The organism is Rhodococcus sp. GB-02 (assembly GCF_053470465.1).
In genome coordinates this window covers 454,630-569,972 of the sequence record NZ_JBPUKE010000001.1, presented here as the reverse complement: position 1 = coordinate 569,972, position 115,343 = coordinate 454,630, and the positions used below count along the sequence as shown (strand labels likewise).

General features: G+C 63.0%; 107 protein-coding genes (2 of these 107 only partly in view). 52 read left to right on the top strand and 55 right to left on the bottom strand.

The genetic code is table 11. The features are described from left to right. The 11 genes from ACSW29_RS02730 to ACSW29_RS02680 all read right to left on the bottom strand — a co-directional run. Window positions 1-1,809: the 5' portion of an alpha/beta hydrolase-fold protein gene (locus ACSW29_RS02730; protein WP_230817652.1), read on the bottom strand. Its footprint begins 75 nt before the window's first position; the window shows 1,809 of its 1,884 coding nt (coding positions 1-1,809); its start codon is at window positions 1,807-1,809; its stop codon lies beyond the left edge, outside the window. 252 nt (window positions 1,810-2,061) lie between these two features. After that, window positions 2,062-3,072, bottom strand: coding sequence for an alpha/beta hydrolase (locus ACSW29_RS02725; protein WP_230817654.1), 1,011 nt, complete (start codon window positions 3,070-3,072; stop codon window positions 2,062-2,064). A 329-nt stretch (window positions 3,073-3,401) separates the two neighbouring features. Further along, window positions 3,402-5,321 carry a flagellar motor control protein ZomB gene (gene zomB, locus ACSW29_RS02720; RefSeq protein ID WP_317826664.1) on the bottom strand — a complete coding sequence of 640 codons (1,920 nt, stop codon included), beginning with the start codon at window positions 5,319-5,321 and terminating at the stop codon, window positions 3,402-3,404. Continuing rightward, entirely contained in the window at window positions 5,299-6,204 is a 906-nt protein-coding gene (locus ACSW29_RS02715; protein WP_230817656.1) for a decaprenyl-phosphate phosphoribosyltransferase, read from the bottom strand. The genes zomB and ACSW29_RS02715 overlap by 23 nt, the downstream gene beginning before the upstream one ends. Then, entirely contained in the window at window positions 6,201-6,734 is a 534-nt protein-coding gene (locus tag ACSW29_RS02710; RefSeq protein WP_230817658.1) for a phosphatase PAP2 family protein, read from the bottom strand. The genes ACSW29_RS02715 and ACSW29_RS02710 overlap by 4 nt, the downstream gene beginning before the upstream one ends. Next, complete coding sequence (locus ACSW29_RS02705) at window positions 6,715-8,628, bottom strand: glycosyltransferase (RefSeq protein WP_448276372.1); 1,914 nt, start codon at window positions 8,626-8,628, stop codon at window positions 6,715-6,717. Before ACSW29_RS02705 ends, ACSW29_RS02710 begins: the two co-directional genes overlap by 20 nt. Further along, the gene (glf, locus tag ACSW29_RS02700) at window positions 8,625-9,839 is read right to left on the bottom strand and encodes a UDP-galactopyranose mutase (protein WP_317826666.1); all 1,215 of its coding nucleotides are present in this window, start codon (window positions 9,837-9,839) and stop codon (window positions 8,625-8,627) included. The genes ACSW29_RS02705 and glf overlap by 4 nt, the downstream gene beginning before the upstream one ends. Before the next feature lie 69 nt (window positions 9,840-9,908). Then, window positions 9,909-10,832 carry an MBL fold metallo-hydrolase gene (locus tag ACSW29_RS02695; RefSeq protein WP_448276371.1) on the bottom strand — a complete coding sequence of 308 codons (924 nt, stop codon included), beginning with the start codon at window positions 10,830-10,832 and terminating at the stop codon, window positions 9,909-9,911. 109 nt (window positions 10,833-10,941) lie between these two features. Beyond that, on the bottom strand, window positions 10,942-12,093 hold the full coding sequence (locus ACSW29_RS02690) for an acyl-CoA dehydrogenase family protein (RefSeq protein ID WP_317826668.1): 1,152 nt from the start codon (window positions 12,091-12,093) through the stop codon (window positions 10,942-10,944). A 2-nt stretch (window positions 12,094-12,095) separates the two neighbouring features. Further along, window positions 12,096-13,277, bottom strand: coding sequence for a thiolase family protein (locus tag ACSW29_RS02685; RefSeq protein ID WP_448276369.1), 1,182 nt, complete (start codon window positions 13,275-13,277; stop codon window positions 12,096-12,098). Window positions 13,278-13,367: 90 nt separating this feature from the next. After that, window positions 13,368-14,780, bottom strand: a complete 1,413-nt coding sequence (locus ACSW29_RS02680; protein WP_448276368.1) for an amino acid permease — start codon at window positions 14,778-14,780, stop codon at window positions 13,368-13,370. Window positions 14,781-14,950: 170 nt separating this feature from the next. Between ACSW29_RS02680 and ACSW29_RS02675 the strand changes: the two genes are divergently transcribed. Continuing rightward, window positions 14,951-16,444 (top strand): PucR family transcriptional regulator, encoded by a 1,494-nt coding sequence (locus tag ACSW29_RS02675; protein ID WP_448276366.1) that lies wholly within the window; start codon window positions 14,951-14,953, stop codon window positions 16,442-16,444. 102 nt (window positions 16,445-16,546) lie between these two features. Here ACSW29_RS02675 and ACSW29_RS02670 read toward each other — a convergent pair whose 3' ends face one another. Next, window positions 16,547-18,109 (bottom strand): SpoIID/LytB domain-containing protein, encoded by a 1,563-nt coding sequence (locus ACSW29_RS02670; RefSeq protein WP_448276365.1) that lies wholly within the window; start codon window positions 18,107-18,109, stop codon window positions 16,547-16,549. 331 nt (window positions 18,110-18,440) lie between these two features. On the opposite strand from ACSW29_RS02670, the gene ACSW29_RS02665 reads away from it, so the two are divergent. Continuing rightward, window positions 18,441-20,450 (top strand): N-acetylmuramoyl-L-alanine amidase, encoded by a 2,010-nt coding sequence (locus ACSW29_RS02665; RefSeq protein ID WP_448276364.1) that lies wholly within the window; start codon window positions 18,441-18,443, stop codon window positions 20,448-20,450. Between the two features lie 37 nt (window positions 20,451-20,487). Here the strand turns inward: ACSW29_RS02665 and ACSW29_RS02660 are convergent, their stop codons facing one another. Beyond that, window positions 20,488-21,309, bottom strand: a complete 822-nt coding sequence (locus ACSW29_RS02660) for an HAD family hydrolase (RefSeq protein ID WP_230817692.1) — start codon at window positions 21,307-21,309, stop codon at window positions 20,488-20,490. 191 nt (window positions 21,310-21,500) lie between these two features. Between ACSW29_RS02660 and ACSW29_RS02655 the strand changes: the two genes are divergently transcribed. Continuing rightward, window positions 21,501-22,208: an Ltp family lipoprotein gene (locus ACSW29_RS02655; RefSeq protein WP_317826674.1), complete on the top strand. Its 708-nt coding sequence runs from the start codon at window positions 21,501-21,503 to the stop codon at window positions 22,206-22,208. 25 nt (window positions 22,209-22,233) lie between these two features. On the opposite strand, the gene ACSW29_RS02650 is transcribed toward ACSW29_RS02655, so the two are convergent. Together ACSW29_RS02650 and ACSW29_RS02645 are read right to left on the bottom strand one after the other, a co-directional pair. Beyond that, entirely contained in the window at window positions 22,234-22,968 is a 735-nt protein-coding gene (locus tag ACSW29_RS02650; RefSeq protein WP_448276362.1) for a lysophospholipid acyltransferase family protein, read from the bottom strand. A gap of 3 nt (window positions 22,969-22,971) precedes the next feature. Next, window positions 22,972-23,727 (bottom strand): lysophospholipid acyltransferase family protein, encoded by a 756-nt coding sequence (locus tag ACSW29_RS02645; protein WP_230817678.1) that lies wholly within the window; start codon window positions 23,725-23,727, stop codon window positions 22,972-22,974. A gap of 93 nt (window positions 23,728-23,820) precedes the next feature. Between ACSW29_RS02645 and ACSW29_RS02640 the strand changes: the two genes are divergently transcribed. Continuing rightward, window positions 23,821-24,660, top strand: a complete 840-nt coding sequence (locus tag ACSW29_RS02640; protein WP_448276361.1) for a hypothetical protein — start codon at window positions 23,821-23,823, stop codon at window positions 24,658-24,660. 639 nt (window positions 24,661-25,299) lie between these two features. Here the strand turns inward: ACSW29_RS02640 and ACSW29_RS02635 are convergent. Next, window positions 25,300-25,524: an Ig-like domain-containing protein gene (locus tag ACSW29_RS02635; RefSeq protein ID WP_448277395.1), complete on the bottom strand. Its 225-nt coding sequence runs from the start codon at window positions 25,522-25,524 to the stop codon at window positions 25,300-25,302. A 236-nt stretch (window positions 25,525-25,760) separates the two neighbouring features. Here ACSW29_RS02635 and ACSW29_RS02630 point away from each other — a divergent pair, with 236 nt between their 5' ends. The 4 genes from ACSW29_RS02630 to ACSW29_RS02615 all read left to right on the top strand — a co-directional run bounded on the left by ACSW29_RS02630 (window position 25,761) and on the right by ACSW29_RS02615 (window position 29,760). Next, window positions 25,761-25,919: a hypothetical protein gene (locus ACSW29_RS02630; protein WP_448276360.1), complete on the top strand. Its 159-nt coding sequence runs from the start codon at window positions 25,761-25,763 to the stop codon at window positions 25,917-25,919. Window positions 25,920-26,067: 148 nt separating this feature from the next. Next, window positions 26,068-26,202: a hypothetical protein gene (locus ACSW29_RS02625; RefSeq protein ID WP_448276359.1), complete on the top strand. Its 135-nt coding sequence runs from the start codon at window positions 26,068-26,070 to the stop codon at window positions 26,200-26,202. 81 nt (window positions 26,203-26,283) lie between these two features. Next, window positions 26,284-26,415, top strand: coding sequence for a hypothetical protein (locus ACSW29_RS02620; RefSeq protein ID WP_448276358.1), 132 nt, complete (start codon window positions 26,284-26,286; stop codon window positions 26,413-26,415). Between the two features lie 3,216 nt (window positions 26,416-29,631). Beyond that, window positions 29,632-29,760 (top strand): hypothetical protein, encoded by a 129-nt coding sequence (locus ACSW29_RS02615; protein WP_448276357.1) that lies wholly within the window; start codon window positions 29,632-29,634, stop codon window positions 29,758-29,760. A gap of 613 nt (window positions 29,761-30,373) precedes the next feature. On the opposite strand, the gene ACSW29_RS02610 is transcribed toward ACSW29_RS02615, so the two are convergent. From ACSW29_RS02610 to ACSW29_RS02600, 3 genes are all read right to left on the bottom strand, one after another. Further along, window positions 30,374-31,453, bottom strand: coding sequence for an Ig-like domain-containing protein (locus ACSW29_RS02610; protein ID WP_448276355.1), 1,080 nt, complete (start codon window positions 31,451-31,453; stop codon window positions 30,374-30,376). Between the two features lie 364 nt (window positions 31,454-31,817). Then, on the bottom strand, window positions 31,818-33,071 hold the full coding sequence (serS, locus tag ACSW29_RS02605) for a serine--tRNA ligase (protein ID WP_007736032.1): 1,254 nt from the start codon (window positions 33,069-33,071) through the stop codon (window positions 31,818-31,820). Between the two features lie 65 nt (window positions 33,072-33,136). Next, window positions 33,137-33,532, bottom strand: coding sequence for an ankyrin repeat domain-containing protein (locus tag ACSW29_RS02600; protein ID WP_317826680.1), 396 nt, complete (start codon window positions 33,530-33,532; stop codon window positions 33,137-33,139). A 70-nt stretch (window positions 33,533-33,602) separates the two neighbouring features. On the opposite strand from ACSW29_RS02600, the gene ACSW29_RS02595 reads away from it, so the two are divergent. The 6 genes from ACSW29_RS02595 to ACSW29_RS02570 all read left to right on the top strand — a co-directional run bounded on the left by ACSW29_RS02595 (window position 33,603) and on the right by ACSW29_RS02570 (window position 39,749). Next, window positions 33,603-34,709 carry a septum formation family protein gene (locus ACSW29_RS02595; protein ID WP_081557200.1) on the top strand — a complete coding sequence of 369 codons (1,107 nt, stop codon included), beginning with the start codon at window positions 33,603-33,605 and terminating at the stop codon, window positions 34,707-34,709. Window positions 34,710-34,712: 3 nt separating this feature from the next. Further along, the gene (locus ACSW29_RS02590) at window positions 34,713-35,063 is read left to right on the top strand and encodes a metallopeptidase family protein (protein WP_007736028.1); all 351 of its coding nucleotides are present in this window, start codon (window positions 34,713-34,715) and stop codon (window positions 35,061-35,063) included. Window positions 35,064-35,197: 134 nt separating this feature from the next. After that, a complete protein-coding gene (locus ACSW29_RS02585; RefSeq protein WP_317826681.1) occupies window positions 35,198-35,497 on the top strand; it encodes a PE family protein in 300 nt (99 codons plus the stop codon). Between the two features lie 67 nt (window positions 35,498-35,564). Then, window positions 35,565-36,788, top strand: coding sequence for a PPE domain-containing protein (locus ACSW29_RS02580; RefSeq protein ID WP_317826682.1), 1,224 nt, complete (start codon window positions 35,565-35,567; stop codon window positions 36,786-36,788). Then, the gene (locus tag ACSW29_RS02575; RefSeq protein WP_317826683.1) at window positions 36,788-37,606 is read left to right on the top strand and encodes an ESX secretion-associated protein EspG; all 819 of its coding nucleotides are present in this window, start codon (window positions 36,788-36,790) and stop codon (window positions 37,604-37,606) included. Before ACSW29_RS02580 ends, ACSW29_RS02575 begins: the two co-directional genes overlap by 1 nt. A 40-nt stretch (window positions 37,607-37,646) precedes the next feature. After that, on the top strand, window positions 37,647-39,749 hold the full coding sequence (locus ACSW29_RS02570; protein ID WP_317826684.1) for an acyltransferase family protein: 2,103 nt from the start codon (window positions 37,647-37,649) through the stop codon (window positions 39,747-39,749). Between the two features lie 9 nt (window positions 39,750-39,758). On the opposite strand, the gene ACSW29_RS02565 is transcribed toward ACSW29_RS02570, so the two are convergent. Genes ACSW29_RS02565 through ACSW29_RS02555 form a run of 3 tightly spaced genes read right to left on the bottom strand, consistent with a single transcriptional unit; the run spans window position 39,759 to window position 42,008 of the window. After that, a complete protein-coding gene (locus ACSW29_RS02565; RefSeq protein WP_317826685.1) occupies window positions 39,759-40,427 on the bottom strand; it encodes a histidine phosphatase family protein in 669 nt (222 codons plus the stop codon). Further along, complete coding sequence (pheA, locus tag ACSW29_RS02560; protein WP_317826686.1) at window positions 40,424-41,338, bottom strand: prephenate dehydratase; 915 nt, start codon at window positions 41,336-41,338, stop codon at window positions 40,424-40,426. Before pheA ends, ACSW29_RS02565 begins: the two co-directional genes overlap by 4 nt. A 31-nt stretch (window positions 41,339-41,369) precedes the next feature. Then, window positions 41,370-42,008: a hypothetical protein gene (locus ACSW29_RS02555; RefSeq protein ID WP_317826687.1), complete on the bottom strand. Its 639-nt coding sequence runs from the start codon at window positions 42,006-42,008 to the stop codon at window positions 41,370-41,372. A gap of 139 nt (window positions 42,009-42,147) precedes the next feature. Between ACSW29_RS02555 and ACSW29_RS02550 the strand changes: the two genes are divergently transcribed. The 5 genes from ACSW29_RS02550 to ACSW29_RS02530 all read left to right on the top strand — a co-directional run bounded on the left by ACSW29_RS02550 (window position 42,148) and on the right by ACSW29_RS02530 (window position 46,308). Further along, window positions 42,148-42,927 carry a DUF2470 domain-containing protein gene (locus tag ACSW29_RS02550; protein WP_317826688.1) on the top strand — a complete coding sequence of 260 codons (780 nt, stop codon included), beginning with the start codon at window positions 42,148-42,150 and terminating at the stop codon, window positions 42,925-42,927. A gap of 10 nt (window positions 42,928-42,937) precedes the next feature. Next, a complete protein-coding gene (locus tag ACSW29_RS02545) occupies window positions 42,938-43,759 on the top strand; it encodes a CPBP family intramembrane glutamic endopeptidase (protein ID WP_230816049.1) in 822 nt (273 codons plus the stop codon). Window positions 43,760-43,919: 160 nt separating this feature from the next. After that, on the top strand, window positions 43,920-45,155 hold the full coding sequence (locus ACSW29_RS02540) for an LCP family protein (protein WP_347875715.1): 1,236 nt from the start codon (window positions 43,920-43,922) through the stop codon (window positions 45,153-45,155). A gap of 99 nt (window positions 45,156-45,254) precedes the next feature. Continuing rightward, complete coding sequence (locus ACSW29_RS02535) at window positions 45,255-45,725, top strand: hypothetical protein (RefSeq protein ID WP_448276354.1); 471 nt, start codon at window positions 45,255-45,257, stop codon at window positions 45,723-45,725. Window positions 45,726-45,762: 37 nt separating this feature from the next. Next, window positions 45,763-46,308 (top strand): ferritin, encoded by a 546-nt coding sequence (locus ACSW29_RS02530; RefSeq protein WP_317826691.1) that lies wholly within the window; start codon window positions 45,763-45,765, stop codon window positions 46,306-46,308. An 11-nt stretch (window positions 46,309-46,319) separates the two neighbouring features. Here the strand turns inward: ACSW29_RS02530 and ACSW29_RS02525 are convergent, their stop codons facing one another. Continuing rightward, window positions 46,320-47,261 carry a cytochrome c oxidase assembly protein gene (locus ACSW29_RS02525; RefSeq protein WP_448276353.1) on the bottom strand — a complete coding sequence of 314 codons (942 nt, stop codon included), beginning with the start codon at window positions 47,259-47,261 and terminating at the stop codon, window positions 46,320-46,322. A gap of 126 nt (window positions 47,262-47,387) precedes the next feature. Here ACSW29_RS02525 and ACSW29_RS02520 point away from each other — a divergent pair, with 126 nt between their 5' ends. Continuing rightward, complete coding sequence (locus tag ACSW29_RS02520; RefSeq protein WP_448276352.1) at window positions 47,388-48,032, top strand: DsbA family protein; 645 nt, start codon at window positions 47,388-47,390, stop codon at window positions 48,030-48,032. On the opposite strand, the gene ACSW29_RS02515 is transcribed toward ACSW29_RS02520, so the two are convergent. From ACSW29_RS02515 to ACSW29_RS02505, 3 genes are read right to left on the bottom strand one after another with little or no spacing between them, the layout of a single operon-like run. Beyond that, window positions 48,033-48,980, bottom strand: a complete 948-nt coding sequence (locus tag ACSW29_RS02515) for a M56 family metallopeptidase (protein ID WP_347875712.1) — start codon at window positions 48,978-48,980, stop codon at window positions 48,033-48,035. Beyond that, window positions 48,977-49,336 (bottom strand): BlaI/MecI/CopY family transcriptional regulator, encoded by a 360-nt coding sequence (locus ACSW29_RS02510; protein WP_230816056.1) that lies wholly within the window; start codon window positions 49,334-49,336, stop codon window positions 48,977-48,979. The genes ACSW29_RS02515 and ACSW29_RS02510 overlap by 4 nt, the downstream gene beginning before the upstream one ends. 28 nt (window positions 49,337-49,364) lie before the next feature. Continuing rightward, window positions 49,365-49,988: a M23 family metallopeptidase gene (locus ACSW29_RS02505; RefSeq protein ID WP_448277394.1), complete on the bottom strand. Its 624-nt coding sequence runs from the start codon at window positions 49,986-49,988 to the stop codon at window positions 49,365-49,367. A 179-nt stretch (window positions 49,989-50,167) separates the two neighbouring features. On the opposite strand from ACSW29_RS02505, the gene ACSW29_RS02500 reads away from it, so the two are divergent. Together ACSW29_RS02500 and ACSW29_RS02495 are read left to right on the top strand one after the other, a co-directional pair. Then, window positions 50,168-51,094, top strand: a complete 927-nt coding sequence (locus tag ACSW29_RS02500) for a cation diffusion facilitator family transporter (protein WP_347875711.1) — start codon at window positions 50,168-50,170, stop codon at window positions 51,092-51,094. A gap of 154 nt (window positions 51,095-51,248) precedes the next feature. Then, window positions 51,249-51,794, top strand: a complete 546-nt coding sequence (locus ACSW29_RS02495) for a ferritin (RefSeq protein ID WP_024487904.1) — start codon at window positions 51,249-51,251, stop codon at window positions 51,792-51,794. On the opposite strand, the gene ACSW29_RS02490 is transcribed toward ACSW29_RS02495, so the two are convergent. The 4 genes from ACSW29_RS02490 to ACSW29_RS02475 are packed head-to-tail and all read right to left on the bottom strand — an operon-like array spanning window position 51,791 to window position 55,354. Beyond that, window positions 51,791-52,609, bottom strand: coding sequence for an alpha/beta fold hydrolase (locus tag ACSW29_RS02490; protein ID WP_230816059.1), 819 nt, complete (start codon window positions 52,607-52,609; stop codon window positions 51,791-51,793). The genes ACSW29_RS02495 and ACSW29_RS02490 overlap by 4 nt on opposite strands. Window positions 52,610-52,662: 53 nt before the next feature. Further along, entirely contained in the window at window positions 52,663-53,577 is a 915-nt protein-coding gene (locus ACSW29_RS02485) for a DUF5926 family protein (protein WP_448276350.1), read from the bottom strand. A gap of 11 nt (window positions 53,578-53,588) precedes the next feature. Further along, window positions 53,589-54,353, bottom strand: coding sequence for a glycerophosphodiester phosphodiesterase (locus ACSW29_RS02480; RefSeq protein ID WP_448276349.1), 765 nt, complete (start codon window positions 54,351-54,353; stop codon window positions 53,589-53,591). Continuing rightward, a complete protein-coding gene (locus ACSW29_RS02475) occupies window positions 54,350-55,354 on the bottom strand; it encodes a DUF4328 domain-containing protein (RefSeq protein ID WP_448276348.1) in 1,005 nt (334 codons plus the stop codon). The genes ACSW29_RS02480 and ACSW29_RS02475 overlap by 4 nt, the downstream gene beginning before the upstream one ends. Window positions 55,355-55,769: 415 nt before the next feature. Between ACSW29_RS02475 and ACSW29_RS02470 the strand changes: the two genes are divergently transcribed. Then, window positions 55,770-57,551 carry a hypothetical protein gene (locus ACSW29_RS02470; protein ID WP_448276347.1) on the top strand — a complete coding sequence of 594 codons (1,782 nt, stop codon included), beginning with the start codon at window positions 55,770-55,772 and terminating at the stop codon, window positions 57,549-57,551. A gap of 16 nt (window positions 57,552-57,567) precedes the next feature. Further along, the gene (locus ACSW29_RS02465; RefSeq protein WP_448276346.1) at window positions 57,568-58,497 is read left to right on the top strand and encodes an LLM class F420-dependent oxidoreductase; all 930 of its coding nucleotides are present in this window, start codon (window positions 57,568-57,570) and stop codon (window positions 58,495-58,497) included. A 15-nt stretch (window positions 58,498-58,512) separates the two neighbouring features. Here ACSW29_RS02465 and ACSW29_RS02460 read toward each other — a convergent pair whose 3' ends face one another. The 3 genes from ACSW29_RS02460 to ACSW29_RS02450 form a co-directional block, all read right to left on the bottom strand. Continuing rightward, a complete protein-coding gene (locus ACSW29_RS02460) occupies window positions 58,513-59,109 on the bottom strand; it encodes an Rv1733c family protein (protein ID WP_448276345.1) in 597 nt (198 codons plus the stop codon). A gap of 111 nt (window positions 59,110-59,220) precedes the next feature. Further along, window positions 59,221-59,934 (bottom strand): peptide-methionine (S)-S-oxide reductase MsrA, encoded by a 714-nt coding sequence (gene msrA, locus ACSW29_RS02455; protein ID WP_448276343.1) that lies wholly within the window; start codon window positions 59,932-59,934, stop codon window positions 59,221-59,223. Continuing rightward, the gene (locus tag ACSW29_RS02450) at window positions 59,873-61,051 is read right to left on the bottom strand and encodes an acyltransferase family protein (protein WP_347875705.1); all 1,179 of its coding nucleotides are present in this window, start codon (window positions 61,049-61,051) and stop codon (window positions 59,873-59,875) included. The genes msrA and ACSW29_RS02450 overlap by 62 nt, the downstream gene beginning before the upstream one ends. Before the next feature lie 260 nt (window positions 61,052-61,311). On the opposite strand from ACSW29_RS02450, the gene ACSW29_RS02445 reads away from it, so the two are divergent. Then, a complete protein-coding gene (locus tag ACSW29_RS02445) occupies window positions 61,312-61,935 on the top strand; it encodes a superoxide dismutase (RefSeq protein ID WP_003944189.1) in 624 nt (207 codons plus the stop codon). On the opposite strand, the gene ACSW29_RS02440 is transcribed toward ACSW29_RS02445, so the two are convergent. The 4 genes from ACSW29_RS02440 to ACSW29_RS02425 form a co-directional block, all read right to left on the bottom strand. Continuing rightward, window positions 61,932-63,281, bottom strand: a complete 1,350-nt coding sequence (locus ACSW29_RS02440) for a hypothetical protein (protein WP_448276341.1) — start codon at window positions 63,279-63,281, stop codon at window positions 61,932-61,934. The genes ACSW29_RS02445 and ACSW29_RS02440 overlap by 4 nt on opposite strands. A gap of 44 nt (window positions 63,282-63,325) precedes the next feature. Further along, window positions 63,326-64,474, bottom strand: a complete 1,149-nt coding sequence (locus ACSW29_RS02435) for an AI-2E family transporter (RefSeq protein WP_448276340.1) — start codon at window positions 64,472-64,474, stop codon at window positions 63,326-63,328. Beyond that, a complete protein-coding gene (locus ACSW29_RS02430) occupies window positions 64,464-65,036 on the bottom strand; it encodes an HdeD family acid-resistance protein (protein WP_230816070.1) in 573 nt (190 codons plus the stop codon). Before ACSW29_RS02430 ends, ACSW29_RS02435 begins: the two co-directional genes overlap by 11 nt. 156 nt (window positions 65,037-65,192) lie before the next feature. Further along, window positions 65,193-66,542 (bottom strand): DUF1254 domain-containing protein, encoded by a 1,350-nt coding sequence (locus ACSW29_RS02425; RefSeq protein ID WP_448276338.1) that lies wholly within the window; start codon window positions 66,540-66,542, stop codon window positions 65,193-65,195. A 165-nt stretch (window positions 66,543-66,707) separates the two neighbouring features. On the opposite strand from ACSW29_RS02425, the gene ACSW29_RS02420 reads away from it, so the two are divergent. Together ACSW29_RS02420 and ACSW29_RS02415 are read left to right on the top strand one after the other, a co-directional pair. Then, window positions 66,708-67,235 (top strand): peptidase, encoded by a 528-nt coding sequence (locus tag ACSW29_RS02420; protein WP_230816072.1) that lies wholly within the window; start codon window positions 66,708-66,710, stop codon window positions 67,233-67,235. Window positions 67,236-67,529: 294 nt separating this feature from the next. Continuing rightward, window positions 67,530-68,243, top strand: a complete 714-nt coding sequence (locus ACSW29_RS02415; RefSeq protein ID WP_058227350.1) for a TMEM165/GDT1 family protein — start codon at window positions 67,530-67,532, stop codon at window positions 68,241-68,243. Between the two features lie 3 nt (window positions 68,244-68,246). Here the strand turns inward: ACSW29_RS02415 and ACSW29_RS02410 are convergent, their stop codons facing one another. Next, entirely contained in the window at window positions 68,247-69,266 is a 1,020-nt protein-coding gene (locus ACSW29_RS02410) for an Lrp/AsnC family transcriptional regulator (protein ID WP_448276337.1), read from the bottom strand. Window positions 69,267-69,365: 99 nt separating this feature from the next. Here ACSW29_RS02410 and ACSW29_RS02405 point away from each other — a divergent pair, with 99 nt between their 5' ends. The 3 genes from ACSW29_RS02405 to ACSW29_RS02395 are packed head-to-tail and all read left to right on the top strand — an operon-like array spanning window position 69,366 to window position 73,179. After that, a complete protein-coding gene (locus ACSW29_RS02405) occupies window positions 69,366-70,574 on the top strand; it encodes an MFS transporter (RefSeq protein ID WP_448276335.1) in 1,209 nt (402 codons plus the stop codon). 27 nt (window positions 70,575-70,601) lie between these two features. Then, a complete protein-coding gene (locus ACSW29_RS02400; protein ID WP_448276334.1) occupies window positions 70,602-71,864 on the top strand; it encodes an amidohydrolase in 1,263 nt (420 codons plus the stop codon). After that, entirely contained in the window at window positions 71,848-73,179 is a 1,332-nt protein-coding gene (locus ACSW29_RS02395; protein WP_448276333.1) for an amidase, read from the top strand. The genes ACSW29_RS02400 and ACSW29_RS02395 overlap by 17 nt, the downstream gene beginning before the upstream one ends. Window positions 73,180-73,191: 12 nt before the next feature. Here ACSW29_RS02395 and ACSW29_RS02390 read toward each other — a convergent pair whose 3' ends face one another. Together ACSW29_RS02390 and ACSW29_RS02385 are read right to left on the bottom strand one after the other, a co-directional pair. Further along, window positions 73,192-74,205 (bottom strand): ABC transporter substrate-binding protein, encoded by a 1,014-nt coding sequence (locus tag ACSW29_RS02390; RefSeq protein ID WP_448276331.1) that lies wholly within the window; start codon window positions 74,203-74,205, stop codon window positions 73,192-73,194. Next, on the bottom strand, window positions 74,202-75,134 hold the full coding sequence (locus ACSW29_RS02385; RefSeq protein ID WP_448276329.1) for an ABC transporter substrate-binding protein: 933 nt from the start codon (window positions 75,132-75,134) through the stop codon (window positions 74,202-74,204). The genes ACSW29_RS02390 and ACSW29_RS02385 overlap by 4 nt, the downstream gene beginning before the upstream one ends. A gap of 153 nt (window positions 75,135-75,287) precedes the next feature. On the opposite strand from ACSW29_RS02385, the gene ACSW29_RS02380 reads away from it, so the two are divergent. From ACSW29_RS02380 to ACSW29_RS02355, 6 genes are all read left to right on the top strand, one after another. Continuing rightward, window positions 75,288-76,178 carry a helix-turn-helix domain-containing protein gene (locus tag ACSW29_RS02380; protein ID WP_347875694.1) on the top strand — a complete coding sequence of 297 codons (891 nt, stop codon included), beginning with the start codon at window positions 75,288-75,290 and terminating at the stop codon, window positions 76,176-76,178. Window positions 76,179-76,231: 53 nt separating this feature from the next. Next, window positions 76,232-77,203, top strand: coding sequence for an ABC transporter substrate-binding protein (locus ACSW29_RS02375; protein ID WP_448276326.1), 972 nt, complete (start codon window positions 76,232-76,234; stop codon window positions 77,201-77,203). Between the two features lie 53 nt (window positions 77,204-77,256). After that, window positions 77,257-77,979: a FadR/GntR family transcriptional regulator gene (locus ACSW29_RS02370; RefSeq protein WP_448276325.1), complete on the top strand. Its 723-nt coding sequence runs from the start codon at window positions 77,257-77,259 to the stop codon at window positions 77,977-77,979. Next, entirely contained in the window at window positions 77,976-78,626 is a 651-nt protein-coding gene (locus ACSW29_RS02365; protein ID WP_448276323.1) for a sterol desaturase family protein, read from the top strand. The genes ACSW29_RS02370 and ACSW29_RS02365 overlap by 4 nt, the downstream gene beginning before the upstream one ends. Before the next feature lie 144 nt (window positions 78,627-78,770). Continuing rightward, complete coding sequence (locus ACSW29_RS02360) at window positions 78,771-78,929, top strand: hypothetical protein (protein ID WP_003944172.1); 159 nt, start codon at window positions 78,771-78,773, stop codon at window positions 78,927-78,929. Between the two features lie 90 nt (window positions 78,930-79,019). Next, window positions 79,020-80,432, top strand: a complete 1,413-nt coding sequence (locus ACSW29_RS02355; RefSeq protein WP_448276320.1) for an amidase — start codon at window positions 79,020-79,022, stop codon at window positions 80,430-80,432. A gap of 20 nt (window positions 80,433-80,452) precedes the next feature. Here ACSW29_RS02355 and ACSW29_RS02350 read toward each other — a convergent pair whose 3' ends face one another. The 5 genes from ACSW29_RS02350 to ACSW29_RS02330 are packed head-to-tail and all read right to left on the bottom strand — an operon-like array spanning window position 80,453 to window position 86,111. Then, entirely contained in the window at window positions 80,453-82,651 is a 2,199-nt protein-coding gene (locus tag ACSW29_RS02350) for an acyl-CoA dehydrogenase (RefSeq protein WP_448276318.1), read from the bottom strand. A 4-nt stretch (window positions 82,652-82,655) separates the two neighbouring features. After that, on the bottom strand, window positions 82,656-83,522 hold the full coding sequence (locus ACSW29_RS02345) for an SDR family oxidoreductase (RefSeq protein WP_347875688.1): 867 nt from the start codon (window positions 83,520-83,522) through the stop codon (window positions 82,656-82,658). A gap of 41 nt (window positions 83,523-83,563) precedes the next feature. Then, window positions 83,564-84,439 carry a MaoC/PaaZ C-terminal domain-containing protein gene (locus ACSW29_RS02340; RefSeq protein ID WP_448276315.1) on the bottom strand — a complete coding sequence of 292 codons (876 nt, stop codon included), beginning with the start codon at window positions 84,437-84,439 and terminating at the stop codon, window positions 83,564-83,566. A gap of 7 nt (window positions 84,440-84,446) precedes the next feature. Then, window positions 84,447-84,878 (bottom strand): type II toxin-antitoxin system Rv0910 family toxin, encoded by a 432-nt coding sequence (locus ACSW29_RS02335; protein WP_003944139.1) that lies wholly within the window; start codon window positions 84,876-84,878, stop codon window positions 84,447-84,449. 42 nt (window positions 84,879-84,920) lie between these two features. Further along, the gene (locus ACSW29_RS02330; RefSeq protein WP_230816081.1) at window positions 84,921-86,111 is read right to left on the bottom strand and encodes a lipid-transfer protein; all 1,191 of its coding nucleotides are present in this window, start codon (window positions 86,109-86,111) and stop codon (window positions 84,921-84,923) included. A 102-nt stretch (window positions 86,112-86,213) separates the two neighbouring features. Between ACSW29_RS02330 and ACSW29_RS02325 the strand changes: the two genes are divergently transcribed. Beyond that, window positions 86,214-86,897, top strand: a complete 684-nt coding sequence (locus ACSW29_RS02325) for a TetR/AcrR family transcriptional regulator (RefSeq protein ID WP_230816082.1) — start codon at window positions 86,214-86,216, stop codon at window positions 86,895-86,897. Between the two features lie 275 nt (window positions 86,898-87,172). On the opposite strand, the gene ACSW29_RS02320 is transcribed toward ACSW29_RS02325, so the two are convergent. Genes ACSW29_RS02320 through ACSW29_RS02305 form a run of 4 tightly spaced genes read right to left on the bottom strand, consistent with a single transcriptional unit; the run spans window position 87,173 to window position 91,021 of the window. After that, window positions 87,173-88,291 (bottom strand): FAD-dependent monooxygenase, encoded by a 1,119-nt coding sequence (locus ACSW29_RS02320; protein ID WP_448276312.1) that lies wholly within the window; start codon window positions 88,289-88,291, stop codon window positions 87,173-87,175. Between the two features lie 3 nt (window positions 88,292-88,294). Then, window positions 88,295-89,752 (bottom strand): DUF222 domain-containing protein, encoded by a 1,458-nt coding sequence (locus ACSW29_RS02315; protein ID WP_448276310.1) that lies wholly within the window; start codon window positions 89,750-89,752, stop codon window positions 88,295-88,297. A gap of 35 nt (window positions 89,753-89,787) precedes the next feature. Further along, on the bottom strand, window positions 89,788-90,438 hold the full coding sequence (locus ACSW29_RS02310; protein ID WP_347875683.1) for a DUF6308 family protein: 651 nt from the start codon (window positions 90,436-90,438) through the stop codon (window positions 89,788-89,790). Next, window positions 90,431-91,021, bottom strand: coding sequence for a hypothetical protein (locus ACSW29_RS02305; RefSeq protein WP_166810289.1), 591 nt, complete (start codon window positions 91,019-91,021; stop codon window positions 90,431-90,433). The genes ACSW29_RS02310 and ACSW29_RS02305 overlap by 8 nt, the downstream gene beginning before the upstream one ends. A 158-nt stretch (window positions 91,022-91,179) precedes the next feature. On the opposite strand from ACSW29_RS02305, the gene ACSW29_RS02300 reads away from it, so the two are divergent. Continuing rightward, entirely contained in the window at window positions 91,180-91,947 is a 768-nt protein-coding gene (locus tag ACSW29_RS02300; protein ID WP_003944195.1) for an SDR family NAD(P)-dependent oxidoreductase, read from the top strand. A gap of 263 nt (window positions 91,948-92,210) precedes the next feature. Here ACSW29_RS02300 and ACSW29_RS02295 read toward each other — a convergent pair whose 3' ends face one another. Then, on the bottom strand, window positions 92,211-93,767 hold the full coding sequence (locus ACSW29_RS02295; RefSeq protein ID WP_448277393.1) for a TM0106 family RecB-like putative nuclease: 1,557 nt from the start codon (window positions 93,765-93,767) through the stop codon (window positions 92,211-92,213). A gap of 124 nt (window positions 93,768-93,891) precedes the next feature. On the opposite strand from ACSW29_RS02295, the gene ACSW29_RS02290 reads away from it, so the two are divergent. The 8 genes from ACSW29_RS02290 (at window position 93,892) to cysC (ending at window position 100,971) form a co-directional block, all read left to right on the top strand. Next, entirely contained in the window at window positions 93,892-94,545 is a 654-nt protein-coding gene (locus ACSW29_RS02290) for a DUF6474 family protein (RefSeq protein ID WP_003944178.1), read from the top strand. A gap of 14 nt (window positions 94,546-94,559) precedes the next feature. Further along, entirely contained in the window at window positions 94,560-95,075 is a 516-nt protein-coding gene (locus ACSW29_RS02285) for a hypothetical protein (protein WP_448276306.1), read from the top strand. Between the two features lie 52 nt (window positions 95,076-95,127). Beyond that, window positions 95,128-95,787, top strand: a complete 660-nt coding sequence (locus tag ACSW29_RS02280; RefSeq protein WP_448276304.1) for a YcnI family copper-binding membrane protein — start codon at window positions 95,128-95,130, stop codon at window positions 95,785-95,787. Then, the gene (locus tag ACSW29_RS02275) at window positions 95,784-96,302 is read left to right on the top strand and encodes a copper resistance CopC family protein (protein WP_069146703.1); all 519 of its coding nucleotides are present in this window, start codon (window positions 95,784-95,786) and stop codon (window positions 96,300-96,302) included. Before ACSW29_RS02280 ends, ACSW29_RS02275 begins: the two co-directional genes overlap by 4 nt. A 4-nt stretch (window positions 96,303-96,306) precedes the next feature. Continuing rightward, window positions 96,307-97,248, top strand: coding sequence for a copper resistance D family protein (locus tag ACSW29_RS02270; RefSeq protein WP_448276301.1), 942 nt, complete (start codon window positions 96,307-96,309; stop codon window positions 97,246-97,248). 122 nt (window positions 97,249-97,370) lie between these two features. After that, window positions 97,371-98,180 (top strand): trehalose 2-sulfotransferase, encoded by an 810-nt coding sequence (stf0, locus tag ACSW29_RS02265; protein WP_007735934.1) that lies wholly within the window; start codon window positions 97,371-97,373, stop codon window positions 98,178-98,180. After that, window positions 98,177-99,091 (top strand): sulfate adenylyltransferase subunit CysD, encoded by a 915-nt coding sequence (gene cysD, locus ACSW29_RS02260; RefSeq protein ID WP_448276300.1) that lies wholly within the window; start codon window positions 98,177-98,179, stop codon window positions 99,089-99,091. The genes stf0 and cysD overlap by 4 nt, the downstream gene beginning before the upstream one ends. Continuing rightward, window positions 99,091-100,971 carry an adenylyl-sulfate kinase gene (cysC, locus tag ACSW29_RS02255; protein ID WP_448276299.1) on the top strand — a complete coding sequence of 627 codons (1,881 nt, stop codon included), beginning with the start codon at window positions 99,091-99,093 and terminating at the stop codon, window positions 100,969-100,971. Before cysD ends, cysC begins: the two co-directional genes overlap by 1 nt. On the opposite strand, the gene ACSW29_RS02250 is transcribed toward cysC, so the two are convergent. From ACSW29_RS02250 to ACSW29_RS02235, 4 genes are read right to left on the bottom strand one after another with little or no spacing between them, the layout of a single operon-like run. Continuing rightward, window positions 100,968-102,338, bottom strand: a complete 1,371-nt coding sequence (locus ACSW29_RS02250) for a sulfatase family protein (RefSeq protein ID WP_042950256.1) — start codon at window positions 102,336-102,338, stop codon at window positions 100,968-100,970. The two genes, cysC and ACSW29_RS02250, sit on opposite strands and share 4 nt — an antisense overlap. A gap of 56 nt (window positions 102,339-102,394) precedes the next feature. Next, on the bottom strand, window positions 102,395-105,592 hold the full coding sequence (locus ACSW29_RS02245; protein ID WP_448276298.1) for a carboxyl transferase domain-containing protein: 3,198 nt from the start codon (window positions 105,590-105,592) through the stop codon (window positions 102,395-102,397). Further along, the gene (locus ACSW29_RS02240; protein ID WP_448276296.1) at window positions 105,589-107,286 is read right to left on the bottom strand and encodes an AMP-binding protein; all 1,698 of its coding nucleotides are present in this window, start codon (window positions 107,284-107,286) and stop codon (window positions 105,589-105,591) included. Before ACSW29_RS02240 ends, ACSW29_RS02245 begins: the two co-directional genes overlap by 4 nt. Before the next feature lie 25 nt (window positions 107,287-107,311). After that, on the bottom strand, window positions 107,312-107,947 hold the full coding sequence (locus ACSW29_RS02235) for a TetR/AcrR family transcriptional regulator (protein WP_448277392.1): 636 nt from the start codon (window positions 107,945-107,947) through the stop codon (window positions 107,312-107,314). 150 nt (window positions 107,948-108,097) lie between these two features. Between ACSW29_RS02235 and ACSW29_RS02230 the strand changes: the two genes are divergently transcribed. Together ACSW29_RS02230 and ACSW29_RS02225 are read left to right on the top strand one after the other, a co-directional pair. After that, a complete protein-coding gene (locus ACSW29_RS02230) occupies window positions 108,098-109,474 on the top strand; it encodes a M20/M25/M40 family metallo-hydrolase (RefSeq protein WP_230816098.1) in 1,377 nt (458 codons plus the stop codon). Then, window positions 109,471-111,033: a YfcC family protein gene (locus tag ACSW29_RS02225; protein ID WP_448276294.1), complete on the top strand. Its 1,563-nt coding sequence runs from the start codon at window positions 109,471-109,473 to the stop codon at window positions 111,031-111,033. The genes ACSW29_RS02230 and ACSW29_RS02225 overlap by 4 nt, the downstream gene beginning before the upstream one ends. A gap of 1 nt (window position 111,034) precedes the next feature. Here the strand turns inward: ACSW29_RS02225 and ACSW29_RS02220 are convergent, their stop codons facing one another. Beyond that, window positions 111,035-111,622, bottom strand: a complete 588-nt coding sequence (locus ACSW29_RS02220) for a DinB family protein (RefSeq protein WP_230816100.1) — start codon at window positions 111,620-111,622, stop codon at window positions 111,035-111,037. A gap of 18 nt (window positions 111,623-111,640) precedes the next feature. Here ACSW29_RS02220 and ACSW29_RS02215 point away from each other — a divergent pair, with 18 nt between their 5' ends. The 4 genes from ACSW29_RS02215 to ACSW29_RS02200 form a co-directional block, all read left to right on the top strand. Further along, window positions 111,641-112,888 (top strand): hypothetical protein, encoded by a 1,248-nt coding sequence (locus tag ACSW29_RS02215; protein ID WP_448276292.1) that lies wholly within the window; start codon window positions 111,641-111,643, stop codon window positions 112,886-112,888. Between the two features lie 68 nt (window positions 112,889-112,956). Beyond that, the gene (locus tag ACSW29_RS02210; protein ID WP_448276291.1) at window positions 112,957-114,603 is read left to right on the top strand and encodes an MFS transporter; all 1,647 of its coding nucleotides are present in this window, start codon (window positions 112,957-112,959) and stop codon (window positions 114,601-114,603) included. Window positions 114,604-114,606: 3 nt separating this feature from the next. Beyond that, the gene (locus tag ACSW29_RS02205) at window positions 114,607-115,059 is read left to right on the top strand and encodes a DUF6325 family protein (RefSeq protein ID WP_448276290.1); all 453 of its coding nucleotides are present in this window, start codon (window positions 114,607-114,609) and stop codon (window positions 115,057-115,059) included. After that, a protein-coding gene (locus ACSW29_RS02200; protein ID WP_448276289.1) for an SHOCT domain-containing protein crosses the window boundary here: on the top strand, window positions 115,056-115,343 show its 5' portion. It continues 6 nt past the right edge of the window; only the first 288 of its 294 coding nucleotides appear in the window; its start codon is at window positions 115,056-115,058; its stop codon lies beyond the right edge, outside the window. The genes ACSW29_RS02205 and ACSW29_RS02200 overlap by 4 nt, the downstream gene beginning before the upstream one ends.

Genomic DNA, 115,343 nt, shown 5'->3' with positions numbered 1-115,343 from the left:
GTCGAATTTGTCACTGATCGGGAATCCGAGTCGTCCACCTTCGTAACCGACACTCTTCCAACCGTCGAAGAGCGGGCCGTTCTCGACGGACCAAGCACCGCTGCCGGGGCTCCAGTAGATGTTGCCGCCCTCGAACTCGGTGAAGCGTCCGTTGTCCTTGATCGGAACCTCGTTCGACTTCGGGAATCCGAGCCAGCCGTTTTCCCAGCCGAGTTCGCCGTACTTGCCCATGATCATTCCGAGAACCGCGTGAGTTCCGTTGGCGCTGCTGTACATCGCGCCGATCTCGAATCCCTGGACCTTGCCTGGCTTGCCGGGGGTCGCGATCTCGTCTGCGGTCGGGTAGCCGAGCGGGCCACCTTCCCATCCCTGTGCGGACCACTCGGCGAGGATGTCGCCGCTGACGGGGTGAGCGCCGGTCTGCGGGGTCCAGTAGACGGAGCCGTTCTGGAAGTGGTTGAAGCGTCCGCGTCCGTCGGGCGTACCGAGTTCGGGAGTACGCGGGAAGCCGAGCGGGCCCGCCGCTGCTCCGGTGTTCATGTACGCGCCGGCGATACGGCCGGCGACAGGCTGAGCACCCGTTCCACTGGTGAAGTAGATGCGACCGTTGCGGAAGTCCTGAGCCAGGCCACCCGCGACGCTGTACTCGGGCGTGATGCAGTCGCCGATCCAACCGTTGGCTGCAGCCGTCGCACCGATCTCACCCGACGTGCCGCAAGCCGGCTTCTCGACCTCGACGCCGATAGCGTTGGCCAACTGCGGCCACAGCTGATGGAGCTCGAACTGCCAGTACGGCCACGAGTGGGTACCGGACGGGCGGTAGTTGACCTGCGCGGGGATTCCCAGCTGGTTCAGCTTGGTCGCGAAGGTCTGCGAGGTCAGGCGAGCGAGGATCTCGAGGCCCATGCCTGCGTAGTTTGTGCTCACGCCGGGAATTCCCGACGGCTGGTCGTACGGGCCTGTCGTACCGCTACCACTCGAGACGTACAGGCTGACGCCCTTGAGCTTCTCGGCGAGCGCGTACGGATCGTGTGCAGCCCACTGCGCGTTGGACGGCGGTCCCCACATCGCGGCGGAGTTGTATCCACCGGCGTCGGTCATCGCGAACTGGATTGCCTGAGGCATGCCGAGCGAAGTGGTGGTGAGGATGCCGGACAGCGAAGCCGCGAACTTGAAGAAGCCTGGGTTACGCGCCGTGAGGAACATCGCGGACGTTCCGCCCATCGACAGTCCGACGACTCCGCGCGTCTGCGTGGTGCGCCAGTCCTTTTCGAGGATGGAGGGCAGTTCCTTGGTCAGGAACGTCTCCCACTGGTAGTTCTTGCCGTTGTCGGGCTGGAGCCAGTCGGAGTAGAAGCTGGATTGACCGCCGACGGGAAGAATGACGTTGACGTTCTTGTCGGCGTAGAAGGACTCTGCGTCGGTTTCGTAGGTCCAGGCGTTCTCGTTGTCGGTCGCGCGAAGACCGTCGAGCATCCAGACCGAGGGGAAGCTGGCCGAAGGATTGACGTTCCAATCCCGGGCCAAGAGGATCTGCACCTGAATCGGGGTGCCCATCGCGGGAGAGTTCACCCACAGTGCGACGCGACGCTCACTGAGCCAGTCGACCTTCGTGACCGCTGCTCCGGTGGGGTTCTGGGTCACGGCCGGTGCGGCCTGAGCAGGTGCCGGCGCGGCTGCCGCGGTTCCGGCAGTCGTCAAGCCCGCGGCGATCGGCAAAACCAGCATCGCTGCCAGTGCGCCGACGACCTTTGTCCGGAAGGTTGCCCGGGACCGGCGACGGTCCTCCCTGGCAAGGCCTACTCGCATGAGCTCACTCTCTTTCCTTACGTTCGGTCCGCGCGTCGATCGTGGAGCCGCCTGAGCAGCCAGACCCCCGTTGAAACTATTTCTACACGCAAACGATCCCTGCTTGGGGTAGCCGCGCTGTTACTGGTGGTGCAATTGTTACTGACATCTGGCGCTCGTGCAGCACCTGAATACACCAGTGCCGTCCCGGTTCTCCTTCGAGGAGTCCGGAACGGCACTGGTGAAGTGACTAGGTCACGGGATCGCGCACGATCACCAAGCGTTCATGGTGTCGAGGATCTGGCCGCGAGCCTTCCACAGCTCTGCCGACCAGTACGGCCACGAGTGCGTGCCGTTGGACGGGAAGCTGTAGGTGGCCGGGATACCCAGCGAGTTCATGCGGATCTGGAATGCACGGGTGTTGACCAGGGCGAGAGCTTCGAGGCCCATGCCGTTAGCCGTGTTGTAGTAGTCGATCGGTGCGCGCGGGTGGTCGTATTCACCGGGCAGGCCGCTTGCCGACGAGATGTACATCGACAGGCCCTGCAGACGCGGGGCGAAGACGAACGGGTCGTTTCGCAGCCAGGACGGGCTCCACGGCGGTCCCCACATGGAGTCGACGTTGAAGCGACCGGCATCGAGCATTGCGACGCGGATTGCCTCGCGCATACCGGGAGCCGAGATGTTCAGGTAGCCCGACAGCGAGCCGGCGAACTTGAACTGGTCTCGGTGGTAAGCAGCCAGCGTCAGAGCAGCGCTGCCACCCATCGAGAGGCCGAGGACCGCGTTGTTGGTGGGCGAAACGCCGTAGTTCGCGAGGAAGTTGGGGAGTTCCTGCGTGAGGAATGTTTCCCACTTGTACGTGATCTGCTGGCCGTTGAAGTTCGACGGTGCATACCAGTCGCTGTAGAAGCTGGACTCGCCACCGACGGGCATCACGAGGGTGATGTTGTCGTTGCGGTACTGGTCCATCGCATTGGTCTCGAAGCTCCACGCGTTGGCGTCGTTACGCGCACGCAGACCGTCGAGGAGGTAGAGGGCAGCGTTTCCGCCGCGAGCGGCCCACTGGACCTGGACCTTGATGTTGCCCATCGAGGAGGGCACCCACAGCTCGTCGTATCCGCCCGACTGGACGGTGCGGCTGGGAGCAGTGTGCGCGGGCGCAGCAGAGGCGACAGCACTACCGGCAACACCTGCAGCAAGGGGAAGCACAAGTGCTGCGGCACCGATGGCCAACGCTCGGTGCTTGAGGCGCTGGGTCAGCCTCTTTCTGGCAAAACGCATGGATACTGCTCTCTCTCTTCGTCTGCGGCACCCACTCGGTGAGTGGTTCCGGCGGATTCCGTCGGGGAACAGGCTTTTCTGCCAGCCCGAACAAGTTCAGGTCGGCAGCGGACCTCTTCCAAGTCACACTGCGCTCGCTGGACTTTATGTCACAGGTTCAGCTGTGACAAATAGACAGATCGTTACGTCCCAGTCCGCGAGCGACACCGTCGTCACCCCTGGGGGCGATTCAGGTTAGGTGAATCGTCTTCGAGTACATCGTGGCCAATCGATTCGGTGTTACTGAATCGAAATATTCAAACCCTCAACCGTCGGTGATGCTGATCACATCACCTGGGTGGCTCTGGCGACACGAGCCCGCAGCGTTCCAATTCGTAGGCCGGAACCCGGTCGAATCGGTACTTCGCGAAGTCGAATGCCTGCTGGAAGTTCTGTTTGAATCTGGCCCAGGTCAGCTCGGAGCGGTACGACGTCAGCAGCTCCTGCGTTTCCGGGCAGGTGATGGCCAGCTTCGCGTCCGCAACCCAGTCCTCGTCGAGGAAGAACGGCAGCCACGGGCGAACGTCGATCATTCCCGTGTCCGCGACCACCCAGTCCGGATAGAGATTCTTGTCGTGCCCGATCCGGCCGTCCTCGAGTCGCTCGGTGTGAGCTGCCAGCGGGTACGCCAGGCCCATCTGATCGAGCACCCGGACGTCGAGGCCGACGTTCATGCTCGTCATTCCGAGGTTGAGGAAGAAGACGACGTGCTCGGCCGGCTCTGCGAGCGGTCCGGGCGGCGGGACGACGAACCAGGAGTCGTAGCTCGCCGACGGCAGCAGCAGCCCACCCTCCGGGGTCCGCGCAATGGTCTCGACCATGGCACGCATCCGCGGATAGTCGAGGTAGTCCTCAGCGAGGATCGGGTGCTTGTGACCGGTGTTGAGTGCGTAGAACGCGCGCTCGTCGACGATTCCCGAGCGTCCCACCACGGAGCCTTCCGGCATCCCCGTCGTGTTGGCGGCGAAGAAAGCCCAGATGATCGTGCCGATCCACAGCACCGCTGAGACACCGAAGATTGCGGTGTCTCGGTTGCTGCCGAACGCTGACCTGGCAGGTACCCGCAACGGAATGACCGCGACCGGGATGAGCAGGCAGAATAGCACCGGCAACAGGACGCGGCCGTGCATGAAGTCGCCGCCGACGCGCAGCGAGTAGATCCCGAGGATCAGCCCACTGCCGAGAATGAAGGTGACAACCGCCCGCGGGGTGCGCAGGAACTGCTGAAAGCGCTGCCACAGCGGGCGTGCCGGTTGATCGGTGGCGGTGACTGGTGCGTCCGCTCGGCTTCGCCACACGAGCAGCAGCGCACCGATGAGCAGGAACAGCAACGGCAACCAGAGCAGGTAGGGCCCGACGAGGTTCCACAGGTACGCAAAACCCTGCGCCCACTTCGCGCCACCGGCGTCCTTCGACACCGCGGTGTTCGGGTACGGCAAGGCGTAATAGCCCATTCGCCAGATCTGATAGCCCACCGGGACAAGTCCCGCGACGACCACGATCAGTGTGCGAATCTTCCAGGTCAGGCCGGCGGAGAGAACGATCATCATCAACGCGGCAGCACCGGGAATCGCCATCTCGGGTCGAACCAGTGGTCCGAGGCCGGCCACGAACGAGAGAGTCAGGATTGACGCTGTGGACGGCGTCGACGCCTGCGCCCACCGAACGAGCAATAGCCACAGGAGCGCGATCCAGAAGATCACCAGGCACGTTTCGAGCCCGGACGTGGCGAAATCTCTCGCAGGCGGAACAGCGATGTAGACGAGAACACCTGCCGGAACCAGCAGGATCGTTCCGCCCGCCGACCGCCGCACGCCGCGGTACAAACGACCGGTGCCGAGCATCGCCAACACGACAGCAGCAGTCGAGAGTACGAGCGCGATCGTCAGGACGACGTATTCGAGGCGGATCTGCGTGAGCCAGCTGAATGCGTAGACGATGTACGTCCACGCGGTACTCGTGTTCGCCTCGACACGTTCACCCGCATTGAAGACCGGGCCGTTCCCCGCCAGCAGATTGCGGACGGTTCGCAAGACGATGAGTCCGTCGTCGGCGATCCAGCGACGCTCCCACGCGCCCCAGAACATGAGGGCAGCAGCAAGCACCACCCCGCCGAGAAAAACTCCTCGACTGAGGGTGGTGCGGTTCGCCGCAGTGTCGACGTGCGGGTCGGCCTCGGTGCGTGGCTCAGACGAGGTAGACAGCGACACCCACTACTCCGATCCACGCAATCGCGAGGAGTTGCAACACCCGGTCACCGAGCGCGATCTCCTCAGGCTCTCCGGCTTCGCCGCCGTCGACGTCCACCGCGTATCGCAGCACCGCGATGGTGAACGGCACCATCGAGATGGCGTACCAGTTGGTGCCCTTGATGGCGTCCTGTTGGAACGCCCACAGTCCGTAGCAGAGGACCAGCGTCGTCGCTGCCATCGTCCACACGAAACGCAGGTACGTCATCGTGTAGCTCTCGAGGGACTTACGGATCTTCGCGCCGGTCTTCTCGGCCAACTGCAGTTCGGCGTAACGCTTGCCTGCGGCCATGAAGAGCGAACCGAAAGCCATCATCAGCAGGAACCACTGCGAGAGATCGATCTCGGCGGCAACGCCACCGGCGATCGCCCGAAGCAGGAAGCCGGACGAGACGATGCAAATGTCGATGACGGCCTGATGCTTGAGGCCGAAGCAGTACGCGAGCTGGATGACGATGTACACGCCCATGACCACGGCGAGTTGCCAGTTGGCCAGGAAGGACAGGCCGATCGCAGCGGACAGCAGTACGACTGCCATGCCGTAGGCGATGTTGACGGGCAGAACTCCGGCCGCGATGGGACGGAATCGCTTCGTGGGGTGAGCACGGTCGGCTTCGACGTCCATCGCGTCATTGACGAGGTAGATGCCCGATGCCGCCATGCAGAACACGACGAACGCCAGCGCGACGGGCAGGAGCACGTCGCCTTCGGTGGCGGTTCCGGCCGCGATGGGCGCTGCCAGCACAAGGACGTTCTTGACCCACTGACGTGGGCGAAGCGCCTTGACGATGCCGGCGGGCAGGGACTTCGGGGGTCCGCTGACCGTAGCCGGTTCCTCGCTCATTTATCTCCACATTTCTGTTCGGCTCTGGCTTCTTCGACCCGGCGAACTACCGCCGCGGATGCGGCTCCCAGTGCCGCTCCGGCGAGTACGTCGGTCGGGTAGTGAACTCCCAGGACCAGACGCGAGAGCATCATCGGGGGCACCAGCAACGCCGGTAAGGGTAGCCCGGTGAGTCGACCGATCAGCACAGCCGCCGCCGTCGTCGACGTCGCGTGTGACGACGGGAAGCTGAGCTTGCTCGGCGTCGAGACGTTGACCTGCACCGACGGATCCGAAGGTCGCTTGCGCCTGACAACTCGTTTGATCACCACGGAGGCGGCGTGTGCACCGAACGCTCCGACGGCCGCTCCGGCCCATTCGCGTCGACGCGGCTTGTCCACGGCGGCTCCGACGGCTGCGATCGCGATCCACCCGAGGGAGTGCTCACCGAAGTGCGACATGCCGCGGGCGACCTTCACGGCTCCCGGCAACTGCCCGACGGTCGATTGAATTCCGGCCAGAATCCGTACTTCAGGAGATGCCGAAGACACGTTCCCACCTTTCCGTGCTGGTCAGTGAAGGAACGGCGTCCTGGTACTGCTTCTTGAGCTCAGGGAAACGCGCGGCGAGTTCGCGGCGCAACCGTGTGGCTTCCTTGAGGAGTTCGAGTGCAAGCTTCGGGTTTCGCTTGCGGTAGACGACGCCGCGACCGTCAGCCGTGGTGACGGTGACACCGTCGACCTGTGAGAGCAGGAACCAACGGGCGTCGATGGTCGGCACGTTGAGCTGAGGGCGCTCGAGGTGTTCCGGCTTGGCCGGCTTCACGTTGTGCACTCCGGCCTTGAGGACCCGGGTGATCTTCGCGACGGTCGACAACGGCAGGCTCACGTCCCCGACATCCGCACCCGAGGGCAGCGGAAGCGCAGTCGACGACGGCAGTACGACGGCGTCGGAGAATTCCTTGCGCTGGGCGTGGACCTCACCGAGTGCTGTCGGCAGCATGTTCGCGACGTGCTCGGGTCCGGCGAGGAAGTCCGCGATGGCCTTGTTCTGGATCGCGACGGTGGAGTACTCGAGGCACAGCAGGTGCTTCAGGGTTGCTTTCACCGTGTTGACGACGAGGCCGCGGCCCTTGCCCGGCATGTGGAGCGCGGCCACCACCAGACGGTTGCGGAGGTGGAAGTACGCCTGCCAGTCGATGGCGTCGTCCTTGTCACTCCATGCCATGTGCCAGATCGCGGCACCGGGCAACGTGACGGTCGGATATCCGGCTTTCTTTGCGCGCAAACCGTATTCGCAGTCGTCCCACTTGATGAACAGCGGGAGAGGCTGCTTGAGCTCTTCCGCGACCTGACGCGGGATCATGCACATCCACCAGCCATTGAAGTCGACGTCGATGCGGCGGTGCAGGAGCTTCGATTCGCGCAGCGGTTTCTTCGAGAAGTCGTGGTCGTATTCGACGTTCGGCGCCGCGGACCACATGAAGGTGCCGCGGTTGACCACTTCACCCATCACGTGGAGGTGGCTGCGTTCCTGCAGGTTGAGCATCTGCCCACCCACCAGCATCGGCGACTTCGCGAAACGTGAGAACGAAAGCGCACGCAGAATCGAGTCGGGTTCGATCTCGATGTCGTCGTCCATGAACAGAATGTGCTGACACTGCGTGGTCTTGAGTGCCTCGTACATGATTCGGCTGTATCCGCCCGAACCGCCGAGGTTGCCCTGATCGTGAATGGCGAGCCGATCACCGAGCGCTGCAGCAGCTTCGGCGAATCCGGGTTCGTCACGCACCTTGCGGGTGCCCTGATCCGGCATGATGACGGCCTTGATCACGTCCGACACCAGCGGATCCGAAGCCAGTGCAGCAAGCGCCTTGACCGCGTCCGTCGGACGGTTGAACGTCGGAATGCCAACGGCGACAGTCGCTTCGCCGGGTGCTTCGACGGGCGCGTACCAGCCACCGCTCTCGACGACCACGGCCGTATCGGTGGTGATGTCGAACCAGATCCAGCCACCGTCCTCGAACGGCGCCAGTTCCACCTCGAACTCGAGCGCGGCATCGCCGTCGGCAAATTCCTTGCCTTCCACGTGAATTCGCGAGGAATCCGCCTTGGAACGGTAGATGTCGACGCGGCCGTGTCCGGACAGTTCCAGACGCAGGACCACAGATTTCAGAATGGACCAGCGCCGCCAGTAGCTGGCGGGGAACGCGTTGAAGTAGGTGGCGAACGAGACCTCGGTCTCGGCGCCTAGCGCTACCGACGTGCGCGAGGTGGAGTGCGCCCGCCGACTGTTGGACCAGGACTCTTCCAAGTACAACGTGCGGACGTCGAGCGGCTCACCGGCGCGGGGCAGGATGATCCGCTGGAGCAGGGACTTACCGAGGTAAGTCACTTCGTCGCCGCTGACGGCATCTTCGCCTTCGAGTAGATGACGTGCGTTCATTCGCTCTCCCCTGCCAATTCCGCACCCGATTCGAGATGCGGGCGCAGGGTGTTCTCGAACATGGTCAGCGCGCTGGCGATTGCCATGTGCATGTCCAGGTACTGGTAGGTGCCGAGGCGCCCACCGAAGAGGACCTTGTTCTCCGCGGTCTCCTTCTTGGCGCGTGAGCGGTACGCGGAGAGCTTCTCGCGATCCTCGGGAGTGTTGATCGGGTAGTACGGCTCGTCCGTCGACTCGGCGGCACGTGAGAACTCACGCATGATGACGGTCTTGTCGGTCGGGTACTCGCGCTCCGGATGGAAGTGACGGAACTCGTGGATGCGGGTGAACGGGACGTCCGCGTCGTTGTAGTTCATGACGGGGGTGCCCTGGAAGTCTCCGGTGGGCAGAACCTCGGTCTCGAAGTCGAGGGTGCGCCATCCGAGCGAACCTTCGGAGTAGTCGAAGTAGCGGTCGAGGGGGCCCGTGTAGATGACAGGTGCGTCAGGGCTGGCGGTGCGCAGTTCGTCGCGGACGTCGAAGTAATCGGTGTCGAGGCGGACCTCGATCTTCGGATCCTTAGCCATGTTCTCGAGCCACGCCGTGTAGCCGTCGACGGGTAGGCCCTCGTAGGTGTCGTTGAAGTAGCGGTTGTCGAAGTTGTAGCGGACGGGCAGGCGGCTGATGTTCGCCGCGGGCAGCTCGGTGGGGTCGGTCTGCCACTGCTTTGCGGTGTAGTCACGCACAAATGCTTCGTAGAGTGGGCGCCCGATCAGGGAGATCGCCTTCTCTTCGAGGTTGGAGGCATCCTTAGAGTCGATCTCGCTGGACTGCTCGGCGATGAGGGCGCGAGCTTCTTCGGGCGTGAAGTACCGACCGAAGAACTGCGACACGAGGCCGAGTCCCATCGGGAACTGGTACGCCTGCCCCTTGTGCAGCGCGAACACGCGGTGCTGGTAGCTCGTGAACTCCGTGAACTGGGTGACGTAGTCCCAGACCTTCTTGTTCGAGGTGTGGAACAGGTGGGCACCGTACTTGTGGACCTCGATGCCGGTCTCCGGCTCTGCCTCCGAGTATGCGTTCCCCCCCAGGTGGTGACGGCGATCCAGCACCAGCACGCGCTTACCCAGTTGGGTAGCGGCACGCTCGGCGATGGTCAGCCCGAAGAATCCCGAACCGACGACGATCAGGTCGTACTGGGCACGGGCGGTCTCTGAATTTGCAGCGGTCACGATGAACCAGGGTATCGGACCTGTTCGGAAGCCGAGGGTTGGATGCGTCACCAGGGCCGATGCGGCAAGTCAGGACGCTGCGGGACCAATCAGACCCGCCGCACTCGGCACACCCGCCGTATCGAAACCGATGGTGATCGGTTCGTCGACCGGAAAGTGCGCGGGAAGTAGAAGGAGTCCCTCCGACGCGCAGCGTTCGAGAAGTGCGCGGCGAGTGACCCTGGCGATGTCGGGGTCAGCGTCACCGCCCTGGCTGAGGTCCGGGTACAGAAACTGAATCGGATGGTGGATCACGTCGCCGGAGATGACGGCGCCACCGTCAGCAGTGCGAATCTCGATCACGATGTGGCCCGGTGTGTGACCGGGCGCGCTGCGCACGACGACGCTTGTGCCTGCCGATGCGGCCAGGACGTGACCGTCGCCGACCGCCGCCCACTTCGCCCCGTCCAGAACGGGACGGACGCTGTCCTCGAAGGTCTGCGCGAGATCCGAGACCACTCCTTCGTGTGGGCCGTCGGCGGCGAGTTGTTCGAGCGCAGTCAGTTCGGTGCGGTCGAAAATGTAGGTCGCGAGGGGAAAGGTGGGCCGCCAGGTTTCGGCGTCGAGGTTGGTGTTCCAACCACAGTGATCGGGGTGCAGATGTGTGCTGACCACCATATCGACGTCGTCCACGGCGACGCCGGTGGCCGTGAAGCGTGAGAGGTAGTCGGTACCGAACATGTGGTGCGGCAAGAGGTTCGGTCGGTGCTTGCTGTTGCCGTTGCCGGTGTCGACGACGATGGCCTTACCGCCGATCTCCACCAGGTAGGTGTGGATGGCAAGTACGAGGTCGCCGCTTTCCGCCTCGAAGAACTCCGGTGTCAGCCGTGCCGACGCTTCCTCGATCTCCGTCTCACCCGCGTGCGGAAAAAGCTCTCGCGGTGGAAACGGCCAATGGGCCAGTTCGGTCAGTTGTGTGACGCGCGCCGATCCGACGTCGATGGTGAAGCTCATCAGTGTTTGCCTTCCGAACAGCTCGATACCACTTGTAGGCACACAAAGGGCACCCACCGAAATGCTCGGTGGGTGCCCGGTCGGTGTCAATGGTTTTCGACGCCGGTGATCAAAGACTCTTCGCGATGATGCCCTTCATCACTTCGTTGGCACCGGCGTAGATCTTCTGCACGCGGGAGTCCTCGTACATGCGCGCGATCGGGTATTCACGCATGTAGCCGTACCCGCCGTAAAGCTGCACGCACCGGTCGACGACGGCGCATTGCTGCTCGGTGAGCCAGTACTTGACCATGGCGGCGTCGGCGCCGTCCAGCTCGCCGTTGAGGTGATCCTCGATGCAATTGTCGAGGAACACGCGACAGGTGCGTGCGATCGTCTGGCACTCGGCGAGCTCGAAGGCGGTGTTCTGGAACTCGAAGAGGCTGTGCCCGAACGCTTGACGCGCCTTGGTGTACGCGACGGTCTCCTCGACTGCACGCTCGATGGTGCCGATGGCCTGCGCGCCGATGATGAGGCGTTCCTGCACCAGTTGCGCCATCAGCTGACCGAAGCCGAGCCCTTCGGACTCACCGAGGAGGTTCGACACCGGAACGCGAACGTCGGTGAAGGACAGCTCGGACGTATCGGCGCCGTGCTGACCGACCTTGTCGAGCACGCGGCCGACAGCAAAGCCTTCGCAGTCACGAAGATCCACGATTAAGAGCGAGACTCCCTTGGCTCCGGCCTTGGGATCGGTCTTGACGGCGAGCACGATCATGTCGGCGCTGCCACCGTTGGTGATGAAGGTCTTCGACCCGTTCACGACGTAGTGGTCACCGTCGCGGATCGCGGAGGTGGTGATGGCCTTGAGGTCGGAACCTGTTCCCGGCTCGGTCATTCCGATGGCGCCGAGGATTTCACCCGTCGCCATGCCGGGCAGCCAGGCCTTCTTCTGCTCTTCGTTGCCGTACTCGAGGACGTAGTGGGCGACGATGCCACTGTGCACCGAGTTGCCGAGTGCATAGTCACCGCAGTAGCCCTGCGCCTCGAAGACAGCGAGATCGTGCGCGAAAGTTCCACCGCCCCCGCCGTATTCCTCGGGAATCGAGCAGCACAGCAGGCCGAGCTTGCCGGCTTCGAGCCACACGGATCGGTCGACGCGATGCTGAGCGTCCCACTGCTCACGCTTGGCGATCAGTTCACGATCGAAGAAACCACGGGCCAGTTCGGCTACTGCGGTGATCTCTTCGTCGTGCCACGACGGCTTGCGCTTGGTCGCCATGATCAGACCCGCTTCAGCAGGGCAGCGAGTGCTTGACCGCCGCCGATGCACATGGTGACGATGCCGAATTCGAGGTCGCGACGGACCATGTCGCGGGCCGCGCGCAGGGTCAGGATGGCTCCGGTGGCGCCGACGGGGTGCCCGAGGGCGATGGCTCCGCCGTACGGGTTGGTCTTCTCCGGATCCAACCCGCTGTCGCGGATGACGGCGATGGCCTGCGAAGCAAAGGCCTCGTTGACCTCGGCGGTGCCGATGTCGGACGGCTTCAATCCTGTTTGCGCAAAAAGCTTTTCGAGAGCGAGCACGGGAGCGTAGCCCATCAGGCCGGGCTCCATGGCTGCCGTCGTGACGGTTTCGAGCGTGACGAGTCCGGTGAGGCCGCGCTTGGCTGCCTCGGTGCCTGTCGCGAGGACGAGTGCGCCGGCGCCGTCGTTGATGCCCGACGCGTTACCGGCGGTGACGGATCCGCCTTCTTCGAATGCGGGGCGCAGCTTGGCGAGGGTTTCGACAGTGGTTCCGGGCTTGGGATGCTCGTCCTCGGTGATGGTGACCGAGCGTCGACCACCGGTCTCGACGGGAGTGATTTCCTCGGCGAATGCTGCCTTGGCTGCGTCGGTAGCAGCGCGGCGCTGAGATTCGACGGCGAACTCGTCCTGCTGCTCGCGGCTGACGCCGTACTTGCGGGCGACGGCTTCGGCGGTGCGGCCCATATGAGCCTTGCTGAACGGGTCGGTGAGCATGGCGACGGTGCCGTCGACGAGGCTGCGATCGCCGAGCTTGTAGCCCGAGCGGGCTGCGAAGTCGTAGAAGGGCATGCGGGACATGCTCTCGTCGCCGCCGGCGAGGGTGATGGCAGCTGCGCCCCAGCGCATCTGCATCGCCGCCGACCACACGGCCTGCAGGCCGCTGCCACAGAGGCGGTTGACGGTGTAGGCGGGAACGTTCTCGGGCAGTCCGGCGGCGATGCCCACGCGGCGTGCGTTGTAGGCGTCTGGGCCGACCTGGCCGATGCAGCCCATGACGACCTCGTCGATGTCTTCGGGTGCAACGCCGGCGCGGCTCAGCGCGGCCTTGGCTGCTGTGGCACCCAGCTCGTGTGCGGGTACGTCCTTGAAGACGCCGCCGAAGCTACCGACTGGGGTCCTGGCCCCGTCGACGATGACGATCGGTTCGGGTGTGGTCATGATTGTCCCCATCTGCTGTGCTCACGTCGATTTCTCTGTCCGTGGCCGATACTAGGACATCGAAGTATCTCGCAGATGGGGACGTTGGTGTCAGGGTGTGGGAGCGCTCTCGGCTACCGGCGCGACCTCGGCGTCGGCGGCTTCGGTGTCTTTGTAATTCCGGTAGCGGTAGAGCCCGATGCCCACGAGGATCGCTGCGAGCCCCAGGGACACGAACATCTGACTGCGAGTCGAGTCCAGGGTGAGCATGCCGATGCAGAGCGCGATGATGGCAGCGATCGTCGCGTAGGTGAGGTACGGGAAGAACCACATCTTGAGTTCCAGCTCCTGGCCCGAAGCTTCGAGCTTGCGGCGGGTACGCAGCTGGGACACCGAGATGACGAGCCAGACGAACAGTGCGATCGCTCCGGAGGAGTTGACCAGGAACAGGAAAACCTTGTCCGGGGAGAGGTAGTTCATGCCGACGGTCAGGAAGCCGACGATCGTCGAGACGAGGACGGCACGCATCGGGACGCCGGTCTTCTCGATACGTGAGAGCGACTTGGGGGCGTCGCCGCGACCGGCGAGGGAGAAGATCATGCGGCTCGCGGTGTAGAGACCGGAGTTGAGGCAAGACAGCACCGACGTGAGAACGACGACGTCCATGATGTTGCCTGCGGCCGGAATGCCGTAGGAGTCCATGACGGCGACGTACGGGCTGAGCGCGACCGATGCGCTGTCCCAGGGAAGCAGCGTGACGACCACCGCGATCGAGCCGATGTAGAAGATGAGGATTCGCCAGACGACGGACTTGACGGCTGCACGAACAGCTTCGAGCGGGTTGGCCGATTCACCGGCGGCGATGGTGGCGATTTCGGCGCCGAAGAACGAGAACACGACCACAAGGACTGCGGCGAGCATGGCTCCTGTTCCGTTCGGCAGGAAACCGCCGTGACCGGTCAGGTTGGTCATTCCGGGTGCTTCGACGCCCGGCATCCATCCGCAGATCGCCACGACACCCATGCCGAGGAACGCGATGATGGCGACGACCTTGATGGACGCGAACCAGAACTCGAACTCACCGAAGGATTTGACCGAGATGATGTTGGTCAGCGTCAGCACGATCATCAGAATCAATGCCCAGGTCCACTGGGGAACGCCGGGAACCCAGCGATTCATGATGAGGGCACCGGCAGTGGCCTCGATGCCGAGCACGATGATCCAGAACCACGCGTACAGCCAGCCGATCGAGAAGCCCGCCCAGCGGCCGATGGCCTTGTCGGCGTACGACGAGAACGAGCCGGTTTCCGGCGACGCTGCCGACATCTCACCGAGCATGCGCATCACGAGGATGACGACGACACCGGCAAGTGCGTAGGAGACCAGGACGCCTGGGCCCGTCTCCTGAATTGCCACACCGGAGCCGACGAACAGTCCGGCGCCGATGACGCCCGCGATCGCAATCATCGACAGATGCCGCTTCTTCAGCGTGTGCTGAAGTGCCGGCTGGTCTGTACTGGACATCAGTACTCCTTGTGGGCTGTTCGGGACGTGGATCTCGGTGACGCTCTGCTGGAGCGCATTTTCGATAGCGCCAGTGTCGGACCTTCGGCAAGCTCGCGTCAGGCTCCACTTTGTACAAACGTGACCGCAGGCACTACAAAGTGGCGAGTCCAGGGTGTCAGACTGGACCCATGCCCATCACGCTCCGCCAACTCTGTGCGACCGAACAGTTCGGCCTTCGCGTCCTGGCGGGGCACGATCAGCTCGATCGCACCCTGAGCTGGGCACATGTCTCCGAACTTCCTGATCCGACGCCCTTCCTCGACGGCGGCGAACTACTGCTCATCACCGGGGTGTCACTACCGACGACGGCCTCGGAAACGACCCGATTCGTACGGACCCTGGTGGCGGCCGGAATTGCCGGAATCGGTTTCGGAACCGGCCTCGGATACGAGCAGGCGCCACAGACTCTGGTGGATGCGGCCACCCGTTTCAGTGTGCCCCTCCTCGACGTTCCATTGCGAACACCTTTCATCGCCCTGACCAAAGCAGTGTCGAAGGCGCAATCCGACGACGACATGAAAGCGCTGCGCAGCAATTACCAAAGCCTGCGGCGACTGCTTCAAGCTGCGGTGACGGTCAACGGCACCCGGGCGGTCGTACGACGGGTGGCGGAATTGATCGGCGGATGGGCGGCCCTGCTGGACTCCGCCGGCCATACCGTCGAGATCTCACACACCGCCGCGGCCGCAGGAATCGAGCGAACGGCCCCCGAGCGCGACGCCCGCCCGATGGAAGTCAGTTTCCTCACGAGCGAGAACGAGGACGTCATCTCCCACCCTCTGCTGACGTCGAGGGGGAAGCTGATGGGATACCTCGTTGCCGGCTGCCCCGGCGCCGTCGGTTCTCTGAATCAGGGCATCGTCATCGCAGCCGCGTCTCTGCTCACCTTGATGACGGCTCGAACCCGAGACGCGCAGCTGACGATGAACCATCTGCGCACCGTTGCGATGCATCAGCTCTTCGAAGGCCAGAATGCGCTCGCCCGCAACATCTCCGGGGAATTGTGGGGAGGATTTCCAGTCGAGCCTTTCCAGGTCTTCCACGTAGCGGGTCCCAGCGGTCTGCTCGAGAGCGTGTCCGTCTCACTGCTCGACGGCCTCAGCCGCGATCTGGCATTCGGCATCACGGACGGCGCACTGATCGCCGTCGTCTCTGCCACGGACAGCGGTCGAATTCTCGCCCGTGTCAACGAAATCGACGTAACCGTCGGCGTGTCGGACATGTTGTGGTGGGACGATCTCTCGCGCGCCAGACGCCAAGCCGCGCAGGCAGCAGCCGAGGCCGGCGCACGCAACCTACCCTCGATGCGGTTCGCCGAACTCTCGGAGAGCGGATTGTCCGCGTTTCTCGATCAGGATCGCTCGACGGCATTCGCGGCGGCACACTTGCGCCCACTCCTGGAAGCGAAGGGCGGTAGCGATCTCTACCGAACCTTGGCCATGTGGTTGGCACACAACGGTGTGGGCGACGCCGCAGCCACAGCGCTGAATATTCATCGGCATACGTTGCGCAGCAGACTCGCTCGGATCGAGAGCCTTCTCCAGCTGGACCTCGGCTCCCCCACGGAACGTGCGGAGTTGTGGCTCGAGTACCGCTTGCTCGGCGACGCTCCGACCATCTGACCGACAACCAATGAGCCCTGAACGACCTGAAGGGCCCCCACCGGATTGCGGCGGAGACCCTTCAGAGTCGATACGTGCGAGTCGCTACCGACCGACCTTCCCCTAGCTTCCGCCCGTCGGTATCCACTCGCGGAGCACGTTGGCATCAACTACCTGCGCACCCAAAACCTTTGTCCAGATGATGGTTCCGTTTTCGTAGACACGGAAAGTGCCTGCTTCGGAGGGCAACTGCATCTCCGGGCCGGCAGGAGCACCGAGAGAGCCGCTTTCACCGCCGAGCTCCCGATACTTCTTCTCGATCTGCGTCTCCGTAACCGTACCCGATGGATCGTCGGATGGCGAATTGGATTCCGGCACTGTCGATTCCGAATCCGGTGCCACTACCACACCGGCGCCGTCGCCGATGGTGAACCAGTCCGATTTCAGGCCGAGTTTCTGACGGAACTGCATTCCGGTCGCACCGACCGTGCCGCCTGTACCGACCACCTCGACTGCCGTCACTCGCCCGCCGTCGGTACCGAATCCGTTGCGCGAGAGAATCTTGAGCGATTGCAGCTCGCCGACACCGAAGGCGTCCGCAATCTGCCCTGCGGTCAGATTCACGGTCCAATCGTGATTGGGAGACAGTGCGTCGCCAAGATCTTCGACGGCCGGGAACTCACCGCCGGAGCTGTAACCTCCTGTGGACGAGGAGAATTCAGTGGCCACAATCTTGCCGTCCCGTGACAGAACCGCGCCGGCGGTGGAGCGAACCGCCTCGGTGGTGCGGGGATCTTCCTTGCCCGCCCCGCCGTACACCTGGCAGTCCTGCGTGTCGCAGGTGTCGGCGTACGAAGACCGATGTTCGGTTGCAGCGTACGAACGTGCTGCCACCGCTTGCGCCCGTAGTGCTTCGGCCCCACCGGAATCGGCCCATTCCGCCTTGGCCTCGACCGGCACCACGCCGAGCAGGTAGTCCTCCATATCGAGAAGATTCACCGTCCGCGCCGAGCCGTTGTCAAGCACTACGCCGAGGGCACCGCGGTAGGGCGCGTCATTGTCGCACAGCTTCAGGAACTGGTCGGCGGGTCGATCGGGACTGAGATCCACCGGATCCACCCACGGATGCTCGGTGACCGCTTCCCAGACGACCCCGCCACCACACCCGCTGGTGACAACCACCTGCGCACCGCCACCGGGCAGTGCAGTGAGATGGGCAGCCTCGCCGGGCGCGGTGCGCTGACCGTTGACCACGAGGCCGGCGTCGGAGTAGACGTCGAGCGTCGAGTTGTCCTGGGCTGTGAGCCGCACACTCATCTGGGCGGGCGGCATCGAGTCCAGGACAGTTCCGCCGTAGTAGTGACTGAGGATTCGCTCGCCGGACCAGCCGTCGTTCTTGGCGTAGCCGTAAGCGCCCCACTGCCCCATTCCGCGGCCGTGTCCGTTGCCATGACCGGAGAGCGTGAATTGTGTATCGGCGGCGACGGCGTGCAGGATCGACGGCTCGTCAGCGCGGATTTGCGTGAAACCTCCGATCGCGACGCCGAGCGCAAGAGCCGGAACGAGACCGAGGACCGAGACCCGCATCAGCGAGGTTCGCCTCCCGGGTCCGCCCACCAGAAAGCGACCTGCGCGACCGGACGCAGGCTTCTTACCTGCAATTCCGCTTCTTCCGCTTCTCGCCATCAATGCTCTCCTCATCGCTACCGGCCTCACGAGTCCGCGAAGTCGGTACTCCGCGCGCAGGCCAGTCCACAACGATTTAACTAAAGTCTCACCCTAAGGTTGAGCGTTATGGACTTTTGTGACTAGTGTGGCAAGAGTGTTTGGAGTTAGCAACACCAGTCACACGAGTCACACCAGCATCACGAGTTGCAGACGTACGCGTCCGAAAACTGGAGTTCAACCCCAGAACATGGCATCCGACCTGCTCGGATCCGGTTTTGAAGGATTCCGTTCACGGCCGTCATCGGCCCTGAAGTTCGCTCGCAAGTAACTACAACCGAGGAGTAATCCCTTGCCACACCGTCGACCGAAGCCCTCGCTCGTACTCGGGGCTGTAGCCGCAGTGGCTGTCGCAAGTCCTTTTGCGGTCTACGGCTTCACGAGCACTACGTCCGATGTACGTTCCGCGAACGAAACGACGTCAGTAGCAGTGCCGACCCAGATCGCAGAGGTGCTCCTCGCGTCGGTGCCCGACATCATCATTCCGGTCAAGGAGCTGACCGGTCTCGATCTCCCCGACATCAACCTCGGTGATCTGAGAAACCTCAAGCTCCCGACCGAAATCCCGCTACCTCCCGGGATCACGCTGCCGACCGAGCTGTTCCCGGCACCCGCTGCTCCCGGCGGCCCGACCGAGACCGCTCCGGTTCCTTCCGAGGAAGAGCCAGGCGCTGTGGTCAAGGAAGTCACCCGCGACACTCCGTTCAGCATGGTCGCGTTGACCTCGGACACGATCGCCTCGGCGCAGTCCAAGGTCCGTGCCCTCGCCGAAGACGGCACCTGGGGCCCGTGGTTCACCCCTGACGCCATCGACTCCGCCCGCTCGGATCAGGCCACCAACTCCGGTACCGCCACCGAACCGGTCTTCGTCGGCGCCACCAAGTCCATCCAGATCCTCACCCCGCAGGGTGCCGCTGCCCCCGCAGCCGAGACTGTGCCGGCTCCGGCTCCGGAAGCCGCACCCCTGCCGGAAGCTGTCCCCGCGCCCGCTCCGGAAGCCGCACCCGCTGAAGCGCCTGCGCCTGCTGAAGCACCCGCAGCCACCGGCGAACTCGGGTACACCCCCGCTTCGGTGTCCAAGCCGCTTCGCCAGGTGACGACCGCAGCAGACGCCGTCACCGCCGTGCTGATCGACCCGGGTGCCAGCGAGGCAGACAGCAATCTGCAGGCCGTCGCAGCGCCGCTCGGCGGCAGCGGACCGTCAGTCATCACCCGCGCACAGTGGGGAGCAGACGAGTCACTTCGATGCGACTCCCCCACGTACGACGACTTCACCGGTGGAGCAACTGTCCATCACACCGCGGGCAGCAACAACTACACCAAGGAAGAATCGGCCGGCATCGTCCGCTCGATCTACGCCTACCACGCACGGACTCTCGGCTGGTGCGACGTCGGATACAACGTCCTCGTCGACAAGTACGGTCAGACGTTCGAAGGCCGCGCAGGCGGACTCGACAAGGCAGTTCAGGGCGCGCACGCCGGCGGCTTCAACGAGAACACCACCGGTATCGCGATGATGGGTGACTACTCCACTGTCGAGCCTTCGCAGGCGACGCTCAACGCCGTCGGCAAGTTCCTCGGTTGGAAGCTCGGCCTGGCCGGCCTCGACCCGAAGGGCCGAACGACGATGTACTCCGAGGGCACAGAGTTCACTCCGTACCCGCAGGGCGCAGCAGTGGATCTCCCGATCATCTTCGCCCACCGCGACGTCGGAAACACGGCTTGCCCTGGTGATGCCGCGTACGCACACATGAACGACATCCGGAACATCGCCGCCGCGAACATCGGGGGATCCTTGAACCCGTCGAACCCCTCCAATCCGTCGACGCCTGCGCCCAAGCCGACCACTCCGGTCGACACGGTCACCGGTGGCACCGGATCGTCGATCCCGGATCTGGTCACTCAGATTCTGAAGATCACCGACAATTCACCGCTCGCGCAGAAGTGGATCGCCGAGGGTGGTGACCTCGGACGCCTCGGCCAGGCACTGTCCGGAATCCTGCAGGCGAAACTCGGCAACCAGGGTGCGTTGTTCCAGAACGGCGCTGTTTACACCTCCCCCAACGGCGGAGTGTTCACCGTGCTCGGCGAGATCTTCAAGTCGTGGCAGAGCTTCGGTTCCGACGCGGGTGAACTCGGATTGCCGATCTCGGACGAGTACTCGATCCCGGACGGCCTGCGCAGCGACTTCGAGAACGGTTCTCTGATCTTCAACCAGATCACCGGCATGGTCACAAAGGTCCTCAAGACCTACAACGAAACCTTTGCCCAGGAAATGGCCAACAGCGCGCCTGTCGGCTGACAGTCGAGCAGTACACGTCCTCGGGCGCTGGTGGGTTCTACGACCACCAGCGCTCGAGGACTTTTGCGACCCCGTTCTCCGAATTGGTGTCAGTGACCTCGTCGGCTGCGGCTTTGGCTTCGGGGTGAGCGTTCCCCATGGCCACGCCGAGGCGTGCCATCCCCAGCATCGGGATGTCGTTGGGCATGTCCCCGAAGGCAACCAGACCCGACAGGTCGAAACCGAACCGCTCCGCGGCGGCAACCAGCCCCGACGCCTTCGTGATTCCCGGCGCCGAAAGTTCGATCAGTCCGTTCTCGGTGGAGTACGTCATGTCGGCGAGCGCACCGACGTGCGGCGCGAGCGTGTCGTACATCGCCGTGCTGGTCATGCCCGGACGACGAATCAGGAGTTTGACGGCAGGCGCCGCAAGCACTTCGTCCTCGGACATCTCGGTGTTGTCCGGATTGAGCCAGGCGTGTTCGTAATCCGGCGAGCTGACGAACTGCGGGGTGGCGGCGTCGTGTGCGCTCTCCCCCACCCGTTCCGCGGCCAATCCCGACCCGGGGAGTGCAACCAGAGCCAGTTCGGAGAGTTCGGTGAGTGCGTCCACCGACAAGGTCGCGGCGCTGAGTACGCGGTCGGCGAAGCTGTCGTAGACAACGGCTCCGTTGGCGCAGACCGCGAGTGGCGCGTACCCCAAGCCTTCGACGACGGGCGAAATCCAACGCGGAGGGCGCCCGGTTGCCAGTAGGAACGGCGTGCCGGATTCGACGACGGCATGCACGACGGCGCGGGTGCGGGCGCTGACCAACTCGTCGTGATCGATGAGGGTGCCGTCGACATCGGAGGCGACCAAGGTCGGGCGGTCAGGGCTGATACGACGGTCTGGGCTCACACCGCCATTGTGCCTGTCCGGTGCGACGGTCTCGCTCAGCGCGCCCGCTTCGCGCGTCCGCCACCGCACCGGACATCGCGAAACCTCGAGAGATTCGCACAAATCGCATTTCAGTCCGACCGGTCTGGTATCTATTGCGGGAGAACAAGACTTTCACAAAGGGAGAAACACCCATGTCCGTGCCGCCCGATCTGCCCCCGCCGCCCTATGGGAACTCCCAGCCTTACGGGAACTCCCAGCCTCAATTCCAGGTGCCTCCGCCGCAACCGCAATCTGAGAAGAAGTCGAAGAAGTGGCCGTGGATTGCCGGTGGAGTCGTCGTATTGCTTGTCGTCGCAGGCATCCTCGGTGGACGAGACAAGGACGACTCGAAGTCCACCGCTGCACCGACCACCACCGCTGTACCGACCACCACAGCTGCACCGACTACCACTGCCGCTACGACGCCTGCAGCTGTCGCACCGATCGTCAGTGCGCCACCGGCTGCTCCCGCCCCGTCATCCAGCAAGGTGGCGGCGCCCACGACGACCACTTACCAGGCGCCTGCACCTGTGGTCACTCCGACAGTTGCGCCTGCCCCGGCCAGGCCGCAGGTCAGTTCCGGTCAGCGGAACGCCGTCCGCTCTGCCCAGCAGTACATCGACATGACTGCCTTCTCCCGCAGCGGACTGATCGAACAGCTCGAGTACGAAGGGTTCTCCACCGAAGATGCGACGTACGCGGTGGACAATTTGAATGCCGACTGGAACAAGCAGGCTGCTCTGAGCGCCGAGCAGTACCTCGAGATGACGTCGTTCTCCAGGTCCGGACTGATCGAGCAGCTCGAATACGAAGGCTTTACGAGTGCGCAGGCCGAGTACGGAGCTAACGCCGTGTACTGACGCATCAGCGCGCAGCGCCCTTCTCTCAACGCGCTCGCTTCGCGCGTTCCTGTGCGTCCATTGCCGTGGCTTCCTCCGGGGTCGGTGCGCCACCGCCGAGTCGGCGCGGCACCCAGTACGCCCCGGGCTCGTGCACGAACCCGTCCTGCACGTGGCGCAGGATCGCATCCATCTCGATGCGCAGGATCTCGCTCAATACTTCGGCGGGCTCGACCGGATCGATCGGTGCGCCCACTTCCACCGAGATCGGGAAGCGATTGCGGCCCAGATTCTTCGGTCCGCCCTTGGTGACGATCCGCTGTGCGCCCCAGACGATCAGCGGAATGATCGGAACGCCGGCGTCGATGGCCATCCGAGCTGCCCCGGATTTCATTTCCTTGATCTCGAAGCTCCGGCTGATCGTCGCCTCCGGGTAGACGCCCACCAACTCGCCCCGCTTCAGGGCGTCGACTCCGGCTCGATACGCCTGCGCTCCGGCAGAGCGATCGACTTCGATGACGCCGCATCCACGCATGAGGAAGCCGAGTACCTTGTTGTCCGCCAACTCGGCCTTGGCCATCACCCTGAGCTTGCGTTTTGCGGTGCCGACCGCCAGAGCGGCCGGGATGAAATCGAGGTAGCTCGTGTGGTTGATCGCGATGACCGCTCCACCGGACACCGGGACGTTTTCAGTCCCGGTGCGGGTGACCTTCACACCCTGGAAACCGCTCAGACCACGCGCGACTACCTCGACGGCGGTGTAAACGGGTTCGAAGGACATCGGTCAGCCTTCGGACTTCCGCGCCTCGCGAGCCTTGGCCTTTGCCGCGGCCTCGTCGGCGTCCATCTTGTCCGCCTGCTCGAGCGTCGGGGCGCTGCCACCGAGGCGGGCAGGCACCCAGTACTCACCTGCCGGGTGGTCGTAGTTCTTCTGCAGATCGAGCAGCAACTCCTGCATTGTCGAGTGCAGCTTCGCCGTCAGCTCACTCGCCGGCTCGAAAGGTGCGATCGGCTCGCCGACTGCGATGGAGATAGGAGTGTTGGTACGGCCCAAACGCTTCGGATAACCCTTCGTCCAGACGCGCTGAGCGCCCCAGATGACGACGGGAACGATCGGGACGCCGGCCTCGATCGCCATCCGCGCGGCGCCGGACTTGAATTCCTTGATCTCGAAGCTCCGACTGATCGTGGCTTCGGGGTACACGCCCACCAATTCGCCACGCTTCAGGAAATCGACGGCTGCCTTGTAGGAGTCGGCCCCGGCCCCGCGATCGACCGGGATGTGCTTGAGGGCCCGCATGATCGGTCCGGAGATCTTGTTGTCGAAGACTTCCTTCTTGGCCATGAACCGGATGTAGCGCTTCGGGGTCCGCGCCGGCAGTCCCGCATACGTGAAGTCCATGTATCCGGTGTGGTTGATCGCGATCACGGCGCCACCGGACGCCGGGATGTTCTGCTCTCCCTTGACGGAGAACTTCAGGCCCTCGAAAGCGAAGACGGTACGGGCGATGCCGATGACTGTTCTGTAAACGGGATCCACAGTTCGCTAGCGTAGACGGGAATCCGTGATCTGACCCGCAGCAGTTCTGGGGTGGATGTTGGTCAGAATGTCGCAAAAGGGGCGTACGAACGAATGAAGTCGGCAGGACGAGCGGCAGCGGGGGCAGTCGCACTCGCCATGACATTGGCGATAACCGCATGTGAGGACGATGGACGGACGGGAATCCTGACCGACGAACCGTCGCCTCCGACGACGGAAACCACTACGACAACCACTCTCGCGCCCACGACGACGACTGTGCCCACAGCAGCTGTCGTGGTGCCGCCGGTTGGTGACGTGCCCGGCAATCCGGCCGCTGCGCCGGCCTTGGCGGCCTGGGCGACGGACCTGGTGTCCTTGGACGTGAACGGGCTCACGAACGCGTGCTGGACGATGCCGCCGACCACGGTCGCCGACCGATATTCGGACGTGCCCGCCATCCTGACAGCCATCTCAGCACCAGGTATCGACGGGCAGTACGCGGTCGCGTGGAGTGGCGGCGGACTCTCCGTCGCCGCCAAGCGCTCGGAGATCGCCTCCGGATATGCGTGCCCGTTCGTCTTCCCTGCGGGGCAATCCAATTTCTACACCCCGGCTGACGCATCCCATGCAGTCGTCAGATTTCTCTCGCGCGCAACGGGACGGCCGGTCAACACCCGTGACGTCGAGACGTTCTATCCGCTGATCTGCCCAGGCAACAGCCCGTGGGATCCGGACGGCGCCGGCGCCACCGGCCAGCCGCCACTCAAGCTCGATCCGAATCAGCTGGCGGGTATCAAGTCATTTGATGCCGAAGCTGCAACAGTCACTCCGGTTCGCGGCGACTACGTCCGTGTCACCCTGCCCGTCAGCGACGGAACCGGTAACTCACGCTCGATGCAGTTCACCCTGTCGATCGGCCGAGGGATGGCTGCTCTCGGGGCCGCGACCTGAACTGTTCCGGATCAGGAACCGAACGGAAGGAAATCGCTCGAGCCAGTGCTGCCTGAACTGATGCCCGTGCCACCGCCGGCTGCAGCCTTGATCTGAATTGCGGGGCCGTCGAGGTCGAGCCTCGTGAACTGGTTGCCCCGCTGTAATTGCCGTGATCGAGTGCGTGCCGGTTGTCGTGAACGTGGTTGAGCGCCGCGATCCCGTTAACCACCGCAACAGCGCGTCGCCGATCGGGAAGTTCTATCCATGAACTGCACGGTTCCACCGTTCTGCAATCGAACAGTCGCCGGACAGGGTCACCGACTTGTTCACGACGGCATCGGCAGGCACCGTCACCGCAGTCTCCGTTGTGACATCCGAAGGCGCAGGGTCCGTTACATTCACCGTCCGCGCCTGGGGCTGAAGATCCGACTACACCGACTCCTCCCGAGTAGACCGCCGGCCGTGCGCACCCGCAGAGGTAAACGAATGTTAGGCCGGCAGCGCCGGCCGTCACCGCTTCAGGACCGCCGATCGCGACGCCACCATCGTAGAACTGCACGGTACCGACGCCGACAGTGTCATCCGACGACGTTCGGACGATTGCCCACAAGTCAGTCGCCACACCAGTTTTGGCGTCGGTGGGGATATTGAGTCTGACTACGATTCCCGGTCGGCAACACTGACCTGGAACTGGACTTCGCACTCGCAACCGAGTTCTTGAACTGGACAGCGCGCGGTGAAGTCAGCGGTAATGCTCTGAGCACCAGCAGCATCGAACGCGTGCGACAGCGCCGCAACACCCGACGTGACTGTCACCGGTGAACCAATGGCCGTGCCGTTCGACTTGAACTGCACCGTGCCCACAGCGTCGTCTGGAGCCACGGTCGCGGTCAGATCAACTGCGCTGCCCGTGACCGCCGTCGCGGGAACCGAGCATTGTCGGGTTCGACATCCACCGGGAGCCGGATCCGACACCGGTCACCGTCTGGAGATGCCGACGAACTGACAAACCCGCACCAGCGGCGAAGTCAGCCGCAACGCTCTGAGCACCAGCAGCATCGAAGAAATGCGGATGAGTCGCGGTCCCACCTGGAAACCGTCACCGGGAACTGATCGCCGTGCCGTTCGACTTGAACTGCACAGTGCCCACCGCATTGTTCGGAGCAACCGTCGCAGTCAGATCAACCGCAGAACCCGTAATCGCCGTCGCTGGAACCGACAACGACGTCGTCGTCTCCACATCCACCGGAGCCGGATCCGAGACCGTCACCGTCTGAGCCGGACGCCGACGAACTCACAAACCCCGCGCCAGCAAGTCCGCCGTAACACCTGGAGCACCAGCAACATCAAACGCAGCGACAGAGTCGCAACACCCGCGGACTGTCACCGGCGAGCCGATCGCCGCGCCGTTCGACTTGAACTGCAGTGCCGACCGCAGTGTTCGGAGCAACCGTCGCCGTCAGATCAACCGCAGAACCCGCGATCGCCGTAGCCGGAACCGAGAGCGACGTCGTCGTCTCCACATCCACCGGAGCCGGATCAGACACCGTCACCGTCTGAGCCGACGCCGACGAACTCACAAACCCTGCATCCAGCCTTGAAGTCCGCCGTAACGCTCTGAGCACCAGCAGCATCGAACGCATGCTCAATGTCGCAACGCCAGCAGCCACCGCTCGAGTGCTGATCGCAGCACTGTTCGACTTGAACTGCACCGTGCCCACCGCATTGTTCGGAGCAGCACCGTCGCAGTCAGATCAACCGCAGAACCTCTGATTGCCGTAGCGGGAACCGAGAGCGACGCGTCGATATCCACTGGAGCCGGATCGGACACCGCCACCGTCTGAGCCGACGCCGACGAACTCACAAACCCTGCACCGGCAGAAGTCCGCCGTAACACTCTGAGCACCAGCAGCATTGAACGCGTGCGACAGCGTCGCAACACCCGCGGAGACTGCCAATGGAGTGCTGATCGCCGTGCCGTTCGACTTGAACTGCACCGTGCCCACCGCATTGTTCGCCGCAGTCAGGATCAACCGCAGAACCCGTGATCGCAGCAGCCGGAACTTGAAGCGTTGTAGTCGTACTCAGCACGGAGTCGGCGATCTCGATGGCCTGAGCTTGAGCGGCTGAAACCCGCAGTGCCTGAATAGATCGCGTGATCGAGTGTGAACCCGCCGTGGTGAACGTGATCCAGTGTCGCCGCCCGGCAGTCACCGCGATGGGTCCGCCGATGTCGATACCACCCTGTCCTTGAACTGAACCGTTCCACTGCTGGCTGCCGGTGAGATGCTTGCGTCAGCGCGACCGAGGTTTGCTCGACGGCACTACTGGGACTGTCAACGACGCAGTCGTCTGTACATCGGCAGCGGCCACGCCCACTGTGCGCGCCGGTGGTCATGGATGTCAGAAACTCGAGAACCCGTCGTACACAGCGGTGGATCTCCCGCCGCGGTGAATGTAGCGGCAGTGTGGCAACGCCATTGACGACGGCCACCGTGCCGATGTCAGTCCCGCCATCCTTGAACTGAACGGTGCCGCCTGTCGGCACCGCCGGTTCCGCAATCAAATCCGTCGATTGACCGATCGCTGCCGACGCGCCGGACGTCACTGCGGTCGTGGTCACACCTGCGAGACGACGTTGACGGTATTAATGCCTGACCACCCGCATTCAATCCCGCGCCGCGTGAGTCATGCGGAGAGAGCAGTTGTACCTCTCCCGGCATATGACGGTGAAGACGTCCTTCTCGCGCTGCAAGAAGGTGAAGGCATTTTTCGAGAATCAAAGGATCCCGAATCCGTCACTCCTTAACTTCGGCTGCACAGTGCTACCCGCACCACCCGCAATCGTCACATCGATCGCCGGCAACCGGAAAGTCTTTTCCAGCCCCCGCGCCGATTCCGCCATCATCGTTCTTTACTTGTACTCTGACCGTTTCCACCACCGCCATTGGAGTCAGCAGTCTGATTGTTCCCTGAAATACGCAAGTGAGTGCCCGCAGCATCCGGCGAACTACACGCTGATCTGAATTACCGAGGGCGCGTATTCGACAAATTCGACGACGTACCGCCACTACCTGAGCATCGACCAACGACACCCCCGCAGGAATGTCGAAGTCGTACTTCATCCGTGTCCACTCTGATCGCCGAACGCCCCGCATGACCACTGTGGGAACAGTCATCGCACCTGGCTGGACTCGGTAGGTGAACGCTCGACCCCGCCGCGACCTTCTCCGGAGCTGAGATGGTCACGCCTGTGGAGGTGGAATTACGGAGATGTTGCCCAAGCCAGGTGCTCGTAACCATCGCAACCCAGTTTGAACCCGGATCGTGTTCTCCACCGCGTGGAGATGACGTCGGAGGCCGAAGCAACACTACTTCCGCGCCCAGCACGCCACTGACCAACGCCGCCACCACAACCGCGGAACTTCTTCACCAACACGAACTTCGCTAGCAACAGACGTGGATCGAACCGCACGGAAGGAGGTCACTCGAACAGAGCGGAAATAGAATGGAGCTGGACGCTCGTACAGTACCTGTCGAAAGTAGTAATTTATGTATCAGTTATTTCAGACAACATTCACGAATCTGCTGATAGTTCTGCTAACGACCAATCATCGATTCGCGCAGAGACTCTTGCACCTGTCGGGCGCAAGGGGCATCACATCATCGGAGAATTCAGACCCGAACGGCAGCGACAACGATCCGAGCGAACTGAAGTCACCGCCCCCGTTACTGACGTTCACAACCGATGCAGTCGACGTGGAACCCGTGACGCCCCTGGGCTCCGCTGACCGGCAGGTAGATCGAATGGTTGCCGGTCGTGGTGAAGGTGGCTCAACACAGCCTGCCCACCGACAACATCGACGGCCGTTCCGATCGGAGTCGTTCCATCGAAATAGAACTGGACGACCTACGACGTCGCGCCGAAGAACTGACCACAGCCTTCAGTTGCACCGACGTGCCGACCTTGCCGAAGACGGAGCCACAACGACGTAGAGCTTTCGACATCCGACGGGTCGGAACCGTGACATTGACGTCGACGGATTCCGCGGTGGACGACGTGAATGCCGGAGCCACTGGAAACAGCCGAGACTCAAAGGTGCCTTCTGCTCCGAACACGTGCAGCTTGGCACCTGTCAACAACCGCGACCGGGGCACCCTGATCGACTCCACCGATCTTGAACTGAACCGTTCCGCCGGACGGCACCAGGGCGTCCGAGGATTCGGACACTGTCGCGAAGAGATCACCGCAGTCCGACCTTGGCTTCACCCTGAACGCTCAGAACCGTCTTCGTCGCCTTGTCGACCGAGCCGGACGGACACCGTCACCGTCTGAGCCGACGCCGACGAACTGACAAACCCTGCACCAGCGGTGAAGTCAGCCGTAACGCTCTGCGCGCCAGCAGCATCGAACGCGTGCGACAGCGTCGCAACACCCGACGTGATCTGCTCGGCGAATCGATCGCAGCGCCGTTCGACTTGAACTGCACAGTGCCGACAGCGTTGTTCGAGCCACGGCTGCCGTCAGATCAACCGCTCCGTGATTGCCGTCGCGGGAACCGAGAGCGACGTGGTTCGACATCCACCGGAGCCGGATCCGACACCGTCACCGTCTGGAGCTGACGCCGACGAACTGACAGCCAGCACCGGCAGTGAAGTCCGCGGTAACACCCTGTGCGCCAGCAGCATCGAACGCATACGACAGAGTCGCGGTCCCACCGGAAACCGTCACCGGTGAACCGATCGCAGTGCCGTTCGACTTGAACTGCACCGTACCGACAGCGTTGTTTCGGAGCCACCGTCGCCGTCAAATCAACCGCCGTACCCGTGATTGCCGTCGCGGGAACCGGAGAGCGACGTCGTCGTCTCCACATCCACCGGAGCCGGATCAGACACCGTCACCGTCTGAGCCGACGCCGACGAACTGACAAAGCCAGCGCCAGCAGTGAAATCAGCCGTAACACTCTGAGCACCAGCAACATCGGAAACGTGACAGAGCTCGTCCTACCGGAAACCGTCACCGGCGAGCCGATCGCCGCACCGTTCGACTTGAATCCGTACAGTGCCCACAGCGTCGTTCGAGCCACCGTCGCCGTCAAATCAACCGCCGTACCGTAATTGCGCCGTAGCCGGAACCGGATGACGTCGTCGTCTCCCACATCCACCGGAGCCGGATCAGACACCGTCACCGTCTACCGACGCCGACGAACTGACAAAAGCCAGCGCCAGCAGTGAAATCAGCCGTAACACTCTGAGCACCAGCAACATCGAAGGAATGCGACAGAGTCGCGGTCCTGGGAACCGTCGGCGAGCCGATCGCCGCACCGTTCGACTTGAACTGCACAGTGCCCACAGCGTCGTTCGGAGCCACCGTCGCCGTCAAATCAACCGCTGGCCGTACCCGCGATCGCATCGCCGTAGCCGGAACCGACAACGACAACGCGCCGACATCACCGGATGTCGACGATATCGTCATTGTCCAGCCAGACGCGCCGACGACCGCCGTACCGATGGCCAGCAACTGTGCCGCATTAATTTTGAGCAACAGCCACGTTCCAGCGAATGCGCGCCGCGTTCATCAAACCGTCACGGCGAGCCGACGCCGCCGTTCGGACTTAACGCGCAAGCCCACAGCGTCGTCGGCGCCACCGCCGTCACCGCCTGCTGTTCCGGTAACAACAATAAACCGACAACGACGTCAGCACATCCACCGGAGCCGGATCAGACACCGTCACCGTCTGAGCCGACGCCGACGAACTGACAAACCCAGCGCCAGCAGGAAATCAGCCGTGCCCTGAGCACCAGCAACATCGAAGGAATGCGACAGAGTCGCGGTCCCACCGGAACTGTCACTGGCGAGCCGATCGCCGCACCGTTCGACTTGAACTGCAATAGTGCCCACAGCGCCGTTCGGAGCCACCGTCGTCAAATCAACCGCCGTACCCGTAATCGCCGTAGCCGGAACCGACAACGACGTCGTCGTCTCCACATCCACCGGAGCCGAAGCAATGCTGATTGTCGCGAGTGGACCTGCACCAGCGTTGAGAGCGCTACCCTTCGCATCTCGAGGCGTGCATCTGGTCGGGGCCCATTGCGTGCCGAAGAGACTCGCTTTTGCAAGCTGAGTACTGAAATTTTTGTCGTTGCCGTATGTAGCAGCGTCACCGGCAGTTCTGACCTTCGGCTGAATCACACCGGATGCGCCGGCGATCATCGTAATATCGATTGCAGGCATCCTGAACCAACTGTCACCGTTGGTGTTGGTGCTCCCGTCGAGGTTCTTTTTCGTCTTGGGTGCGCGGATACCACCCTCACTGTTCGTGCTGGTACTGGGACTGTTTCCGATCACCTCGTTGTTACCCGAGATTCGGAGATATGGACCCGCCGCGTCAGGGCTTCCAGCCTCGTTGATGCGGATGACACTGGGGGCAACGTTCTCCAAGTTGAACGAGGTTCCGGGCACGATCGCCGCGCTGACGAAGGTGGCATTTGCCGGGACATCGAAATCGTTCTTCAAGCGCGACAAATTGGTTGTTGTGGCGCCCGAATCCGAGTTCGGAAACGACTGGCCATTGGATTGCATTCGGATGGTAAAGGTTTCACCCGGAGCAACTGATGTGGGGGCATCCACGGTGACAGAACTCGTAGTCACTTTGTCGACAGTGATGAGTGCTTTCGCCTGGCATGAGGTGGAGAAGTTGAATTGGCTTTGAACTGCCGAGGCTGGGGACCCGATCAGCAGCATTCCGGCGACCATGGCGGTTCCGGTTATGGGCACGGCGAATCGCCGCAACTGAGAGATTTGGGGCATGGGCACTTCCTTCGGAAGGGCAAACATGAGCAGTGGATTCGGACAAAACGTGTGCGCGCCGTCACAACATAGCGAAAAAACTAGTACGTGTACTACTTTTGGCAAGACACTTGTCCAATTCACCCCGGACTCACCCTCGCCCCGGCGGACACCGATTGGAAAAGCAGGGCCTAGAGGCCCGATTGAACGCAAAACTATCGCCAAAGCGGTCTATCGACAACGCTTTTGGTGGTCAACTCGTCGATCGGCGGGAAAAAGTTGATATTCCGTCAGTTCAGAAAAAGTTCCAAACCTACCAGTCCGAAAGTACGAATCAGGGCCGCGACGAAGTACGTCGCGGCCCTGATTGTGTTGGTTCAGCGTGTCAGCGAAGCACATCCGTGCCGACAAACGGCACCAATGCCTCGGGCACTCGCACCGAGCCGTCGGCCTGCTGATGGTTCTCGAGAATCGACACGATCCAGCGCGTCGTAGCCAAGGTGCCGTTGAGAGTGGCAGCCGTCTGCGGCTTGCCGTTCTCGTCGCGGTACCGAACTCCGAGGCGACGAGCCTGGAAGGTCGTGCAGTTGGACGTCGATGTCAGCTCGCGGTAGGTGCCCTGTGTCGGAACCCACGCTTCGCAGTCGAACTTACGCGCGGCCGAGGAACCGAGATCTCCGCCTGCGACGTCGATCACGCGGTACGGAACGTCGATGGCGGCCAACATGTCTCGCTCCCAGCCGAGGAGACGCTGGTGTTCGGCGTCGGCATCCTCGGGACGGCAGTACGTGAACATCTCGACCTTGTCGAACTGATGGACACGGATGATGCCGCGGGTGTCCTTGCCGTAGCTGCCGGCCTCGCGGCGGAAGCACGAGGACCAACCGGCGTAGCGCTTCGGGCCTTCGTTCAGTTCCAGGATCTCGCCCGAGTGGTAGCCGGCCATCGGCACCTCGGAAGTTCCGACGAGGTACAGGTCGTCATCCTGCAGGTGATAGATCTCGTCCGAGTGAGCGCCGAGGAAGCCGGTACCCGCCATGATTTCCGGGCGTACGAGTACAGGCGGAATCATCATCGTGAAGCCGTTGGCGATCGCCTTCTGCGCGGCCAACTGCAGCAGTCCGAGCTGGAGCATGGCTCCGTAGCCGGTCATGAAGTAGAAGCGCGAACCCGAAACCTTGGCGCCGCGTTCCATATCGATCAGGCCGAGCGACTCACCCAGTTCGAGGTGATCCTTCGGCTCGAAGTCGAACTTCGGAATCTCACCGACGTGTTCGAGCACGATGTAATCGTCCTCGCCACCGGCCGGCGCACCTTCTTGTACGACGTTGGAAATCGCGCGGTGTGCGGCGTCGAGCGCAGCCTGCGCCTCGTGCTGCGCGGCCTCGGCTTCCTTGACCTTTGCCGCAAGTTCCTTGGAACCCTCGAGCAGCGCGGGGCGCTCCTCCGGAGATGCCTGTCCGACCTTCTTGCCGAAGGCCTTCTGCTCTGCGCGGAGGTTGTCTCCGGTCAGGACGGCAGCGCGTCGGGACGCGTCGGCTTCGAGCAGAGCGTCGACCAGTCCTGGATCTTCTCCACGGGTGCGCTGCGACTCGCGGACGATTTCGGGGTTCTCACGGAGAAACTTGAGGTCAATCACGACTTCGAACTTTACCCACTCACCGCAGCTCGCCGACGGTCACGTCCACGTCGGAGAGGGGGAGATCACGATTCGAGCAGACTCAGGTAATCCTCGCGTCCGAACATCCGAGCCGCGTCGACGGCAGTCGGGTGTCCACCTTTCGGGTCGGCTCCCCCGTTCACCAGCGCTTTCACCACCGCATCCTCGCCCTTGAAGACGGCTCCGGCGAGTGGTGTCTGATTCTTGTCGTTGGGTCGGTTGACGTCGGCGCCGCGATCGATCAAGGCAACGACGGCGTCAGCGTGACCGTGATACGCAGCCAACATGACGAGCGTGTCGCCACTCTCGTTGGTCAGATTGACGGGAACTCCGGCATCGACGTACGACGCCAGCCCGGCTGCGTCGCCGGTTCGTGCCATGCCGAAGAGCCGGCCCGCCAGCTCGACAGCTTCGGGATCGAGTGGGGTGTTTTCGCTCATGACTACAAAATACTCACAGACGCGATTGTGAGTTTTGTAGTGAAGGTTCGATATCGCCACGGCAACAGGCATGATGGAATCGATGTCCGAAGACAAGATCGAGAAGTCGCCAGATCCGGCAGATCCCCAGGGGGCGCCGGCGAAGAAAACTGTCTCCGCGAGCCGCACCCGTCGGGTTCTGGCTGCTGTCGCGGTGGGTGCGGTGGTCGCCGCGATCGCAACGATCGCGATTTCCGGTGGATTGAACAAGGACGACTCGTCCTCGGTCAGTGTCAGTGGCGGGGGTCCAGCAGCGACGGGCTCTGCTCGCGACGACGCTTTCACCGCGGCTGCGGCCGGCGACTGCCTCAACTGGACACCCGCGACCGAGTCGGGCGGGGACCGCACGGACATGTCGAAGGTTCAGTGCGGAAGTGAGCATCGCTTCGAGGTCGCCGGTCCACTCGACCTGTCGGTGTTCCCCGGCGCCGAGTTCGGCCCCGGCTCCAGGTACCCGGGTGCCCTTCGATTCGCCGAACTCCGCGACGAGCACTGCACACCCATCGTCATGTCCTACCTCGGTTCGAAATTCGATCCCAAGGGCAAGTTCAGCGTCGGCCTGATGTTCCCGAGCGAATCTGGTTGGGCCTCGGGCGAGCGCGCACTGCGTTGCGGCTTGCAGTTCTCGACGACGACCGGCGAACTACAACCGTTCGCGGGCCGCGTGGCGGATCAGGACCAGTCGAACGTGTGGGACGTCGGCACGTGCATCGGCATCAACCAGAACCTCCCGACCGATCCGGTCGACTGTGCGAAACCGCATGCATACGAAGTTATTTCGGTGATCGACCTCGGCACTCAGTTCCCCGGCGCGATGCCGTCGGTGGAAGATCAGGACCGCTATCTCGAAGGCGTCTGCACTCAGGCATCCAACGAGTACCTGGGTTCCGCAGACGCACTTCGCGACAAGACGCTGACGCTGTTCTGGGACAACATTTCACTGGAAAGCTGGTTGGCCGGTAGTCGCCGAGTCAATTGTTCGATCGGCAAAGAGGTCGAAACCGGCGGGTTTGCCGCGATCACCGGAAGCGCCAAGGGCGAGATCCTGATCAACGGCGCCGCTCCGGTTCCGCCACCCGCTGCACCGGAAGGTCGGTCGTTGCCGACGCCGTTGCCCGGCGCAGCTCCGCCGTCGTAAGCCATGACGGTAACTATGACGCCCGACCGGTTCGAGGAACTGGTCGGCGAGGCGCTCGATCTGATTCCGCCCGAACTTGCCAAGGCAATCGACAATGTCGTGGTGCTGGTCGAAGCACGCGACGAGGAAGAACCGGGGCTGCTCGGTTTGTATCAGGGCGTCGCTCTGACCGAGCGGGATTCTCATTACGGTGGGTACCTGCCGGACACGGTCACTATTTTCCGCGATTCGATACTCGACATCTGCGCATCCGAGGACGAGGTTGTTCACGAGGTTGCCGTGACCGTCATCCACGAGATCGCGCACTACTTCGGCATCGAAGAAGACAGATTGCACGAACTCGGCTGGGGCTGAGGGCAAAGTCGTCCGATTTCGGGGGGAACCAAAAGCGGGCGGCACGCATCAAACTAGGTGCGGGGGGATTTCGACGGCTGTGCGCACGACCTCCCGACCACTTATCCGCACTGGTCAGGAAGGAGTTCGGCACTATGCACGTCGACCCTCAAGCCCTAGTTGCCGCCGCAATGGAACTCGAGTCTGCGGCGACGCGATTGCGCGGAATCGTCTCTACTGCGCAGCCGACGCTACGCGTTCTCCCAGCGGGATCCGAAGAAGTGTCCGGCAGCGCGGCAAACTATTTCAACACCATCTCTGACAGCCTTGCCTCGTCCACCGATCGGGCAATCGAGGAGCTCACCTCGGCCGCGGCAGCTCTGCGCAAGAATGCAGCTGCCTACGAGCTCGAAGACCAGCTCACAAAGACCAGTCTGGCCGCCGCACCGATCTGATCGACAGAAATCGAACGCGACAACTTCGAGCGCGACAACACAGTCACACTTCCTGGGGGGAAGAACAATGGTCGGCATCACCGGCGTCATCTGGTATCCACGGGGCGCAGCACCCAACTCCGCAGCACTGGTCGCCGGAGCCGGGCCGGTCCCTCTCGGCGTGGCGGCCGGGGCCTGGTCCACCGTGTCGTCCGGACTGACCGACACCGCTGCGTCCATCTCTCGCGTGATGGCGGATCTTCGCACCGGGTGGTCCGGAGAAGCAGCGGATGCCGCATTGAGCAAGTTCGCACCGTTCCAGGAATGGGCTGCTGCGGCCGCGTTGCTCGCGGGAGAAACCGCAGGTAAGGCCCAGGTGCAGTCCGGCTCGTACACGGTTGCCACCCTCGCCATGCCGTCCCTGGCCGAGATTGCAGCAATTCAAGCGGCCAAGGTCGCCGCGTACTCCATCGGCGGTGCCCTGGTCGGCGGTGCCGCTGCCGCCGAGGCTGCCGAAGAAGCTCTCAAAATTAGAGCGGCGGTAACGATGGAAACGTACGACGCCGCAACGGCTCATCTGGCCGTGCAGCAGAACTTCGACTCACCACCGTCCATCGCGGAACCCACAGCTGGGGCATCCGCTTCGGCCCCAGGCAGCGCCTCACGACAGTCCGTCGTGCAAGCGGCATCAACGCTCGCTGACGCAATCGCGGATCCCGTGCGCACCGCAACCGCTGCTGTCGCATCCGTAGTTTCCAACCCGGTATTTGCCGCCGCTGCCTCACAGGCCGGTGCCATCTCCGGTGGAGCTGCCACCGCAGCCGGTGCCACCACCACCGCAGTCACGAGCGCCACCAGTGCCGCATCAGCTCTCGCGACGGCAGGAGCAGGACTCGGCGGCGCAAGACTCGGCGCTTCCACACCATCAATGTTCGGCACTCCGTCGGCAAGTCGGGCACCGGCACAGGTCAGCGCAGCATCCGTGACCACCGGAGCCGGAACAAGTGCAGGCTCGTCGTCGAGCGGCCACACCGGCTGGCACGCTCTTCCTGATCCCTCCACCGGCCAGAGCACCGCACGCCAGAATCACGTGACCTCGCCGGTTCAGGGCACCGCAGATACCGTCAAAGTGGATCCGGCCCGAACCGCAGGCGGATCTGCGCCGATCGCCGGCGGCCGTCATGCCGCCCAATCTGAAGACGAGACCGAGCACGACACACCCGATTATCTGAAGCACTTCGAGCATTTCGCCGACGGTCGCACAGTCATCCCGTCCGTGATCGGTGGCGCACTCGAAACTGCAGAGCGTTGATGGTGGACCTCGGCACCTCGCCAGATGGGAGGAATTCGCCTGTCGTCGCCCTGCCACAGGACGAAATCGACTATGTACGTGAGCGACTCGGGCTCGATGCGCTTCCCGTGGTTCTCGGTGGCGCGACGGTTCACGGCAGTGCGAGCGCTCAACATACGGCGATGCAGTCCGCGGCAGATTCACTCTCCGAGCGCGATCTCCTCCCCGGCGGGGAGATCCATCACGAACTCAGTGCCCGCCTGCGCGTCCTGACTCACCCCAAGTGGGAGTTGGCGCTGCGTCGGCATGTCGGCGGAAGCATTTCACGCCTCTGCATCGCGCAGGGCGAATTCCTTTGTGTCGAAGCAACTTCAACCGAATCTTCATTCGCACTACGCAGTGTCACGTCCGAACCGGCCGTACCCGTTGTCACCGCGCTCGGCAGCGCCGAAGCAATGCCGATCGCCGTGATCAACGCACCGACAGAAATTCTGAGCCTGGCATTCGGCGCCGGCCCGGATGCAGAAAGCGTGACCTCGGCAATGATCAACGCCGGGATACCCGAAGACGGCGCGCGCCAACTGGGTAGGGCAATCGTCACCTGTACCGCCTTCGCCGAATTGGTCGGAATACCACACAGTTTGGGAGCGACGACGCTCATGGCCGGCGCAGTGACTGTGTACGACACCTTGGCGGGTCGGCTCGTGGGTTCGACCACTCGGGCTGCCGACGGCACGGAATGGACGTCCATCGGTTCCGGAACACTCCATCGCCTGCGACAAGCCGTGAACGCGCTGGTAACCGAACTCGAGGAATCGACGCCGGAGACTTCCGGGTAACCTCGGGGCGTCCCTTCAACGCCCGGAGCCTTACTTCAGCATGCAGTTCTCGCGTCAACCGTCGTCACCGGGCGAACAAGGCTCGGTCGCCACGATCGACCGGCCGAACGAAGAACGGGCAACAACACCGCACCGACAAGACCTGAACGGACTGCGTGGCCTCGCCATCGGTTTGGTGGTCGTATTCCACGTGTGGTTCGGACGGGTATCGGGCGGGGTGGACGTCTTCCTGGTTCTGTCCGGATACTTCTTCGTCGGCTCACTGGTTCGACGCGCCGAAGCCGGGGGTTCACTCAACCCGGTCCCGGCACTGCGGCGGGTGTTTCTGCGGCTGTTCCCCCTGATCGCGGTGGTCAGCATTTTGACCGCACTGGGGACCGCGTTGCTGCTGCCACGCACACGCTGGGCCGATCTGGGTGATCAACTGATCGCGGTGCTCGGGTTCTTCCAGAACTGGCAGCTCGCCAGCACCGCAAGCGACTACCTGGCCGCCGACGGCTCGGTCACTCCCCTGCAGCACCTGTGGTCGATGGCCGTGCAAGGTCAGTTCTATCTCCTGGCCATCGCACTCGTCTCCGTGATCGCTTATGTGGCTTCACGCGTGAATCCCAACTATTTCCGCCCGGCACTCGCGGTCACCCTTCTGGTTCTGACCGCAGGATCTTTTCTCTACGCACTCGCCAAATCTTCGCGTCACCAAGCCTGGGCGTACTACGACTCCGGCGCCAGGTTGTGGGAATTGGCCCTCGGTGGTCTGCTGGCCGTTCTGATGACCAGCACGCGCAGTCGGCAGATCGCATCCCTGCCGTTCTCGGTCAGAGCGACGATCGGCTGGGCGGGTCTTTCGTCGATCCTGTTGTGCGGCATAGTGCTCGACGGCGCCCAGCAGTTCCCCGGCCCGTGGGCGCTGGTACCGGTGCTGGCCACTCTTGCGTTGATACTGTCCGGAGTCGGCGACGACACACCTTGGACGTCGAAGACGCTCGCCCATCCGGCACTGACGTGGCTCGGCTCGTTCGCATTCGCGCTGTACCTGATTCACTGGCCGATTCTGGTGTTTGCACTCGTGATCTCCGGACGCCCCGAAGCCGGCCTGCTCGGCGGGGCACTGATCATCGCCCTCTCCGTCGCGGGGGCGCTCGCACTCCGACGCCTGGTCGAGGTTCCGGTGGAGCGCGGAGGCCGCTCGCGTCGATACACCGTTCTGGCTTGCGTCATCACCGCTGCCGTGGTCCTCGCTGCTTCGGTCGCGTGGCAGTCGTACGCGAGCAGCCAAACGACGGGCCAACGGGCGGTCGACTCCCTCGACCTCCCTACCCATCCCGGCGCACTCGCGCTCACGGACGGTGCCGATGTACTCAAGGCGTCGATGGTTCCCTCGATCTTCGATGCGCCGCTGGACCTTCCGGCCAGCACGCTCGACGGTTGTATCGGCGATTTTCTCGAGCGGGACGTCGTCCACTGCACCTACGGCGACGCCGATGCCGACAGAACCATCGCTCTCGCGGGCGGTTCGCACTCCGAACACTGGCTCACTGCGCTCGACGAACTCGGCAAGAGCCACGGGTTCCGCGTCGACACGTATCTGAAGATGGGCTGCCCGCTCACCATCGACTCCATGCAGACGTTGTCGGACAACGACTATCCGGATTGCGTCGACTGGTCGCGTGGAGTGCTGACCGAGTTGGCCGTCGCCTCACCCGATTTCGTGTTCACGACGGCAACCAGGCCGAGTTCCGACGGCCCTGGCGACGTGACGCCCGAGTCGTACGTGCACGTGTGGGAGGAGCTGGGACGCGACGGTATCGACGTACTCGCCATTCGCGATACCCCGTGGTTGCACCACGACGGCGTCGCCTACCGCGCGATCGACTGTCTGGCGACCACCACCTCACCCGATCACTGCGCGATGCCACGGTCGGAAATGCTCAGCGACGTCAATCCGGCGCCGTCGGCAATTGCCGATCTGACCAACGTCCGGCTACTCGACCTCAGCGACGGCGTGTGCGGACCGGAGTTGTGCCGGGTCGTGGAAGGAAATGTGTTGGTGTATCACGATTCCCACCACCTGACCGCCAGTTACGTGAGCACCCTCTCCACCGAACTCGGGCGCCAACTGAGCGTCCAGACCGGTTGGTGGTGAAGCAGGTGGTCAGCCCATCACGTCGTCGGCACCGGGGATGAGCCGATGCTCGAACGGTGGGTTCACCGTTCCCCACCGCAGGCACTCCCAGCCTCCGTCGACCGAGGGCAACAGTTCGACGGTCTCGGTGTTGGCCAGGTGGTTGTTGGCGGCGAACAGGCCGGGGACACCGGCAAGTTGAGCGGCGACAAGACGGATCGCCGCACCATGACTGACCACGACGATGTCGCCGCCGTCTCGTGAGCCTTCGAGAAATTCTTCGCGCAACGAATTGACCACGGGAACGTACCGTTCCAGGACGTCGTATCCCGTTTCACCGCCCGGGATGCGAGCGCCGAGGTTGCCGGTGTGCCAGTGATGGAACGTCTCCATGAACAGTCGGTGCGCGGCTTCGTCGGTGCGATCCTCGAGATCCCCGGCCTGCACTTCGTGCAGTCCGTCCCGCACATCCAGGGAGACGCCCGCTGCCTGCTCCACGAAACCTGCTGTCTGCCGGGCACGCAACGCCAACGACGATACGAGTGCCAGCGGCGGCGCCGAAGCCAGGCCGACGCCCAACGTTTCGGCCTGCGCCAACCCTGCCGGCGTGAGTTTTGCTCCAGGCAAGGCGGTGTCGAGACGCTTGGCGACATTCGCCTCCGTCTGACCGTGCCGAACGAGGATGAGCCTTCCGGTCATCGTTCTCCCTCTCCCCGCTTGAGCTCGTCGATCCAGTTGATTGCTTGTTCGTCCGAAGGTGGTTGCGGCCCGGTTGAATTCGCTGTTGCCCACGATCCGAGGAAGCGGACTCCGGATGTGCGATGCAGTGCACGCATCGCTTCGGCCACCAACGAGTCCTCGATGTGCCCGACGCAGTCCACGAAGAAGCGATAAGTACCCAATTCCGTTCGCATCGGCCGCGATTCGATCCGAGTCAGATCGATGCCGCGAGCTGCGAATTCGGAGAGTGCACGTACCAGGGAGCCCGGAGCGTTGTCGAGGTGAAGCACCAACGCGGTGCGATCGGCGCCGGTCCGCGGCGGAACCGGGGCCGGTTTGGTGACCAGCACGAAGCGTGTGCGGGCGCCGCCCACGTCGGCGACGTTGTCCGCCAGGCTGTCGAGTTCGAGCATCTTACCGGCCAGCGCCGTGGACACACCGGCGTCGACGGTTCCCGCCTGCACATCCAGGGCCGCACCGGCATTGGACGAGGCCAGCACCACCTCGGCCCGTGGAAGGTTCTCGGCGATCCATCCGCGGACCTGTGCGCCCGCATGTGGGTAGGCTCCGATCGTGCGGACCTGATCTGCGGTAGTCCCGGCCCGAACCAGGATGGAGAAGCTCACGTCCAGATCGGTTTCGGCCACGATCTGCAGCGGCGAACCGAGGGCCAGTGAATCGAGCGTCGGAGCTACGCCGCCTTCCACCGAGTTCTCGAAGGGAACCACGGCTCCGTCGACTGAACCGTCGCGAACCATGTCGAGCGTCGCCGGCGGACTGCCTGCCGGTACTCGCTCGACGGTTTCGCCGAACGCGCCCTCAGCCTCCAACTGAGCGAGAGCTATCTCCGTGAAGGTTCCCGACGGACCGAAATACGCGATTCTTGGCACGCCTACGAGATTACGCACCGACTCGCGCCGGTCACTGCAAACCCGCGGCACGCAGAGCGGTTTCCACCGCCTGCGGATCCGCGACCTCGATCGTGAGCAGCACCTCGCGCATCGCGGACGCGGCTTCCGGGATCAGAGCAGTGAGTTTTTCCGGCTTCGGATCGACTATCGCGGCGCGCACGTCATCGCCGCGCAGTGCGGCGACGGTGCCACACAGCAGGGCGATCACTTCGTCGGCGTCGGCTGCGCGGGCTACGAAACCGACGGACTCGTGCGCGAGTACCGCCAGGAAATCGGCCACTTCGATGGGAGTACGACCGGCGGCGAGTCCGGGGATCCGGCCACCTTCGCACAGTCGCATTGCCGTTTCAGCAGGCGTCAGATCCTCTTCACCGCCGTCGACGTACACCGCGAGCGGAGCGGGCAGACGCAGGGCGATCGCGTCGTCGATCTGGTCGGTGGTGACGTCGAGGTCGAAACGCACGGCCTCGTACGACGCACCGGTGTCCGCACGTAGTTTCTCGGGATCGATGTCGAGAAGGACGACAACCCGGCCCGCGGCTTCGGCGCCGATCAGGGCAGACGCCGGAACGACCGGGGGAAAGAGTGCTTCGAGGAGTCCGCGCGAGTTTCTCGGGGCGGGCAGCCCGAGTGAGAGAGGAATGGCCACGGACAAACCGTAACCCCGGCGAACTCGACGGATTCCACGCGAGTTGCGTAAAAGTCTTGCGATTCACACCGCAGCACCTTAGGTTAGGGTTACCTCATCATCCGATGAAGTTCGAGAGAACACCCGCCAAGGGGGCAGCATGGCAACGAAGACCAGCACCGGCCCGTCCACCGCCGAACGCGTCCGCAGCGCCTGTGTGCGCGCGCAGGATGCAGTGCTCGCCATCGAAGGCAGCGATCCCACCGTCACGTCGGTGCATCACCTGCGTTCGAACGGTGACGTCGTCGTTGCAGTCCCACATGCCTCCGCAGCTGCGGCTTTGGCCTGGAACTCCGGCAGCGGCGGCTTGCCCGCCGTCCTCGAGATCACCGATCACGCACCACTGCGACTGCGCGAGCCCGTACGTTCCCTCGTGTGGCTTCGCGGCACGTTGCACGCGGTGCCCGACTACGAGGCACGCGTCCTCGCCGACGACGTCGCATCCGAACATCCCCACCCGGGACTTCTCGACATCGGCCACACCTCGGTCCTTCTTCGCTTGAGCCTGGCCTCGGCTGTAGTCGCTGATTCGACGGGAGCAGAACCCGTCGCCGTGGACGAACTGCTGAACGCCAGCCCTGATCCCTTCTGGGAAATGGAAACGGCGTGGCTGCAGCATCTCGACGAAGACCACCGCGACCTCGTGGACCTGCTCGTGCGCAAGCTTCCCCCGTACATGCGCACCGGACGCGTTCGGCCACTCGGCATCGATCGCTACGGCCTGCGCCTGCGGGTCGAGGATCACACCGGTGACCGCGACGTGTGGATGCCGTTCGCCAACCCGGTCGACGACGCTCCCGCATTGAGCCGCGCCATCCGCATGCTGGTCGGGTGCCCTTTCCTCAACGGCCTCCGATCAGGCGGCGCCTCCAACGGCTAGCGTTGCGCGGGTGAATGCCCGCGAGACCGTCCGCACGTGGTTACGACCGCCGTCTCCCGTCCCGGCCGGCCCGGCGCTCGATCCGGCCGCCAGACGCGGAGTCTGGATCGAGATCACGATCGTCCTGCTGGTCACCTTCGGACTCAGCGGATTGTCCGGGATCCTCTCGCTCGCCGAATCCTTGGCGACGCCGGTTGCGCTCTCGGATCAGACGGTTGCACTCAATCCGTCGCGGGCCGCCATCGACTGGATCGACCTGGCGCGCCAATTACTGGGCGTCGCAAAGCTTCTCGCATGGGCAGCACTGGGGCTCTATCTACTGTGGCGTTCGGGGATCGGTCCGCGTGCTGCGGGACTGACTCCCAAACCTCGATTCCGGCGCGACATAGCCCCGGGATTCGGCTTGGCCACCGTGATCGGTCTCCCCGGCCTGCTGTTCTACCTCGTGGCTCAGGCGCTCAGCGTCAACCTCACCGTCCAGGCCAGCGCGCTCGACGACCACTGGTGGCGGGTACCGATCCTCGTACTGTCCGCAATCGCGAACTCCGGCGCCGAAGAGGTGCTGGTCGTCGCCTACCTGATCACTCGCCTGCGAACGCTGGGCTGGAGCGAGAACAAGTCACTGCTCGCATCGTCACTTCTGCGCGGCAGTTACCACCTCTATCAGGGGTTCGGCGGCGGCGTCGGAAACGTGATCATGGGGCTCGTGTTCGGCCGATACTGGCAGCGCACCGGGAAACTCTGGCCACTGGTCATCGCCCACGCTCTCATCGACATGGTGGCGTTCATCGGTTACGCCCTCCTGCGCGATCACGTCTCCTGGCTGCCGTGACCGGTACCGTGAACTGGTGACCGGCGACTCCGAATATCCTCAGCGCCCTCCGCGGCGCCAGCCGCCAGGGCCACCTCCGCGTGGACCGATGCCTCCGAGGCAGAACCCTCCACGCCAGAATCCACCCCGTCAGGGCCCACCCCCGCAGCGGCGTCCACCGATGCCGCCGGAAGGTCCGACAGTCATCCGCCGCGACGGACGCCCGCCGCAGCAGAATCCGGCCAATCAGGCCTGGTCACAGGCCCCACAACAAGCGCCGCAACAACCCAGGCGCGAGGACTGGGCACCGACCCAGCGCCCGCAGCCGTTCCAGGACGATCCCCGCCGTCAGGGTGGGCAGCGTCAGGATCCGCAGCGTCAGGCCAAGTACGCACCCGCTCCGCCGCGCCGAACCCCACCGAACGCCCCGCCGCGCCCTCCAGAACCTCCGAAGCAGCGACGCCCACGTAAGCGTCGTAGCTGGGGTAAACGTATCGGCATCACGTTGTTGGTGTTGCTGCTCGCATTGGCCGGTGCGGTTTATTACGTCGACAGTTCGCTCAATCGAATCGACGCGCTGCCCGACTACGCGGGACGCGTCGCCGATACTCCGGGCACGAACTGGTTGATCGTCGGCTCCGACAGTCGTGAGGGGCTCACCCCCGAGCAGGAGCAAGCTCTCGCGACGGGCGGTGACACCGGCCCTAAGCGCACTGACACGGTCATCTTGGTCCACGTCCCCAAGAGCGGGAAGACGACGATGGTCAGCATCCCGCGCGATTCGTACGTTCCGATCCCCGGCTACGGCTCGGACAAGATCAACGCCGCCTTCGCCTTCGGGGGTGCTCCCTTGTTGGTGCAGACCGTCGAGGAGGCAACGGGGCTTCGCATCGACCACTACGCCGAGATCGGATTCAGCGGGTTCGCCGGCATCGTCGACGCCGTCGGTGGCGTCAACGTATGCCTCGCACAGCCGATCGACGACCCGCTGGCCGGGATCAACCTCCCAGCCGGATGTCAGGACTTGAAGGGTTCGGACGCACTCGGGTTCGTGCGAACTCGCGCGACGGCGCTCGCCGACCTCGACCGCATGAACAACCAGCGCCAGTTCATGTCGGCGTTGCTGTCGAAGGCGACGAGTCCGACCACGTTCCTCAATCCGTTCCGGTTGTGGCCACTCGTCTCCGATACCGCCAAGTCTCTACAGGTCGACGAAGGCGATCACATCTGGAATCTGGCCTCACTCGCCTGGGCGCTTCGCGGCGGGATGACCACCACGACGGTTCCGGTCGCCGGTTTCGAGGACGTGGACGGTTCGGGCAACGTGTTGTTGTGGGACAAGGCGCGCGCTTCGCAGTTCTTCGACGCCCTGGCCAACGATCAGCAGATTCCACAGGATTTGATCACCACGGGGTAATCGCCCTGAGTTCCGGTAGTACCGCGGGAGGACAGGCCCGGCGAACAAATCGCTTTCCGGCAGGACGCGGAATCGGCGGCCGAAAAATACCGTGAAGGTATGAACAAAACACACCACAGGTACCGAACTCTCGCCGTCGTTGCCGCAGGCGTCGGAGCTGCTGCACTCGTGACGTCCTGCTCCGGGACCTTCGACAAGTTCGACGACTCCAAGGCGTACAAGAAGACCGAAACCTTCTCTTTTGCACGAACATCCAACGGAATCGACACGCTGCCGAGTTGGGTACCGGCCGGCGCGACGGATATCGACGAGATCATCCGCACCACCGGCAACGAACGAATCCTGCGAATGAAAGCGAACGTCTCGGAGATCGATCACAACATCTGCACAGCACTTCCCACAGTCGAAACACGCCCGGCGTCTCTGTCCGCTCAGTGGTGGCCGGCGGGAATCGAAAAGAGCAGCTCGTTCCAGTGCGGCGACTGGTACGTCGGCGAAAAGGACTCGTTCGTCTACGGGTACCGACCGGAATCTCTCGGCTTCATCATCGATCAGCTCGACAAGAAGTAGCTCCCTCTCAGCGGCGACGACCCAGTAACCTGTTGGGATGACACAGGCGAAGAACTCGAGCGAATTCACCACTCTGCTGCGTCAGCAGATCCGTAACGAGTTCACTGCATCGCAGCAGTACATCGCGGTAGCGGTGTACTTCGATGCACACGATCTTCCGCAGATGGCCGCGCGCTTCTACAGCCAGGCCACCGAGGAACGCGGTCACGCGATGATGATGATCCAGTACCTGCTCGACAACGACCTCGACGTGGACGTACCCGGCATCGACGACGTCGTGACGAAGTTCGACAGTGTCCGGGCTCCGGTCGAATTGGCACTCGAGCAGGAGAAGACGGTCACCGAGCAGGTGACACAGCTGGCACGCACCGCGCGCGATACCGGCGACTACCTGGGCGAGCAGTTCATGCAGTGGTTCCTCAAGGAGCAGGTCGAGGAAGTAGCAAGCATGACAACACTTCTCACCATCGTCGACCGCGCCGGCGACAACCTGTTCCACCTCGAAACGTTTGTCGCACGCGAGATGAACGCCCCGGCCGCTGCCGACGCAATGGCGCCGACGCCCGCCGGCGGCGGCGTCTGAGGGCCACCGGCCTACCGAGTCTCAGGCCGCTCGGCGGCGCTCAGTGATCTGAGGAAGTTGTTGTACGCCTCCAGATCACTGTCGCCGTCGATCTCGGCGCGGCGGTCCTGGGCGGCATTCATCCGTTTGTCGTCCCGGTTCCAGCGCATCGCGAAGATCACGACCACCACCAGCGCAACGGGCTCTCCGTACGACCACGCGAGGGCACCCGCCAGCTGCTGATCCTGCATCACGTCCACGCCCCACTCCGGAGGCGGATCCACGAACGTGGCCAGCAGCGGCTTTGTCGCCATCATGAGTACGACGCCGATGAACACGTGCAGCGGCATCTCCACGAACAGGTCGAAACACCGGCTGAGGTAGCTCTGTCGCACCGGCAGTGGGCCGGTGGCGAGCACCGGCATGATGAAGAGCAGACCGCTGGCGAGAAAGAAGATCTCGAGCGAGACGTGTCCAGCCGGTAACGCCGAGACGGTGTCGAAGATCGGCGACAGGTAGATCCCGTAGTAACTGAACAGAAATACCGGGATCGTGAACCCGGGGTGCAGCATCCACCGCGCCGGCAGGCTACGCAATGCCGAGAGGGCAAGCGCGAGAATGCCTTTTCCCATCCCTCGGTGCGGCGTCGAACGTAGTAGCAGCAGTCCCGGCGAGCCCAGTACCCAGAGCGGCGGGATCGCCATCGAGAGCGTCAGGTGTTGGAACATCCAGACGCTGAAGAGTTCGTAGCCGTAGCTCTCGACCTTCAGTCCGGTTACCGCGATCAGTAGCAGGCACCCACCCAGGAAGCACGCTGTCCGATGCCACGGCCATGGTCGCCCACTCGCGCGAACTCGCTGAGCGCCAGTCCAATACCAGAGTGCAAGAACAACTCCCAGCGCAGGAAGAAGCGGGAGGGATGAGGTATCCCACTCCAGCATCTGCCCGATCGACGGCGGCGGCGTGTCATTCACGAACGCTTCACCGGCGGGCCCTCCTTCGTCTCCATGCGGGTACCGTCGACTCTACACCTAACTACTATGTTGGATAGTATTTAGGAATTCGACGGAAGGTCCAGGTGCACAGCAGTGTCCAGAAGCATGAAGATATCCGCCGCCCTGATCGCGGTGTTCGCGGTAGCACTGATCACGTTCATCACCATCGATCCGGTCAGGGCGGACAACGAGAGCACCGATCGGGCAGCACAATCCAGCGCCGTCCTCACCGACGACGCGTACCGATTGACCTCGGCCGCCGACGGCAAGGTGAACCTGGTCGAGTTCCTCGACTTCGAATGCGAGGCTTGCCGCGCGCTGTACCCGACGATGGAGCGAATCAGAGCCGAGTACGAGGATCGGATCACGTTCGGCATCAGATACTTTCCGATTCCGAGTCACACCAACAGCACTCTCGCGGCGCAGGTCGTCGAATCCGCATCTCGCCAGGGCAAGTTCGTCGAGATGTATCAACGGATGTACGAGACTCAGTCGCAGTGGGGTGAATCTGCCGAATCGCAGGAGGCGCTGTTCCGCTCCTACGCACAAGATCTCGGCCTGGACATGACCCGATTCGAAACCGACCTCGGCAGCCGCGGCGTCCGTGAGCGGGTCGAGCGCGACTTCGAAGAAGGTCGACGCCTCGGCGTCCAGGGCACGCCGACCCTCTTTCTGAACGATGTGAAACTGGCCCCGATGCCGACCTACGAAGATCTGAAAGCCCAGATCGACTCGGCTTTGCGAGAATGATCAGGTCAGAACAGCGCAGATACCCGCGGAGACGGCTACCGTCACGGCTGCGGCAACGGCCGTCGTGACAGCCGCCGGCACACAAGCCGCCGCCGCGCAGGTCAGTCGCCGGGGCGACGCCACGTCGCCGTCGACCAGGGAACGCAATCGCACTGCGGTCGCGCCGCCGCGATCGCCCAAGCTCCAGTCCGGCTGAGGAAGCGTCGATTTCGACACCACGGCAAGAGCGGAACGCACCGCAGCCGGGCTGGTGACGCGAGCGGCGTGCCGGTCCGCCGACAGTTCCACGATCGCGCCGACGGCAGCAGGTGCCGCCGCGAACAACGGCACTCGCGGCAGAACAGCGGCCAAGACTTCGCACGCACCGACGATTCGGTGATGACCGCCGCTCAGGTGCGCACGCTCGTGCGCGAGGACCGCGTCACGCTCGCCTCCGGTAAGAGCGGATGACAAGCCTTGCGTCGCAACAACAAATCCAGGCTTTCCGGCGACGCTGTACGCCATCGGCAGCGGATGATCCAACCACAACACGTCGGACTCCGAGTTGTCGCGGCGCGCGACGATCGAGAGAACATCACGATGGAAATCTCGGACTCTCGCGTGCTCACGTGCCTGCTTGCGCCCAGCCAGCACGATCCGAACGGCGATCAAACCCACCACAGCAACGGCTGTGCCGGTGATCAGTTCACCCACCCACGAACTCGTACCGTGCGCGAAGGCGCTGAAACACCGAGCGATACCGTCGACCAGCCCCTCGACCGGCGCGTGGCTCGGCCAGACCAGAACCAAGACCGCGGAGAGAGCGAGATACAGAGCCGACGCCATACTGCCGAGCCACGCCGCGAGCAGCACCGTCGGAGACAACGCCGAGGAAACAACTCGCAACACTCTCGGAACCAAGAATCCCACGAGTACCGCACCGAGAAGCATCGGCAACGCCAATGTCATTGCGCACCTTCCCCGGAAAGACCTCGGCGCAGGGCCTCGTTCTCGGCGTCCGTCATGGTCCTGGCGAAGTGCAACAGCACGGCAGCGGAATCAGAACTGCTGTCCAACAATTCGCGCAGAGCCCTGGAGGTGGCTTCTTCACGGCTGCGGCTCGGCCGATAGAAGTAGGCGCGACTCTTCTTCTCGCGACTCACCCAACCCTTGTCGTAGAGATGCGTCACGACGGTCAGGATGGTGGTGTACGCGAGCTGTCGACGCTCGCCCAAGATCTCGACCAGATCCTTGACCGAGAGCGCGTCGTCGGACTGCCAGAGCACATCCATGACCTCGGCTTCGAGTCCGCCCAGCCCCTGCATTGCTCCTCCATCGCGTCGTGTCAGAACTTCAGTCGCCCGTGGTCTTCTCCCCGAACGACACGCCCCGGGAATTCAGATACGCGAGCGGATCGGTCTTCTGTCCGTCAGATTGCCACACCTCGTAGTGCAGGTGTGGTCCTGTCGATTGTCCACGATTGCCGACGGTCGCGATCAGCTCACCCGCCCGCACCTTCTGACCCGCAACCACGAGCGCCTCGTTGATGTGTCCGTAGACGCCGACGGTCCCGTCATCCTGCTGGATGCGGACCCAGAGCCCGAATCCCGCGGCGGGACCGGATTCGAGCACAACACCGTCGGTCGTCGACACGATGGGCGTACCGATCGCGTTCGCGATGTCGAGACCGTAGTGGGTGGTTCCCCACCGTGGACCGAAGTTGGACGTCATCGTCCCGCTGACAGGGGCCATCACCTGTGACTTCTCTGCCTCGTACGCCAGCGCCGCTCGTTCGGATTCGAGTTGTCGCGTCTTGCCGAGTTGTTCGGCTATTCCGGCAAGATCCGTCGTTCGAACACGGTCGAGGATCTCCGGCACCGACACCGTATTTCCCACCGCAACCGGCGGCGGCGATGCGTGCCCGATGGAAGTGCCGGACGCCAGGATTGCGCCCGTCGCCACGGAAACCGCGGCTATGCGCCCGCCGGGTCTGATCGGCTCGGCTTTTCGATGTCGTCCCACTTCTCGGTCCTCGCGTCGATGACAAATGAAGGTCTACGCCGCAACCCTACAACTATGTTGCATAGTTTTTAAGACATGCACTATTGCGCATATATGCATATGTGTCTAAGCTGACGTCGACGAAAGGATCTTCGATGTCACACGGACACGGGCACGGAATCTCCCCCGCCGAGGCTGCGACCAGCAACAGCGGCAAGCATGTCAATAAACTGTGGATCGCCGCCGGCCTCGGGTTGGTGACGTTCGTACTGCAGGTGACAGTCGGACTTTTCACCTCGTCGCTGGCGCTGCTTTCGGACTCGGCACACGTGTTCACCGACATCTTCGGCATCTTCATGGCGCTCGCCGCGATCCTCGTCGCACAGCGTGCCGCCCGGCGCCCCGACCGTACCTTCGGCATGTACCGCACGGAAGTGTTTGCAGCACTGGCCAATGCGATCCTGCTCTTCGCGGTGGCCGGATGGGTACTCTACGAGGCTGCCAGCCGATTCTCGGATCCGCCCGAGGTTCCCGGCCTCCCCGTCGCGATAGTCGCCGTCGTCGGATTGGCGATGAACGTCATCGCCTTCCTGATGCTGCGCAGCGGCGCGAAGGAAAGTATCAACATCCGCGGCGCCTACCTCGAAGTCATGGCGGACATGGTCGGGTCCATCGGCGTCCTCGTCAGCGGCTTGGTCACGCTCGCGTTCGGTTGGCGCTACGCCGACCCCGTCATAGGCGTAGCCATCGGCCTTTTCGTCTTGCCGCGCGCCTTCAACCTGGGCCGCCATGCCGTCCGCATCCTGCTCCAGCAGGCTCCCGATCGCATCGACGTCACCTCGATCATCGAGAAGATCAATGCCCTCCCGGGCGTCGTCGACGCGCATGATCTACACGTTTGGACGCTCACCTCGGGGATGGAAGTTGCTTCCGTTCACGTCACCGCGGCAAGTGACGCCGATCCCACAACGGTGCTCGCGGCCACCCAAACCTTGCTTTCCGAGGCCTTCGAACTCGAGCACGCCACCGTACAGGTGGAACTACAGGGAAGTGACGGTAAATGCGCGGAACTCGCCTGGTGAAATGGACATTCCTAAATGAAACATTCGATTTCACCGGGCTCGATAACCTCACCGAATTCGAAGAAAAATTAGGTCTTCTTTAGTTTGGGAACGCTTACCACAATAAGGTCAGACTGGGATGACAGTGCCTCTGACCTGCACTATCTTGGAATTCATGACTTCTGGGGAGACTCACATGACCAAATTCCACGCACTACTCCGAGACCAGATTCGCAACGAGTTCAACGCTTCGCATCAGTACATCGCGACAGCGGTTTACTTCGACAATGCGGATCTGCCGCAGCTGGCAAAGCATTTCTACAAGCAGGCTGTGGAAGAGCGTAACCACGCCATGATGATCGTTCAGTATTTCCTCGATCGCGACATCAACGTCGAACTGACCGGCGTCGACGCTGCGAAGGCCGACTTCAAGGATGCCCGCGAGCCCATCGCTCTCGCGCTGACTCAGGAGAAGACGGTCACCGAGCAGATCGTCCAACTCGCGAGCACTGCCCGCGAAGAAGGCGACTACCTCGGCGAGCAGTTCATGCAGTGGTTCCTCAAGGAGCAGGTCGAGGAAGTGGCAAGCATGACAACACTTCTCACCATCGCGGATCGCGCGGGCGCCAACCTGTTCGACCTCGAAGACTTCGTGTCCCGCGAGATGAGCACCGTCGGTGACACCACCGGTGCACCGAACGCAGCGGGCGGAACCATCTAGCCTGCAGCACTCACAGATTTTGCCCTCGAGCCGAGCGGTTCGCTTCCTGCCAGCAGGATCGAACTGATCAGCTCGGGGGCATCTGTCATCGGTACGTGCCCCAGGCCGGGCAGAACCATCAACTTTGCCTGCGGGAACGGCTTTTTCACGCGCTGCGCCTGATACACGGGCAGGATGAGATCGCGTCGACCCCACGCAACCGTCACCGGCACAGTGGGATCCACGATGGGCGGCAGCACGAAGTCCATCTCTAGACCCAGGTCGACGAGCTCGTTGGACACGAGCGAACGGCAGTCGGCCAAGGCCGCCGCATACCCGACATGACTCGGATGAGCGAAGAACGCGGCGAGCGCCGGATAGCGAATCAGCTTGTACCGCAATGCGCGTGGCAATCCGTCGCCCATGAGCTTGGCCGTGCCGCGCAGTGCACGGAACGTATTGATCGCTCGCACCTGATCGAGGTGATTGACAAAGAACCCGGCCGGCGAAAGAGCTGTCGCCGACGCGACATCTCCGCGCGCCGCCAGCGAGAGTGCAATCCAGCCGCCGAGGGAGTTTCCGGCGACGTGGGCGCGCTCCCCTGCCGGAGTCACTTCCTTGACGAACTCGCTGACATCGTCGATCAGCTGTCCCATGACGTCCGGACCGAGTTCGGGCAACAGTGACTCTCCGTGACCCGGCAGGTCGACGGTGACGACGCGGCGGTACGGCGTCAGCTGGTCCAAAAGCGAATCCCACGCCTGCCGTCGATGGACGATGCCATGGACGAGCACAAGCGTGGGACCGCTACCGGAGATGTCATGCGACAAGGTCATGTCGCCAACATTAACCGTAACTTTGCGTAACGCCTATAGTTCGGGCGAAAAAATCAGCGCAGCGTGACCTGACGACCACGAAGTCCGTCGCGCGAGCGCAGCTCGGCCGAGGTCAACGGAGCATCGACGGTCAGAGCCTCGGCAAGACGCTCACCGAGCTCGACGGTGGCCGCTACCCACTCGTTTGCATGCTTTTCGCGGTCGAGGTCGAAGACGGGAACCAACAGGCCGTGGGTGCGGAACGAGCCTGCGTAACGCGAGCCCTCACCCAGGTGCAGTCCACCGGTCGCGTGCACGCGCGCCAGCGCGAGCATCAGGTCGTCTTCGCTCTCGGGACGAACCCAACGCAGGTGCGCCTTCTCGCCTGCGTCGACCCACCACGCGGCAACGAGGCCGTCGCCTTCGAGGCGTGCAGAGGGCATGATCGCCGAGTTGGCGTGCTGCACGGTGGCGGCAACCTCGGGGTCGGTTTCGACGCCTTCCGGAATCCACCAGTTGAAGTCCTGGTGCACGGTGATGTCGAGCAGCGCCGACGGATCGACGACAGCGGTGACTGCGGGAGTCTCGGAATTGGGGTTCGCGGCAGAAAGCGCGTCGCCGGGGGCCGCATCCTTGATCCAGTTCACCGAAGCGGCGAGGTCTGCGCCGAGGTCGGCCGAGTGCGCCTGAACCTGGACACCGACAAATCCAGTGGCCGTCTTTCCCTCGTCGCGGACGAGTGCGGCAACAGCGCCGGGGAGGACCGTCGCCAACGTGACGGGACGGTCGGAGCCGATGACCGGCAACGGAGCCGTGGCGGACGGAACGAATTCACGCAGCGCGACCAGATCGCACTCGGCGGCAAGGCCCTCGAACGGGCGGTTCACTACGCCGGCAGCGGCTTCACGCTCTGCTTGGCGTGCCGCCAGCTTCTCTGCGCGTGCGCTGCCCTGCTTCGGTCCACTGTTTCTTTTGCTCTTCTTGGCCACGAGGGCAAAATCTACACGCTGCCCAGCCATTGCTTCGTGCGCCCGGGATGGTTGGTGGCAACCCAACTGACCCCGAGCTCACGACACAGGTCCACATCCGCCTTGTCGTCGACGGTCCAGCAGTACGTCGCACGACCCGCCGCAGCAGCCCGATCGACCAGATCGGCATGTTCGCGCAGCGCCTTGATCGACGGCCCGATCGCCGTGGCGCCCACAGCCGTCGACGCACCGCCGCCGAGGTACCGCGACGCGTCACCGAGCAGGACAGTCGGCAGCAGCGGTGCCGAACGACGCACTCTCCACACCGCACTCGCCGAGAAAGACATGACCACTGCACGCGAGTGGTCGGCCGACGGCGGCGACGCGATCCCGAAGCGGTGCAGTTCCGCCATAAGTTTGGCCTCGACCAATCCGCCGAACCGCACGGGGTGCTTGGTCTCGATGAACAGCTTCACGGGGCGCGCAAAATCCAGGGCGAGGGTGATGAGATCGGAGAGAGTCAGAAGTTCGGCCGGTTCGCTCGTCGACCCGTAGTCCAGAGCGTTCAGCGAATCGAGAGTCATCTCGCTGACGATCCCCGTCCCGCTGGAAGTGCGGTCGACCTTGCGGTCGTGAACGCAGACCAGGTGTCCGTCGCGGGTGAGCCGAACGTCGCATTCGAGCCCGTCCGCACCCTCCTCGAGAGCTAGTTCGTAGGCGGCGAGGGTGTGCTCCGGCCGCGCAGCCGACGCACCTCGGTGCGCAACGACGAGTGGACCTCGGCGATCTGGGCTCACAGGGCTGCGGTTTCCTTCTCTTCCGACACCGTCTTTTCTTCGAGCACCGTCTTCTCTTCCAACACCGAGCGTGGCACCGGCACCCACCGGGTTTCCGATTCGGGCTCGCCGCGCCAACTCTTGCGCTCGATCCGTCGGATCACGATGAGCGTCAACGCGGCGGTGACGGCAGCGATCAGCGCTATGAATGCGTTCAGCAGAACCCCGTCGGCCATTGCCTGAATCCCCGGGCGTGATCGCCAGTACGCGTTGACCACCAGTAGCAGAGCGCTGAATCCCCAGAAGCCCCACCAGATCTTGACCAGCAGGATTCCGCGCGGATCACGGCGAACCAGCTCGAAGAGATAAACAGCTGGCATCACGAGGTTGAGGATCGGCACAGCGCAGCCGACGACCACTTCCGAGGCGGTACGCGGATCGGATTCCCGGGCACGTGCGAAGTGTTCACGACGCCGACGAAGCAGCCAGCACACAGCGGCGACGGCAGCGAGGACGGAGACCAGCAGTCCACCCAACTGAGTGAAGTACACGGCGGCGTCGGAGACCGTGAGCAGCCACTGCGGGATCAGCGTGGTGCGGTTACGCACCAGGATCGCGTATCTGCCCAGTTCGGCGAACACAGCGAGTCCGTAGAGGATCGTCGCGAGTGTCAGCAACGGCCCGACTCGGTCAGCCATCCGGTCCGCTCGCGAGGGCGGCACCGGTGAGGTGTCGACGATGTCCTGGAGCCCCCACTGCGGGACGGCGTCGTAGCGCGGGGTGGCGACGCTACGACGCACTGGTGCGTCCCCCACGCCGCGTGGGTCGGACGGTGAGCGCGCGATCCAGCGGAAGCCACGACGGCTGGGCGCTTGGTAGATCTCGGTGCGGGTGGGGATGAGGAGGACGCCGCTGCAGCGCGGGCACCACTGAGTCGGGCCACCGACTCCGTTGCGCTGCGTTGGGCCGCCGACGACAGGCCATCGTGCGGCGCACCGGGCGCAGACCTGAACGACACTCACAACTTCGATTCTGTCACGCCGTATCGGTAACGGCAGCAAATGGATTCACTCCCGATTTGTGATCGAACCTCCACCGCGTTCACCTGCATTGTTCGAATAATGTGACCTCCGCCACTTAAAAACTCGAGTTATCCACAGTTTCCACAGGTTCATCCACAGTTCTGGATGAATGAATCGGGCTTTATCCACAGGTCACGGGCAAGACCCTGAGAATTTGCTGACAGGTGTTAGCGAACGATGCACAGGCTCGAGGATGAATTTGACACCGCAGGTCAGTGAACTTTTGGGCGTCGGCGTCATTTATCCCGGCAAAGTTCACAATCCATTCAGAAATTGCTCCCGAAAAGACAGAAAAGACCGTTATCCCCTTTTTGTGGGAAGTCGGTTTTTGACACACCTGGAAGCATGACCGTCGATGACTTCTCCACAGCCCGAGACAACTCTGACGTTCACCCCGAAACGGGTCACGCAGCTAGCGTTCGTGTTGATCGGATGTCAGCTCGTCATTCGCGCCTGGGTCGCCGCGAGCAATTACTTCTACTGGGACGACCTCATCCTGATGGGCCGCGGAGGACGCTTCCCTCTCTTCTCGAGCGAACTCCTGCTCTACGACCACGACGGTCACTTCATGCCCGCGGCTTTCTTCGCCACCGGGCTGATCACCCGCATCGCGCCGTACAACTGGGCGCTGTCGGCAACGCTGCTCGTCATCGGCCAGGCCGCTGCGTCGTTGGCGCTTCTGCGCACTCTTCGGTTGGTCCTCGGCTGGCGACCGGCGCTGTTGATTCCGCTGATCCTGTATCTCTTCGTCCCGCTGACGCTTCCGGCGTTCTCGTGGTGGGCGGCCGCGCTCAACGCCTTGCCGCTCCAGATCGCGCTGGCCTGGGCATGCGGCGACGCAATCAAGCTGTACCGCACCGGGCATGTGCGCTACGTGTTCTCGGGCACCGCGGTTTTTGTCGTCTCCTTGCTGTTCTTCGAGAAGGCGGTCCTCGTTCCGTTCGCGGCACTCGCTTTTCTGGTGCTGTACTTGCGCACACAAGGTGAGGGAACGCCGATACGAAGTGCGGTCACGAAGTGCCGACCCCTGTGGACGGCCTGCGCCGCCGTGCTCGCGATCTGGATTCCGGTGTATCTGACAACTGTCGAATCTCCGATCACCGGCTACGGCCGTTCGATGTCCACCGAACTGCTGCATCACGGCACGTCTTTGGGGATGCTTCCCACTCTTCTCGGCGGTCCCTGGCAATGGGAGCGGTGGATCCCCAGCCCCGCATGGGCCGATCCGCCGACGGTATTGGTGGTCGCGGCCTGGGCCGCACTGCTGACGACGGTCGTGATGACAGTGCGTGCCAGACGCGGCGCCGCCTGGATCTGGGCCGCCGCGGCGCTGTACTTCCTGGCCTCCGTCGTGGCGATGACCGCGACCCGATCCGACGCCGACACCACCTACGAATTGGCGCAGACCTTGCGCTACTTCACGGATTCAGCGACGGTGTTCGCCCTCTCCGCCGCCCTGATTCTCGCCTCGCCTCGGCGACGTCCGGCCCGCATGCCCGTCGCAGTCGCCGCCGGGCTGTCGATGCTCTTCGTTGTCAGTTCGCTCGTCTCGACTGTCACGTTCGTCGACATCTGGCGCGAGAACCCGACTCGCGACTACCTCGCCAACGCACGAATGTCGTTGTCCCAGAATCAGGACGCTCCACTGCTCGAGCAACCCGTCGCGATCCAGGTACTTCTTCCCGTCGCCTTTCCGAACAATTTGGCAAGCAATGTTCTCGCGCCGCTGTCTGATCGACCCGAATTCTCTTCCAGCACTCCGATTCTGCGCACGATCGATGACAGCGGACAGATTGTCGATGCCGAAGTGACCTGGACGAGAAGGATTCCCGAAGGGTCGACACCGAACTGCGGCGCCCGCGCCGAAGGCCCTACCGAACTCCCACTCGACGGCCCCCTGGCCGGCTGGGAATGGACGGTTCAGCTCAATTACCTCGCGAGCACCGACGGAACGATCGACGTCGCGTTGGAGTCCGGCGACGCCGTATCAGTACCCGTGACGCAGGGTTTGCACTCGGCATTCGTGCGCCTGGTCGGCCACGGAAACAGCGTGAAGATCACGCCGACAACGCCGGGACTGACCCTGTGTTTCGGCGGTGGACAAGTCGGTGCCGTCGTCCCGACCTCCGCAAAATAGTGGCAGAGTAGAAGTCATGGAGCTGCGTATATTCACCGAACCCCAGCAGGGCGCTACCTACGAACAACTACTGACTGTTGCCCAGACCGCCGAAAAACTCGGCTACGGCGCATTTTTCCGCTCGGACCACTATCTCGCCATGAATACCGACGGCCTTCCCGGACCTACCGACGCGTGGATCACGCTCGCCGGAATTGCCCGCGAAACGTCCACCATCCGCCTCGGCACCCTCGTGACGTCGGCTACGTTCCGTCACGCCGGCCCGCTGGCCATCTCGGTCGCGCAGGTCGATCAGATGAGTGGTGGCCGCGTGGACCTCGGCATCGGTGCCGGTTGGTACGAGGAAGAGCATCAGGCGTACGGGATCCCGTTCCCTGCGCTCAAGGATCGCTTCGAACTGCTCGAGGAAACTCTCGACGTCGTGACCGGTCTGTGGCGTACTCCGGTCGGCGACACGTTCGACTACGACGGTAAGCACGTGCAGATCAAGAACTCTCCCGCGCTTCCCAAACCGCACCAGGTCGACGGTCCGCCGATCCTGATCGGTGGCACGGGCAAGAAGAAGACTCCGGCACTCGCCGCTCGGTTCGCGAACGAGTTCAACATCCCGTTCAAGTCCATCGAGGAGACCAAGGACATCTTTGCGCGGGTTCGTCAGGCTTGCGTAGACATCGAGCGGGATCCGAACGAATTGGTGTACTCCAACGCTCTTGTTCTCTGCTGCGGCCGCGACGAGGCGGAGATCAAGAAACGCTCCGAGGCCATCGGACGCGACGTGGACGAGCTACGTGAGAACGGTCTGGCGGGAACACCTTCGGAACTGGTCGACAAGATCGGAACATTCGCCGAAGCCGGTTCACAGCGTGTGTATCTGCAGACTCTCGATCTCGCCGATCTGGATCATCTCGAACTCGTCGCAAGCGAGGTCATGCCCCAACTGCGGTAAAGAATGGGCCGGGATCTACAGCGCGTTCGCGTCGAGGAACGCGCGTAGGTCTCGGTCCCACTGGGCCGAGCGGGAACGGTCGAGAAAAACCCGCACCAGCATGAACGCGATGACCAGCAGGGACATCACGCTGAACCAGGTGAACACCCCGGTCACCACGGCTGCGACGTCGGCAGCACTCTGAGTGATCGGAGCTACGGTCTTGTCGCCGTGATCATTGACGTAGATGGGGACCTCGGTGCCGGCGGGCGTCGCCGAGTCGACAGTGACATCACCCGTGTGAACCTGGCCGTTCCAGTTCCACTGCGCGCTGGCCATTTCGGTGGTCGGCGCAATGTAATCGGCTGTCGAGGCGGTGGTTTGCTTCGAATCTGCCGTTGTCGTCGCCGAAATGCTGTGTAATTCGGCGGATTGTTTGGCGATCAGTGCGTTCTGGCTCGAAGCCGTCGCAGCCCCTGCCCATACCGCGAGAGGCAGCAGAAGAATCGCGAAAATGATCAGACCGAAGGACATGAACCCTTCGATCCGATCACTGCGGCGAACCATCGGATCGTGGCCTACATGAATGGTGCGTCGGAGCAGCGACGCAGTTCCTCGCGTACTACCTGACATTGTGAGCTCAGTTCTCTCGACGACACACTCTTACATCGAGATTCCCTTTGTTTCGATCTAGTTGCAAGTGTTAACGAGCTGAATCACATGTGTCCTCCAACACCTGTCCGGTTATTCACTCGGCGGAAGGATGTCCGTCTGCGCCGGAACCTGATCCTGACGGAGCAATCCGACCGGGCAACTGACGCCGGTGGCATGCACCGGGCAGTAGCCGCCGGGGTTCTTCGCCAAATACTGCTGGTGGTAATCCTCCGCATAGAAGAAGTCGCGCAGCGGACCGATTTCGGTGGTGATCGCGCCGTATCCCGCTTCGGCAAGCCTTTCACCGAATGCGACGGCCGACGCATGAGCGATTTCTTCCTGCTGCGCGGACGTCGTGAAGATCGCCGAACGGTACTGCGAGCCCTGGTCGTTGCCCTGACGCATTCCCTGCGTCGGATCGTGGTTCTCCCAGAAGTGCGCCAGGACCTGCTCGTAGGAGATCACTGCGGGATCGAAGACGACCAGCACTACTTCGGTGTGACCGGTACGGCCGGAGCACGTCTCTTCGTACGTCGGATTGGGAGTGAAGCCGCCCGCGTAACCCGCAGCGGTCGTGTACACACCGGGAAGCTGCCAGAACTCCTTCTCGGCGCCCCAGAAACAACCCATACCTACGACGACGGTCTGCATTTCGGCCGGAAACGGCGGCGTCAACGGATGCCCGTTGACGTAGTGCGCGGTAGGTACCGGCATTTTCTGCTCTCGCCCGGGGAGGGCGTCCTCAGGCGCGATCAGCGTGGATTTTGCGGACGCTCGTCCCAGAATGTCGTCGTACCAGCTCATGCTTCGATGCTACGCGCGAGCGGCTGTTTCGCCACGCCGTGACCGCGCGGGCTCCCGGCAGCTCCACCCAGCGGTAGCCGACTTCTGCTACCGCAGCCGTGACCAGAAGGAACAGTGCGAAAGCCAGCGTCGGTCCCACGTACAAAACGGTGTTCTCGACAACGCGGTACAGGATCAGGGTGTGCACGAGATAGATGACGTAACTGCGCGTCGAGAGCCACTTCACGACTGACCAGCGCGTCGGGACGCCGTCGTAACGGCCGATGAGGACAACCGCTGCGGCGACTACCGAAATGGTCCACAGGTAGTGCTCGCCGGCCCAGTACACGCGGAACTGGGTAGCCACGATGATGACGTGCATCTGGACGAGGACGGCCGCGATCAGCCAGCGGCCGGGAGCGAGCTTCGCCCACGCGAGGTACATGATCTGGCCGAGGAAGACCGCCGGCAGTGTCGCGGCGATCTTGGACAGCATCGGCACGGTGTACGGCAGCGGCGCGTAGACGTTGTAGAGCAGAACCAGTGAGCACAGCGCACCACCAGCGAGCGGCATGACGATCGGCCGAAGCCGCAGTATCGGGCGAGCCGCGACGCACGCGAGATAGAAGAGGAATTGGACGGTGAGTGTCCAGGTCACTCCGAGAACTGCCACCTCGGGCTTGAGAAAGAATCCGCCGAGAAAAAAGCTCATCAACGCTTCGGTATCGGAAATACCTTCCTGACCGCTGAACATTCCGTTGATTCCGAGGCGGACCAGAAGAATGGCGATCGCGGTCGCTACCCAGAATGCGGGCAGCAGGCGACTGAATCGGTTGGTCAAGAACTTTCCGGGGCCGTCGCGAATCGCGGACCGCGTCACCAGAGCGCCGGTAAGCATCATGAATACGGCGACACCGACAAAAGAGAGGTGCTGGTTGAGTTCGGCCGGCTCGATCAAAACGCCGTAGACGATGTCGATCACCCACCAACCCGAGCCGAGATCGTCGATGACGTAAAAAGAGATGTGGGAGTAGATCACGGCGGCAACCGCCAGGGCTCGCAGCAGGTCAGCGCCCGGAAGATTCACCCGAGGCGCGGCCGCCTCTGGTGATTCCGGGAGGAAAACTGGTGCGGGCATCGCGCAAGTTTAAGGTTCCGTTCACCTTTACGACGAATTTGCGCATATTAGCTTACCCTTAGGCCGGAGCAAGTTCGGTTTCCCAAACTTTATTCTTTGGTGATTACTACCTGAGCCGGACTGTTGCGGACGGTGTACGAATGTTATTGGGTGGAAACCCGAAGAATGATTTGCACATACGCGAGTGACGTCACGCCGTGACCGGTGATCGACGCACTCTAAAGCACCAGGGCTCACCAGCCCGCAAAGAAGGGACCCTCGTGTCTGTTTACACGCTGCCGGAACTCCCCTACGACTACGCAGCCCTCGAGCCGCACATCTCGGGCAAGATCATGGAGCTGCATCACGACAAGCACCACGCGGCTTATGTTGCCGGTGCCAACGCTGCACTCGAGAAGCTGGCCGAGGCTCGTGAGAACGACACCATCGCAGCGCAGGCCAACCTGCTCGAGAAGAACCTGGCGTTCCACCTCGGTGGCCACACCAACCACACCGTTTTCTGGAACAACCTCAGCGCTGACGGTGGCGACAAGCCCGAAGGCGAACTCGCCGCAGCGATCGACGACAACTTCGGTTCGTTCGATCTCTTCCGCGCTCACTTCTCCGCGAACGCCAACGCCATCCAGGGCTCCGGCTGGTCCATCCTCGCGTGGGACTCGATCGGACAGCGTCTGATCATCGTCCAGCTCTACGATCAGCAGGGCAACATCTCCATCGGCCTCACGCCGCTGCTGCTCCTCGACATGTGGGAGCACGCCTTCTACCTCGACTACCAGAACGTCAAGGGCGACTACGTCAAGGCATTCTGGAACATCGTCAACTGGAACGACGTTTCGGCTCGCTTCGACCGTGCACGTACCCAGACCGCAGGTCTGATCGTCTAGTCACGCTCTTCTCGCGAACGGCGGCGCCTCACCAGGGGTGCCGCCGTTCGTGTCAGCAGAGCACCACCGAGCAGGACCGTCGTAGCTCCGAAGACCAATGCCAGTGTGCGAGTTCCGGAGTCACCGCTGCTCACGGTGGTCTGATTGACGGCCACCGGATCCGACAGCACCGAGGTCAGCTGAACCTGCTGCGGAGTGGTCATCGCGGGAATACCGGATTTTGCGCCGTCGAGGCCCGTGACCAATGACTTGGCGATCCCTTGCAGCGTCGTGAATCCCTGAGTGATCTGGTCGGTCACGTCACCGAGCATCTGCGGCGCTTGATCGGCGATGGGGATGAGTCCGTCGTTCAATTGTCCGGCAGCACTGCTCAGTTGATCGCTCGCCCCTTGCAGCTGCCCGACGGCGGTGCGGACTAGATCACCGAGCTCCGTATCGGGTCCGACCGAGCCACCCAACAGCGCCGGAACGGTGCCCAATTGCGCATTCAGCGCACCGAGATCCGAACTCACACCGGCCAGTTGCGCTGTCACGTCGGGCGGGATCGGAAGGCCGTTCAACGCAGTTTGCAACGTGTCGATCCGTGTCTTCAATTCTGCGGTCGACGACGACGCCTCCCCCAGCGTCAGGCCCAGTGAGTCAGCGCGCGTGGCCAGCTCTTCCGCCGACCCCGACGCCTGATCGACCACGCCGGATACCTGGTCCGCCACGCTCATCAGCTCCAACGCCCCGGACCGTGCGGTCTCGAGATACGGCAGCAGTGTGCCGGCGCCTGCCTTCACTTGATCGATGGACTTTCCGGCCTCGTTGGTTCCGGCGACCAGAATCTGTGCGGTGGTGAGGTTTTGATCTATCGATCGCCTGGCGGCCGACGTCTGAGCCAGCAGGCCCTTGATTCCGTCCGCGCCGACCTGCGCCGATACGGCCCGAGTCAACTCGGCCGACTTGTCCGAATCCGAGCCCTTCACCGCCAGCTCGACGCTCGCCTGGCGGGGGTCCGTGCCGAACATCGACGCGACGTTTTCGCTGAAGTCTTCCGGCACCGTCAACGTCGCGAAGTAGTTCCCGCCGGGGTTGTCAACTACCTGGAAGTCGAAGTCTTCGTTCTTGCCCAACGTGTCCACCAGCGTGTCGCCGGCCCGAAGTTCCTTGCCGTCGAGCGTGGTTCCCGCGTCGGCGTTCACGATCGCGACGGTGTTCGAGGTGTCGGCACCGCCCGCGAAGATCACGAACCCGATCCCCGCCACCGCAGCCGTGACAATCGCGGCCACGCCACCCACTGCCAGCCGTCGACCGAGGCGTGACGGCTGGCGGTGGGAGTTTTCGGTGGTGTTCTCGGCACTCATGGGCGAGACGATAAAGCAACAACTTGTAGAAACACTGAGAAGTTCTAGGTCGGTGCCGGCGCAGGTTTCGCTTCTTCTTTAGGGTCTTCATCCGGTTCGGCTCGAGGCCCGCTGATCAGGATGTCAGCCCAGCGTGTGGCTGGGTCGATGTCGAGCAGGACAGCCTTCACCAACAATGAGAGCGGGATCGCCAGCAGCGCTCCGAGCGCCCCGAGTACCCACGACCAGAAGACAAGTGAGAGGAACGTCATCGTCACCGACAGTCCGACGGCGTCGCCGACGAACTTGGGTTGGATGATGGACTGGATCACGAAGTTGATGACGGAGTACACGACGATCACCCAGAGCATCAGCCATGGTCCGCCCTGCAAGAGCCCAAGAAGTGCCGGCGGGATGACACCGATGACAAACCCGATGTTGGGGATGTAGTTGGTGATGAAGGACAGCAGCGCCCACAGAACGGGTAGCTGAATGCCCATCAGCCACAGCGCGCCACCGTCGAGTACCGCCACGATGAGGCCGAATACCGTCGAGACCACCAGGTATTTGCGAGTCCCTGCGGCAAAAGTGGAGAGCGCGTAGGAGATTTCGGGGCGCTGCTCGGCCAGCACGTGTAACCGCGAGCGGATACTCATGCCGTCGAAGGCCATGAACAGCAACAGCGCGAGAATGAACACCAGATCCGACAGAATGCCGAGCAGACCCTCCAGCCCGCTTTCGAGCACACCCACTACCTTCGTGAGATCGATACTGCTGAGCGTGCTTTGGATCTGTTCGGTGCTCACTCCGAAGTCGGCCAACTTGTCGCGGCCCTCATTGAGGAGGTTGGCCATCTCCTCGGAGTACTGCGGCAGGATCGTCGCCAACTGGGCCGTCGACACGATCAACGACGCGGCCAGTCCGAGCAGAATCAGATAGACGGTGACCAGCGAGCCCAACATCCCGACCCACTTGGGCCACCCTCTTCGCTGCGACCAATCCTGAATGGGTTGAACGGCAATCGTCAGCACCAGGGCGAGGAACACGGGCCCGAGGATGCCTCCGAACACCTTCATTCCGCCGACGGCAACCACGGTGGCCGCAAGACCCAGCAGGACGATCAAACCGCGAGGGATCGACCAGTTCTCGCTACCGGACACCGTGGGGATCGGAGCGGGAGCCGCGACGGCCGCCTTTCCCTTCTTAGAGAACACCGACTTCCTTTGCCCGGCTCCTGATCTGGAATGCTCCCACAATCATGAAGAGGCCGAACAAGATTGCGTACCAACCCAACAACCAGATGAGGCTGATGATGCCTTCGCCGGGCGCGACGAGAAGAATGATGCCGAAGATGACAGCAAGCACCGAGGCTGCGAGCAACCATCCCCAACTGGATCCGGGCAGCGTCTTCATCTTGAAGGCGCCGACGATTCCGAAGATTCCGAACATGATGGCGTAGAAGGCAATTATGTACAGCAGCACCAGCGCCGTGATGCCTGGCCAGACCAGAGCGACCACACCGGCTCCCACCGAAACGACGCCTGTGAACACCCACCATCCCCAAGAACTCAGGTGTTCGCGGTCCCGGATGGCTCGAACGATCGTGATCAAGCCGTCGGCAATGGAGTAGATACCGAACAGGAAAACCAAGGCCACCACGGTAATTCCCGGCCACACCAGTGCGATGATTCCGAAGATCACGCCGAAGATTCCGCGGATCAGGATCATCCACCAGATCTCTTTGCCGTACTGCACGAACGGGTTCTGCGTGACCATCAGTAGCCTCCGAAGCAAGCGGGTGTCTCTGACCGATTCAACAGCTCTTCAAACAGGGCAATACCGACAGATCGTATGGCTATCGTGGCCTTTCCGCCCATCGAAACGCGCGGCTGATACCGAGTTGTGCTCTACGGGCGCGGAGCGAGGGGACCTTCAGCTTGCTTCCCGAATACTTGCTTCCCGAATACCGGGCGCGGTCCACGATCCCGAAAGCACCGCAGCCTTCGGCCAGTACAGGCGCAGAAAAACGTTGAAGTCTCCGGACGGAGCCGGCAGCCAGTTCCGCTCCTTCTCACCACCAGGGGATTCGTGCTGGAGATAGATGTCGAGGGAACCGTCGGCGGCAAACGCCAGATCGCTTCGATCGCCGATCGCGTATCGGTCGATCGGGTTGTCCACGAAGAACTGCCGCTCGTTCATCATCGTGAGCGACCAGAAGCCTTCGACCGGCGGTAGCTCGTCCTTCTCGAAGTGCAGAACGTACTTCTTCGCCCCGGTCAGCGGCTTCCCGTCGACATCCGTGGTGGCGTGCGGGTACACGGCATCGGCGTCAAGGTTCGCCCCGAAACCGAGCCAGACGATCAAAGCCCGCTGAGCGTAATGAGTTCCGTAATGCCCCAAGCCGCGGTGCATCGTCCAGCCGTTCTTCGGACTACCCTCGGCCTCTTTGGCGATCTCGCTCAGCACGTCCATTCCGGTCCGCGCAGCTCGGTCGAGGGCATCACGCACCTCTTGCGGACGCGACTTCCAGGGCAACGAGGAGCCGATTCCGATGTCGGACAGCTGTTTCATCATCTCGGTATCCTCCGGGCGGGGAGGATTGTCGTCGAGAAGTGCGTCGAGGGTGGTGAAGAAGGCCTCGCCGTCCATGGCGGCCACCTGGTCCACCGGCGGCGTCCGGGTGTCGACGGCAGCGTTCACCGGAACTTCACCGGGCGTGTAGTCCTGCGGGTCACCCGTCCACTCCGACAGTGGTGTCAGTCGCGTCCGGTCCTGCAGGGTGTGCACTTCAGCCAGGTCCGTTCCCCCCGACGTCGCATAACGCGCGACTATCCAATTCATTGCCGTCGGAGAACGCAGCAGCGTCAAACCTTTGGGTACGTTGCCTTTCCAATTCGGCCCGGCCACCAGATACGGCCCCCCGGTGCGCCCCACCGTCCGAGATCCCGGCACCGTGAAGACGTCGCTCCACGCGTCGAGGATGGGGACCAGCCAGTACCGCGTACCGAAGTCCGGCAATGAGAGCACCTGTGGTTCCGTCGACACGTCCAGCCACCCCGACGAGTAGAGAGTGTCCGCGTTGGGTGAGACGACATCGGTGAAGGTCGCGTCGGGCGTTGTACGCGCATAAGCGAACTGGTTGAGCGGGGCTTTCATCGCCACCGGGGTCGGCACCGCCGTCATGACGTCACGCGATACCGCCGCAATCAACAGTGGATATCCGAAGATCCACGCCTGCGTTGCCAGGTCTTCCAGCCGAGAACGGTTCTTCGACAGAGTCATGCCTGCGCATACCACCGCCCTCACCAGCGCAAACCTGGCTGGCACTCTCCCCGTCTTGTGTGCCAGTACCGAATGGGTGCATATTTCGATTACCCAACGAGGTGTGCCGGACCGACGCATGTGCGTCTGCCCGAGATTTGCCCCAGCACCGAGGGAGGAACAGAAATGAACAGAAACGAAGCTATAGGCATTTCTCCGTTCCAAGCCGCCGGGTCTTTGCAGGGGTTCGTCATCTCCGGGCGTTGGCCGGACACCACCCAGGAGTGGGCGCAGCTTCTCGCCCTGGCTGTCCGAGTGGCCTCGATGCCGGGTTTGTTGCCGACGACGACGGTCTTCGGGGTTCGTGAGGACGTTCCCGAGGATCCGCAGCCGGGCACTGTCGGTCTGGTGGTTGCCGAAGGTCCAGTGCTGGGCGATTTCGCCCTGACACCCGGTCGTTTCTCCGATCACCAGCCACCAGCCCTGATCATGCTGCACCCGCCGTCGGAAACCACGTCCAGCCTGCCGGAATGCGAGGGCAGCGCGTCGGGGTGCGTACTACTGCCCGGCCTTCCCTACTTGGGTTTGGAGCATCGTGCGGCTTGGGTCGAGGCAGAGCCGGACGGCACAGTCGTCTCCATGATCAGCCGTGTCGGCATCGATCCGATCAGCGATCCCGACACCGCTGTTTTGGCCATGCTCCTCGCCTCGTGACGGCCCCGGTAAGCGATAAGTTCGGACTCCCAAACTTGCTGTGCGCTTTGCCAATTCGTTTCGACCGCGCTAACGTGGGTAGCAACGAAGGGGAGTAGCCCCCAATCGCCTGTGTCGACATACTGGTTCGACGCGCCCCGTCATGTGCGGATCGCGAAGCACCCGGCCTGGCGAACCGAAGGTCCTGTGGCCTCGGTGGGCGAGACCTTCGGCCGGACATGCGCACCCGCTGCGCCTGCCCAGGCCGGAGGCTCGCATTTTTCCTCCGACCTACACCGACCGGAGGAGTAAATCTTGCTTGCCGCAATACTTTTGAGTTTCGGCGTCATCTTTGTCGCAGAACTCGGCGACAAGTCGCAACTGATGGCAATGACGTTTGCCTTGCGCTATCGCTGGTGGGTCGTTCTCGGCGGAATCACCGTCGCCACCACCCTTGTTCACCTCGTCTCTGTCGCCGTCGGCCACTACCTGGGCGTCGCACTCCCCACCGCGGCAATTTCCATCGTCGGCGGTATCGCGTTCCTGATCTTCGGCCTCTGGACCCTGCGCGGTGACGATCTCACCGACGACGAGCAGAACAAGGCCGGTCGCGTCACGCGATCCGCCTTCATCGCCGTCGCGTCGGCCTTCTTCCTGGCAGAACTCGGCGACAAGACCATGCTCGCCACCATCACCCTTGCGACAGACAACGACTGGATCGGCGTCTGGATCGGGTCGACGGTAGGCATGGTGGCGGCCGACGCTCTCGCCATCATCGTCGGCTCGGTACTGGGCAAGCACCTCCCGGACGGATTCATCAAGATCGGCGCCGCGGTGCTGTTCTTCGTCTTCGGTGTCTGGCTACTGCTCGAGGGCATCTTCCCCGACTCGTCGGCCGGCATCATCGGCGGTGGCGTTGTCCTGGCCGTGTCCGTGCTGGGCGCACTGGCTCGGATGATCTGGAAGCGCTCCCGTGCGACCGACTCCGCTACGCACCTCGTCGATGACAATCGGACGCCGATCGACTGACGCTCAACGAATAACGTCGCCGGCGCCCCAAATCGCGACCGGGACATGACCTTCTGCCACTCCGCTCGGTCCGAGTAGCTGCCCGAACCGCTTCATCGGGTACAGCGAGACACGTCGATCGAGGATCCGCACACTACCGATTCGGCGGAGTCGATCCTCGACGACAAGACTCTGCGCGAGGCTGCTCAGCCACACGCTGATCAACATGTTCGCTGTTCCGGAAGTCGCCACCGACAATCGGGTCTCCGGCCAACTCGACACGAGTTGGCCGAGTTCGTCGGTGGAACCGTCCACAGCGACATCGAAGATCACTTCGAACGGTGAACCGACAGCCTGTTGCGAGACATCGCAGCGAAAGATCAATTGCTGCGAGGCAGTCAGCTGGGCCAAGCGCCGTCGAATCGCAGTCTCGTTCGTTCCACAAATCGCGGCGAGACGCGCATAGCTGGCACGTCCGTCACGGCCGAGCGCCTCCAACAGGGCACCGTCGGACTCACGGAACACTGTCGGATCTGCCGGCGCCGCAGCGGTTGCCAGCTGAGCGCGACCTGCTTGCCCCAGAGCGCCCGGCTCCCAACTGAAGCCGTCTCGGTACACCTTCACCCCGACCCGGCTTCTGATCGACAAGATTCCAGGATCGGCAGCAAGGTGCTCACACACCAAGGCGTCCAAACTCTTCTGGTCGGCGGCCACAACTCCGACGAAGTACTCGTACTCACCTTCCGTCCTGGCCAAAAGATAAGCGCAGGCCAGCTCACGTAACCGCTCCCCCACGTCGGCAACCGCATCCTGAGTGGTCCTGATCAGGAGATAGCCGAATATGTGGGTTCGACCGATTGCGACCGCGTTGACCCACGAATGACCGTTCGAGACGAGTCGACGCCACCGGCGGGCGATCGTCGTCGAATCCATGTCGAGCACCGACGACAACTGTGTCCACGACGCGCGGGGGTTGAGTTGGAGTGCATTGATGATCTCCAGATCAGATTCCGCAATGACAAATGCGTCGGATTCCGGCTTCATCAGTCAATTATTGCCGGATTGCTGCATTCTGGCTGGCGATCACTGCAAATTTGCCAAAGATGTGTGAATCACTTCACAGTTTCACCACTTGGAGGCCCAGTGCTTCGCTCCACCAAAGTCACGGTCGCGCTGCTGTTCGTCGCCTACGCGATCGACTACATAGATCGGCTCGCGATCAACCTCGCCCTCCCCCTGCTCGGTGAGGAGTTCGATCTCGACTACTCCCAGCGTGGGTTGATCATTTCCACGTTCTTCATCGCCTACACGCTGGCCCAACTGCCTGGTGGACTGCTGGCCGATCGATACGGCGCAGTCCGGATGGCCCTCATCGGGTTGGTGGCGTGGAGTGTCTTCACCGGCCTCACTGCGCTTGCGTGGTCGTTCGGGACGCTTCTCGTTGTTCGCTTTCTCTTCGGTTTCGCGCAGGGCGTGTTTCCGGCAGCCGCAGTAAAGCTCGTCGCCGAGCGCAGCATCCCGGAGCAACGTGCCACTGCCACGGGCTGGATGAACAGCTCCAATGCCGTAGGCACGCTTCTCGCCATTGTTGTTGCGGCAGCTCTTCTCCCGTTGATCGGCTGGCGTGGGATGTTTCTGGCCGTCGCTGCGCTCGGAGTACTCTCGCTCGTCAGCATCAAGTTGTGGCTCCCTCCCGCACTTCCGGCGGAGATCGACCACGGTCCGGATTCCTCCTGGGACAACATGCGCACCGTACTTCGCTCCCGCGCGATGTGGCTCTTCGCCTTGATGTTCTTCGGCTACGACTTCGTGATCTGGGGGATGTCGTCCTGGGTTCCGTCCTACCTCCATGACGAACGTGGAATCGCCCTCTCGAGTGCGAGCCTCCTTCTCATCCCGGCAACCGTGGTGGCCGCCGTGACCACCGTCATCGGCGGCCGAATCTCGGATCGACTGGCAGGCAACAGCCGTATCGTCGTGGTGCCGTCCATGCTCGCGTGCATCGTGATGCTCGTTTCCATTCCTTTCGTCTCCAACACGGCCTTGTTCGTCGTTCTCGTCACCCTCGGATCTGCCGCTGCCTCTTTCGCTTTCATGCCGTGTTTTGCACTGCCCCTGCGAGCTCTTCCTTCTTCGGTGGTCGGGGCCGCCTCGTCGATGATCATTTTCGGCGGCATGGTCGCCGGAATAGTCGCACCGCTTGTGTTCGGATTCATCGTGGACCATCTCTCCTGGTCAGCGGCGTTTGTGTCGCTCGCGCTCGGGCCCGTCGTGGCGATCGCCGCGGTAATGGCAGCACCACAAACCCGAGAAAAGATGCTGAACCTGGTGCAACTGAAAACCGCCAACTGAACGCCACCAACCGAAAGAAGATCGACCATGAACCAACTGCTTTCGAATCTTGAATTCGGAGACCCGTCGCGGTTGCGAACCGTCGAGCCGCACTGGTTCGATCTGTACCGGGACCTGCACGCACACCCCGAGTTATCCGGCGACGAAACTCGCACTGCTGCAATCGTTGCCGAAGAACTTCGGCGAATCGGCGGCTGGGACGTCACGGTCGGAGTCGGCGGTACGGGTGTCGTCGGCGTTCTCGAAGGGAGCAGCGGTCCGGTGGTCCTGCTACGCGCTGACATGGACGCGTTGCCGGTGGCAGAAGACACCGGTCTGTCCTACGCCTCCAAAAATGATGGAGTCATGCATGCGTGTGGCCACGACGTCCACGTAACCGCGCTACTTGCCACGTGCGCAGCACTTTCCGCGGATCCGACGGCGATCACCGGCACTGTTGTCGCGGTCTTCCAACCTGCTGAGGAGACCGGCTCCGGCGCTCGTGCGATGGTCGACGACGGAATCTTCGACCGCTTCCCCCGACCGGGCCTTTGCCTGGGGCAACACGTAGGCCCGACTCCTGCTGGGATGTTGGTCAGCAGACCCGACATCTTGATGGCAGCATCCGACACGATTCGAGTGGTCTTTCACGGCCGTGGTGGACATGCGTCATCACCGTACGCATGCATCGACCCTTTGTTGATGGCAGCGTCTTTCGCGCTGCGCATTCAAAGTCTGGTGGCTCATGAAGCGGCAACCCCGACAGCACCTGTGCTCACGGTGGGAGCCTTGCACGCCGGCACAGCTGCGAACATCATTGCCGACGACGCCGAACTACTACTCAGTCTGCGAACTTTCAGTGCATCGTCGAGAGAACACATGCTCGAATCTGTAGGCCGGATCGCTCGCGCAGAAGCTGACGGGGCAGGCGCCACCGAACCGCCGGACGTTCATGCGTACAACGGCTTTCCGGCCACGGTCAACACTCCGGACGCCACGTCCACGGTGATGTCCGACCTGCGACAGGCCGGCTTGGGAATGCATACTCTGTCACAACCACTTTCGGGTAGCGAGGACTTCGGAGTCTTCGGCACTGCTGCCCAATGCCCCTCCGTATTCTGGCATTTCGGCGGGACCGCGCTGCAGAGTTTCAGCGAAACTGCTCTCGCTGCGCTCGCCGAGGGACGGATACCACCCGGCACGCCCTCCAATCATTCACCGCGCTTCGCCCCGGATCCCGTCGCGGCCCTACCCGAAGGTGTCACGGCCATGACCGCGGCCGCACTGGGCGCCCTTGCGCGAAGCGCGTGATTCCGAGATGTTCGACGAAGCCCTCGCAGGCGCTCGGGATACCGAAAGGCGGTATCTCGGCCACGGACCCGACCCGCGACCGTTGGAGGGAATTCCGGTAGCTGCCAAGGAAAAACACGCTATTGCCGGAAAGTCTCTGACCGAAGGTTCGCTGGCGGCGCGCGGAAACATCGCCCGCGAGAACGCACCGGTGATCGATCGAGTTCTGGCAGCAGGCGGCCTGATCCATGCCCGCACGACGACGCCGGAGTTCTGCGTTGCGGCGTTCACCCACTCTCCACTGTGGGGGGTGACTCGTAATCCCTGGAACCTCGAGTACAGCCCTGGCGGCTCCTCCGGAGGAGCGGGCGCCGCGCTGGCCGCCGGAAGTACCACTCTGGCAACAGCATCCGATATCGGTGGGTCGACTCGAGGCCCGGCGGGTTTCACCGGCACCGTCGGCCTCAAAGCGTCGTACGGACGCATTCCCGGGGTCGCCCCGCTCTCCATGGATTCCTACCGCGGCGACGGTCCCATGGCCAGAACTGTCGACGACGCGATTCTGTTGGCCAACGTTCTGATCGGGCCGGACCCGCGTGATCATTCTTCGCTGAGGCCGGCGATCACGCTGCCGCACGAGTACCCGTCGGTCGAGGGAATGCGCATTGCCCTGTGCCTGCGGCTCGGTGACTTCCCCATCGAACCTGACATCGAGGCGAATACACGGGCGCTCGCGCAGTCGTTGGTCGACGCAGGAGCGATCGTCGAGGAGATCGAACTGCCGTGGACTCGCGATTCGATGGCGGCAGCGGTGAAAGTGCATTTCGGAACGATCATGGGGGCATCCGTCGCGGAAGTTGCTCGCGCCCACGGTGATCTTCTTGCCGACTACACGCTCGACAACGTCGCGATCACGTCGAAGGGCGCTGCGGAAATGTCATTTCTGGACGGCCTTCGCAAAGAAACCCAGATGCAACGAGAGCTCGCCGAGGCGATGGCTCCATTCGATGCGCTGATCTGCCCGACTTCGGGCACCATCGCCTTCCCGGCAGGCGAGTCTTTGCTCGACGGCCTCACAGTTGCGGGCCAGCACGTGAACACCACCGCCGAAGCACTTCTCACGTTGCCGTTCAACGTCGCCAATCGGTGTCCCGTACTAGCGGTGCCCAGTGGACACGCACACAACGGCGTTCCCACGGGCGTCCAGATGGTCGGCCATACGTACGACGAACCGACCGTGTTCCGGATCGGCAAAGCACTGGAGAAGATCCGCCCGTGGGCATACACCGACCAGCATCAACCGAGGCTGGATGTGGTGACGCCGGCTTCCTCTTGATCGCTGAGGAGATCAGAGCTTGGCTCTGATCTCCTCAGCAATCGGCTGGAACTGCTCGAGGAACGTCAAGGCCCAACCGAACGACGCGACGCCCTCGTAGTCGAACGAGTACACCTGATCGTTCTTGACGGCGCGCAGACGCTGGAAGATGGTGTCGTTCGCCAACTTCTCGTTGATGGGGCCCTTGCCACTGTTGGTGATGATGACGTCGGCCTCGTCGAGCAGCTCCAACTGCTCCTTCGGGAACCACTCGTTGCTGCCGGCAGGGATTGCGAGTGAGCGGTCGTTGAACTGGAACCCGGCTTCGCTGATGACCGTCGTCTGATACTTGGTCGGCGAGTACAGCGAGAAGCCACTTTCCTCGAAGTACGTGGTGTAGACGACCTTCACCTTGCTCAACACATCAGCGTTGTCGCTGCGGAACTTGGCGATCCGCGCCTGGTAACGATCTGCCAACTCCTGAACCTTCGCGCTCTGGTTGAGCGCGTCCGCGACTCCGAGGGCGCGCGCCTTCCACGCGTACTGCCCGTCTTCGGCAAAAACCGCGGTCGGGGCGATCGACCGGATCTGCTCGTAGAGATCCGGGTTGTTCTCCGACAGCAGGTTGGTCATCACGATCAAGTCGGGAGACAAAGCCGCAATCGCCTCGGCGTTCGGCTCGTACCAACGCCCCACCTTCGGGAGGGACCGCAGCGCAGACGCATACGGTTCCGGGACACCGTCGGCGTTCTCGTAGTCGACCGGCAGTCCGACGGGCGTGAATCCGGCGTCGAACATCGCGGGGCCCGTGTAGTAATCGGCGCTGACCACTCGCTGCGGGTTGGTGGGAACCTCCACCTGCCCCAGGGCCGTGTTGATGGTGCGCATCGGGCCCTCGGCCGATTCACTGGAGCTGGTTCCACAGGCCGTGAGCAATCCGATCCCCGCCAAGGCACCGGCCCCGAGGAAACCGCGTCGGGTAAGTGCTGCGGTGATGCGAGCGAACTCGGCATCGGTATCAGCGGTAGGCAAGAGAAGTGATGTCATGAAAGTGCCTCCAAGGCGCCGGTTTCGAGTTCATTGAGCCAGTTGATTGCCGTGCCGTAGTCGGTGACCTGAGTGCTGATTCCGAACGAGCGCCCGGATGCGACCGCGGGAATGCGGTTCCACAGCGGGCTGGCGAAGACGGATTTCATTCCTGCAGAATCAGTTCCGTTCGGCTGCTTCGGGTAGATGACGACGGTGACGTCCCGCAGCATTTCGAGTTGTTCGAGTGGGAAGGCTTCGAACCCGGTGGATGGGCGCAGATCCGGGATGAACTCGCCGCGGGTCACGTTCAGGTCGGCGAGCTGCGCGGCGTAATCGGTGCGGATACGCGCCTGCATCGCTGTGTATTTTTCACGGTTCGACGTCAATGCCGAGCCTTTGTTGACCGCGTCCGCTGCGCCTTCCGACACCGAACGCCAGTCAGACCGGTTTGTGCCCGAATAGACCGCTGTCGGAGCAATTTTCGAGAGCTCGCGGAACATGTCCTCGTCAATCTCGTACACATCGCCGACGATGAGATCAGGCGCGGCAGCCACGACGGCTTCGCGGTTGACCTGGAGGAAAACCCCCACCGTAGACAAGCCTTCGATGAACTTCTGCTGCGTCGGGGTGAACTGGTCGATGTACGCGCTGTGGTCGAGCGTCGCCACGGGTTGGGCGCCGACGGCTTGCAACTGCCACGGGGTGTTGTAGGAGACGGCGACGATGCGCTGTGGATCGACGGGGACGTCCACGGACCCGTAGTGCGTCTGCACGGTCCGAGTTGCGCCGTCCGCACCGTCACCGACGTCCCCAGTACTACATCCGGCAAGCTCGAGCATGGACAGTGCGGCGGCGCTTCCGCCGAGAAAGCCGCGACGAGTCAAGGCAGCAGTGATGCGAGCGAATTGTGCATCGGTGTCTGGCGTCGGCAACAGGAGAGGTGTCATGGGTTTCCTGACGGTTATCCGAATTAGGGCTACCTAAAATTACCCTCACCTGCACGGTTACGGTGAAGCGACATGGCCAACCACTGTTTCGTTCGAGCCATGGATACGCGCGCCCCCTCGTCCGACGGCCGGAAGCCGGTACGTTCTTGGTTCGTGACGCCATCGCGACAGGACTTCTCCGGCATCATGTTGTGGGGAGCGCCGACCCTGGAACCGTCGATGTGGAACGAGCCGGTGTCCACCCCGGATCGGATCGTCGCGGAGCCGTGGTCCGTCAGCACGATCCGTTTCAAGAGCACGGCAACGGGCGTCTGGGATTTCCATACTCACCACGAACATGAACTGCTGTGGTCGGCGGGTGGGACCGTCACACTCGAAGCGTCCGAACACCTCTGGATGGTTCCGCCGATGCTCGGCATCTGGATACCCGCGGGCACGCCACATCGAGTTCGCTCCGACCACGGCGCCGTCATCTTCGCGACGTACCTGAATCCGGATCATGTCGAGGCCGACTGGACGACAGTGGTCGGCATACCCATGACCGGTGCACTTCGGGAGGTGTTGTTACACAACGAGAACAACGCCATGCCCGACCCGAAGCGACTACGGCTACAGCAGGTGGCAATCGACCTCATCCATCCCGTTCAGGCCGCGAGTCTCGACATTCCGTTGCCGAGAACACCTGACCTGCTTTCGATTGCCCAGCAGATCATCGCCGATCCGGCGGACGACCGCACCACTTCCGACTGGGCTCGCACCATCGGCGTGAGTGGCCGAACCTTGATGCGCCGCTTCCAGGCCGACACCGGCACGACGCTCACTCAATGGCGAATTCTGGTGCGCGTCCGCGTTGCATTGATCGAGATTGCCGCAGGCAAACCCGTCGTCGCCGTGGCCCGCGGCCTCGGGTATGCCAACCCTGGAACGTTCATCGATCTGTTCAGGCAGGTCATCGGCCACACCCCCGCCGCGTACTTCCGCTCGTTCTCACCTGTCATGAAACCGCATCAGAATGGCACCAAACCCGCACGGGTGACACGTTAGCGTTGTTAGGCAAGGCAAACCATGTTTCCCGAACACGTTGGAGAACACCACAGATGCACCACCGCCGCCTTTTTGCCAGGTCTATCGCGCTCGCGGTCGGCGCGATCCTGATCGGCACGCTCGCCTCGTGCAGCTCGTCCGACGACCAGCCCTCGCCTTCGGCCGAGACCATCGCCTACAGCTTCGCGGGGTACTCCGCCCAGATACCTGCCGACCCGCAGCGAGTAGTTGTCATCGACTCCCGGACGTCCCTCGAGTTCGCACTTCTCGCCGATTACCCGATCGTCGCCCTCGATTACGACGAGTCGAGCCATCTCGCATCCAAGGTCCCTGCCGATGCGGGGCATCTGGGCGGCAATCTCAGTAAGGAGGACGTGCTGAGCTACAACCCGGACCTGATCCTCATCTCCGTCGGCTGGTACGAGAGCTACAAGTCGCAGAACCTCACTTTCGAGGACATCGCACCGGTTCTGGTGATCCAGGACGGCAGCTCGCCCGACAAGGAGACCGAATCACTCGGCGGGCCTATGGGATTCATGGGCGAGCAACTGGCACTACTGGGCAAGACCGACGCCGCCTCGGCAGCACAGGCGCGGTACGAAGACGCTCTCGCCACTGCCCGCGACGACGTCGGTTCCGTCGCGCAGACCAAGACGATCGCCTTCGTATCGCTGATCGAGGACAAGTTCTTCGTGTTCAACACCCCGAACAACCTGACCGTCGACGTAGCGTCGTCACTCGGCTACACGATCTTGTCCAACGACACGATCACCGCCGCCCAGTCGGCCGCGATCGGCGGCTACAGCGCTGAATTCGGTTGGGAGAATGCGGATGTGCTCGCCGACGCCGATGTCGTCGTCGCCCAGAACCTCGACTCCTGGCCGGGCAACCCTGCGTGGGATCGTGTTCCAGCCGTGGTCGCCGGCAATGTCGCACCGCTCGACTACGACGACAAAGTCGGATTCGCACTCACCTACACGGACTTCCTGAACAAGTTGGCGGACACCACTCGCAACCTGCAGTGACGTAACTGGTCATACCACTTGACCTCTCACCAGTTAGCGTTTACGGTCGGTACATGTTCCAACCCGTTGCACGTACCTCCGCTTCCGGCGCAGTGTTCGACCAGATTTCGGTGAAAGTGCTGGCCGGAGAGTTGGCCGCGGGTGAGGCGCTACCCAGCGAGCGCAAGCTCGCCGAGGCATTCGGCGTCTCGCGGCCCGCAGTCCGCGAGGCAATTCAGAAGCTCGCCCAGGCCGGACTCGTCGAGGTCCGCCAGGGCGAGTCCACGTCCGTGCGAGATTTCCGGCGCCAGGCCGGGCCTGAACTTCTCTCCCAGTTGCTGGTTCGAGACGGCGTCCCCGACCTGGCCGTGGTGCGCAGCGTCCTGGAAACTCGCGAGTTGATGGGACCGCAGATCGCGGTGCTGGCCGCCCGTCGCATCTCCGCAGAATCTGCCCGAGAACTCGACACGGCCGTGGATCAACTAGGCGCCACCGAAGATCCGGTAGAGCTGCAAGACCGCGCTCTGGCGTTCTGGGACGTCGTCGTCGACAGCGCGGATTCCATTGCCTTCCGTTTGATCTTCAACAGCCTTCGCGCTGCATACGAGCCGGCCATGACGGCACTTGCCTCCGTCATGGTCGCCGAAGTCGGCCAGACCGACATGTATCGAAAACTGGCCTCCGCCATCACTTCACACGACGAGTCAACCGCCGAGGCGTCAGCCGCACAGCTCCTTCACGCCGGCACGACAGCAATCAGCGATGCTCTCACCTTCCTGGAAGGACTTAAACCATGAGCAAGCCTCTCACTCTGGCCGACGCAGCACGGACGTTCCGCAAGTCACCGACGCCGTGGATGATCGGCACGATGTTGGTGGTCGCCGTGGCAGCGCGCTTCACGCTGGGCGACTGGCAGATCACCGACGCACTGGTTCCACTCGTGATGCTTGCCGCATTCCCCTTCGTGGAGTGGGTTATTCACGTGTTCGTTCTACATTGGAAGCCGCGGACCATTGCCGGCGTCACCCTCGATTCACGCCTGGCGCGCAGCCATCGGGAGCACCATTTCGCCCCGCGAACCGTCTCACTCATCTTCATTCCGTGGCAGACGCTCCTGATCGTGATTCCTGTCCTGACGGCCATCGCCCTCCTGGCATTTCCCCGCGTCGAACTCGGCCTGACGTTCCTGACCTGCATTTCCGTCCTCGGCCTCGGCTACGAGTGGACCCACTTCCTCATCCACAGTGACTACAAGCCGAAAACTGCTCTCTACCGGTCGGTTTGGCGCAACCATCGCAACCATCACTTCAAGAACGAACACTACTGGTTCACCGTCACCACCGCGGGAACGGCCGATCGCGTACTGGGCACGTATCCCGACCCCAAATCCGTCGAGACATCCCCGACGGCCAAGAACCTGCACGGCACCGCGTCGAAGCTGTGAACAAACGTCGATTCCTGGCCCCCAGCTGGCAATGAACTTGAACGTGACTGTGTATCAGTGATTTTCGTTGAAACTCGCCAGAACCGTGCTTAGTGTCGGTGGAGTCAGAAGTTCGAAAAACGCTGTAACCGAAGGACACAACACATGTTCAACGATGTATTCAACAACGTCATTCACCCGATGGTCACGAACTTCCAGCAGTTGGGCCCTCAGCAGTTCATCCCCCAGCAGTTCATTCCGCAGGGCGTGTTCCAGCAGGCGCCGCAAGCAGCCGAGCAGGCTGTGACGATTTTCGGTAGCTGATACCGCAATCCACAGATAGCGCCACTCAGGGGTCGTCCGTCCAATATGCTGGACGGACGACCTGAGTGCCTCCGCCTGACAAGGATCCCCATGACCGCGAACACCCCCGTCCACGCCTTCACCGACGACGCCCTGGGCGATCTCGACGCCACCGGCATCGCCGCCCGGATCGAATCGGGCGAGGTGACCGCGCGGGAAGTCATGGAGGCGTCGATCGCGCGCGCCGAGGCAGTGCAGGGGCAATTGAACGGTCTGGCCTGCACAGATTTCGATCGCGCCCTCGCCAGGAGCAACCGGCCGGCGACGGGCGTCTTCGCCGGAGTTCCGACCGCGATCAAGGACAACACCGACAGCGCCGGCCTTCCCACCCAGCAGGGCAGCACCGCCTTCACCGCAGTCCCCGCCAAGGCTTACAGCGATTTCGCGAAGCAGTTCCTCTCCACCGGGGCCATTTCGATCGGCAAGACTCGACTACCCGAATTCGGGTTCAGTGCATCCACCGAATACATGACGGAAGAACCCGTCCACAACCCGTGGAATCCGGCGTACTCGTCGGGCGCTTCCTCGGGAGGCGCGGCCGCGCTTGTTGCTGCCGGCGTACTCCCGATCGCGCACGCCAACGACGGCGGTGGATCGATTCGCATTCCCGCCGCTGCCTGCGGCCTGGTCGGACTCAAACCCACTCGCGGTCGTACTGTCGCCGACCCCGCCGACAAGTCGATGCCGATCCGGTTGATCGCTCAGGGCGCCGTCACCCGCACGGTTCGCGACACTGCACGATGGATGTCAGCGGCCGAAAGTTACTACCGCAATCCACGACTCGCACCGGTTCGCCTGATCGAAGGACCCAGCTCAACCCGCCTGCGCGTCGGCGTGATCACCGATTCCGTGACAGTCACCAAGACCGACGACGAGACACGCAAGTCCGTAGAAGCCACGGCCGAACTCCTTGCCGGCCTCGGCCATCACGTCGAAGACGCGGCATTGCCCGTCGGCCCGGAATTCATCGAAGATTTCAGTATCTACTGGGGATTCCTGTCGTTTGCCATCTCCACCGGTGGCAAACAGATGCTCGGACCCGACTTCGACAAGTCCGGCACCGACAACCTCACCAAGGGCCTGTACTCGCTGTACCGGAAGAACCTGGTGAAGACGCCGCGCGTGCTCTACCGCCTGCGACGCCTCCAGCAGCAGTACAGCGCCATGTTCTTGAAGTACGACGTCGTGCTTTCGCCGGCTCTGGGGCACACCACCCCCGAGCTCGGATACCTCTCCCCCGCTCAGCCTTTCGAGGAACTCTTCGACAAGTTGATCGCGTACACGTCGTTCACCCCGCTCAACAACATCTCCGGCGGCCCCGCGATTTCGCTACCGCTGCATCAGACCAGCAACGGTTTGCCGTTGGCTTCGCATTTCTCCGCCGATCTCGGCGACGAGCGCACGCTCCTCGAATTGGCCTTCGAACTGGAAGAGGCTCAGCCCTGGAGAAGAATCCAGGACTGAGCCCCACCCGGTCAATACTGTCAGTCGCGCGGCAACCCGAGCATGCGCTCACCGATCACGTTGAGCTGCACCTCGGTTGTGCCGCCGTAAATGGTGGTGGCACGTCCCGAAATGAGCTGCTCCATCGCCTTGTCGCTGGGCTGACCTGGGATACTGACCGCTCCGGCAGCACCCAGTTCGGCGACGACGAACTCGGCGATCGACTGGCTGATCTTCATCGCCAACAGCTTGCCGACGCTCGACGTTGTGCTCACGTCGATGCCCGAAAGTTGCTTGAGCACAACGCGAGAGCCGATGAGGTCGATCGCCTGGCTCTCGGCCACCAGCTCGCCGACGCGGTAGCGACCGATCGGGCTCATGTCCGCCGACTTCGCGAACTTCAGCAGATCAGAGTCCGAGGCGTACGCCTCCATCTTCTGGCTCAGCGCGACGCGCTCGCCCGCCAGCGTCGTACGTGCGACGTTCCAACCGTCGTTGACCTCGCCGACCACGTTCTCGTCGGGGATGAACACGTCGTCGAGGAACACCTCGTTGAACAGCGCCGAGCCCGTCATCTCACGCAGAGGTCGGACGGTGATGCCCGGCGTAGACATGTCCAGGACGAAGTACGTGATGCCCTGATGCTTCGGCTTGGTGGCGTCCGTACGGGCGATCAGCATTGCCCAGTCGGAGAACTGAGCGACCGTGGTCCAGATCTTCTGACCGGTGATCTTCCAACCGCCGTCGACCTTTTCGGCCTTCGTCGACAGTGATGCGAGGTCGGAACCAGCACCGGGCTCACTGAAGAGCTGGCACCACACCAGCTCACCCTGCAGGGTCGGTACTGCCAGTTCCTGCTTCTGCTTGTCCGAACCATGCGCCACGACGGCCTGCACGGCCCAAGTTCCCATCAGGAGCTGCGGCATCGAGATACCCGCAGCCTTGATCTCCTGGGAGATGACGATCTGCTCTAGCGGAGCGGCGCTGCGCCCGTACGGCTTCGGCAGGTGAGGCTGAACCCAGCCGCCGTCGCCGAGCGCGATCAGCTGGTCGTCCTCGTCGAGCTCGACCAACTTGGCAAGCTCGGCCGCGATGTCGCCGCGGATCTCCTCTGCCTCGGGCGGCAGTTCGAGAACGGAAGCCCGGCTGACACCGTCGAGTGCCTGCTGCGCAACACGGTTGGCACGGTCCTCGCGAGTACCGAGAATGCCGCGGATCGAGAGCGCGCGGCGGTAGTACAGGTGGGCGTCGTGCTCCCACGTGAATCCGATGCCGCCGTGGACCTGCACACAGTCCTGCGCTACCTGCACTGCGGCGTCCGGCACGATGACTGCGGCGATGTCGGCGGCAAAATCTGCCGTGTCGTCGCCCTTGTCCAATGCGCTTGCCGCATCCCACACAACGGCGCGTGCCTGCTCGAGTGCAATGCCCATCTGCGCGCACTTGTGCTTGACGCCCTGGAACTGACCGATCGGTCGCCCGAACTGCACACGGGTCTTGGCGTACTCCGACGCGGTGGAAACACACCAGGACATGACGCCGACGTCTTCGGCACCGAGAACGACTGCGGCAATGGACCGTACCCGCGCCTCGGTGAGACCGTCGAGTACCCGTTCGGCGCTGATCTGCGCTCCAGCAGCTTCGATACGCGCACTCCCGCGCAGTACGTCGATGCTGTCCTGCACGGTGATCGAGACCGCGCTGCTCTCGAGCACCGCATAGCGAACACCCTCGGGCAACTGGATCGGGACCAACAGCACGTCGGCGTGTTCACCACCGAGCACACCGTCGAGTGCACCCGTGATCGTGTACCCGCCGTCCGATGACTCGGCCGCCAACGGCGCACCCAAGGCGACTGCTGCCGTACGACTTCCGTCGATCAGACCGGGCAGGAACTCAGGTCCCGCCTTGGAATCAGCGGCGCCGAGAACGGCGCTTGCCAATACCGTCGGAACAAACGGGCCGGGAGAGACAGTGCGGCCCAATGCTTCCAGTGCCACCGCCAAGGTCAGCAGACCGGCGCCGTGACCACCCTGCTCTTCAGGAACCGCGAGTCCGAGAAGGTCTTGTCCGACCAGTGCCGTCCAGAACTCGGGGAACTTGTCCTCGGTCCGCGACTCCACCGCCGAGCGCACCTGCTCGGTGGTGATGGTGTGCTCGGCGAAGGAGCGCACCGAATCTGCGAGTGCGGTGTGCTCCTCGTTCAGCCCGAGGCCGAGTTCGTATGCGTTGCGTGCCATGCGCTTACAGACGTTCTGCGAGGTCGGCGGTGGTCCAGGGACCCTCGCTCTCGATGGTGTTGACGCCGTGCCAGCCGGCGAGTTCCGTGATGGCCCCACCCTGAACGGCGTACACCTTGCCGGTGAGCTTGCAATCCGCTGCCGCAAGATAGGCCACCAACGGGGAGATGTTGGACGGCGCAAACGCGTCGAATTCACCCTCGGGGACCTCGGCGGCGAACAACGCGCCCATACCGGGTGTCGCCAGCGTCAGCCGAGTACGCGCGATCGGCGCAATAGCGTTGACACGCACGCCGTATCGATCGAGCTCGTCAGCGGCCACCAGAGTCAGGGCTGCGATGCCCGCCTTGGCGGCGCCGTAGTTGCCCTGGCCCGCATTCGGCATGAAGGTACCCGAAGCCGAGGCGGTGTTGATGACCGAAGCGTTGACGGTCTCGCCTGCCTTGCTCTGGTCCTTCCAGTACGCGGCGGCGTGGTGCAGCGTCGCTGCGTGCCCCTTGAGGTGCACAGCAATGACTGAGTCCCACTGACTCTCGTCCATACCCGCGATGAACGCGTCACGAAGGATGCCGGCGTTGTTGACCAGTACGTCGAGTCGGCCGAACTCGCTGACGGCCTGCTTGACGAGGCCCTCGGCGCCGTCCCAGGTGGCGATGTTGTCGGTGTTGGCGACGGCCTTGCCGCCTGCAGCGACGATCTCGTCGACTACCTGCTGCGCGGGGCCGGCATCTGCACCGGAACCGTCGTTTGCACCGCCGAGATCGTTGACCACGACGCTCGCACCCTCACGAGCGAAGAGCAGCGCATGCTCACGGCCGATGCCGCGTCCTGCTCCGGTGATGATCGCTACGCGACCGTCGAGACTTCCCATCAGTTCAGATTCCCATCAGTTCAGTTGTCGGACATAAAGACTCATTTGTCGGAGATGACAGCAAGGCCGTCCTTGATGACGAGATCGCCGACCGCGCTGGTTTCGTACGAGTACGACGTGGCTCCGTCTGCCGAACTCGACTTGTAGAACACCGTCTCGATGTCTTGGGTCGGGAGCACAGGCTTCGCGAATCGCACTGCGAGACGGCGCAACCGCTCGGTCTCGCCGCCGGCCAGTTCGGTCAGGGCTCCCCACGACGTGAACGCCATCGTGCACAGTCCGTGGTTGATGATTCCGGGGAGCCCGGACATTCGAGCGATCTCTTCGTCGAGGTGGATCGGCATCGGATCGCCGGATGCCGGTGAGTACCGGAACGTCTGGTCCTCGTCGATGTGCTGATTCACAATCGCTGCCGGACTACCCGCGCGAAGAGCGTCGTCGAATCGGTGTTCTGGAGCCTTCTCACCCAGGCCGGGGCCCGCGTCGACCTTGCGGAAGAACGCCGTCATCCACTGCTCGTTGACCAATTCGCCCTTGTCGGTTTTGGTTTCGATGTAGATGACTACGGTGGATCCGTTGTCCCGGCCCTCGAATCCGATGGGCTTGGCACGAGCGACAAGGTGGTCACCGGGGAAGATCGGACGGTGGAACAGGAAATCCTGCTCACCGTGAACGAGCTTCATCAGCAGTTCCACCGGTGCCACCGACAGGGCAGCCGGTGCCATCGACATGAAGACGGGTACCACCGCGAAGACCGGTGGAGCGATCTCGCCCTTCAGGTGTCGCTCGATGGGATCGTTGGTGGCAGCGGCGTATTCAGCGATGCGCTCGGCTGTCACCTCGAAGTGCTCCGGGTCGGTCCATACGTCCAGCCCGGACGTATCGAATTCGACCGCGTTGGTCTTCGGTGTTGTCATCGAGCCGTTACCCGACCAGCTCGGCGAACTTGGCCAGCGAGGCCTCGAGGTCAGCCTTGGCGTTCTTGGCAACTGCCTTGCCGATCGGCCCGACGATCATGGTGCCCTTGAAGCTGGCGTCGACGGTTGCCTTCGAACCGGCACCGTCGGCCTCGACCGAGAGAACGAATTCGACGGTGACGCCGGCCATTCCGGTACCGGCAATCTTGACCATCTTCGGAACCTCGACCTCTTCGACGGTCCACTCGATCTTGTTTGCCATACCCATCACGGAGACGACCTCGGTGAACTTGGCGCCCAACGCAACTTCGGTGGGGAGTTCACTCTTCCAGCCCTGGTGAATGGTGAGCCACTCTTCCCAGCGAGACAGGTCGGAGAGCGCATCCCAGGTCTTCTCGGGGGACGCGGGCAGTACGGCAGAGACGGAAACGGAAGCCATGATGAAACTCCTAGTGGGTAGCTAGCGGGTTGTGGGTGTGATTCAGCGTGCGTAGGGCTTGTATGCGGTCACGACAACTGCGCCGCCGAGTCCGATGTTGTGCTGGAGCGCGACCTTTGCGCCGTCGACCTGACGCTTGTCGGCGGTTCCGCGAAGCTGCCAGGTGAGTTCGGCGCACTGTGCGAGGCCGGTTGCACCGAGGGGGTGGCCCTTGGAGATGAGGCCGCCGGACGGGTTGACCACCCAGCGTCCGCCGTAGGTGGTGTCGTCGGCGTCGACGAGCTTGCCGCCGTCACCTTCGGCGCACAGTCCGAGTGCCTCGTAGGTCAGCAACTCGTTGGTGGAGAAGCAGTCGTGGAGTTCGATGACGTCGACGTCGTCGGCGGTGATCCCGGCCTGAGCGTATACCTTCTCAGCGGCCTTACGAGTCATGTCCGCGCCGACGAGGCTGATGGCGCTCTTGTCCTCGAAGGTGCTGTTCATGTCGGTGACCATGGCCTGCCCGACGATCTCGATCGCCTGAGCAGCGAGCCCGTGCTTCTCGACGAATGCTTCGCTGGCGATGATCGCCGCGCCGGATCCGTCGGACGTGGGCGAGCACTGGAGCTTGGTGAGTGGCCCGTGAATCTGGCGTGCTTCGAGGATCTGCTCGAGGGTGTACTCGTCCTGGAACTGGGCGTACGGGTTGTTCAGTGAGTGCTTGTGGTTCTTGACGGCGATCTTCGCGAACTGCTCTGCAGTGGTTCCGAAGCGTTCCATGTGCTCGACGCCGGCAGCACCGAACATGTACGGAGCAGGCGGCATCGCGAACTCCTGCAGCTCGGCGAGAGCGAGGAGGTGCCGCATGAGTGGCTGTTCACGGTCGTCGTAGGTGGATCCGAGGGACCCGGACTGCATCTTCTCGAAGCCCAGCGCCAAGGCGCAGTCGGCCTGACCACTCTTGACTGCCTGCGTGGCGAGGTAGAGCGCGGTCGATCCCGTCGAACAGTTGTTGTTGACGTTGACGATGGGGATGCCAGTCAGACCGAGCTCGTAGACAGCGCGCTGACCTGCAGTGGACTCACCGTAGACGTAGCCGACGTATGCCTGCTCGACCTCGGAGTAGTCGATACCTGCGTCTTCGAGCGCCTTGGTACCCGACTCGCGTGCCATGTCGGGGTAGTCCCACTCGCGGGATCCCGGCTTCTCGAATTTCGTCATGCCGACGCCGACGACAAAAACCCTGTTACTCATTGCCACTCCTGAAGAGAACGGTATCTGTGTGTGACACGCTGTCCCACCAAAGTATGTGAGACATCTTGTCCAGTCAATGGCGGGGTGAGTATCGTTCGATTTATGACAAAAACAGCCGAGTCGGCGCAGCCCGACGGGCGCAGCACTCGCTGGAACGATCACAAGGAGCAGCGCAAAGCGCGGATCCTCGACGCAGCACTCGATGCAGTCAACGAAGGTGGCGCCGACGTCGGCGTCCAGCAGATCGCCGAGCGCGCCGACGTCCCCCGTTCCGTTGTCTACCGGATCTTCAAGGATCGAGCCGACCTCGACGAGCAGCTGCGAGTCCGCATCCTCGAGATGATGATGACCGACCTGGCCCCTACCCTGACTCCACAGGGCACCGTCGGCGAGGCCATCTCACGGGCCGTCGACACGTACCTTCGCTGGATTGTGAAATACCCACGACTGCACCACTTTTTAGGCAAGGGCTCGCCGAGTACGCGGGCCACCGGTTCGAAAGTGGTGACCGGAACCAAGACGGCCATCGCCGTCCAGTTGGGAAACCTCTTGGGCGCGATCCTCACCAGCCGCGGCAAACCGTCGAAGATGGCGGAGCCCTTGGCTTTCGGCGTGATCGGCTTGGTCGACGTCAGCGTCAACCGTTGGCTCAGCCAACCAGGTTCCGACGTGACCAGCACGGAATTGGCCGAATTCCTCGAACGCTCCATCTGGCAAGTTCTGGACGGGAATCTTCGGAGCATCGGTGTGGATATAACGCTGTCGACCCCGATCGCCGACCTGTGACAATTACCGAAACACCCTGAACACTCGACGGACGCGGACTTCAACTGATCCGCGTATCTCCTCGGCGAAGAATGCCAGGGCTTGTGGTGCTACCGGAGCAAGCAGATAACTGGGAACCCACTCGACAGCGCGTGGGATGGTCGAGATGGGATATCGCATCGACCCGGCGTTTCTACGACAGGGACATGCGTCGCGAAATCTGCTCAGCCAAAACGGTTTCCACGAAGCCGGTGAGCAGTGGGACGAAGAAGACGGTCTGGAAACCATCTTCGAAGTCAGTGCCTCTCGATCGGCCGAGGCCGCCAGCGATTGATCACACCGAATACCGACAAGGTAAGAATGTCGGGAGTCAACCGCACAGCAACATCACGCACCGCCGCCAGCGGGCGACTCGCCGGCATCACGACGGTTGACATGTGCCGCGAAATCCATTGAACAGCTAGAACTCTACGACGCCGAGCCTTCGTGTAGCCTGCAAGGTCGTGCCCATAAGCGGCGAGAGTAACGGCGTCCTCGATCGCCAAAGCCGCGCCTAGCCCGAGGTGGGGGCGCATGGCATGAGCGGCATCACCGATCAACGCAACTTTGCCGCGTGTCAACAACTTCGGGGTCCGAATCTCGAGCACCTCGTTCTCGATGATGCGAGCCGGATCAGCGTTCGCGACCAGTTGCGACACCGGTTCGGGCCAGTCAGCAAAATGCTCGAGACTGTCGACGCCGCGTTGAGCACCTGCGAAGGCATAGGTGCGATCACCTGCCAAGGGGAGAATGCCGAACTCTCCTCGAATCCCCCACACCTGCCCGACAAAATCCGGCGGCGGCTCATCGATGATCCAGCGCCAGGCAGACACTCCGGTATGCACCACTGTCCCCTCGCCCGGCCAGATCTGCTGCCGCACAACACTGTGCACACCATCCGCGGCAACGACTAGGTCGTATCGAGCGACGTCAGATCGATCGGTACCACCGTCGGTGACTATCTCGCCGCGGCCATGATCTCCGCAGCCCACACCCGTCACCCTGGTTCCGGTGCGTAGACACTCGGCGGGGATTGCGCGAACCAACACCTCGATCAGATCGGCGCGGTGGATTGTCACCAGATCGCGGCCGCCCGCGAGGTCACCAATTCTGCGCGTCACCAGATTTTGCCCGCGCAGATTCCTGATCGCGCCCGAGCTGTACGGAAGGGAATTCGCCCTGACCTGTTCGCCTACACCGATTTCGTCCAACGCTGCCAGCGCGTTGGGAAACAACACGACGGCGGCACCTACCTCCGTGAACTCGGACGCACGCTCGTACACGGTGACATCCCAGCCAGCTTGGCGGAGCGCGATGGCAGCCGTCAGTCCGCCGATTCCCCCGCCGACGATTCCCGCGCATTGTCCTTCCGGCACAGGTCAGATCCTCTCCGGAACTGTGACAGCCGTCAACCCGCTGGTGTTGTCGGTCCAGTGAATGGCACGATCCTCCAGCATTACCGGCGTCCACAACCTGTATGTCTTCACCTGATGGTGATGACGACACAGGCATTGGAGGTTTCCAGCAATGGTCCACCCTCCACGTCTCGGAGCGGAAGGATCAAATTCGGTGATGTGGTCGAGTTGGCACCTGTTCGCGGGCACCGAACATCCAGGGAACCGGCAGTGACCGTCGACGGCCCGCACCAGCGCGGCCAGAGCCGCTCCCGGAGCATAGGTCAGCGCGCCGGGAGGCGGATCGGGCTCAGCGCCATGCCCATCCAATCTTCGAACTATGTCCGGGACACGCGCGACCAACCGTTGCATTGCCCGAATCCGATCTCCGCAGCCTTTCGGTTCGCGACTTAGGCGATCGCGTCGGGTGACAAGCGGCAGGACAGTCGAAGCATGTTGCCGACGCGATCGATTCTCGGCGGCCTGGGCGCGGAAATCTACAAACAAAGCCTGCCAGGTGGAATCAGCAGCAAGCTCGCGAGCAAAATCAGGATCGATCGGTCCGTACCCGTCGATGCTCGCGGGATCTGACGTCAATCCGAGGAGCGTCGCCAGGTCACACACGATGTGCAGCAACGGCTTCCGACGTGAGGACGTAATTGATTGGGCTGCCGTGGATGCAGCCTCGCACGTTTCACTGCCACACTGGCAAGTTAGCCCGTTCTCACCGTGCAGGAGAGCAACCAGCGCGTCGGCCCGGCGCGTCGAGGCATTTCGTGGATCGTGGTTGCAGACGCTTCCGGCGGCCTCGTTGATCAGGCCAAGCGCTTCGACGGCCTCGTTCGCGCTGAGTGTTGCCTGCAACTGGGCGAGTCCGTGACGGTCTGCACGCGTGCGAACATCGCGGTGCTCCAACATCTTCCGGCGACGTTCGGCAGCCGCATCCGGATCGTAGGCAAAAAGCTGACGTTCGATGTCGCGCTCGAGTTGCCCGGGCGGAAGGCGATGCGCGGAGGCAAGTACACGACGCTCGAGCGCCGCGATCGCCTCCGGGCCGGCACCGGTGAGTCCGTCGACAATCTTGCGCACACGCGCATAGTCCAGCTCGCCGGCAGCGAAGGCGGCCTTGGTGAGCGGAAGGAACTCCCGTAGGGCGTCACCGATCTCGATGTGGACTTCGGCAGTACGACGTGAGCATGTGAGCATCACAGCGATCTCGTTGCACGCAATCCGCCACGCCTTGTCGACATCACCGGACACGTCGAGTTCGGCATTGAATCTCGACTCCGACAACATGGATGCACCGAGCACCTTTTGCACGGCAAGCATGTTCTCACTCTGCGCCGTTGCAAAGAGCATGTCCGGCAGCACGAGTGGATCAACGACAGGACGGCCGTCATCGACGGATGTCCCCACACCGCTCGTCAATCCATTATCGAACATACATTCGACACTAGACCCGCCCACCGACAAGAAAGCTAGAGTGCCGGTTTGTATCCCTTACCCTGCATCCACGCCAGCACGTCCAACACCCTGATGACCGGAACGGATTCGTCGAGACCTGCACGTGCACGTAGGTCGAGGAGTCGACTCTGCAACTCGCCTTCCTGCATGGCTGCGCGAACGGGCTCCAGGTGGGCAGCCTTCGTTCCCAACTCCCGCCCGATGACGTCGTCGTAGATCGGGAAGAGTCGCGGACGCTTGCGCGCGATCAGTTTGGACGCCATGGTTCGCCCGACGCCGTGAATCTCTCGAAGCGCCGTCTCCAACCGCCACACCGGAGATTCCGGAGTGAAGGGCTCGGGTTCCTTCGACAGATCGCGATCCGGGCCCACGTCGGCCAGGAGTCGGTTCAGTTCGGCATTGTTCTCCCCGAGTAGGAAGAAGGCTCCTTGCGCCGGAACCTGAACCGACAGAAGCGTCACCGCAACAAGATCTTCCGCGGTGAAGATGTTCGCATCACGATCGCGATTGCCACTGGGATCCCAGGAATCCCACAACGCACCGGTTCGGAGATAACCGGTCTTTCGGAGCGGCCTCGTGAAGTATTCCTGCAGCACGTCGACCGCGCCGTCATCGTCCCCGTCTCGCAGCACACGCGGGAGTCGGATGGGCAACTGATCAACCATGGTCGAGCGACCTTTCCAGTACATATTTGGCGAACCCGGAGTTGTGATATTGCCGAAATGGGCCCTTGCCCTTGGCAACAAGATGCTCCGCGAGCGGACGAACCGTCGTCATGTCGACGGGCAGTTGAGCAAACTGCTCCAACGCATCCGAGTCCTCGAGACTGCAGTCGATCACGGTCCCGTCGCCGTCGGCGGACGCCAACTCGGTGCGTCTGATGGCGACCAGATCGTGCTTGGCATCGAGTTCTTCGATGCTGCAGCCGGTTCGCGATTCCAGCGCCGAACTGGATACGTACACGGACATGACGTGCTCGATCGGCTCACCGCCGACGAGGTGACACTCGACGCTCAAAATCTCCATCGGACCGATATTGAGAGTGAACAAGCGATGGCGCTCCGCCGATCGGTTGGTCGAAGGCAGGCAACTGATCGTCCACTGTTCGATCTCGACGGCGGCCGGAGCGTCGAACGCGTAGGAGAGAACCTCGGCGATCAACTCTGCAAGATCTTCGAAGAGCGGGTCGCGCTGCAACCGCTCGAAATTCTCGACAGAAGCGGCGGGACGCACAGGCGCCTTGCTCACGCAGGTCCCCTCTCGTCCGGTGCTTTGCTCTCAGACCTCGCGTCCAAGGTACCCAGCCCTTCGCAGGCCTCGCGCGTTCGCCCTCACATACACCCTCGCGTTATGGTTCTCGACACGTACCACCGCCTTACCGATCGCTAACTCGAGGAGCACACGAAGTGGAAATCAAGGGAACCGCAGCACTGGTCACCGGAGCGGCATCAGGCCTCGGCGCCGCGACAGCCAAGCGCCTCGCCGACGCCGGCGCTACCGTCTTCGGCCTGGATCTGCCCGCGTCGATCGAGCGCGCTGGCGACAACGTCCCCGCCGGCGTCACCCTCATCCCCACCGACGTGACCAGCGGTGAAGAGGTCGAAGCAGCGATCAACCAGATCGTCGAGTCGGGCTCCCCGCTGCGCATCGTCGTCAACTGTGCCGGTGTCGGCTGGGCCGGACGCATCCTGTCCAAGAAGGGTCCGCACGACCTCGAGCTGTTCCGCACGGTCATCACCGTCAACCTGCTCGGCACCTTCAACGTCATGCGCTTGGCCGCCGACGCCATCGCCAAGACCGAAGCCGTCGACGAGTCGGGCCAGCGCGGCGTTGTCATCAACACCGCTTCCGTTGCTGCCTTCGAAGGACAGATCGGCCAGATCGCGTACTCCGCTTCCAAGGGTGGCGTGCACGGCATGACTGTTCCGGCTGCCCGTGACCTCGCGCAGTTCGGCATCCGCGTCAACACCATCGCCCCCGGCATCATCGACACCCCGATGCTCGCGGGAGTCACCGACGAGTACCGCAAGGGCCTCGAGGCCGGCGTCCCGTTCCCGTCGCGTCTGGGCCAGCCGTCCGAGTACGCGCAGCTCGCACAGATGATCGTCGAGCACGACTACCTCAACGGCGAGACCATCCGCATGGACGGCGCCCTGCGCATGGCGCCGCGCTAACTTGCCTGCTGTGCGCCTTTATTGACCGCCCGCGGTTGATAAAGGCGCACAGTTGTCAGAACGAATGAAAGTACCCATCGTTGGATTGTGCAGTTGCGCTTAGATATTCGGTCACTTCCGTCGCAGGTATCGGCCGACTGATGCAGTAATCTTGAACCAATTCGCAACCGGCGCTGCGCAAGAGCCGTCTCAACGCCTTCTGCCAACGATTGCATTACGAGCGCCTTCGCCACCTCGACCAAGTATACGTCGAGGTCGCCGGCTTACAGGTCCGAGGCGAGTGGAATTTCCTTCTCTGCGCGGTCCGTCATCCACTCACGTAGGACCCTGGTGGCAATGACGTCGTCCTCGTTGTATTGCAGGATGCGTGTCCGCTGCGTCTCGTCCGGTTCACCGTCGTAGCCGACCGCCTCGCGATACCACGCCATCGACGCTTCACCACCGGCTTCGGCGTCACGCCAGTTGAATCCGGCGACGGGGGCAATCTTCTTGAGTCCCTTGCCGTTCGGGCAGATGAACTGATCACTGACCGCTTGATAGATGTCGACCCACTGCGGACTGTCGATGAACTCGCGGATCTCGTCTTTGCTCGGAATCCCAGGTTCACCGGCAAACCTGCGAGCCGAGTCCAACAACCACTTGTCCTCGGCCGAGCGTGAATAGCAGTATGCGGCAAAGGTTTTACCCGAAGCAGCGGCCGCGGCACGTTCCGCCATCAGCCAGCCCCAGAACTCCGCGAACGACCGCGCCTCGTCACCTGTCGGCAACGGATCCCACGTCGCAAATCCTCGATACATCGAGAAGCCACCGACATTGAGCAGTGTCCCCCACAGGTAGGCGCCGTGCTCCTGATAGCTCTCCATGTCGACGTCGATCTCGATGTCCGCCCGAGTCACCGAGATCTTCTCGAACCGCCGCACCAACGGAGCATCCACCAACCACGCCTTAGCGATCACCACTGCGTCGTCGAAATTTCCGTGCGGCCAATCCTCGAGCGGCTCACCTTCCCAGGCGGCCAGCTGATCGATCGTGTTGCAGCCGACGTCGCGCAGAAGCTCCGCTCGCGATCCGACGGCGACGAGGCTGACGTCACGGTTGCGGAGCAACTCCTGCTTGCATTCGGTCCACCACGGGCACGATTTGCACTCACTCACCTGTGACGGGGACGTCAGCACCTCACCGCGGGCAACAGCGATGCGGTCGGCGAAACGCTCGTCGTAATCGTCGAGAATCGCGCTGAGGTCGTGGACGAGGATGCAGTCGCCGTTGTAACCGATCGCGCCGGCTGTCAGAGACGGGCTAGCGAGCCCACGACGCTCGAGCATCCGATAGACCTGCGCGACGCGCATCTGATCGCGGACCTGACTGCGGACCTTGCGTTTGGGATCGACCGCGGGCTCCCAGTCGAAGAGCCCCGAGGTGATCGCGCCCTGGCCGGGATCGGTCACCTTGTGATTGACGACAATGACGGGGATGTACCCGCCGCCCTCGTCGTCACGGATGAGCATTTCGCAGCGGCCCTTGCGTCCGGTGTCGCGCTCGACCGGCAAGACCGCGCCCCAGATCCGGTCCGCGCCGGCCTCACAGGCAGCAAGTGTGTCGCGAGCCTGAGCCGACGCCGATTGATCGGGGTTGATCTTCACCCAACGCTCGGGAGCAGCGCCGATCACCAGTTCGGCGATCTCCGCGCGCTTCGCGATCGCGGCATCCTGGCGCTGCTTGACGCCGGTGTCGACGGGTTCCGAAGCCGATTTCCCGGGAAACAACCCGTCCAGGCGCACCCGATGACGGCATCGGGTCAACGCCCCCGAATCGATGATCGGGAGCTGGGGCGCGGGGTTGTTAACGGAACACACGATGACGAAGATTATGTGCTCCCCTAGGCTGAAGCCGAAGCGCAGGTACCTGGCAACACACAAACACCTGGAAACGGGGTCCTTTTCGATGGGGTTGTTCAAGAAGCGAAAGTCTCGTGCCACCCGCAAGGCGGAGGCAAAGGCTCTCAAGCACAAGGCTGAGGTCGAGGCGAAGCTCAACGCCAAGAGCCAGCGTAAGCGCGACAAGGTCGAGACCAAGTCGCTCAAGAAGCTGGAGAAAGCCGAGATCGAGTCACAGCACAAGATCGAAAAGGCGCAGATCGCGACCCTGAAGGCGCAGGAGAAGGCTGCTGCGAATCAGGGCCTGACCGTCGCCAAGGTACGCAAGTACCTGGGCGTGGCACGTCTGCTCGCCCCTGTTCTCCTGCCGATCGCGTACCGCGCGGCTACGGCAGTTCGCGCCCAGCTCGACACCACGCGCGCACAGAAGATGGGCATCGCCGTCGACCAGCTCGGCGACTACACCGGTCACGGCGCGAAGTTGAGCGCTCGTATCGCCGGTGCCGAGAGCTCGGTCACCGAGATCCTCAGCCGCAAGCCCGACGACGCGGAGACGCAGCGTTTCGCTGCCGCCATCCGTGAGCGCCTCGGCGACCTCAGCACGGCAGTTCGTGCTGCCGAGCAGATGCCGCAGGCTCGCCGAAAGGCAGCTCATCAGGCAATTTCTTCCGAACTCGACGGCGTCGAAGCAGATCTGCTCGCACGCCTCGGCGTGCGCTAGACCTGAGAAAGACAGTGAGAGCAGCCGAGCAGACCGCGACCCTCCGGGGGACAGCTGTCGGTTCCGCGTCGGCTGCTCTCGCTGTCGCTGCGCACGGAATCGGTGGAGGTGAGCTGCCACAGTCGTCTTCGCTTACACTGCTGCTCGCAGTCTGCGCAACCGTCGGTGCTGTCACAGCCACCCTCCCCGCCTTCTCGCGGGGGCCCGCCGCCCTGATCGTGGCTCTGGGCCTGGGTCAGCTCGCCGCGCACACCACCATGACGCTCTCCGAGCACGCTCATTCGCCCGCTCCGGGATTGGTGATGCTCGGTGCTCACGCCGGTGCCACCGTCGCCTGTGCGCTGGCGGTCCTGGCTGCCGAGCGCCTCTACCGGGTTGTCACTCACGCTCTTCACGTCGTCCTGGCGTCCCTGGCGCCCGCCGCCGTCACTTCCCGCGGCCACACCGTCTCGACCGGAATCCATCACGGACCTGTCGACGCTCTGCTTCGCGCCAGCATCTCGCGGCGCGGTCCTCCTGCCCTGGTCTGAAGATTCGTAGAACTCCCCACCCCTTCACCAGACCAAGAGGACACTTCCCGACATGAAGAACACCCTGATTTCGCGTGCGGTTGTCACGACCGTCGCTACCGGCAGCGCCGTGCTGCTGGCCGCCGGAATTGCTTCAGCACACGTCAGCGTCGTCGCACCAGGAGCTACGCAGGGCGGATATTCCGTTCTCACGTTCCGCGTGCCCACCGAATCCGACACCGCTTCGACCACCAAGCTGACGGTGGCGCTTCCCGACCTCAAGTCGGCACGTACCGAACCGATGCCCGGCTGGACCGCTGTCGTGGAGAAGGACCCCACCTCGCTGGTCGCGAAGTCCGTGACCTGGACGGCCGATCCCGGCGTCGGCATCGCCCCCGGCCAGTTCCAGCAGTTCGTCCTTTCTGCCGGCCCGCTGCCGGAGCAGGAAGAGGTCGAGTTCAAGGCCGTCCAGACGTACAGCGACGGCAACGTCGTCAACTGGGATCAGGAAGAGCTTGCCGACGGCAGTGAGCCGGACAAGCCCGCCCCGACGCTGACTCTCGCCGCGTCCACCGGTGACGCCCACGGAGCGCCTGCTGCCGAGACGTCCGCTGCATCCGAATCTTCTTCGTCGGACAACACCGCCCGCTGGCTCGGCGGCATCGGCCTGGTGCTCGGCGCGTTGGGCGCTGCACTCGGCCTCGGCGCGCTGGTCAGGAGCAAGCGCCGATGAGTACCCGGATCAAGGTCATCGCCGTCGGCATGCTCGCGATGCTGGCCACGATGCTCGGAATGGGCACGGCCAGCGCGCACTCCGCGGTGGTCGGCTCCAACCCCGAAAACGGTGCGTCCATTCAGGTTGCGCCTGAAAAGGTTTCGGTCACGTTCAACGAGGCTCTACAGGCGCAGTTCGCGGCACTGACCGTCACCGGTCCCGACGGCAACCTCTGGACCAAGAGCGATCCGTCCGTCGAAGGTCCCACTGTCAGTGCAGACCTCGGCGATCTCGGGCCGACCGGCGTCTACACGATCGCGTACCGCGTCACCTCCGCTGACGGTCACCCCGTCAACGGAACCCTGACGTTCACCCTCACCGAGGCGGGGTCGGGCACTCCCGGTGCTGCCGCCGCGTCGAGTACGGGCGAGTCGGAGTCCGGCAGCATGCCGGTGTGGATCTTCATCGTCGCCGGCGTCGTCGTGTTCGGCGGTGCGCTGTTCTTCGTGCTCCGTAAGCCGAAGTCGAGCTGATCGCGTGACGGGTACGGCAAACAGGTGGTGGTTGCTGTTTGCCGTACCCACAGCCCTGCTGGGAGTACTGATCGCCTGGGGGCTCGCGAGTCCGTCAGGACCCGAATCGTCGAGCACGGTCCGCGTTCTCGCGATCGGATGCGGCTCGTTGACGCTCGGCATCGCGGCGCTTGCCTGGATGGGCCGCAGTGAACGCCGCCCGGCAACAACCCCCGCCGTCATGTGGACTCAGCTCACCGCGGCGGCAGCGGTCTGGCTCGTCGCCGAGATCACGCTCCTCGTGCTCAATGCCGCAGCGGCCGACGGCGCCCCGGTCACCTCGCTGACCATCGGGCACTTCGGCGCATTCGTCTCCGAGGTCAACGTCGGCCGCGTCGGCGTCGCGATCATCGCGTGCGCGCTTGCCGTCGTCTGTTACGGCATCTACGGATTCACCAATCCCGAGACCGTTCCCGTCGCACCGGCATTGGTCGTCTCCGCGTTGGCGCTCGCTGCCCGCCCGATCACCGGGCACATGGCGCAGCAGAGCTTCGGATCCATCCTCGACGCCGTTCACGTCCTCGCGGCGGCCTTGTGGTTCGGCGTGCTCGCCGCACTCGCGCTTGCCGTACCGTCGCGCGGTGCCTGGGCGATCTGGTTGCCCAAGTACTCCGCCCTCGCCTGGCGATGCGTCCTCGCGTTGGTCGTCACCGGTATCGTCAACGCCGTCGTGCGACTCGACTCGCTCTCCGCCTTCTACGACACCGCATACGGCCGGGTGATCCTCGCCAAGATCGTGGTGATCGCACTGCTCGTCGCCTTGGGATGGTGGTGGCGCCGGACGTGGGTGGTCGCGAGCGCTGCACACCGCATCAGCGCGGACGGATCTCTGCGCCGCGCCACCGGTGAAGTCGTCTTCATGGCCATCGCATTCGGGCTTGCCGCGGCCCTTGCGACAACTGCGTAAGACGTGCTTCAGCGCAAGATTTCGTGACCCGCACATTTAACGTTTCACGTCGAGATTTAACCTCTACGTGAGTTTATTTTCCCAGCTTGCGGCGGTTTCCGGCCCCCCTTAGCGTTGCTCGCATGACGGAGGCCCAACGCTCGTTTCTCGTCTGCGCTTCGCAGCGCAGCGGCAGTACTTTGCTGGTCGAATCCCTGCGAGCAACCGGGGTTGCGGGTGAGCCGGAAGAGTTCTTCCAGTACCTCCCCGAGACCTCGCGATCGCCGCAACCGAGACAGTGGTTCGAAGACGTCACGGACGAGTCCGTCCTGGGTCTGCTCGCCCCGTTCCACCCGGGCACGCCGGACACTCGCACCTCCGAACAGTGGCGCACACAACTTCTCGAACTCGGCCGAACCCCCAACGGAGTCTGGGGTGGCAAGCTGATGTGGAACCAGACGCCGCTTCTACTCGATCGCGCGGCCGGATTGCCCTGGCGCAGTGGGACGGACCTACGTTCCGCACTCCACGACACCCTCGATCACGACCTGCAGTTCATCCACGTCTATCGAGAAGATGTCGTCGCTCAGGCTGTGTCGATGTGGCGCGCCGTGCAGACACAGGTCTGGCGCGACGACGCGACTCCACCGAATCTCTCGGACGGTGCGCAGTACAACGCAGTCGGAATCGCGCACCTGGTGACGATTCTCGGTGAGCAGGAACGCCAATGGAAGCGATGGTTCGAGGAAGAGGACATCTCTCCCATCGAAGTCGGGTTCCGCGATCTCACCGAAGACCCGCAGTCCGTGGTCGCAAAAACCCTCATCTCCCTCGGCCTCGACGGACAACTGGCCCCGCCACCGCCGCTGCGTCGTCAGAGCGACGGACGATCCCGCGAATGGGTGCAGCGTTATCGCATCGACGCCGAACAGAACGGATATCCCGTCACATGAGCACCGTCACCGATGTCGTCGACGAACTCCGAGTTCTCGAATCCGAAGCGGTTCACATCATTCGAGAGGTGGTGGCAGAGCTCGAAAGACCGGTACTGCTCTTCTCGGCGGGCAAGGACTCGATAGTCCTGCTTCGGCTGGCCGAGAAGGCGTTTCGACCATCGCCGCTCCCCTTCCCGGTGCTGCACGTCGACACCGGTCACAATTTCGAGGAGGTCATCGAATTTCGCGACCGTCGAATCAAGGAGGGCGGACACCCACTTCTGGTTGCCTCCGTTCAGGATTCGATCGACCAGGGCAGAGTGCAGGAGTCGACCGAGACCAGCGGATCGCGAAACCGCCTGCAGACCAGAACTCTGCTCGACGCTCTCGAAGGCGGGCGATTCGACGCCGCATTCGGCGGCGCCCGCCGGGACGAGGAACGCGCGCGAGCCAAGGAACGAGTCCTCAGCTTCCGTGACGAGTTCGGCCAGTGGGACCCTCGGGCGCAACGGGCCGAACCGTGGTCGCTCTACAACGGTCGGATCAGACGCGGAGAGTCCGTTCGTGTCTTCCCGCTGAGCAACTGGACAGAACTCGACATCTGGCGCTACATAGCCCAGGAGGAACTGGAACTGCCGCCCATCTATTTCGCGCACGAACGGCGGGTATTCGAGCGCGACGGAATGCTCCTCGCTGCTTCGGAATTCAGCACCGACGCCGAAAACGCCGCGGCAACGACCGAGTGGGTGCGATATCGAACCGTCGGCGATCTGACCATCACCGGCGCCGTTCGATCGCACGCCACCACCATCGACGACGTCGTCACCGAGATCTCGGCCGCGACGGTTTCCGAACGAGGCGAGACTCGCGCAGACGACCGAACGTCGGTCGCCGCGATGGAAGACCGAAAGCGTGAGGGCTACTTCTGATGACCACCACCATCACTCGCCAACTCCTGCGGCTGGCCACGGCGGGTAGCGTCGACGACGGCAAGAGCACGCTGATCGGCCGACTGTTGCATGACACCGACAGTCTGCCAACCGATCACCTCGATTCCGTCACCGACGAGCACGGTGTCGCCGACCTGGCTGCACTCTCCGACGGACTGCGCGCCGAGCGTGAACAGGGAATCACGATCGACGTTGCCTACCGGTTCTTCTCCACTCCCACAAGAAGTTACGTACTCGCCGACACTCCGGGGCACGGGCGCTACACGCGCAACATGTTCACCGGAGCATCCAACGCTCACGTTGCGGTCCTGCTGGTCGACGCGAGGACCGGCGTGCTGCGTCAGACGCGTCGACACGCCAGAATCGCAGCGCTACTGGGTGTTCCGAACATTGTGGCCGTGGTGAACAAGATTGATCTGGTGGGCTTCGACGAAACGAGATTCGCTCAGGTACAGGAAGAATTGCGGGTATTGGCACGCCAGCTCGGGCGAGGCGACGTACTTACCATCCCCGTCTCCGCGAAAGCCGGCGACAATGTCGTGACCCGCTCGGAGAACACCGAGTGGTACAACGGGCCGACACTTCTCGAATATCTCGAAGGCGTCGAACTCCATGCGCCCGCGACACACATCGAGGAACTTCGGCTTCCCGTGCAATGGGTTTCGCGCCCCGATCCGCAGAATCGTCGCCGGTACACCGGCCGAATTTCGGCAGGCACACTGAGCGTCGGGGACGAGGTAGTGGTACTGCCGTCCGGATCGAAGAGCACCGTGATCAGTCTGGACACTCTCGACGACAACCGCAGTATTGCCGTTGCACCACTGTCGGTTTCGGTGGAACTGGCCGACGACATCGACGTCGGACGCGGCGACGTTCTTGTCAATGGCGGCACACAGGCTCATTTGCCGGTCCTGGCCCGAGAACTGGACGCCACGATCTGCTGGTTGTCCAATACCCCGTTGCGCGCCGGTGACCGGATAGCACTCAAACATACGTCCCGGACCGTGCGAGCTACGGTTCAAGAGTTGCACACCCGACTCGACCCCGAGACACTCGACGAGCAGGACAGCCCGGTGGAGCTGGGGCTCAACGACATCGGAACGGTCACGCTCCGAACCAGTTCCGTGGTGGTCGCCGACACCTACGACCACAATCGGGACTCTGGCGCCTTCATCCTGATCGACGAGCAGAGCAACGACACCGTCGGCGCCGGCACCATTCTCGAACCCCGCGTCGTTGTTCCCGGTGAGCAGACCCGCAACGACATCAAGTGGCATCCGTCTTCACTCGAACGTCAGCGGCGGTGGGCGTCTACCACCCAGAAGGGCGCGACGATCTGGCTGACCGGCCTTCCTGCCTCCGGAAAATCCACCGTCGCTGTGGCTGTCGAACGTGCGCTGGTCGACGCGGGACGCACCGCGTATCTCCTGGACGGTGACAACGTCCGCCACGGTATCTCCGACGATCTCGGGTTCTCGCCGGGAGACCGGGCCGAGAACATCCGGCGCGTCGGACATCTCACTCGACTGTTCGCCGACGCCGGCGTCGTGGCCATCGCGTCGATGGTCTCGCCGCTGCGTTCGGATCGGGCAATTGCGCGTGCTCTCAACGAAGCTGCCGGGCTCACCTTCCTCGAAGTTGCAGTCACCACTCCCGTCGAAGAATGCGAACGCCGAGATCCCAAGGGCCTGTACGCGCGTGCGCGGGCCGGTGAACTGAAGGGGCTCACCGGAATCGACGCACCGTACGAGACTCCGGAGAACCCGGACCTGGCTTTCGACACAACCGGCGCCAACATCAACGAACTGGTCGAGCGGGTCGTCGCATTGTTGGAGGAGCGCGAAGCCGCCAGGCCTTAGGGGTTTTCGGTGTCCGACTCGAGGTAACCGCGGTCCGCGCTGTAGGCGGACCGCACGTTGGGTCGGACACCGATCTTCTCGAGGTACGCCGCCATGCGATGCACCGCCATCGCGCTTCCCAATGCCTCGTCCGGGAGACGATCATCCGTTTCGGCGCGCCACGTGTGAAGCTGCGAGGACAATTCCGCCTGTACTGCCGAGACTTCCGGTCGATCGATCAGATTTATCTTCTCGTCGGGGTCGGCACGAAGGTCGTACAGCTCCCGGGGTGCGCGTACCGCCAGATGCTCGGTGCCGAGCGCCTTTCCGGAAAGACTGTCCTCGATGTCGAGCGGTAGATCCAGAGCGGGGCGGACGGCGTAGTTCTCGATGTAGCTGTAGTCCTTGGTGCGCACCGCGCGAATGGGATCGAAACTGTCGTGAAAGGTCTTCTCCGTGAACAAGGAGGTTCGGACAGGTTCGGACGGCTCGGTTCCACGATCGACGAGGGCATCGGCGTGCGAGCGCCCTTCCACCTCGGTGGGGACATCGATACCGAGGAGATCGAGAATGGTCGGAACAAGATCCACACCGCTGAACAGTGTCTCGTATTCCTTTCCGCCACTGCGATACCGAGCCGGAGGCCGAGCGATCAACGCAATCCCGGTGCCCGGTGCGTAGAGCGTCGACTTGGCACGTGGGAACGCGGCGCCGTGATCGGTGAGGAAGAAGACCCACGTGTTCTCGTCGAGCCCCTCTTCCTCGAGCGTCCCGAGCAGATCACCCACCGCGGCGTCCGCTACCTCTACGCTGCCGTGGAATTCGGCCAGATCCTCGCGTACCTGCGGCACGTCGGGAAGGTATCCGGGAACCTCCAGCGCTGCGGTGTCCGCCGGGGTATAGCGATCGGCCGGGTACGGCCGATGCGTTTCGAAGAACCCCGTGGTGAGAAGGAAAGGCTCGGGCGGGAAGCGTCGTAACCAGTTCTGGGCACGCGGAACCACGTAGTCGCAGAACGAGTTCGTGACGTCGTACTCGTGATAGCCGAGTCGCTTCGGGTACGCAGTCTCGTGCTGCATGCCGAAGAGCGAGGTGTACCAACCGTTGTCGGAGAGGATCTGCGGAAGCGTCTGCACCTCAGCGTGGTACTCCCAGCCGTGGTGCGCCAACCCGATCAGACCGTTGTTGTGCGGATACCTGCCCGAGAAGAGAGAACCGCGCGAAGGTGAGCACAGCGGCGCCGTCGCGTGTGCGTCGGTGAACCGGATGCCCTCTGCCGCCAGCCGGTCCAGGTTGGGGCTGTTGACCCCGGCGACACCGTAACTCGCGAGGTGTCGGCCCAGGTCGTGCCAATGAATGATCAGGACGTTATCTCGCGCAGCCGACACGTGGGCAAGGCTAGTTGCCCTGCCCACGTGCGGCAACAGCTCGAATCAGCAGGATCTCAACTGTTTCTGCCGAGCTGCCTGATCCAGGCGCGGGTGTCGGCGGGATCGATGACATCGTCCAGTTCGAACGTGGTAGCCGCCATCAATGCCTTGCCCTGTGCGTAGGCCAGTTCCACGAACTGACCGAACAGAGTTTCCCGAGCCTCCGGGTCTTCGACGGATTCGAGTTCCTTACGGAAACCGAGGCGCACGGCACCTTCCAGACCCATCGGCCCGATCTCTCCGGTCGGCCACGCCACCGTGAACTCGGGTGCGTGGAAGGAACCACCGGCCATCGCCATGGCGCCCAACCCGTAACCCTTACGCAGGATGACCGTTCCGAACGGCACGGTGAGGCGAGCACCGGCAACGAAGAATCTGCCGAACCTTCGGACCGTCGCCTCCTCCTCCGAATCCGGACCCACCATGAAACCCGGTGTGTCGCAGAGGGTCACCAGAGGGATTCGGTGCGCTTCGAGGAGTTCCAGGAAGTCCGAGGCCTTGTCAGAGGCTTCCGCGTCGATCGCTCCGCCGAGATGCTCGCTGCTGTTGGCCAGCACACCGTACGGAACTCCTTCGACGCGAACGAGTGCAGTGACTACACCGCGTCCGTAATCTCGACGCAATTCCAGGACGCTGTCGACGTCCGCGATCGCGTCGATTGCTCCACGAACGTCGTACGAGCGCAGTCGATTCTCCGGCACCACGTGCCGGGAGAGCCGCGGATCCGGAGCCGTCCAGTCCGGGCTCGCACCCTGGAAATAGCCGAGGTACTGCTTGGCCAGGGCCACCGCGTGAGCGTCGTCGTCAGCCACCAGGTGTACGACGCCGTTGCGGCGCTGCACGTCGATGGGGCCGATGTCCTCGGGACGGAAGTTTCCGAGGCCGCCGCCCTCGACCATCGCCGGTCCTCCCATGCCGATATTGGCGTCCGGTGTTGCGATCAGCACGTCACAAGCGCCGGCCAGGGCCGCGTTGCCCGCGAAACAACGACCGGACACGACTGCGACCATGGGCACCCGGCCGCTCAGCGCCGCCATGGCGCGGAAGGTTCCCAGTTCGAGACCCGCCCCGGCGCCCGCATCGGTGTCACCCGGACGCCCGCCGCCGCCTTCGGCGAACAGCACTACCGGAACTCGCTTTCGGTCGGCGATCTCGAGCAGGCGGTCGGTCTTGGCGTGATTACGCATGCCCTGGGTACCGGCGAGCACCGAGTAGTCGTACGAGATCACGACGCTCTCGCCGCCGCTGATGGTCGCCACTCCGCCGATCAGTCCGTCAGCCGGAGTGTTGGCGATCAGGTCTTCCTCGCTGCGTCGACTGCGCTGCGCTGCCAGCGCGAGAGCGCCGTACTCGACCAGGCTGTCGTCGTCGACCAGGTCGTAGACGTTCTCGCGAGCAGTCCGGCGTCCCAGCTTGTGGCGCTTGGCCACAGCTGCGGGCCGCGCCGCGTCCAAGGTCACCTCGTGGCGAGCGATGATCTCCGCGAGATCGGGACGGACGTCGTCGAGGTCCACCTCGTCGACCTCGGCGAGCTTCGAGCCCGCGCTTGCGCTACGAACGACGAGCAATGGTTCGCCCGCTCCGACCGATCGTCCCGGTGACGACAACACTCGGACCACTTCGAGGTCACCGGGCGCCGAAAGTACATGCTGCATCTTCATCGCCTCGAGGACGGCAACCTGGCCGCCCGCATGGACACCGTCACCGACGGCGGCGAGTTCGACGACGATGCCCGCCATCTGCGCACGAACCACATCCTCGTCCGGTGCCACGTCCACAGCCGAGGAGGGCGTTTGTGGGCCGGCTTCGGGAACGAGGTCCGCCAACCGCGAACCCAACCAATCGACGTCGACCAAGCCGTCACGGAAGTCCTTGTCGGACAGAATTGCCTGCAGGAACTCGATGTTGGTCGCTACGCCGTCGATGGCGAACTCACTCAAAGCAGCAATCGACTTGCGCACCGCGGCAGGGAAATCCGAGCGACGCGTGTGGGTGATCACCTTCGCCAGCAGCGAATCGTAACGTGCACTCGGCGAGAGCCCGACAGCGCCGAAGGTGTCCACTCGCACACCGGGCCCGCCCGGAGGAGTGAAGTTGTCGAGCGTGCCCGACGACGGCAACGCATTGCCGTCCGGCGTCATGGTTTCCATGTTGACGCGGGCCTGGATCGCGATTCCCGATGCGATTGCCACGGATCCGACTGTCTCCGAGTCCTTCTCCACAGCGGTGATTCCGGTTGGTAGGTCCAGGTTCTCGAACGGAACTCCGTTCGCGATCGCGAGCTGCACGGCGACGAGATCTACTCCGGCGACCTCCTCGGTTACCGTGTGCTCCACCTGAATTCGCGGATTGACTTCGAGGAATACGAAGCCGCGTTCCTCTACGAGGAACTCGACCGTCGCGATTCCGCGGTAGCCGACCTCGGCGCACAGCCTCGCGGCCGCGGCGTGCAGACGCCCGCGCAGGGCCCCCGACAGCCCCTGCGCGGGCGCTACCTCGATCAACTTCTGATGCCGACGTTGGACGCTGCAATCACGGTCACCCAGAGCGAGCGCATGGGTTCCGCCGCGCCCCGGTGCCGCCACGATCTGCACTTCGATGTGGCGAGCGTGCTCACTGAGTACCTCGGCGAACAGTGCCGAACTGCCGAATCCCGACTGGGCTTCGGCCGCACACACACGGTACGCGTCGTCGAGTGCTTTCGGGTCACGCACTGCGCGCATGCCGCGGCCACCGCCGCCGCTGAGCGCCTTGATCATGATGCCGCGGGGGTTGCGCTCGAAGAATTCGCGTACCTCGTCGAGGGCGGCGTTCGCCGATGTCGACGGCAGCACCGGTACGCCGGAGTCGACAGCCGCAGTACGGGCACTGGCTTTGTCTCCGAAAGTCCGGAGGACCTGAGCGTCCGGACCGACGAAGACGATGCCTGCCTCTGTGCACGCCTGCGCGAATTCAGCGTTTTCACTGAGGAATCCGTAGCCGGGGTGCACGTGCGTGGCGCCCGTTTCGGCCGCGATCTTCAGCAAGCGGCCCTGATCGAGATACGCGGAAGCTCCCGAAGCTCCGAGCGGTACCGACTCCGTGGCCGCCGCAACGTGCGGACTGGACGCGTCGTCCTCGGCGTAGACCGACACCGTCTCGATCCCGAGTTCACGGGCAGTTCGAATGATCCGCAGCGCAATCTCGCCGCGGTTTGCAATCAGCAATCTCACTTGTCCCCCTGAGTGCGCTCGAACAGATCGCCCTTGCGCACCTTTCCTGTCGCAGTCATCGGAAGCGCCTCGAGCACTTCCACTTCGGGCACCTTGTACGTGGCCATGTTCTCCTTCGCCCACGAGACGATCTCGTCGGCCGCGGTGTCGGAACCCTCAACCAGCTGGACAAACGCAAAAGCCACCTGCCCCTTGTCCGGGTCCGGTTTCGGTACCACCGCAGCCTTTTCGATCGCCGGGTGCAGCATGAGCAGCGCTTCCACCTCGGAGGGAAAGACACTCATGCCGTTGGTCTTGATCATTTCCTTGTTTCGCGCCAGGTAGTGCAAACCACCACGCTCACTGAACTTTCCGACGTCGCCGGTCTGCAGCCAGCCGTCACGGATGGCGTCGGCGGTGGCCGCCTCGTTGTGGTAGTACGCGGAAAGGATCGACGGACTGCGCACGATGATCTGTCCGTGCTCGCCGACGGGAACCGGCCTGCCGTCGTGATCGACGATCAGAACGTCGGTGCCGGGCACCGGAATTCCGCAGAACACCGGCTCGCTCTTCAGGTCGTAGTCGCCGTCCTGGAAACCGAGGGTGATCGTGTCCGCGGTGTGGGTTTCGGTCATGCCGTAGCTCGCTTCGCGCAGAACACCGCCGGTAGCCTCGCGCCACCGCTGGCGCGTGGCCGGATCGAGTTTGAGAACAAACGAGACTGCCATGGCGTTCTGGAGTGTCGAGAGATTTCGCTCCGCGAATCCTGGTGTGTCCATCAGTTCGACGTAATTGTCGACGGTTCCGACCAGTGAGGTCACGCCGTAGGTCTCGACCGCGTCGAGCGTGGTTTCCGCATCCCAACGATTCAGCAAGACAACGGTTCCGCCGTTGACGAGCGGAACCAGGATGCCGAAGTCCTCACCCGCGATCCAGAAGATCGGCAGAAACACAAGGGACACCGGCGGATTGGCGCCCACCTGGTCACCGCCGGCAAGCGTCGCCGTGGCCGCGGTGTAGACCATGTGGCGCTGAGTATGCTCACAGCCCTTGGGCATTCCCGTCGTTCCGCCCGTGTAGTTCAGAGCAGCAAGGGAATCGAGATCGGTGGCAACCGGAGTCGCCCGCTCACTGGTGATGATCGACTGCCAGTCGCTCAGGCGCGGATCGTCCACCTCGAAGGGCAGTTCGACAGTCGGGATCGCGGTCAGCATGTCCGATACTGCGGTCTTCGCGACGTGTTCGAGTGGAGTCTGTGAGCGAACCTTCTTCACCAACTTCGAAAAAGTGTTCTGCGTCAGAAGAACCCTGACGCCCGCATCGTTGAGTTCGTGAATCAATTCGTGTTCACGGAAGAGCGGATTGATCGGCACGTGAACCGCACCGACCTTCAGAATGCCGAGCATCGCGATATGGAACTGCGGGCAATTGACCAGGTGTACGCCGACGCGATCGCCGCGTTTGACGCCGAGCGAAAGCAGCCATCCGGCAAAACGATCCGAAAGCTCGTCGTATTCGGAATACGTGATGACCCTGCCGTAGAAGACGATTGCGGGAGTATCCGGCCGCTCTTCCGCCCAATGCCGCAAGTAGTCGACAAGTCCCCCGCCTTCGAGCGGATACTCGACGGCACGGGGAATGCCGGCGGGCCAATGCGCTTGTTGCAGCGCAGAGATTTCCGCCAGAGCCGCTTCGAGCACGTCTTGTTCTGCCACCGATCACTCCATTCGTAAAAGAAATCTATTTCGACTCTTCGAACCCGATCAACCGCTCGGACATCGTCGTCATATCTGCGATGAACTGGTTCTGCTCGTCAGCACTCGCTTTGCTCAATCGTGCTCCACCGGCCATCTGCGCGTCCGAGATCATCTGCACGAGCACCGGGGGCGAAACGCAGGGATCTACGTCGTGAACCTGTCGAATACGTTCGACAAAGCGCACGTAGCGGCTCACGAGCTTTCCGCGGACCGCCGACCAACTGCGCTCGACCTCGGAATCCACCCGCGCCCGGTGCTCGATGACCGCGAGCAGGTCCCCATAGGTGTACACGGCCGTGATGAACGCCGACGTGGTCGTTCTGAGAACTTCGCGTAGATCCTCGGCCGCTGGCCCCTCCATGTGCTGGGCGTCGAGAAACCGTCCGCACATCATTTCGGCGACGGCGCGGAAGACCTCGTCCTTGGACGAGAAGTACGCGTAGAAGGTCGCTCGGGACACATCAGCCCTGGTGGTGATCGTCTCGACCGTCACGGCGTCGTATCCGAGTTCGCCGAAACAGAGGGCAGCGGTGTCGAGCAGGCCGGCCCGACGTGGACCGTCCCCGAGCTTGCGGGCTGTCCGCGCTCGCTCCTGCGTTTCGCTGGTGGTCACCATCACAGTGTGTGTTGACGTTGACGTCAATGTCAAGAATCGTCGGACCGACGCCCCACTTCGACTTTTTGTTCGGGTTGCCCTTTCACAGCCCATATATCGGGTGTAAGACTCTGCCTCTAATGTTTTTCGCCTTTCCCAGAAGGAGTCAGTTCCGTGCCGGAAGAATCCGCGTCACCCTCCTATTCCACAATCAAGGAAACAGTTGCCGGTTTGATGCCGACTCTGGAGTCGGAACTAGTCGAACTCGTTCGCATCCCGTCGATAGCGACCGAGGGTTTCCCCAGCGAACCCCTCTTCGAGGCTCACGATCTGATCGTTTCTCTACTGGAAAAATCCGGAGTCACGAAGATGGAGAAACTCGAAATAACAGGTAAAACCGCGCCCGTCATCATTGCAACAGTTCCCGGCCCCGCCGGATCCCCGACGGTATTGATGTATTCGCATTACGACGTCGTTCCCGCCGACGACGTCGAACTCTGGGATTCTCCACCTTTCGAACCGACCAAGCGTGACGGCGCGATTTACGGCCGCGGTACGGCAGATTCGAAGGCAAATGTCATCGGCATGATCGGCGCACTTCGAGTCTTCGACGGAAAGCCGCCGGTAACGGTCAAGCTCGTCATCGAGGGCCAGGAAGAATTCGGCAGCCCCTTCGACAACTATCCGCCGGAAGCCCCCGAATTGTTTGCGGCCGACGCAATGGTTATCGCCGACGTCGGCAGCGTTCGCCCCGGATCACCGACCCTGACCGTCGCACTGCGCGGATCCGCCCAGGTGATCGTCGAACTCACCACTCTCGGCGCCGACAAGCACAACGGCCTCTACGGCGGCGCCGCACCGGACGCCCGCCTCGCGCTCATCCGCGCACTGGCGTCGCTGCACGACGACAACGGGGACGTGGCAGTCGACGGCCTCCTACGCGAACCGTGGAACGGTAGTTCGTACACCGAGGAAGAGTTCCGCACCCTCGCCGAGATCCGCGACGGGCTCCCCCTGCTCGGAACCGGCGGCATCGGCGAACGCATCTGGTCGGGCCCGGCCATCACCGTGACCGGTATCGACGCTCCCCCTGTGGATGGTGCGGTCAACGCCGTCGCCAGCACCTCCCGCGCTGTGATCAATCTGCGTGTGCATCCGCGTCAACCGGCAGTGGAGGCACAAGCTGCCCTGGTACGGCACCTGGAAGCCCTGCGCCCCTTCGGTTTGCAACTGACCGTCACCGCGGGAGAAACCGGCGACGGATTCGCGGCAGCCGAAAGTGGACCGGCCTTCGACGCGGCACTGTCTGCACTATCGCAATCGTGGGGTGAACCGGCCGGGCTGATGGCAGGCGGCGGCTCGATCCCCCTCGTGATGGCCTTGGATACAGCAGTGCCCACTGCCGAGAAGCTGTTGTTCGGCGCCACCGACGGTTACGCGAACATCCACGGCCCCAATGAACGCGTCCTGCTCGACGAGCTCGAGAAGGCCGTCGTCGCCAAAGCACTGTTCTTCCAGGAGTATGCCGACACCTTCGAGGGGAAGAAATGAGCACCGACACCGACACGGAATCCGCGCAAACGCCGGCCAAGAAGAAGTTCGAGTTCCCCGGTGCGGTCACGATGCTCGCGATCGTCACCATTCTGGTCTGGGTTGCGGCACTGTTCATTCCGTCCGGACGCTTCGGCGTCGACGTGGACGGCTCACCCGTTCCGGGTAGCTTCGAGACCGTCACGTCTCCGCTCTCGTTCTGGGAACGAATCCAGCAACTGATCCTCTCCCCCGTGAACGGCCTGTACGGCGTACAGGATTCGATCACCGGGTTTGTCGACACCGACAACATCGGACGGCTCTTCGGTTCGGTCGGCGTAGTCCTCTTCATCATGGCGCTCGGTGCGTTCATCTCGGTCAGCTTTGCCACCCGCAGCCTGGAAACCGCTGTCTCCCAACTCGCTACCAAGCTCAGCGACAAGGGCTGGTTGCTCATCACCGTCATCATGGTGCTGTTCTCGCTGCTCGGTTCGACGATGGGCTTCTCGGTCGAGACGTTCGGTTTCTACGCCCTGCTCATACCGCTGATGACGGCACTGGGTTACGACCGCATGGTCGCGGCGACGATGATCATCCTCGGCGCTCTGGTCGGAAACATGGCGTCGACCGTCAATCCGTTCTCGATCGGCGTTGCCTCCGGTGAGGCAGGCGTGTCCATCGGTGACGGCATCGTGCTGCGCGTGATCCTGTGGATCGTATTGACCGCAGTGGCAGTGGTATTCGTTCTCCGCTACGCCGCAAAGGTGAAGAAAGATCCGTCCAAGTCGCTTGTCGGTTTCGACATCGAGGACGACGAAGACGAGGAACCGGCCGAGCCGGTGGACATCGACGGCAAGCTCACCGGAACTCAGAAACTGGTACTGCTCATCACCGGACTCACCTTCGGACTGATGATCTTCTCCGTCATCCCATGGTCGAGCATCTTCGGCTCCACCACCGGTCCGGCCGAGTACGACGCGTACCACGTCACGGCAACCGAGCCCTACTGGTTCGAGTTGAACTGGTGGTTCCCGCAATTGGCGATGCTGTTCATCCTCGCCGCCGTTCTCGTCGGCATAGTCGCGAAGATGGGTGAGAAGAAAATCGTCTCCCTGATCACGCGTGGAGCCGGCGACATGGTGGGCCCGGCGATCGTCATCCTGCTCGCTCGCGGCGTCTCGGTGATCATGACCAACACCGAAACCCTCGACACCATCCTCAACGCGATGGAGCAGTTGGTCAGCGGCGCTTCGGCCGGAGTATTCGCGATCCTCGTGATGCTCGTCAACATTCCGCTGGCGTTCCTGATCCCGTCCAGCTCCGGACACGCCACCCTGGCGATGCCGCTGCTCGCCCCGCTGGGCGACTTCGCCGGAGTCAGCCGCGCCCTCGTCATCACCGCCTTCCAGATGGGCCACGGCCTGATGCTGATGGTCGCCCCGACCAACGTCGTCGTTGTCGGCGGGCTGGCGATGGCGAAGGTGGGCTACGACAAGTTCCTACGCTTCGTCTGGCCACTCCTGCTGATCAACTTCGTGATCGTCGTCGTGGTGATCGGCGCGGCAGCAGTATTCGAATAGTTCAGGCGTGGTGGGCTTCGCGTGCCGCCGTCTCGAGACGGTCGTTGTACTCGGCCCACCACGCCTGATCACCGGGAGCCAGATTGTTGTCACCCGCCTTCATCCCCGCGGCGCCGTCGATCAGTTCCCGCACGATGTCCGCGTGACCAGCGTGCCGATGGGTCTCGGCGACAACGTGAACAAGTATCTGATGCAGCGTGACGTCGCGCCGATCCTCCGGCCACGGCTTCACGAATCCAGGCGAATCCAGATCGTGCTCTTCGATCGTGACGTCGGCGAAAGCCCAGGTGCGGCGATAGGTTTCGACGATGTCGGCCCTGGACTCATCGGCGCGGGCCCACATGTCGACGTTGAGTTCCTCCGAACGCAACCACGCAGGTAGATCGGGAACACGTCGGCCGAACGTCGGACCGAAATACCCGAGCTCGACGCCGATCATGTGCTTGACCAGACCCAACAAGTTGGTCCCTGTCCGAGTCATCGGACGCCGAATGTCATACTCCGACAGCCCGTCGAGCTTCCAGACGAGCACGTCGCGTGCTGCCTGCAGGTACCGCTGGAGATCTTCCTTTTCCGAGTTGGTGGTCATGAAACCAACCTAAACCGAGTGGAGCACACATTGACAGCGGTGGAGGATCTGACCGAAGTTGCCTCCCGGGCCGTCGCCGCCGAACGTGACGCCAGGTCAGTGCGTTGGCACAACCCGGCAGCCGTCCGCAAGGCTGCCGCGGCCGTCCGTGATTCGCTCGACGACGAACGATCAGCGCTGAGCCGACCGTCGTACAGCGGGTTGTCGCCGTCGCCGCACATGGCTCGCCAACTCGAACTGATCACGACGTTGCAGCCTCCACTGCCCGCCGACGCCAGCATCAGCACCGCTGCTCAGGCCGAGGCCGACGCCGTCGCCGCGGTGACCACCGCACGGATAGCCTTGCGCGCCGCCCACCTTGCAGTTCTCGAAGCACGTGTCGCCGCTCTCGACGCCGGTGACACGGATACCGTCGCCGCTGCGATTCGCGGCTACGTCCCGTTGAACTCCGGCAACCCCTTCGTCCGGCATCTGCAGGATCTCTCCTCGCGCATCCGCGAGGAAGCAAAGCACGTCGTCGGCGGGAAGCCCCGGTCGATCGCCTTTCGCCTGGGCCTTAGCCTCGGAATGGGCTTGGCGTACCTGGCATTCATCCGCCTCTTCCAGTGGGACGCAAAGGAAGATCGCCTGCCCTACTTGGCGCTGTACGCACTCTCGGGGGTCGTCGGAAGTGTCGTGTGCACCAACGCGCTCAGCTTCGACGCCGGTCGGGTCCGCGCTGCGCTGTCCGGTGGAACGAGGCTCTGGCACGTGCTCGTCGCGAAGAACGCGGTGATGCTGCTCCTCGTCGGCAGCGCCGGGTTCCTGCTCAGCGTCATCCTCGCGTGGCGGTCCGGAAGCAGTACCGATCTGGTCAAGGCCTGCGGCCAGGTGCTGACCATGATCCTGCTCTGGTTGGGGGTCGCCAACGTGATGTCGGTGAGCCTGCCGCTGCGGGCCGAACCGATGACAGCGCGGCGCCACGACGGGACGTGGAAGCAGTTCCTCCTGTCTTTTGTCATCTCGTACGGTGTCGGACTGATCGTCAATCTGATGCTCTACTGGCGAGTCTGGGCAAAGACGACGCTGCTCGAGCAGATGGGCGGGCCGTGGATTCCGGTCCTGTTGCTCCTCGCGAGCGCGGCGGCGTCCTGGCTGTTGCTGACCGTCCTGGCGGTACTCCTGGCCGACCAACCACGCTTCCGACGCGCCCTGCAACGGGAGATGGTGGTCTACCGCGAAGAAACCAACCGCCCGCAGGCGACCATTCAGCACAATTCCGGCTAATGTAACCGTGCGTGGCTGATCCGGGCACGTCGCGAGTACACGCAGTGTCGAGGAAGGCGTGACCCATCATGTCCGTAAAGCCTGGCGCGGCCGCCACATCGGCCGCCGTGAGCACCGCCTCCTGGCTGCCACTCATCGTGGTAGTCCTCACCCAGATTCAGGCGTCGTTCGCCGTCAACGCCCTGACCGTCTCGATGGCCGGCATCACCACCGATCTCGACACGCCCGCAACAAGTGTCGGCACCGCGATCACCGCGGGCACCTTCGCCATGGCGGCCTTCATTCTGTTGGGAGCCAAGATCGGCGCTCGCTACGGAACGCGTTTGGTCTTCCAGATTGCCGTTGCGATTCACGGCCTCGCGATGGCGGCGGTCGCTCTGAGCCAGAGCCCGGCCATGCTGTTCATCGCGCAAGCTGCGTCCGGCGCTGTGATCGCTCTCATCGCCCCCGCGTTGACGGTTTTCATCGCCACGAACTTCAGTGGCGATCAGCAGGCAAAGGCCATCGGTTACCTGGCAGCAGCAATCCCCGCAGCCGGTGTGCTGGCACTGCTGATCGCCGGTTCCTTTGCGACGACGATCGGGTGGCGTTACTCCTTCGCCCTCGTCGTGGCGCTCGCCGTGGTCAACCTGGTCCTGAGTTTCCGTGTCAAACCTGTTCCCCCGCAGAAGGACATCACCATCGATTGGGCCGGCGCCGCACTGGCTGCCGTTGCCGTCATCCTGCTCAGCTTCGGTTTCAGCGGCCTGAACTCGTGGGGCGTCATCCTGGCCACCGACGCTGCGCCGTTCTCGGTCATCGGTGTTTCACCCGCGGCCATCCTGATCGTCCTCGGCACCATCTGCGCGCAGGGGTTCTTCCAGTGGACGCGAAGCCGCAAGGCGCAGAACAAGCCTCAGCTCTTCAACCTCGACGTCCTCAAGACCGGCGCCGAGCGCGCCACCACGATCTGCATGGCCACGATGATGTTCGTGGGAACCGCGGCCAACTTCCTCATTCCGCTGTACATGCAGATCATCCAGGGCCGCACCAGCTTGCAGACGTCATTCTCGATCATCCCGTACACACTCTCGATCTTCATCGCGAGCACCGTCGTCGCGCGCCTCTACAAGACGTACTCCCCGCGTCTGATCGCACGAACCGGGTTCGTCGTTGTTGCCGCTGGACTCATCCTGTTGGCCTTCACTATTCGTGGTGACTGGCATCAGATCTTTGTTGTCATCGGCCTGATCACCCTCGGCCTCGGGCAGGGCGCCATCGTTGCGCTGGTGTTCAACACCCTCCTCACAGCAGCCCCCAAGGAACTGGCCGGTGACGTCGGTGCCTGGCGAGGACTGGTACACAACATGTCCGGCAGCGTCGGCATCGCGGTGGCCAGCGTGTTCGCCGTCGGAATCCTCGGTACCCTCGTCAGCTCGCAGCTGATCGACAACCCCACCATCCCGGCATCGCTCAAGGTCGAGTCAGGGATCAATCTCGACCAGGTCAACTTCGTCCCCAACGATCAACTCGTCGTGACGCTCGAAAGCACCTCCGCGACACAAGCACAGATCGATGAAGCCATCCGGATCAACACCGAAGCGCGCCTGCGCGCACTGCGAACCTCGCTGCTCGTACTCGCCGGGCTCTCTCTGCTCGCCATCATTCCGGCCGGGCGCATGCCCAACGAAGTACCTGCTCTGGAAGAACCGCAACCCACGAAGGGCAAGAAGTAACCGATGTCCAACCAAGACCAATTCGGTCCGATCGAATACGTTGCCGTCGAGTTTCCCGGCGGTGCACTGACCTCCGCGGGATTCGAGCAGCTGCTCACTCGCGTCGACACCGGAGTGATCCGCATCCTCGACCTCGAGTTCGTCACCAAAGCCGCCGACGGAACGGCATCCGTCGTACCCGCGTCCACCTTCGAACTCGCAGACTTCGATCTGGCGCAGTTCGACGGCGCTGCCTCCGGACTGCTCGACGCCGGCGACATCGCTGCCGTTGGTGACGAGTTGGCCGCCGGAAGTGTTGCCGCCGTGCTCGTCTACGAGGAACTGGCCATACTTCCGGCGATCGATGCTTGGACCCGCAGCGGCGCAAAGGTTGTCACCGAAGGTCACCTGAGCGTGGACGAACTGGCTGCTGCACTGGACAACACCGCACCGGATACCACGGAGAAGGACGCATGAGTTTCTTGAGGCGAGCCGGCCGGGTAGCCGTCGCAAGCTCCATTCACGGCAATGTTCAGCGCCGTCAGCGGACCCGTTGGGCCGCCGAAGATCAGGCCCGCGCAGCGCAGGTCCAGCCGGTGCCGCCGATTCCCGATCTACCACCCCTCCCGCCGCAGGCAGCTCCGGCAGAATCGGAAGTGTCGATGGACGCTAAGCTCGAACAGCTCACCAAGCTGGGCGAACTCAAGAATGCCGGCGTATTGACGGAGGCCGAGTTCGAGACCCAGAAGGCGCGCATCCTC

Coding starts and splice junctions, on each gene's coding strand:
- ACSW29_RS02725 (WP_230817654.1), bottom strand. CDS start 3,072: ATGCGTTTTGCCAGAAAGAGGCTGACCCAGCGCCTCAAGCACCGAGCG.
- ACSW29_RS02715 (WP_230817656.1), bottom strand. CDS start 6,204: ATGAGCGAGGAACCGGCTACGGTCAGCGGACCCCCGAAGTCCCTGCCC.
- ACSW29_RS02705 (WP_448276372.1), bottom strand. CDS start 8,628: ATGAACGCACGTCATCTACTCGAAGGCGAAGATGCCGTCAGCGGCGAC.
- ACSW29_RS02695 (WP_448276371.1), bottom strand. CDS start 10,832: ATGAGCTTCACCATCGACGTCGGATCGGCGCGCGTCACACAACTGACC.
- ACSW29_RS02690 (WP_317826668.1), bottom strand. CDS start 12,093: ATGGCGACCAAGCGCAAGCCGTCGTGGCACGACGAAGAGATCACCGCA.
- ACSW29_RS02685 (WP_448276369.1), bottom strand. CDS start 13,277: ATGACCACACCCGAACCGATCGTCATCGTCGACGGGGCCAGGACCCCA.
- ACSW29_RS02680 (WP_448276368.1), bottom strand. CDS start 14,780: ATGTCCAGTACAGACCAGCCGGCACTTCAGCACACGCTGAAGAAGCGG.
- ACSW29_RS02675 (WP_448276366.1), top strand. CDS start 14,951: ATGCCCATCACGCTCCGCCAACTCTGTGCGACCGAACAGTTCGGCCTT.
- ACSW29_RS02670 (WP_448276365.1), bottom strand. CDS start 18,109: ATGGCGAGAAGCGGAAGAAGCGGAATTGCAGGTAAGAAGCCTGCGTCC.
- ACSW29_RS02655 (WP_317826674.1), top strand. CDS start 21,501: ATGTCCGTGCCGCCCGATCTGCCCCCGCCGCCCTATGGGAACTCCCAG.
- ACSW29_RS02650 (WP_448276362.1), bottom strand. CDS start 22,968: ATGTCCTTCGAACCCGTTTACACCGCCGTCGAGGTAGTCGCGCGTGGT.
- ACSW29_RS02640 (WP_448276361.1), top strand. CDS start 23,821: ATGAAGTCGGCAGGACGAGCGGCAGCGGGGGCAGTCGCACTCGCCATG.
- ACSW29_RS02620 (WP_448276358.1), top strand. CDS start 26,284: ATGCTCAATGTCGCAACGCCAGCAGCCACCGCTCGAGTGCTGATCGCA.
- ACSW29_RS02610 (WP_448276355.1), bottom strand. CDS start 31,453: ATGCCCCAAATCTCTCAGTTGCGGCGATTCGCCGTGCCCATAACCGGA.
- ACSW29_RS02600 (WP_317826680.1), bottom strand. CDS start 33,532: ATGAGCGAAAACACCCCACTCGATCCCGAAGCTGTCGAGCTGGCGGGC.
- ACSW29_RS02595 (WP_081557200.1), top strand. CDS start 33,603: ATGATGGAATCGATGTCCGAAGACAAGATCGAGAAGTCGCCAGATCCG.
- ACSW29_RS02590 (WP_007736028.1), top strand. CDS start 34,713: ATGACGGTAACTATGACGCCCGACCGGTTCGAGGAACTGGTCGGCGAG.
- ACSW29_RS02585 (WP_317826681.1), top strand. CDS start 35,198: ATGCACGTCGACCCTCAAGCCCTAGTTGCCGCCGCAATGGAACTCGAG.
- ACSW29_RS02580 (WP_317826682.1), top strand. CDS start 35,565: ATGGTCGGCATCACCGGCGTCATCTGGTATCCACGGGGCGCAGCACCC.
- ACSW29_RS02575 (WP_317826683.1), top strand. CDS start 36,788: ATGGTGGACCTCGGCACCTCGCCAGATGGGAGGAATTCGCCTGTCGTC.
- ACSW29_RS02570 (WP_317826684.1), top strand. CDS start 37,647: ATGCAGTTCTCGCGTCAACCGTCGTCACCGGGCGAACAAGGCTCGGTC.
- ACSW29_RS02565 (WP_317826685.1), bottom strand. CDS start 40,427: ATGACCGGAAGGCTCATCCTCGTTCGGCACGGTCAGACGGAGGCGAAT.
- ACSW29_RS02550 (WP_317826688.1), top strand. CDS start 42,148: ATGGCAACGAAGACCAGCACCGGCCCGTCCACCGCCGAACGCGTCCGC.
- ACSW29_RS02540 (WP_347875715.1), top strand. CDS start 43,920: ATGCCGCCGGAAGGTCCGACAGTCATCCGCCGCGACGGACGCCCGCCG.
- ACSW29_RS02535 (WP_448276354.1), top strand. CDS start 45,255: ATGAACAAAACACACCACAGGTACCGAACTCTCGCCGTCGTTGCCGCA.
- ACSW29_RS02530 (WP_317826691.1), top strand. CDS start 45,763: ATGACACAGGCGAAGAACTCGAGCGAATTCACCACTCTGCTGCGTCAG.
- ACSW29_RS02520 (WP_448276352.1), top strand. CDS start 47,388: ATGAAGATATCCGCCGCCCTGATCGCGGTGTTCGCGGTAGCACTGATC.
- ACSW29_RS02515 (WP_347875712.1), bottom strand. CDS start 48,980: ATGACATTGGCGTTGCCGATGCTTCTCGGTGCGGTACTCGTGGGATTC.
- ACSW29_RS02510 (WP_230816056.1), bottom strand. CDS start 49,336: ATGCAGGGGCTGGGCGGACTCGAAGCCGAGGTCATGGATGTGCTCTGG.
- ACSW29_RS02500 (WP_347875711.1), top strand. CDS start 50,168: ATGTCACACGGACACGGGCACGGAATCTCCCCCGCCGAGGCTGCGACC.
- ACSW29_RS02495 (WP_024487904.1), top strand. CDS start 51,249: ATGACTTCTGGGGAGACTCACATGACCAAATTCCACGCACTACTCCGA.
- ACSW29_RS02490 (WP_230816059.1), bottom strand. CDS start 52,609: ATGACCTTGTCGCATGACATCTCCGGTAGCGGTCCCACGCTTGTGCTC.
- ACSW29_RS02470 (WP_448276347.1), top strand. CDS start 55,770: ATGACTTCTCCACAGCCCGAGACAACTCTGACGTTCACCCCGAAACGG.
- ACSW29_RS02465 (WP_448276346.1), top strand. CDS start 57,568: ATGGAGCTGCGTATATTCACCGAACCCCAGCAGGGCGCTACCTACGAA.
- ACSW29_RS02460 (WP_448276345.1), bottom strand. CDS start 59,109: ATGTCAGGTAGTACGCGAGGAACTGCGTCGCTGCTCCGACGCACCATT.
- msrA (WP_448276343.1), bottom strand. CDS start 59,934: ATGAGCTGGTACGACGACATTCTGGGACGAGCGTCCGCAAAATCCACG.
- ACSW29_RS02450 (WP_347875705.1), bottom strand. CDS start 61,051: ATGCCCGCACCAGTTTTCCTCCCGGAATCACCAGAGGCGGCCGCGCCT.
- ACSW29_RS02440 (WP_448276341.1), bottom strand. CDS start 63,281: ATGAGTGCCGAGAACACCACCGAAAACTCCCACCGCCAGCCGTCACGC.
- ACSW29_RS02430 (WP_230816070.1), bottom strand. CDS start 65,036: ATGGTCACGCAGAACCCGTTCGTGCAGTACGGCAAAGAGATCTGGTGG.
- ACSW29_RS02425 (WP_448276338.1), bottom strand. CDS start 66,542: ATGACTCTGTCGAAGAACCGTTCTCGGCTGGAAGACCTGGCAACGCAG.
- ACSW29_RS02420 (WP_230816072.1), top strand. CDS start 66,708: ATGAACAGAAACGAAGCTATAGGCATTTCTCCGTTCCAAGCCGCCGGG.
- ACSW29_RS02410 (WP_448276337.1), bottom strand. CDS start 69,266: ATGAAGCCGGAATCCGACGCATTTGTCATTGCGGAATCTGATCTGGAG.
- ACSW29_RS02400 (WP_448276334.1), top strand. CDS start 70,602: ATGAACCAACTGCTTTCGAATCTTGAATTCGGAGACCCGTCGCGGTTG.
- ACSW29_RS02390 (WP_448276331.1), bottom strand. CDS start 74,205: ATGACATCACTTCTCTTGCCTACCGCTGATACCGATGCCGAGTTCGCT.
- ACSW29_RS02385 (WP_448276329.1), bottom strand. CDS start 75,134: ATGACACCTCTCCTGTTGCCGACGCCAGACACCGATGCACAATTCGCT.
- ACSW29_RS02375 (WP_448276326.1), top strand. CDS start 76,232: ATGCACCACCGCCGCCTTTTTGCCAGGTCTATCGCGCTCGCGGTCGGC.
- ACSW29_RS02370 (WP_448276325.1), top strand. CDS start 77,257: ATGTTCCAACCCGTTGCACGTACCTCCGCTTCCGGCGCAGTGTTCGAC.
- ACSW29_RS02365 (WP_448276323.1), top strand. CDS start 77,976: ATGAGCAAGCCTCTCACTCTGGCCGACGCAGCACGGACGTTCCGCAAG.
- ACSW29_RS02360 (WP_003944172.1), top strand. CDS start 78,771: ATGTTCAACGATGTATTCAACAACGTCATTCACCCGATGGTCACGAAC.
- ACSW29_RS02355 (WP_448276320.1), top strand. CDS start 79,020: ATGACCGCGAACACCCCCGTCCACGCCTTCACCGACGACGCCCTGGGC.
- ACSW29_RS02350 (WP_448276318.1), bottom strand. CDS start 82,651: ATGGCACGCAACGCATACGAACTCGGCCTCGGGCTGAACGAGGAGCAC.
- ACSW29_RS02345 (WP_347875688.1), bottom strand. CDS start 83,522: ATGGGAAGTCTCGACGGTCGCGTAGCGATCATCACCGGAGCAGGACGC.
- ACSW29_RS02340 (WP_448276315.1), bottom strand. CDS start 84,439: ATGACAACACCGAAGACCAACGCGGTCGAATTCGATACGTCCGGGCTG.
- ACSW29_RS02335 (WP_003944139.1), bottom strand. CDS start 84,878: ATGGCTTCCGTTTCCGTCTCTGCCGTACTGCCCGCGTCCCCCGAGAAG.
- ACSW29_RS02330 (WP_230816081.1), bottom strand. CDS start 86,111: ATGAGTAACAGGGTTTTTGTCGTCGGCGTCGGCATGACGAAATTCGAG.
- ACSW29_RS02325 (WP_230816082.1), top strand. CDS start 86,214: ATGACAAAAACAGCCGAGTCGGCGCAGCCCGACGGGCGCAGCACTCGC.
- ACSW29_RS02315 (WP_448276310.1), bottom strand. CDS start 89,752: ATGTTCGATAATGGATTGACGAGCGGTGTGGGGACATCCGTCGATGAC.
- ACSW29_RS02310 (WP_347875683.1), bottom strand. CDS start 90,438: ATGGTTGATCAGTTGCCCATCCGACTCCCGCGTGTGCTGCGAGACGGG.
- ACSW29_RS02290 (WP_003944178.1), top strand. CDS start 93,892: ATGGGGTTGTTCAAGAAGCGAAAGTCTCGTGCCACCCGCAAGGCGGAG.
- ACSW29_RS02280 (WP_448276304.1), top strand. CDS start 95,128: ATGAAGAACACCCTGATTTCGCGTGCGGTTGTCACGACCGTCGCTACC.
- ACSW29_RS02275 (WP_069146703.1), top strand. CDS start 95,784: ATGAGTACCCGGATCAAGGTCATCGCCGTCGGCATGCTCGCGATGCTG.
- stf0 (WP_007735934.1), top strand. CDS start 97,371: ATGACGGAGGCCCAACGCTCGTTTCTCGTCTGCGCTTCGCAGCGCAGC.
- cysD (WP_448276300.1), top strand. CDS start 98,177: ATGAGCACCGTCACCGATGTCGTCGACGAACTCCGAGTTCTCGAATCC.
- cysC (WP_448276299.1), top strand. CDS start 99,091: ATGACCACCACCATCACTCGCCAACTCCTGCGGCTGGCCACGGCGGGT.
- ACSW29_RS02225 (WP_448276294.1), top strand. CDS start 109,471: ATGAGCACCGACACCGACACGGAATCCGCGCAAACGCCGGCCAAGAAG.
- ACSW29_RS02220 (WP_230816100.1), bottom strand. CDS start 111,622: ATGACCACCAACTCGGAAAAGGAAGATCTCCAGCGGTACCTGCAGGCA.
- ACSW29_RS02210 (WP_448276291.1), top strand. CDS start 112,957: ATGTCCGTAAAGCCTGGCGCGGCCGCCACATCGGCCGCCGTGAGCACC.
- ACSW29_RS02205 (WP_448276290.1), top strand. CDS start 114,607: ATGTCCAACCAAGACCAATTCGGTCCGATCGAATACGTTGCCGTCGAG.